This window comes from Arthrobacter sp. SD76 (assembly GCF_049726125.1).
In the GTDB taxonomy this organism is placed as follows: Bacteria; Actinomycetota; Actinomycetes; order Actinomycetales; family Micrococcaceae; genus Arthrobacter; species Arthrobacter nitrophenolicus.
Genome location: NZ_JBNBLR010000002.1, coordinates 1 through 112,543 on the forward strand (window position 1 = coordinate 1; position 112,543 = coordinate 112,543).

113 protein-coding genes and 16 pseudogenes (1 of these 129 cut by a window edge) are annotated in these 112,543 nt (G+C 60.4%); 65 read left to right on the forward strand and 64 right to left on the reverse strand.

All coding sequences use genetic code 11. The annotated features are described in order from the left end of the window. Positions 1-804: 804 nt before the first annotated feature. The 3 genes from ACPEE0_RS21630 to ACPEE0_RS21640 all read right to left on the reverse strand — a co-directional run bounded on the left by ACPEE0_RS21630 (position 805) and on the right by ACPEE0_RS21640 (position 2,813). The gene (locus ACPEE0_RS21630; RefSeq protein WP_424575348.1) at positions 805-1,497 is read right to left on the reverse strand and encodes a Gfo/Idh/MocA family protein; all 693 of its coding nucleotides are present in this window, start codon (positions 1,495-1,497) and stop codon (positions 805-807) included. Beyond that, a complete protein-coding gene (locus ACPEE0_RS21635; protein WP_424575349.1) occupies positions 1,403-1,945 on the reverse strand; it encodes a Gfo/Idh/MocA family protein in 543 nt (180 codons plus the stop codon). Before ACPEE0_RS21635 ends, ACPEE0_RS21630 begins: the two co-directional genes overlap by 95 nt. A gap of 64 nt (positions 1,946-2,009) precedes the next feature. Then, on the reverse strand, positions 2,010-2,813 hold the full coding sequence (locus tag ACPEE0_RS21640; protein ID WP_424575350.1) for an FAD-dependent oxidoreductase: 804 nt from the start codon (positions 2,811-2,813) through the stop codon (positions 2,010-2,012). Here ACPEE0_RS21640 and ACPEE0_RS21645 point away from each other — a divergent pair. Next, a pseudogene (locus ACPEE0_RS21645) lies at positions 2,812-2,958 on the forward strand (hypothetical protein); the annotation flags it as partial. The gene ACPEE0_RS21640 and the pseudogene ACPEE0_RS21645 overlap by 2 nt on opposite strands. 33 nt (positions 2,959-2,991) lie before the next feature. On the opposite strand, the gene ACPEE0_RS21650 reads toward ACPEE0_RS21645, so the two are convergent. Beyond that, positions 2,992-3,138 carry a hypothetical protein gene (locus ACPEE0_RS21650; protein ID WP_424575644.1) on the reverse strand — a complete coding sequence of 49 codons (147 nt, stop codon included), beginning with the start codon at positions 3,136-3,138 and terminating at the stop codon, positions 2,992-2,994. On the opposite strand from ACPEE0_RS21650, the gene ACPEE0_RS21655 reads away from it, so the two are divergent. The 8 genes and pseudogenes from ACPEE0_RS21655 to ACPEE0_RS21690 all read left to right on the forward strand — a co-directional run bounded on the left by ACPEE0_RS21655 (position 3,129) and on the right by ACPEE0_RS21690 (position 9,411). Next, positions 3,129-3,491 (forward strand): hypothetical protein, encoded by a 363-nt coding sequence (locus ACPEE0_RS21655; protein ID WP_424575645.1) that lies wholly within the window; start codon positions 3,129-3,131, stop codon positions 3,489-3,491. The two genes, ACPEE0_RS21650 and ACPEE0_RS21655, sit on opposite strands and share 10 nt — an antisense overlap. Then, a complete protein-coding gene (locus tag ACPEE0_RS21660; protein WP_424575621.1) occupies positions 3,416-3,580 on the forward strand; it encodes a GMC family oxidoreductase N-terminal domain-containing protein in 165 nt (54 codons plus the stop codon). Before ACPEE0_RS21655 ends, ACPEE0_RS21660 begins: the two co-directional genes overlap by 76 nt. Positions 3,581-3,603: 23 nt before the next feature. Continuing rightward, positions 3,604-4,263 carry a GMC oxidoreductase gene (locus ACPEE0_RS21665; protein ID WP_424575351.1) on the forward strand — a complete coding sequence of 220 codons (660 nt, stop codon included), beginning with the start codon at positions 3,604-3,606 and terminating at the stop codon, positions 4,261-4,263. A 190-nt stretch (positions 4,264-4,453) separates the two neighbouring features. Beyond that, complete coding sequence (locus ACPEE0_RS21670; protein WP_424575352.1) at positions 4,454-5,896, forward strand: MFS transporter; 1,443 nt, start codon at positions 4,454-4,456, stop codon at positions 5,894-5,896. A gap of 110 nt (positions 5,897-6,006) precedes the next feature. Then, complete coding sequence (locus ACPEE0_RS21675) at positions 6,007-6,489, forward strand: hypothetical protein (protein ID WP_424575353.1); 483 nt, start codon at positions 6,007-6,009, stop codon at positions 6,487-6,489. Next, the gene (locus ACPEE0_RS21680) at positions 6,450-6,914 is read left to right on the forward strand and encodes a sugar phosphate isomerase/epimerase family protein (RefSeq protein WP_424575354.1); all 465 of its coding nucleotides are present in this window, start codon (positions 6,450-6,452) and stop codon (positions 6,912-6,914) included. Before ACPEE0_RS21675 ends, ACPEE0_RS21680 begins: the two co-directional genes overlap by 40 nt. 572 nt (positions 6,915-7,486) lie before the next feature. Beyond that, positions 7,487-8,496 (forward strand): annotated as a pseudogene (locus ACPEE0_RS21685) (IS481 family transposase); the annotation flags it as partial. Between the two features lie 573 nt (positions 8,497-9,069). After that, positions 9,070-9,411 (forward strand): transposase, encoded by a 342-nt coding sequence (locus ACPEE0_RS21690; RefSeq protein ID WP_424575355.1) that lies wholly within the window; start codon positions 9,070-9,072, stop codon positions 9,409-9,411. 380 nt (positions 9,412-9,791) lie between these two features. Here ACPEE0_RS21690 and ACPEE0_RS21695 read toward each other — a convergent pair whose 3' ends face one another. Beyond that, on the reverse strand, positions 9,792-10,160 hold the full coding sequence (locus ACPEE0_RS21695) for an antibiotic biosynthesis monooxygenase family protein (protein ID WP_424575356.1): 369 nt from the start codon (positions 10,158-10,160) through the stop codon (positions 9,792-9,794). Between the two features lie 517 nt (positions 10,161-10,677). Between ACPEE0_RS21695 and ACPEE0_RS21700 the strand changes: the two genes are divergently transcribed. Continuing rightward, on the forward strand, positions 10,678-11,619 hold the full coding sequence (locus ACPEE0_RS21700) for a P-loop NTPase (RefSeq protein ID WP_424575357.1): 942 nt from the start codon (positions 10,678-10,680) through the stop codon (positions 11,617-11,619). Between the two features lie 101 nt (positions 11,620-11,720). Here ACPEE0_RS21700 and ACPEE0_RS21705 read toward each other — a convergent pair whose 3' ends face one another. The 24 genes and pseudogenes from ACPEE0_RS21705 to ACPEE0_RS21820 form a co-directional block, all read right to left on the reverse strand. Further along, positions 11,721-12,137 (reverse strand): VOC family protein, encoded by a 417-nt coding sequence (locus ACPEE0_RS21705; RefSeq protein ID WP_424575358.1) that lies wholly within the window; start codon positions 12,135-12,137, stop codon positions 11,721-11,723. Further along, entirely contained in the window at positions 12,134-12,625 is a 492-nt protein-coding gene (locus ACPEE0_RS21710; RefSeq protein WP_424575359.1) for a hypothetical protein, read from the reverse strand. Before ACPEE0_RS21710 ends, ACPEE0_RS21705 begins: the two co-directional genes overlap by 4 nt. A 436-nt stretch (positions 12,626-13,061) precedes the next feature. Continuing rightward, positions 13,062-13,550 (reverse strand): MarR family winged helix-turn-helix transcriptional regulator, encoded by a 489-nt coding sequence (locus tag ACPEE0_RS21715; RefSeq protein ID WP_424575360.1) that lies wholly within the window; start codon positions 13,548-13,550, stop codon positions 13,062-13,064. Between the two features lie 13 nt (positions 13,551-13,563). Continuing rightward, positions 13,564-15,453 (reverse strand): FAD-dependent monooxygenase, encoded by a 1,890-nt coding sequence (locus ACPEE0_RS21720; protein WP_424575361.1) that lies wholly within the window; start codon positions 15,451-15,453, stop codon positions 13,564-13,566. Between the two features lie 229 nt (positions 15,454-15,682). Next, a complete protein-coding gene (locus ACPEE0_RS21725; RefSeq protein ID WP_424575362.1) occupies positions 15,683-16,342 on the reverse strand; it encodes an MBL fold metallo-hydrolase in 660 nt (219 codons plus the stop codon). A 19-nt stretch (positions 16,343-16,361) separates the two neighbouring features. After that, on the reverse strand, positions 16,362-17,783 hold the full coding sequence (locus ACPEE0_RS21730) for an aldehyde dehydrogenase family protein (RefSeq protein WP_424575363.1): 1,422 nt from the start codon (positions 17,781-17,783) through the stop codon (positions 16,362-16,364). A gap of 136 nt (positions 17,784-17,919) precedes the next feature. Continuing rightward, positions 17,920-18,903: an NAD(P)-dependent alcohol dehydrogenase gene (locus tag ACPEE0_RS21735; protein WP_424575364.1), complete on the reverse strand. Its 984-nt coding sequence runs from the start codon at positions 18,901-18,903 to the stop codon at positions 17,920-17,922. Next, positions 18,900-19,898 carry a TAXI family TRAP transporter solute-binding subunit gene (locus ACPEE0_RS21740; protein WP_424575365.1) on the reverse strand — a complete coding sequence of 333 codons (999 nt, stop codon included), beginning with the start codon at positions 19,896-19,898 and terminating at the stop codon, positions 18,900-18,902. Before ACPEE0_RS21740 ends, ACPEE0_RS21735 begins: the two co-directional genes overlap by 4 nt. Positions 19,899-20,163: 265 nt before the next feature. Then, positions 20,164-20,898: a maleylpyruvate isomerase family mycothiol-dependent enzyme gene (locus tag ACPEE0_RS21745; protein ID WP_424575366.1), complete on the reverse strand. Its 735-nt coding sequence runs from the start codon at positions 20,896-20,898 to the stop codon at positions 20,164-20,166. Beyond that, a complete protein-coding gene (locus tag ACPEE0_RS21750) occupies positions 20,879-21,583 on the reverse strand; it encodes a class II aldolase/adducin family protein (RefSeq protein ID WP_424575367.1) in 705 nt (234 codons plus the stop codon). The genes ACPEE0_RS21745 and ACPEE0_RS21750 overlap by 20 nt, the downstream gene beginning before the upstream one ends. Further along, positions 21,583-21,918: an indolepyruvate ferredoxin oxidoreductase subunit alpha gene (locus tag ACPEE0_RS21755; RefSeq protein WP_424575368.1), complete on the reverse strand. Its 336-nt coding sequence runs from the start codon at positions 21,916-21,918 to the stop codon at positions 21,583-21,585. Before ACPEE0_RS21755 ends, ACPEE0_RS21750 begins: the two co-directional genes overlap by 1 nt. A gap of 13 nt (positions 21,919-21,931) precedes the next feature. Continuing rightward, the gene (locus tag ACPEE0_RS21760) at positions 21,932-22,993 is read right to left on the reverse strand and encodes an NAD(P)/FAD-dependent oxidoreductase (RefSeq protein WP_424575369.1); all 1,062 of its coding nucleotides are present in this window, start codon (positions 22,991-22,993) and stop codon (positions 21,932-21,934) included. Between the two features lie 84 nt (positions 22,994-23,077). Beyond that, positions 23,078-23,353, reverse strand: coding sequence for a nickel-binding protein (locus ACPEE0_RS21765; protein ID WP_424575370.1), 276 nt, complete (start codon positions 23,351-23,353; stop codon positions 23,078-23,080). A 603-nt stretch (positions 23,354-23,956) separates the two neighbouring features. Continuing rightward, positions 23,957-24,598 (reverse strand): hypothetical protein, encoded by a 642-nt coding sequence (locus ACPEE0_RS21770; protein WP_424575371.1) that lies wholly within the window; start codon positions 24,596-24,598, stop codon positions 23,957-23,959. Between the two features lie 209 nt (positions 24,599-24,807). Next, positions 24,808-25,218, reverse strand: a complete 411-nt coding sequence (locus ACPEE0_RS21775; protein WP_424575372.1) for a MarR family winged helix-turn-helix transcriptional regulator — start codon at positions 25,216-25,218, stop codon at positions 24,808-24,810. 97 nt (positions 25,219-25,315) lie between these two features. Beyond that, entirely contained in the window at positions 25,316-25,975 is a 660-nt protein-coding gene (locus tag ACPEE0_RS21780) for an IclR family transcriptional regulator (protein ID WP_424575373.1), read from the reverse strand. Positions 25,976-26,744: 769 nt separating this feature from the next. Beyond that, a complete protein-coding gene (locus ACPEE0_RS21785; protein ID WP_424575374.1) occupies positions 26,745-27,449 on the reverse strand; it encodes a substrate-binding domain-containing protein in 705 nt (234 codons plus the stop codon). Next, positions 27,446-28,420, reverse strand: coding sequence for an aldo/keto reductase (locus ACPEE0_RS21790; protein WP_424575375.1), 975 nt, complete (start codon positions 28,418-28,420; stop codon positions 27,446-27,448). The genes ACPEE0_RS21785 and ACPEE0_RS21790 overlap by 4 nt, the downstream gene beginning before the upstream one ends. After that, a complete protein-coding gene (locus ACPEE0_RS21795) occupies positions 28,417-29,373 on the reverse strand; it encodes a Gfo/Idh/MocA family oxidoreductase (RefSeq protein ID WP_424575376.1) in 957 nt (318 codons plus the stop codon). The genes ACPEE0_RS21790 and ACPEE0_RS21795 overlap by 4 nt, the downstream gene beginning before the upstream one ends. Before the next feature lie 19 nt (positions 29,374-29,392). After that, the gene (locus ACPEE0_RS21800) at positions 29,393-30,808 is read right to left on the reverse strand and encodes a protocatechuate 4,5-dioxygenase subunit alpha/beta (protein WP_424575377.1); all 1,416 of its coding nucleotides are present in this window, start codon (positions 30,806-30,808) and stop codon (positions 29,393-29,395) included. Between the two features lies 1 nt (position 30,809). Then, positions 30,810-31,745 carry an amidohydrolase family protein gene (locus ACPEE0_RS21805; RefSeq protein ID WP_424575622.1) on the reverse strand — a complete coding sequence of 312 codons (936 nt, stop codon included), beginning with the start codon at positions 31,743-31,745 and terminating at the stop codon, positions 30,810-30,812. A 23-nt stretch (positions 31,746-31,768) separates the two neighbouring features. Then, positions 31,769-32,461, reverse strand: coding sequence for a 4-carboxy-4-hydroxy-2-oxoadipate aldolase/oxaloacetate decarboxylase (gene ligK, locus ACPEE0_RS21810; protein ID WP_424575378.1), 693 nt, complete (start codon positions 32,459-32,461; stop codon positions 31,769-31,771). Between the two features lie 15 nt (positions 32,462-32,476). After that, positions 32,477-33,054 (reverse strand): annotated as a pseudogene (locus ACPEE0_RS21815) (amidohydrolase family protein). Continuing rightward, a complete protein-coding gene (locus ACPEE0_RS21820) occupies positions 32,967-33,503 on the reverse strand; it encodes an amidohydrolase family protein (RefSeq protein WP_424575379.1) in 537 nt (178 codons plus the stop codon). Before ACPEE0_RS21820 ends, ACPEE0_RS21815 begins: the two are co-directional and overlap by 88 nt. Before the next feature lie 106 nt (positions 33,504-33,609). On the opposite strand from ACPEE0_RS21820, the gene ACPEE0_RS21825 reads away from it, so the two are divergent. After that, positions 33,610-34,500 carry a LysR family transcriptional regulator gene (locus ACPEE0_RS21825; protein ID WP_424575380.1) on the forward strand — a complete coding sequence of 297 codons (891 nt, stop codon included), beginning with the start codon at positions 33,610-33,612 and terminating at the stop codon, positions 34,498-34,500. Positions 34,501-34,509: 9 nt separating this feature from the next. On the opposite strand, the gene ACPEE0_RS21830 is transcribed toward ACPEE0_RS21825, so the two are convergent. From ACPEE0_RS21830 to ACPEE0_RS21860, 7 genes and pseudogenes are all read right to left on the reverse strand, one after another. Beyond that, positions 34,510-35,163: a hypothetical protein gene (locus ACPEE0_RS21830; RefSeq protein ID WP_424575381.1), complete on the reverse strand. Its 654-nt coding sequence runs from the start codon at positions 35,161-35,163 to the stop codon at positions 34,510-34,512. A 1,357-nt stretch (positions 35,164-36,520) separates the two neighbouring features. Further along, positions 36,521-36,718, reverse strand: coding sequence for a hypothetical protein (locus ACPEE0_RS21835; RefSeq protein WP_424575382.1), 198 nt, complete (start codon positions 36,716-36,718; stop codon positions 36,521-36,523). Between the two features lie 167 nt (positions 36,719-36,885). Next, the gene (locus ACPEE0_RS21840; RefSeq protein ID WP_424575623.1) at positions 36,886-37,284 is read right to left on the reverse strand and encodes a putative PEP-binding protein; all 399 of its coding nucleotides are present in this window, start codon (positions 37,282-37,284) and stop codon (positions 36,886-36,888) included. A 142-nt stretch (positions 37,285-37,426) separates the two neighbouring features. Then, positions 37,427-37,777, reverse strand: a pseudogene (locus tag ACPEE0_RS21845) (hypothetical protein); the annotation flags it as partial. A 172-nt stretch (positions 37,778-37,949) separates the two neighbouring features. Then, positions 37,950-38,438 carry a flavin reductase family protein gene (locus ACPEE0_RS21850; protein ID WP_424575383.1) on the reverse strand — a complete coding sequence of 163 codons (489 nt, stop codon included), beginning with the start codon at positions 38,436-38,438 and terminating at the stop codon, positions 37,950-37,952. Positions 38,439-38,450: 12 nt separating this feature from the next. Then, positions 38,451-39,446, reverse strand: coding sequence for a hydroxymethylglutaryl-CoA lyase (locus tag ACPEE0_RS21855; RefSeq protein ID WP_424575384.1), 996 nt, complete (start codon positions 39,444-39,446; stop codon positions 38,451-38,453). A gap of 2 nt (positions 39,447-39,448) precedes the next feature. After that, positions 39,449-40,690: a CaiB/BaiF CoA transferase family protein gene (locus tag ACPEE0_RS21860; RefSeq protein ID WP_424575385.1), complete on the reverse strand. Its 1,242-nt coding sequence runs from the start codon at positions 40,688-40,690 to the stop codon at positions 39,449-39,451. Between the two features lie 267 nt (positions 40,691-40,957). On the opposite strand from ACPEE0_RS21860, the gene ACPEE0_RS21865 reads away from it, so the two are divergent. From ACPEE0_RS21865 to ACPEE0_RS21895, 7 genes and pseudogenes are all read left to right on the forward strand, one after another. Continuing rightward, a complete protein-coding gene (locus tag ACPEE0_RS21865; RefSeq protein WP_424575386.1) occupies positions 40,958-42,445 on the forward strand; it encodes an aldehyde dehydrogenase in 1,488 nt (495 codons plus the stop codon). A 326-nt stretch (positions 42,446-42,771) separates the two neighbouring features. After that, a complete protein-coding gene (locus tag ACPEE0_RS21870) occupies positions 42,772-43,404 on the forward strand; it encodes a helix-turn-helix domain-containing protein (protein WP_424575387.1) in 633 nt (210 codons plus the stop codon). A gap of 7 nt (positions 43,405-43,411) precedes the next feature. After that, a pseudogene (gene leuC, locus ACPEE0_RS21875) lies at positions 43,412-44,853 on the forward strand (3-isopropylmalate dehydratase large subunit). 1 nt (position 44,854) lies between these two features. After that, positions 44,855-45,442, forward strand: a complete 588-nt coding sequence (leuD, locus tag ACPEE0_RS21880) for a 3-isopropylmalate dehydratase small subunit (protein ID WP_424575388.1) — start codon at positions 44,855-44,857, stop codon at positions 45,440-45,442. A gap of 92 nt (positions 45,443-45,534) precedes the next feature. Next, on the forward strand, positions 45,535-45,930 hold the full coding sequence (locus ACPEE0_RS21885) for a winged helix-turn-helix domain-containing protein (protein WP_424575389.1): 396 nt from the start codon (positions 45,535-45,537) through the stop codon (positions 45,928-45,930). A 475-nt stretch (positions 45,931-46,405) separates the two neighbouring features. Next, positions 46,406-47,548, forward strand: a complete 1,143-nt coding sequence (locus ACPEE0_RS21890) for an LLM class flavin-dependent oxidoreductase (protein ID WP_424575390.1) — start codon at positions 46,406-46,408, stop codon at positions 47,546-47,548. Between the two features lie 188 nt (positions 47,549-47,736). Further along, a complete protein-coding gene (locus tag ACPEE0_RS21895; RefSeq protein WP_424575391.1) occupies positions 47,737-48,726 on the forward strand; it encodes an AraC family transcriptional regulator in 990 nt (329 codons plus the stop codon). Positions 48,727-49,928: 1,202 nt separating this feature from the next. On the opposite strand, the gene ACPEE0_RS21900 is transcribed toward ACPEE0_RS21895, so the two are convergent. After that, positions 49,929-50,555 (reverse strand): TetR/AcrR family transcriptional regulator, encoded by a 627-nt coding sequence (locus ACPEE0_RS21900; protein ID WP_424575392.1) that lies wholly within the window; start codon positions 50,553-50,555, stop codon positions 49,929-49,931. Between the two features lie 146 nt (positions 50,556-50,701). Here ACPEE0_RS21900 and ACPEE0_RS21905 point away from each other — a divergent pair, with 146 nt between their 5' ends. From ACPEE0_RS21905 to ACPEE0_RS21915, 3 genes and pseudogenes are all read left to right on the forward strand, one after another. Beyond that, positions 50,702-51,175, forward strand: a complete 474-nt coding sequence (locus tag ACPEE0_RS21905; protein WP_424575393.1) for an NAD(P)-binding oxidoreductase — start codon at positions 50,702-50,704, stop codon at positions 51,173-51,175. A 325-nt stretch (positions 51,176-51,500) separates the two neighbouring features. Further along, positions 51,501-51,824: an SDR family oxidoreductase gene (locus tag ACPEE0_RS21910; RefSeq protein WP_424575624.1), complete on the forward strand. Its 324-nt coding sequence runs from the start codon at positions 51,501-51,503 to the stop codon at positions 51,822-51,824. Positions 51,825-51,962: 138 nt separating this feature from the next. Next, positions 51,963-54,127 (forward strand): annotated as a pseudogene (locus tag ACPEE0_RS21915) (glycogen debranching N-terminal domain-containing protein). A gap of 575 nt (positions 54,128-54,702) precedes the next feature. On the opposite strand, the pseudogene ACPEE0_RS21920 reads toward ACPEE0_RS21915, so the two are convergent. The 4 genes and pseudogenes from ACPEE0_RS21920 to ACPEE0_RS21935 all read right to left on the reverse strand — a co-directional run bounded on the left by ACPEE0_RS21920 (position 54,703) and on the right by ACPEE0_RS21935 (position 57,457). After that, positions 54,703-55,745 (reverse strand): annotated as a pseudogene (locus ACPEE0_RS21920) (NAD(P)-dependent alcohol dehydrogenase). Between the two features lie 69 nt (positions 55,746-55,814). Continuing rightward, positions 55,815-56,567, reverse strand: a complete 753-nt coding sequence (locus ACPEE0_RS21925; RefSeq protein WP_424575394.1) for an HpcH/HpaI aldolase family protein — start codon at positions 56,565-56,567, stop codon at positions 55,815-55,817. Positions 56,568-56,805: 238 nt separating this feature from the next. Next, on the reverse strand, positions 56,806-56,973 hold the full coding sequence (locus tag ACPEE0_RS21930) for an FCD domain-containing protein (RefSeq protein ID WP_424575625.1): 168 nt from the start codon (positions 56,971-56,973) through the stop codon (positions 56,806-56,808). Next, the gene (locus tag ACPEE0_RS21935) at positions 56,900-57,457 is read right to left on the reverse strand and encodes a GntR family transcriptional regulator (RefSeq protein WP_424575395.1); all 558 of its coding nucleotides are present in this window, start codon (positions 57,455-57,457) and stop codon (positions 56,900-56,902) included. The genes ACPEE0_RS21930 and ACPEE0_RS21935 overlap by 74 nt, the downstream gene beginning before the upstream one ends. 232 nt (positions 57,458-57,689) lie before the next feature. On the opposite strand from ACPEE0_RS21935, the gene ACPEE0_RS21940 reads away from it, so the two are divergent. The 17 genes and pseudogenes from ACPEE0_RS21940 to ACPEE0_RS22020 all read left to right on the forward strand — a co-directional run bounded on the left by ACPEE0_RS21940 (position 57,690) and on the right by ACPEE0_RS22020 (position 70,419). Continuing rightward, the gene (locus tag ACPEE0_RS21940; protein ID WP_424575396.1) at positions 57,690-58,490 is read left to right on the forward strand and encodes a carbon-nitrogen hydrolase family protein; all 801 of its coding nucleotides are present in this window, start codon (positions 57,690-57,692) and stop codon (positions 58,488-58,490) included. 10 nt (positions 58,491-58,500) lie between these two features. Then, complete coding sequence (locus tag ACPEE0_RS21945; protein ID WP_424575397.1) at positions 58,501-59,169, forward strand: RraA family protein; 669 nt, start codon at positions 58,501-58,503, stop codon at positions 59,167-59,169. A gap of 43 nt (positions 59,170-59,212) precedes the next feature. Beyond that, on the forward strand, positions 59,213-60,292 hold the full coding sequence (locus tag ACPEE0_RS21950; RefSeq protein WP_424575398.1) for an ABC transporter substrate-binding protein: 1,080 nt from the start codon (positions 59,213-59,215) through the stop codon (positions 60,290-60,292). Between the two features lie 30 nt (positions 60,293-60,322). Beyond that, positions 60,323-60,589 carry a hypothetical protein gene (locus tag ACPEE0_RS21955; RefSeq protein WP_424575399.1) on the forward strand — a complete coding sequence of 89 codons (267 nt, stop codon included), beginning with the start codon at positions 60,323-60,325 and terminating at the stop codon, positions 60,587-60,589. 17 nt (positions 60,590-60,606) lie between these two features. Then, a complete protein-coding gene (locus ACPEE0_RS21960) occupies positions 60,607-61,113 on the forward strand; it encodes an ABC transporter permease (RefSeq protein WP_424575400.1) in 507 nt (168 codons plus the stop codon). After that, positions 61,110-61,883 carry an ABC transporter permease gene (locus ACPEE0_RS21965; protein WP_424575401.1) on the forward strand — a complete coding sequence of 258 codons (774 nt, stop codon included), beginning with the start codon at positions 61,110-61,112 and terminating at the stop codon, positions 61,881-61,883. Before ACPEE0_RS21960 ends, ACPEE0_RS21965 begins: the two co-directional genes overlap by 4 nt. A gap of 14 nt (positions 61,884-61,897) precedes the next feature. Beyond that, on the forward strand, positions 61,898-62,710 hold the full coding sequence (locus ACPEE0_RS21970; RefSeq protein WP_424575402.1) for an ABC transporter ATP-binding protein: 813 nt from the start codon (positions 61,898-61,900) through the stop codon (positions 62,708-62,710). 161 nt (positions 62,711-62,871) lie between these two features. Next, positions 62,872-63,387, forward strand: coding sequence for a thiamine pyrophosphate-binding protein (locus ACPEE0_RS21975; protein ID WP_424575403.1), 516 nt, complete (start codon positions 62,872-62,874; stop codon positions 63,385-63,387). Then, on the forward strand, positions 63,384-64,025 hold the full coding sequence (locus ACPEE0_RS21980) for a thiamine pyrophosphate-dependent enzyme (protein ID WP_424575404.1): 642 nt from the start codon (positions 63,384-63,386) through the stop codon (positions 64,023-64,025). The genes ACPEE0_RS21975 and ACPEE0_RS21980 overlap by 4 nt, the downstream gene beginning before the upstream one ends. Before the next feature lie 7 nt (positions 64,026-64,032). Continuing rightward, positions 64,033-65,520 (forward strand): NAD-dependent succinate-semialdehyde dehydrogenase, encoded by a 1,488-nt coding sequence (locus tag ACPEE0_RS21985; protein WP_424575405.1) that lies wholly within the window; start codon positions 64,033-64,035, stop codon positions 65,518-65,520. A gap of 57 nt (positions 65,521-65,577) precedes the next feature. After that, the gene (locus ACPEE0_RS21990) at positions 65,578-65,799 is read left to right on the forward strand and encodes a hypothetical protein (RefSeq protein WP_424575406.1); all 222 of its coding nucleotides are present in this window, start codon (positions 65,578-65,580) and stop codon (positions 65,797-65,799) included. Positions 65,800-65,976: 177 nt separating this feature from the next. Continuing rightward, the gene (locus ACPEE0_RS21995) at positions 65,977-66,381 is read left to right on the forward strand and encodes a nuclear transport factor 2 family protein (RefSeq protein WP_424575407.1); all 405 of its coding nucleotides are present in this window, start codon (positions 65,977-65,979) and stop codon (positions 66,379-66,381) included. 275 nt (positions 66,382-66,656) lie between these two features. After that, a pseudogene (locus tag ACPEE0_RS22000) lies at positions 66,657-68,035 on the forward strand (aldehyde dehydrogenase family protein). 105 nt (positions 68,036-68,140) lie between these two features. Beyond that, complete coding sequence (locus ACPEE0_RS22005; protein ID WP_424575408.1) at positions 68,141-68,554, forward strand: GFA family protein; 414 nt, start codon at positions 68,141-68,143, stop codon at positions 68,552-68,554. A gap of 161 nt (positions 68,555-68,715) precedes the next feature. Continuing rightward, entirely contained in the window at positions 68,716-69,609 is an 894-nt protein-coding gene (locus ACPEE0_RS22010) for a fumarate hydratase (RefSeq protein WP_424575409.1), read from the forward strand. Then, positions 69,606-69,944: pseudogene (locus ACPEE0_RS22015) on the forward strand (fumarate hydratase); the annotation flags it as partial. The gene ACPEE0_RS22010 and the pseudogene ACPEE0_RS22015, both read left to right, overlap by 4 nt. A 37-nt stretch (positions 69,945-69,981) precedes the next feature. Then, positions 69,982-70,419 carry a fumarate hydratase C-terminal domain-containing protein gene (locus tag ACPEE0_RS22020; protein WP_424575410.1) on the forward strand — a complete coding sequence of 146 codons (438 nt, stop codon included), beginning with the start codon at positions 69,982-69,984 and terminating at the stop codon, positions 70,417-70,419. Positions 70,420-70,887: 468 nt separating this feature from the next. On the opposite strand, the gene egtA is transcribed toward ACPEE0_RS22020, so the two are convergent. Further along, entirely contained in the window at positions 70,888-72,183 is a 1,296-nt protein-coding gene (gene egtA / locus ACPEE0_RS22025) for an ergothioneine biosynthesis glutamate--cysteine ligase EgtA (RefSeq protein WP_424575411.1), read from the reverse strand. 6 nt (positions 72,184-72,189) lie between these two features. Beyond that, a pseudogene (locus tag ACPEE0_RS22030) lies at positions 72,190-73,374 on the reverse strand (CaiB/BaiF CoA transferase family protein). A gap of 272 nt (positions 73,375-73,646) precedes the next feature. On the opposite strand from ACPEE0_RS22030, the pseudogene ACPEE0_RS22035 reads away from it, so the two are divergent. The 8 genes and pseudogenes from ACPEE0_RS22035 to ACPEE0_RS22070 form a co-directional block, all read left to right on the forward strand. Then, positions 73,647-73,805, forward strand: a pseudogene (locus ACPEE0_RS22035) (GntR family transcriptional regulator); the annotation flags it as partial. A gap of 134 nt (positions 73,806-73,939) precedes the next feature. Continuing rightward, entirely contained in the window at positions 73,940-74,284 is a 345-nt protein-coding gene (locus ACPEE0_RS22040) for an FCD domain-containing protein (protein WP_424575626.1), read from the forward strand. A 191-nt stretch (positions 74,285-74,475) separates the two neighbouring features. After that, positions 74,476-75,564 (forward strand): zinc-binding dehydrogenase, encoded by a 1,089-nt coding sequence (locus ACPEE0_RS22045; RefSeq protein ID WP_424575412.1) that lies wholly within the window; start codon positions 74,476-74,478, stop codon positions 75,562-75,564. Then, positions 75,557-76,480 carry an HpcH/HpaI aldolase/citrate lyase family protein gene (locus ACPEE0_RS22050; RefSeq protein WP_424575413.1) on the forward strand — a complete coding sequence of 308 codons (924 nt, stop codon included), beginning with the start codon at positions 75,557-75,559 and terminating at the stop codon, positions 76,478-76,480. The genes ACPEE0_RS22045 and ACPEE0_RS22050 overlap by 8 nt, the downstream gene beginning before the upstream one ends. Positions 76,481-76,574: 94 nt before the next feature. Further along, the gene (locus ACPEE0_RS22055; protein WP_424575414.1) at positions 76,575-78,065 is read left to right on the forward strand and encodes an NAD-dependent succinate-semialdehyde dehydrogenase; all 1,491 of its coding nucleotides are present in this window, start codon (positions 76,575-76,577) and stop codon (positions 78,063-78,065) included. A gap of 416 nt (positions 78,066-78,481) precedes the next feature. After that, complete coding sequence (locus ACPEE0_RS22060) at positions 78,482-78,886, forward strand: nuclear transport factor 2 family protein (protein WP_424575415.1); 405 nt, start codon at positions 78,482-78,484, stop codon at positions 78,884-78,886. 355 nt (positions 78,887-79,241) lie between these two features. Continuing rightward, the gene (locus tag ACPEE0_RS22065) at positions 79,242-79,868 is read left to right on the forward strand and encodes a TetR/AcrR family transcriptional regulator (protein ID WP_424575416.1); all 627 of its coding nucleotides are present in this window, start codon (positions 79,242-79,244) and stop codon (positions 79,866-79,868) included. A gap of 615 nt (positions 79,869-80,483) precedes the next feature. Then, positions 80,484-81,467, forward strand: a complete 984-nt coding sequence (locus ACPEE0_RS22070) for a serine hydrolase domain-containing protein (RefSeq protein ID WP_424575417.1) — start codon at positions 80,484-80,486, stop codon at positions 81,465-81,467. A gap of 178 nt (positions 81,468-81,645) precedes the next feature. Here the strand turns inward: ACPEE0_RS22070 and ACPEE0_RS22075 are convergent, their stop codons facing one another. The 13 genes and pseudogenes from ACPEE0_RS22075 to ACPEE0_RS22135 all read right to left on the reverse strand — a co-directional run bounded on the left by ACPEE0_RS22075 (position 81,646) and on the right by ACPEE0_RS22135 (position 91,027). Then, on the reverse strand, positions 81,646-82,767 hold the full coding sequence (locus ACPEE0_RS22075; RefSeq protein ID WP_424575418.1) for a penicillin acylase family protein: 1,122 nt from the start codon (positions 82,765-82,767) through the stop codon (positions 81,646-81,648). 58 nt (positions 82,768-82,825) lie between these two features. Beyond that, positions 82,826-83,689 (reverse strand): penicillin acylase family protein, encoded by an 864-nt coding sequence (locus tag ACPEE0_RS22080; protein ID WP_424575419.1) that lies wholly within the window; start codon positions 83,687-83,689, stop codon positions 82,826-82,828. Then, positions 83,679-84,128: a penicillin acylase family protein gene (locus tag ACPEE0_RS22085; RefSeq protein ID WP_424575420.1), complete on the reverse strand. Its 450-nt coding sequence runs from the start codon at positions 84,126-84,128 to the stop codon at positions 83,679-83,681. Before ACPEE0_RS22085 ends, ACPEE0_RS22080 begins: the two co-directional genes overlap by 11 nt. A gap of 86 nt (positions 84,129-84,214) precedes the next feature. Then, a complete protein-coding gene (locus tag ACPEE0_RS22090) occupies positions 84,215-84,778 on the reverse strand; it encodes an ATP-binding cassette domain-containing protein (protein WP_424575627.1) in 564 nt (187 codons plus the stop codon). Continuing rightward, positions 84,708-85,409 carry a hypothetical protein gene (locus ACPEE0_RS22095; RefSeq protein ID WP_424575421.1) on the reverse strand — a complete coding sequence of 234 codons (702 nt, stop codon included), beginning with the start codon at positions 85,407-85,409 and terminating at the stop codon, positions 84,708-84,710. Before ACPEE0_RS22095 ends, ACPEE0_RS22090 begins: the two co-directional genes overlap by 71 nt. Continuing rightward, on the reverse strand, positions 85,292-85,783 hold the full coding sequence (locus ACPEE0_RS22100; protein ID WP_424575422.1) for an ATP-binding cassette domain-containing protein: 492 nt from the start codon (positions 85,781-85,783) through the stop codon (positions 85,292-85,294). Before ACPEE0_RS22100 ends, ACPEE0_RS22095 begins: the two co-directional genes overlap by 118 nt. 55 nt (positions 85,784-85,838) lie before the next feature. Next, positions 85,839-86,777: an ABC transporter permease gene (locus tag ACPEE0_RS22105; protein WP_424575423.1), complete on the reverse strand. Its 939-nt coding sequence runs from the start codon at positions 86,775-86,777 to the stop codon at positions 85,839-85,841. An 85-nt stretch (positions 86,778-86,862) separates the two neighbouring features. Beyond that, on the reverse strand, positions 86,863-87,969 hold the full coding sequence (locus ACPEE0_RS22110) for a sugar ABC transporter substrate-binding protein (RefSeq protein ID WP_424575424.1): 1,107 nt from the start codon (positions 87,967-87,969) through the stop codon (positions 86,863-86,865). Positions 87,970-88,438: 469 nt separating this feature from the next. Next, a complete protein-coding gene (locus tag ACPEE0_RS22115) occupies positions 88,439-89,278 on the reverse strand; it encodes a polysaccharide deacetylase family protein (RefSeq protein ID WP_424575425.1) in 840 nt (279 codons plus the stop codon). Positions 89,279-89,314: 36 nt separating this feature from the next. Then, a pseudogene (locus ACPEE0_RS22120) lies at positions 89,315-90,069 on the reverse strand (SDR family NAD(P)-dependent oxidoreductase); the annotation flags it as partial. Positions 90,070-90,121: 52 nt separating this feature from the next. After that, entirely contained in the window at positions 90,122-90,619 is a 498-nt protein-coding gene (locus tag ACPEE0_RS22125; RefSeq protein WP_424575426.1) for an SDR family NAD(P)-dependent oxidoreductase, read from the reverse strand. Then, positions 90,526-90,900: an SDR family NAD(P)-dependent oxidoreductase gene (locus ACPEE0_RS22130; protein ID WP_424575427.1), complete on the reverse strand. Its 375-nt coding sequence runs from the start codon at positions 90,898-90,900 to the stop codon at positions 90,526-90,528. The genes ACPEE0_RS22125 and ACPEE0_RS22130 overlap by 94 nt, the downstream gene beginning before the upstream one ends. Next, complete coding sequence (locus tag ACPEE0_RS22135; protein WP_424575428.1) at positions 90,893-91,027, reverse strand: hypothetical protein; 135 nt, start codon at positions 91,025-91,027, stop codon at positions 90,893-90,895. The genes ACPEE0_RS22130 and ACPEE0_RS22135 overlap by 8 nt, the downstream gene beginning before the upstream one ends. 196 nt (positions 91,028-91,223) lie before the next feature. Between ACPEE0_RS22135 and ACPEE0_RS22140 the strand changes: the two are divergent. From ACPEE0_RS22140 to ACPEE0_RS22205, 14 genes and pseudogenes are all read left to right on the forward strand, one after another. Continuing rightward, positions 91,224-91,379, forward strand: a pseudogene (locus ACPEE0_RS22140) (helix-turn-helix domain-containing protein); the annotation flags it as partial. A gap of 69 nt (positions 91,380-91,448) precedes the next feature. Next, complete coding sequence (locus ACPEE0_RS22145) at positions 91,449-92,111, forward strand: LysR substrate-binding domain-containing protein (RefSeq protein WP_424575628.1); 663 nt, start codon at positions 91,449-91,451, stop codon at positions 92,109-92,111. 222 nt (positions 92,112-92,333) lie between these two features. Next, positions 92,334-93,343: pseudogene (locus ACPEE0_RS22150) on the forward strand (LacI family DNA-binding transcriptional regulator). Continuing rightward, entirely contained in the window at positions 93,340-93,942 is a 603-nt protein-coding gene (locus ACPEE0_RS22155) for a hypothetical protein (RefSeq protein ID WP_424575429.1), read from the forward strand. The pseudogene ACPEE0_RS22150 and the gene ACPEE0_RS22155 overlap by 4 nt, the downstream one beginning before the upstream one ends. After that, the gene (locus tag ACPEE0_RS22160) at positions 93,939-94,313 is read left to right on the forward strand and encodes an ABC transporter permease subunit (RefSeq protein WP_424575430.1); all 375 of its coding nucleotides are present in this window, start codon (positions 93,939-93,941) and stop codon (positions 94,311-94,313) included. Before ACPEE0_RS22155 ends, ACPEE0_RS22160 begins: the two co-directional genes overlap by 4 nt. 7 nt (positions 94,314-94,320) lie before the next feature. Next, positions 94,321-95,280 (forward strand): carbohydrate ABC transporter permease, encoded by a 960-nt coding sequence (locus tag ACPEE0_RS22165; RefSeq protein ID WP_424575431.1) that lies wholly within the window; start codon positions 94,321-94,323, stop codon positions 95,278-95,280. Between the two features lie 87 nt (positions 95,281-95,367). Continuing rightward, on the forward strand, positions 95,368-96,927 hold the full coding sequence (locus ACPEE0_RS22170; RefSeq protein ID WP_424575432.1) for an ABC transporter substrate-binding protein: 1,560 nt from the start codon (positions 95,368-95,370) through the stop codon (positions 96,925-96,927). A 164-nt stretch (positions 96,928-97,091) separates the two neighbouring features. After that, positions 97,092-98,053 (forward strand): annotated as a pseudogene (locus ACPEE0_RS22175) (glycoside hydrolase family 32 protein); the annotation flags it as partial. Further along, positions 98,054-98,599 carry a GH32 C-terminal domain-containing protein gene (locus tag ACPEE0_RS22180; RefSeq protein ID WP_424575629.1) on the forward strand — a complete coding sequence of 182 codons (546 nt, stop codon included), beginning with the start codon at positions 98,054-98,056 and terminating at the stop codon, positions 98,597-98,599. Between the two features lie 78 nt (positions 98,600-98,677). Beyond that, entirely contained in the window at positions 98,678-99,613 is a 936-nt protein-coding gene (locus ACPEE0_RS22185; RefSeq protein WP_424575433.1) for a carbohydrate kinase family protein, read from the forward strand. A gap of 186 nt (positions 99,614-99,799) precedes the next feature. Continuing rightward, positions 99,800-100,126 carry a LacI family DNA-binding transcriptional regulator gene (locus ACPEE0_RS22190; RefSeq protein ID WP_424575434.1) on the forward strand — a complete coding sequence of 109 codons (327 nt, stop codon included), beginning with the start codon at positions 99,800-99,802 and terminating at the stop codon, positions 100,124-100,126. Between the two features lie 1,288 nt (positions 100,127-101,414). Further along, the gene (locus tag ACPEE0_RS22195; protein WP_424575435.1) at positions 101,415-102,266 is read left to right on the forward strand and encodes a tyrosine-type recombinase/integrase; all 852 of its coding nucleotides are present in this window, start codon (positions 101,415-101,417) and stop codon (positions 102,264-102,266) included. 211 nt (positions 102,267-102,477) lie between these two features. Further along, on the forward strand, positions 102,478-103,101 hold the full coding sequence (locus ACPEE0_RS22200; RefSeq protein WP_424575436.1) for a helix-turn-helix transcriptional regulator: 624 nt from the start codon (positions 102,478-102,480) through the stop codon (positions 103,099-103,101). A 50-nt stretch (positions 103,102-103,151) separates the two neighbouring features. Further along, positions 103,152-103,718, forward strand: coding sequence for a DUF6036 family nucleotidyltransferase (locus ACPEE0_RS22205; RefSeq protein ID WP_424575437.1), 567 nt, complete (start codon positions 103,152-103,154; stop codon positions 103,716-103,718). 687 nt (positions 103,719-104,405) lie between these two features. Here the strand turns inward: ACPEE0_RS22205 and ACPEE0_RS22210 are convergent. The 6 genes from ACPEE0_RS22210 to ACPEE0_RS22235 all read right to left on the reverse strand — a co-directional run bounded on the left by ACPEE0_RS22210 (position 104,406) and on the right by ACPEE0_RS22235 (position 108,161). Further along, positions 104,406-104,729: a hypothetical protein gene (locus tag ACPEE0_RS22210; protein ID WP_424575438.1), complete on the reverse strand. Its 324-nt coding sequence runs from the start codon at positions 104,727-104,729 to the stop codon at positions 104,406-104,408. Beyond that, a complete protein-coding gene (locus tag ACPEE0_RS22215) occupies positions 104,704-105,117 on the reverse strand; it encodes an alpha/beta hydrolase family protein (RefSeq protein WP_424575630.1) in 414 nt (137 codons plus the stop codon). The genes ACPEE0_RS22210 and ACPEE0_RS22215 overlap by 26 nt, the downstream gene beginning before the upstream one ends. Then, the gene (locus tag ACPEE0_RS22220) at positions 105,035-105,610 is read right to left on the reverse strand and encodes a hypothetical protein (RefSeq protein WP_424575646.1); all 576 of its coding nucleotides are present in this window, start codon (positions 105,608-105,610) and stop codon (positions 105,035-105,037) included. Before ACPEE0_RS22220 ends, ACPEE0_RS22215 begins: the two co-directional genes overlap by 83 nt. A 163-nt stretch (positions 105,611-105,773) precedes the next feature. Next, positions 105,774-106,502, reverse strand: coding sequence for an SLC13 family permease (locus tag ACPEE0_RS22225; RefSeq protein ID WP_424575439.1), 729 nt, complete (start codon positions 106,500-106,502; stop codon positions 105,774-105,776). Continuing rightward, the gene (locus ACPEE0_RS22230) at positions 106,478-107,077 is read right to left on the reverse strand and encodes an SLC13 family permease (protein WP_424575440.1); all 600 of its coding nucleotides are present in this window, start codon (positions 107,075-107,077) and stop codon (positions 106,478-106,480) included. The genes ACPEE0_RS22225 and ACPEE0_RS22230 overlap by 25 nt, the downstream gene beginning before the upstream one ends. Positions 107,078-107,417: 340 nt before the next feature. Continuing rightward, the gene (locus ACPEE0_RS22235) at positions 107,418-108,161 is read right to left on the reverse strand and encodes a PucR family transcriptional regulator (protein WP_424575631.1); all 744 of its coding nucleotides are present in this window, start codon (positions 108,159-108,161) and stop codon (positions 107,418-107,420) included. An 88-nt stretch (positions 108,162-108,249) separates the two neighbouring features. On the opposite strand from ACPEE0_RS22235, the gene ACPEE0_RS22240 reads away from it, so the two are divergent. Continuing rightward, complete coding sequence (locus tag ACPEE0_RS22240; RefSeq protein ID WP_424575647.1) at positions 108,250-108,435, forward strand: hypothetical protein; 186 nt, start codon at positions 108,250-108,252, stop codon at positions 108,433-108,435. Between the two features lie 270 nt (positions 108,436-108,705). On the opposite strand, the pseudogene ACPEE0_RS22245 reads toward ACPEE0_RS22240, so the two are convergent. After that, positions 108,706-108,783 (reverse strand): annotated as a pseudogene (locus ACPEE0_RS22245) (hypothetical protein); the annotation flags it as partial. Continuing rightward, complete coding sequence (locus tag ACPEE0_RS22250) at positions 108,747-109,157, reverse strand: GAF domain-containing protein (RefSeq protein ID WP_424575441.1); 411 nt, start codon at positions 109,155-109,157, stop codon at positions 108,747-108,749. The gene ACPEE0_RS22250 and the pseudogene ACPEE0_RS22245, both read right to left, overlap by 37 nt. A gap of 564 nt (positions 109,158-109,721) precedes the next feature. Here ACPEE0_RS22250 and ACPEE0_RS22255 point away from each other — a divergent pair. The 4 genes in view from ACPEE0_RS22255 to ACPEE0_RS22270 are tightly spaced (at most 16 nt apart) and all read left to right on the forward strand, a layout consistent with a single transcriptional unit that may run on beyond the window. Next, the gene (locus ACPEE0_RS22255) at positions 109,722-110,444 is read left to right on the forward strand and encodes a cyclase family protein (RefSeq protein ID WP_424575442.1); all 723 of its coding nucleotides are present in this window, start codon (positions 109,722-109,724) and stop codon (positions 110,442-110,444) included. A 16-nt stretch (positions 110,445-110,460) separates the two neighbouring features. Continuing rightward, positions 110,461-111,348 (forward strand): HpcH/HpaI aldolase/citrate lyase family protein, encoded by an 888-nt coding sequence (locus ACPEE0_RS22260; RefSeq protein ID WP_424575443.1) that lies wholly within the window; start codon positions 110,461-110,463, stop codon positions 111,346-111,348. Continuing rightward, positions 111,335-112,309 carry an MBL fold metallo-hydrolase gene (locus tag ACPEE0_RS22265; protein ID WP_424575444.1) on the forward strand — a complete coding sequence of 325 codons (975 nt, stop codon included), beginning with the start codon at positions 111,335-111,337 and terminating at the stop codon, positions 112,307-112,309. Before ACPEE0_RS22260 ends, ACPEE0_RS22265 begins: the two co-directional genes overlap by 14 nt. After that, a protein-coding gene (locus ACPEE0_RS22270; RefSeq protein WP_424575445.1) for a CaiB/BaiF CoA transferase family protein crosses the window boundary here: on the forward strand, positions 112,309-112,543 show its 5' end (the start). 980 nt of this gene lie beyond the right edge of the window; only the first 235 of its 1,215 coding nucleotides appear in the window; it begins with the start codon at positions 112,309-112,311; its stop codon lies beyond the right edge, outside the window. Before ACPEE0_RS22265 ends, ACPEE0_RS22270 begins: the two co-directional genes overlap by 1 nt.

Consider the following 112,543-nt stretch of genomic DNA (forward strand, 5'->3'; position numbering starts at 1 on the left):
GGCAGCGCCAGATTGTAGTTCTCGTGATACGCCACCACACGCTCGCCCGGATTGTCGGGTAGCCTCCTCCCTCCGCGTGGGGCAGGGAGGAGGCTTGCATCCTGTCGGGCGTTGTCGAACGAGAATCTGTCGACGTGTCCCACATGGCACGAGCGGTGAGCGGGAACTCCGGGACACAGGTGACGGCGAACGTTTCCCCGGGCCGCGCCGCGCTTAGCATCCAACCCGCCGATCTATGCGATCTTGAAGTCCGTCAGCCGGTGCCGCGCGTAGCGCCATGCAGTTCGGCAAGTAAGTCAGCATGCCTGCCTCAGCCTCAATCGCCCTGTCCTCCCTCGCATTCTGGTGAGTAGGGCAAGCAATGATCTGTTGCACCTATGCCGCAATACAAGGCCACCTGGGCAGAACGGCCGTGCGGGCGACAACGCAGCCATGGGGATTCTTCTCCCTGTAGCAGAAGAGCGTTTTCGGCCAGCGCTGGGGCTGCCTGGCAGGAGCTTCGACGGCAACGGTCAGCTGAATCAAGGGCGACCCGCTGGGCGTCCCAGCCGCCTGACGGCTGTCGAATTCGAGATTTTGATAAGCCAGGCCTTGACTCTAACGGCATAACGAACGGTCACCAGTTTGTGCAGGCGACGCCCGGTGGAGGAAAAGTGACGCTGACAGATTCAAGGAAGCGACCAGTAACAATGGTCTGAGTCCATGCGACGGGGCCGGTGTCCGTGTTGCCTGCGTATGGCCAGGGATGGCGAGCGGTCCTGCCGTGGGACATCCGTATCGGAATCCTGGTGCGCGTGCGGCTGTCTATGGGTTTGACATGCTCGCAACCTGTTGCCAGTTCCCTGAGCGAGCGGATGCGACGACTGCATCAACAATTATGGCCGAGCGCAGCCCGTCGGCAAAGGTCGGGAGCCCGGGTCTTTCATCGCCGCGCACTGCGGCGTAGGTGTCCTCAACGAATGCCTCAAAGCACTGTGCGTAGCCTTGAGCGTGCCCGGCGGGAAGGCGAGATAGCCGGCGCTGCTCGGGGGACCCTTGTGAAGGGTCGCGCTGAAGGACGATCGCTGCATTTTCCTCACCGAGCCAGAGGGTTTCGGGGTTCTCCTGATCGAAGACGGCGGAGCGGTGCGCTCCATCAAATTCGAACCACAGCCGATTCTTCCGGCCCGCAGACACTTGGGAGACAACCAGATTGCCGAGGACTCCGCTCTCCGTACGGAAGAGAACAGTGGCCGCATCTTCAGTCGTAACCGTCTGCATCGGACCTGCGCCGCTCGCGCCGCCAAAGCTGGAGCTGGCTGTTGTGGGCCGTTTGGGGACGGTGATGGTGGTGGCGGCAAACACTTCTGCGATCCGCTCGCCGGTGACGTACTCCATTAGGTCGCACCAATGGGAGCCGATGTCAGCGAAAGTTCGGGAGGGCCCCCCCTTTCGCGGCATCCACTCTCCAGCTCGTCGCCGACGGGTCCAGTAGCCAATCTTGGAGGTAAGAGCCATGCAGCAGCTGCCAGCGCCCGAACTCGCCAGCTTCGACGCGTGCGCGTACTTCGCGCACGAGCGGGTGAAAGCGGTAGACGAAAGGGACGGTTGCAATTTTCCCAGTGGAGGCCGCCTGGGTGACGAGACGAGCAGCATCTGCGGTCCCGACACTGAGTGGCTTTTCGCAGATCACGTGCGCGCCGGCCGCGAGTGCCGCCTCGACGTGGGCGCCATGCAGGGCGTTGGGACTGCAGACGTGGACGACGTCGGGAGCGGCTGCTATGAGCGCTTCGACGTCGTGCAGCGCTGCTGTGTTCCAAGATGCAGCCACCTGGTCGGAACGGTCTGGACTAGACGCCATCACCCCACTGAGCTCGCCGCCAGCAAGGAGAATCGCGCGACGGTGCACTTCACCAATCATGCCTGCGCCGATGATGACGACTCTCAACCGTTCTGGTGCATTCACTGGTGTGTCTCCTGACCTGATGAAGCGGCATGATTGGTACGGGAAAATTGCATCGAGTTGAACCTCACGACGATAGTCCGATGTAGGCATCGGATCGGATGTTGGCCACCGGAATTCCCTCGTGCACCAGCATCTCACGGGCGGCTTTCGCGAACGATCCGCTTCCGGAGACCACGTAGTGCGCGTCGGGCTGGTGGCGGGCGTGTTTTCTGAGGGCGAGCGTGTATTCGTCTCTGTCAATTGGGTAGATTGCCGTCGTAACCAGAGGCTCCAGCTCCTCTCGGAAGTACGGCTTGCCGACGTGTAGAAGGATCTGCTCTCGCCCAACGGTTGCGCGGATCAACGAGCGAGCGGTAGTGATGCCGATTCCCTGTGCGATGTAGACCACGGCCCGGCCGTCAGCCGTTGGACCGCCCTTCCCCAGCGGCGCGAGCACCCGGACGACGTCGCCCTTTCTCAGAGCCTTTAAAGCGCGCTTGATCGCATTGCCGTCATGGACCCGCGTTGCGAGCTGCACGTGAGCATCCTGAGGGGAGGAGGCGAAGGTAAACGGGCGGATGCTCCCGTTGACGATCCACACCCCGAACTGGCCGGCGCGGAACTGGAGCTTGGCGTCCTTCTCGAATGAGAACACCGTCGCACCCCCGGCCTCTACAGCGACGGAATCGAGCTTAAGTCGTGCTAATCGCATGCTGAGGTCCTCCATGGTCGTCGGGCGGCGAGGTGCTGCCGCATCGGAGTGTCCCAGCTTCGTTTCGAGCGGCATTTTTCCGATTGTCATTTGATTATATAGCATGCTATCTTGAATCAGGACCTGCCCTCCGTGCCAGATGAGGGCTAGGCCCTCTGTCTCGATGGAGAGGTACATGAGTAACGAAGGAATCCATGTCAGCGATCAGGCCGATAGCTCGGTGCTCTACGCCGACGTCGTGATCGTCGGAAGCGGTGCCGGCGGCGCCGCAATCGCAGGCGCTCTTCGTCGAAGCGGTGCGAGCGTCATCGTCGTCGAAGCAGGACCCGCCTACACCACAAAAGCGGGACGTCACCTACGCAACACCCGACGGGACCCGGAGTTCGACGCGCTTGCTGCAGAACTGCTCAAGCCCCACGGCGGCGCCCACGAGCCAGTCGCGGGTCTCACCGGCTTCAACGAAATTCCTGCCGTGGGCGGCAACATGACCGCGTGGGCACATGCCGTACCCGTCCCCACCTCACTGAGGAATGGGACGGCACCTATCCCGCCGACGAGTTCAGCGCCGACCTCGCCCGGGCGGAGGATCTGCTGTACGCGAACGACTCCCTGTGGGGGCAGGGCAGCTTGCGGCAGCAGTGGCTGGCTCAGGCCATTACCGACCGGCTCGGCGAAGCGCCCAAGCGCGTGCCTCTCGCGGGAAGATTGTCCGGGAGCGGTCGCATCGAGTTCTCTGGGCGGACGTCCTGCTGCAGGCCGACGCTAATGCGCCACTTCATATTCTCACTGGGCACACCGTCCGCCGAATCCTGCACAGCAGCGGCCGGGCAATCGGTGTCCAATGCTTCGATGTAGATGACGTCCCAGTCACTGTCCTGGCCGACACGGTCGTCATCGCCGCCGGCGCTTTGGGAACCCCCAGCTGCTGCACATCTCCGGCCTGAACCGTCCTGCCCTCGGCCGATACGTGACCGATCACCTAAACGTGATCAGCCGGGTATACCTCGACGACGCAGCTCCCGACCCAAACGAAGACGGAACCGCACCAACTTCCCTATTTCTCCCGGTCACCGAGGGGCGCCCGTTCCATACGGCACTGCTCGACATTCCGAGCGTGCACCACGCTGGTGTCCTCGCGGGAGCGCCCAGAGGCCGAACCACCGACATTGGTACCTTCATAGGAACAGAACCTGACGCCGACAACCATCTCGTGTTCCACACCGAGCACATCGATCCAAATGGTTTGCCTCACGTATCCGCCCAGATCCGTTTCACCGAAACAGATCACTCGCGTATTGCTACCGCTCTGGGATTCCAATACCAACTCGCACGCTCCATTGGCAGTCCCTGGCTGGGCATGAACCCGCTGTTCCGTCCCGCCGGCTCGAGTCTGCACGTCATGGGCACCCACCGTATGGGGTCCGATGAGGAGACTTCCGTCACTAATACCCACGGTCGCGTACATGGCACAGAGAACATCTATCTCGCAGGCAACGGCAGCATCCCGACCCGGAACTCCTGCAACCCCACCCTCACGACCGTGGCGCTTGCGCTTCGAACAGCTGATTTCATCGCACAGCAGACCACACGGTCCCTCCCGACCGCGGCCGTCGTTGCCGAACCTTAGCAATGTGCCGTTCACCCGCACTATCCAACACTCAAGCGATTGCCGTAATACGGTAACCGCTCTGCGCCCCTCTGCCTGATAGCTGCCCACTCTTGCACGTTCTGGTGATCAGCAGATCGCGCTACTGAAACCCGCTCCACACTCCAAACCACGCGTACAAATAAATTCACTGCCGCAAAGGAGCTGCACCATGGCTACAGCCCCGAACACCACAGCCGCCCAACCAGGCGGCGAGCAGGAAGTCACCACCAAAAGCCGACCTCGCCTGAGCTTCGGCTCGCGGTTCGGATACGGCCTCGGGGACCTTGCCTGCGTCCTGTTATTCTCAGGACTCTCGGGCTTTCTCGCATTGTTCTACACCGACGCGGTCGGCATCTCCGCCGGCGTCGTCGGTGTGATCATCCTCCTCGCCCGCGTCGTCGACGGGATCTTCGACGCCGTCATCGGTGCCGTTGCCGAGCGCACCCGGAGCAGGTTCGGCCGCTTCCGCCCCTGGATCTTGTTCGGCGCCGTGCCCCTGGCTGTATTTGCCGTCCTCACGTTCACCGCGCCCTTCCCAGGGACCTCTCCCGAAGCAGTGATCTGGGCTATCATCACTTACGGCATCCTCGGACTGCTCGATTCCTGCGTGAACGTTCCTTACGCCGCCCTTTCAGGTGTCATGGCCGAGACACCGGCCGACCGGCTTTCGATGAACTCGATGCGGTTTGCTCTCTCCTCAATTGGTCTCGTGCTCACCGGAGCGATCACCCTCCCGCTAATCTCCGTCTTCGGCCCCCCCTCCGGCGAAAATGCCTCCCCAGTGGGCTACACCATAACCGCTGGTATCTTCGCCATCATCGGCGTCATCCTATGCATCGTCACTTTCCTCACCTCGCGAGAGACTGTGATGCCGGTCCGGACCGAACTCCCAAGAGTAAAGGAGACCCTACGCGCCGTCTTTCAGAACGGCCCGCTATTCGTTATCGGCCTCCTTACGATCCTCGCCGGCGTTGCGTTTTATAGCCGCCTCGGAGTGGTCGTTTACTACTACATCTACAATGCGAACGCGGCCGCACTGGCGGCCGTGCTAATCCCGCTGAGCCCGGTCGCTGCCCTCGTCGGATCCCTGCTGTTCTCGCGCTTCGCGACCCGCATCGGAAAACGGAACCTGTTTATTATCGGATCCGCCCTTCAGGCGATTGCGCTCGTAGCCCTGTATTTCACCGACGCCACCAACATTGCCTGGGTTGCCGTGTTTACTGTCATCCATGGCCTCGCCGGATTCAATATCCCCCTGACCTACTCCATGGTCGCGGATGCTGCGGACTACGGCGAGCACAAGAGCGGTACGCGAAGTGACGGCGTATCCTTCGCCGTTGTCAGCGTTGCCCAGAAGCTTGCCTTCGCCGTCGCGGGCGTTTCTGTGGCGCTACTCGGGGTTTTCGGCTATCAAGCCAACGTCGCCCAGACCCCCGAGACGCTCCAGGGCATTAACTTCGTCGTCAACCTATTCCCGGCCATCGTCGCAGTGGTCTCGATCATGGCCGCACTCCTGTATCGCCTTACTGACGCCAAGGCGGCCTCGATCCGGACCGAACTCAACGTCCAGACTGCCGCTACCCGTGTCGTCCCGGACAAATCCTCCAACTGACAACTCAGCCTGGCAGACGATACCGCCCGCTACCGTCTGAGGACCGCTCAGTCGTAACGCCTAGCTAACAGACCTACGGTCAGTGCCGTCCCATTGAAAGAAAAATCCTTATGAAGAACGACGTCCGCATCGCCACTTTCAGCATCCGCCATGAACTCGGTCCGGTTTATCTCGGATACCGTGCTCCCGAGGGAGAGTACGTGACCCGTCGCGTAGTCGACGCACCCGTGAAACTCGAGTTCGCGGCAATCCCCGAGCGAATCAAGAGCGGTTTTGGAGTGACATCGCTCGAACTGATGGATGCGAACCTCATCGGCACAACGGCGGAGGACTGCTCCGCGTTCCGCAACGCTCTGGCCGAACACGGAGTATCCCTCGGTCTTGTTGGCGCGAGCCGCGCTGCGGGGGACGCCGATCGCCAACACCGCGAGGAAGACCTCGCCGCCATCGAATTGCTAATAGACACCGCAGCAGAGCTTGGAACGGAGCAGGTCCGCGTCATCCTTCTCCCCCGCCCATCGTGCCTCTCCCCGCCCCGGCCTCCTTCGAGGACATGGTCGCTGCACTGCGCAGGCTCGCCGCTTACGCCGTAGCCAGAGGAGTGAGGTTGATGCTCGAGAACGACGACGTTATTACCGCTGACCCGGCGAAACTCATCCCGATCCTTGACGCTCTCGGCCCGGAAGTTGGACTAGTCCTGGACACGGGAAACATCGAGCCAGTGATGAGTGAGGTCTCTCGCAGCTTTATCGCAGGAGAAGAGCCGAACGACGTCGCCGATCCCGAGCCGACCTATTCCGTCATCGAGATGCTCCTGCCGCGGGCGGAGGTCGTTCACGTCAAGACCTACGGCTTTAAGGAGGACGGTTCTTCCACGGTCTACGACTTGAAGCGGGTTCTGCAGATCCTTGTTGACGGAAATTTCACCGGCCCCGTGACCATCGAGTACGCCGGCCATGACGCCGCCGCCGCAGATCGAGTCATTCAGCGAACCATCGACCTTATCCGAGCCGCATAGATTGTGGCGGCCGCAACAGAGAAGAACACTCACATGGGGACGCGGAAGGAGCATCGCCAAACAACGCGAGGGAATCCAACAATGATCGAATTCGTGCGATTAGGAGAACGAGCCCTACCCGGAGCAGCTGCACTGCGGTCCCAACGATTCCGCAACGCTAGCGAACGTCTTCCTCGGACTGGAGCATAAAGAGACCAGATTTCTGGACGTGCGGAAGTGGGCAACGAGGGACATGCAAGCTGTGGATCACCTCGTATGTACGCTCGCCTCTGCGGTGCAGTCCGTGGACGTTGTCTTATTGGGCGAAAAACCCTTGGGGCTCGCAGGAAGACCCGTCAGCGGTGGCATAGCGTTCGTCAGGGTGGACTTCGCCGAATGCGCTGCGGGTGTGGTCCTCAACGGCGACGTACTCGTACTCATGCCGTACCCCCGAACCTGTTCCGAGCGGCCGTGAGCGTGCTAGCTGTATTGTCCGGGTTGGTTGATGCCACGGGGATTGATTTGACGCTGTAAGAGGACCTCCGGGTGTTGTGTGGTGCTTGTCGAGAGCGAACACAAACCAGGAGATCCTCGTGTCCCACCGTAACGCGTTTCTAGCTCACGCGGGGCGTTTGCAACTGACCCGCTGCATCGTGGTTGATGGATGGCCAGTGCGCCGCGCCACGGAAAAGATTCCATGTCTCGGTACCCACGGCCGTGGCTGGCCAGCCGCTACCAGGAGCTGGGCGAAGACGGGCTGGAGGACCGAACGAGCCGGCCACACCGGCCGCTGACCCGCCCACACCGGACGGTGATCCGCACCGAGCGGCGTGTGCTGGGACTGCGCATTAGCAAGCGCTGGGGACCGGCAAGAATCGCCTATTACCTGCAACTGAATATTTCCACGGTCCACCGCATCCTGACCCGCTATCACTGCCCGCCGCTGCACTTCACCGACCCCGCAACAGGGGTCAGAGTCCGTGGCCGGGACCTCTCCCGCCGCTACGAATATGCCAGGCCGGGCGACATGATCACGTGGACATCAAGAAACTCGGCCGGATCCCCAACGGAGGCGGCCACCGGGTCCGCGGCCGGGCACACGGCGAAGCCAACTCCCGTGCACGAAACCTCGCCGAAGGCCAGCCCAAGGACCGGGGCCAAATCCGGGACTACACCTTCCTGCACTACGCAGTGGATGATCATTCCCGGTTCGTCTACTCCAAAATCCTGCCCAACGAAACCATGGAAACCGCCTCCGCGTTCATGCGCAACGCCATCGCCGCGTTTCGCCGCCCAAGGCGTCAAAATCCAAAGGGTACTCACTGACAACGGCTCCTGTTACCGCTCCCGCGCCTTCGCCGCTGTCCTGGCCGACGCAGGGATCAAGCACAAGCGCACCAGGCCTTACAGGCCCCAAACCAACGGCAAAGTCGAGCGCTTCAACCGCATCCTCCAAGAAGAATGGGCATATGCCAAAGCCTACGGCTCAGAAGCCGACCGTCAGGCCTGTTACCAGGACTTCACCGACTACTACAATCACTGTGAGCCCCACACCGCACTCAAAGGCGCCTCACCCGCCAGCCGCGTCACCAACAAAACCGGGTTAGTACAGCTAGCCTCCGTCATCAGGATCCGGCCAAGTTTCTTCACATGCCCAGGTCTACCACTCGATCTACCACTCGCTTGGGCGGGCTCGTTCGTAGCGGGCCGAGTCGCCTTCGAAGCGCGACTGAGTTGCAGTTCGTTCTGAGGTCTCTGACGAAGTGGCCCTGATTGGGCCGTTGTTCCTGGGAAGGCAACGGCGCCCGGTCGCGGGCCGCTGTCTCGTCGTGGGAGGAAACCGGACGGGAGTTCCGTACCGGGGCGCCATGGCGGGACCTTCCCGAGCAATTCGGGAACTTGGAATACAGTCTTCAAGAACTTCAACCGCTGAGCCAGAGACGAACGTGGACCAGGGTGCTCGAACACGTTCAGGCCCGGGCAGAGGTCCTCTGCGAAATCGACGGATCACGTCCATCGACTCCACGAATCGTGCGCGTTCACCACACTTCCCCGCCACACAGGGGCAGCCCCCGAATTACATGAACCTCGAACTTGAAGCGCCAGACCACGCGATCGGACGCTCCAGTGACGCGCTGACATCCAAGCTTCACATGGCCGCGGATGGCAAGGGCTCATGCTCTCAGCCGTGCTGACCGCTGGCAACATCATTGATACGACCATGATGACCGCCATGCTGGAACAGACCCGGATTTCACGCCTAGGGCGGAGAGGACCGCGCAGTTGCCCGGACCGGGTCCTGGCGGACAGGTGCTACACCTCCTCAGCCAACCGCACACGACTGGCCGACCGAGGCATCAAGGCCACCGTCCCGGAGAAATCTGACCAAGCGGCCAACGGAAAGAGGAAGGGCTTCTCCGGAGGACGGCCACCAGCATTCAACTTCAAGGCCCGCAGAGGGACGCAACGTCATCGAACGTTGATTCAACCGACCCAAACTGCCGCGTCCTCGCCATGAGGTCCGATAGGACCGCCCGCAACTTCCTGGCCGCCCTTCAGCTCGCAGCATCGCTCGATTGGCTAAGAGCCAGCTTAGCAAGACACCCTAGGCCTGGACCTTGGGAATCGTCGATAGGACCCGCAAGAGGAAGTAAGGAACTCTGCCTCCAAGACCACAGGATGATCGTGCACCCAATAGGCACGACGCTGCCTGCTCAGCCATCTCTTCTTCTTCGCGGCTGGCGCCCTGAGCAAGATCAGTGATGCGAATAGTCCAGCATTGTTACCGAACGACGGCTCTTGCTACTGCCCGTCGGTCGAAGTCGAGACTTGACGTGCGGTGGCACGGGGATGGCCGTCACCAAGACAAGCCTGAGGTGAGCGACTGGCCGGCGGACATCACGCGTCGCAGACACCTGGGACGGCCACGCGTTCGAGCAGTTGCGGTGTTGTCTGCACCGATGCGGGGTACCGTTCCATTCCTTCACGGAATGTGGGCGTCGAAACAGCTGCTGCAAGAGCTGCGGCAGACTCCCATTCAGCGTAATTCACAAACACCGTGCTGCCCTCAAGGCCTCGATGCAGCTGTGTACGTATGAAGCCTGGTTGATGCGACATAAACGCGGCATCTTTCTCCCAGGCGGCGAGGAAGCCTTCCACGTCATTCGGCTCAACAAAGAATTGATTCAGCAGGACTACGGGCTCTGGGCGCTCGGATGCAAGCTGCTGACGGTATGCAACGTTTGGATCGGCTTCCATGAACTTCATGATTCTCCCGGTTGGGTCGACAAATGCATCTAAGAACGACTGCTCCGCTGCAGCCGAATGAGTATTCCCATAGTATGCTATTTATTTAGGAAGTGCATGTTTACGGGAGCATAGGTGGGCGCCTTATGTGGAGCGCGCCGGGGAGGTGCGAGGCGAGATAGGCAATTTACCTTCGGGCATATCGGAGGGTTTGCGCAGCTCGCGCAGCCGCAAGGCTGGCCAGCGCGCAGAGGGCGGCGGTGAAGTAGTCATCAGTCGTTAGTGCTGCATGAGTAAACTTGAGCATGTACTCGCTTTCCCCAGCGCGACCACTCAAGTGGCGTCATTTGCGCCTGCGTCGCGAATATCACCACCCTCGGCATTGCAACCGGAAGTGTTTTGGTTAATCCGCGGAGCACATCGATGGTTGAGCTAGACTCTCTCGACCACCCTTGCTGTGGCCCTGGCCCAGTGCGCCGGAGCCCATCGCTTGCGAGTACCTCGGGGACGAATTCCACGAATGGAAAGGCATGATCCGATGAGCGACAACGAAACCGCGCGCGGCAGGTCACGCGCCGTCAACGTCGGTGCGCCACGCTACCGTCCGCGAGATTCGCGCCCCGCTCCAGCGAGAAGCTTCAATCCGCGCACGCGTGTAATTGCGATCACCAGCGGTAAAGGCGGAGTAGGCAAGTCCACTATCGCCGCCAATCTCGCCGTTATGCTGGCCGCCCGCGGCCACCGAGTTGGATTGCTCGACGCCGATGTGCACGGTTTCTCGATCCCCCGGCTCATGGGTCTAGTGGCACTAGGCGATGTCATCGAGGCGCCGACATTGCAGGGGGACGCGCTCGTGCCACCCGAGGCTCACGGCGTGAGAGTCGTATCAATCGGCATGTTCTCCCCCGCCGGGGAGCGGGAGGCGATCGCCTGGCGCGGACCTATGCTGCACCGGGCACTGAATCAGCTGCTCGTCGACGTCGACTTCGGCGAGCTGGACTTCCTCGTCGTAGACATGCCTCCGGGAACGGGTGACATGGCGATATCTGCGGGCAAACTCCTACCGCAGGCCGAGGTCGTCGTCGTCACCACCCCACATCCGGCCGCGGCACGTGTCGCGTGGCGAAGTGGGCTCATCGCCCAGCGCTTGGGACACGAGTTGATCGGGGTGGTCGCCAACATGACGCACTTAAGACTCCCCGGGGCGCAGGTTCTCCCCGTTTTCGGCACAGGAGGTGCCGAAACAGTTGCCGACCAGCTCACGCAGCAAGGAGGCACTCGCGTCGAGCTTCTGGCAACCGTCCCGCTGGACCCCACTCTTGCAGAGGCAGGCCTTCTACCGTCAGACGAGCGAGAGTTTCCGCGCACCGAGACCGCGATCGCGATCGCGTCCCTCGCGTCCGCCATCGAGGGGTCACCACGCGGCAGAGGTGCGGATGTCACAGCGAGTCCGCAGCCGACGGATCCGTCGGACCAATAGAACCGTGTCCGGTCAGTGTCGGCCTTCCATCGCCTTGCGGTCGAGTTCCTCCTGGTTTTCGACGTACGGGGTGCCGTGGGTGTGGAAAGTCGGCACAGTCTTCATTCCCCAGGCCTGACCCTTGGCCCGCTCGGCCTGTGACCACTCCACGACGGGCCAGTCCGGGTCGACAATAAGTCGCGCCTGTGCGTTGGCAAACTCGATGCGGTTCCTCCCGGTTCCCAGACATACAGAAAGAACGTCTGGTTGATTGCATGCTTATAAGGCCCATACTCGATGAAGACATCATTCTCGAGGCAGATGTCGGCCGCCCTCAAGATGTCCTCGCGTGAGTCGGGTGCGAAGGCGAAGTGATGGAACCGGCCGCGCTCACGCGTCCAGTCGTCGGAGTAGACGACGTCGTATGACTTCTGATGAAAGCGGAACCATCGAGCACCATACCGCCCGTCGTCAAGCCGGACTCGCTCCGACTCGCGCGCCATCATAACGTCACGCCAGAACTCGCCCGCCGCATTCACATCGCTGGCAAGGTAATTAATGTGGTCGAGTCGCCGCGCGTTGATGCCGTGCCCCGGGTAGGCAGAGGCCTGGTTTTCAGAGCCGGGCGGTCTTTGTCATCAGGCACGTAGTGCTCGGTATCGTAATACAGCGCCATGAGATGACCGTCCGGGTCTTCGAACTCGAACGATCGGCCGACACCCACTTCGGGCTCGCGCCAGCCGTGGCCTAGCCCCGCTTTATCAATCGCAGTGACTCGACGCTGCAGCGCATCCTCGCTGGTCGTGCGGTACAGCGTGCGTCCAACGCCGTTCGTGTCGCTCGCGGTTAGCTTCAACGAGTACAGCTGATACTCATCCCACGTACGGAGGTACGCCGAGTTGCCGATTCGCTCCACCTCACGCATCGCACAGATGTCACGAAAGAAGTGGAGGCTCTCTTCGAATTTGGGGGTGTATAGCTCGATCGCACCCAAATGGGCGAGGTCAAAATTCTCCGGTACCGCCATCAGCTGTCCTTTCTCTTATCGCTCAGCGAGCGAATGATCTCGAAGTGGTGAGCGCGCACGATGTCCGCGACCGCGTCCGACGCGAGGGAGGCAAGGACGCCGAGTGCGTCATCGCCTTCCGTGGATGCGGCGCCAGGCGCTCCGGTAAAGGTCACTTTCGATGGCGCATTCGGCAGGGAGCGTCCCGAGGATGCGTGAGCACTTAGGTAGTGGCCGCCCGTCGTGTGGAAGGCGGCGGTGCAGGACGTGCCGGCTTGCACCATTGCGCAGTTGATTGGCCTCAATCGTCTCGAGGATGTTGTCGTCCGAGATGTGCAGCGCGGCGGGGTCTGGTGGTGCGTCAGCCGTGCGGTTCGAGAACTCGATCTGCAAGTCGCGCCACACGCGCCGAGGGCAGGGGGCGCGGTCGTGTAGCGGCCGTGGATGTCTATGATCATCAGGCGTGCTTCTGGCGTGGTGGGGCTGTCGTGTGGTTGAGCATGTGCTGCAGGCTCCGCAGCAGGGCCGTCACGTCATCGGGGTCTAGGCTGGCGGTGAGTTCGTGCTGCACCTGCACGACGAGCGGCGCCAGCCGAAGGCGTTCGGCCTGGCCCCGGTCGGTGAGCGTCACGACGTTGCGACGAGCGTCCCCGTTGGAGCGCGCCCGGGAGATTAGCGCCGACTTCTCCATCCGGCTGACGAGCGCAGTCATCGTCGAGCGATCGAGGTCGACCTCGTCACACAACTCGCGCTGGCTGCAATCACCGAGACGGTCAAGCGCCGCGAGGATGCTGTACTGCGCGCTGGTGATCTCAGTTGAAACGATGCGTGCCCATGTCGCGAGGTGCAGCTGCTGCGCCCGACGGATGAGGCTTCCTACGTGCGGTTCCGCGATGTCGGCCTCGACTTGTGAGGCTGTTTTCGGCGTGAATTCGGCTTGCACCATGTGGTCGGACCAGTCAGGCCGGCAGCAGGAAGCCGCAGAAGAATTCGGTCACCTCGCCGCGGGCGGACAGCGGCAGCACGTGGGCTATGTACTGATCGGGTCTTACCACAACGAGCGCCCCCTCGTCTGCGATGCCGCGAGCTGTGAAGATATCATCCTCGCCCGAGGCCCAGACCTTCTCCCAGTCCTGCAGGCCGAGCGAGCCTGAGGTGGGAAGCAGGATCGAGGGCAGTGTCGTGGTGTCGATGCCGTGGTGCGAACCGTGGAAGATCGCGTGTACGTCGATCACGCTATCGATGTCGCCGCCGGCCGGTGTGAAGGTGCGGACGGGCGAGTCAGCGCCATCCGTCAGCCAGCTCGCGAACTCGATCAGGGCGGTGCCCTCTGCATCGCCGAAGGCGTAAATGCGCCAACGGCCGTCCGCGCGGTGGGCGTGGCCGAGCTCGTCTCGGCGGGCGTCCGCCACGCGCCGCACAGGCGCGGAGTGGAAGCGCGTGCCAATCTCGAACCCGGTTGCGAGGTGCTGGTGCTCGCCGGTGCCGGTGAGCGTCGATGGTGTGTACGTCGTCGCCAGCCCCGCAGTGTAGCGCCCCTGACGCGAGAACTCGTTGCGCATGTCATCGGCGGAGACGCCGCCTCGCTCCGGGTGGGCGGGGTCGAGCGCGGGCTTGGCGATGAAGGCCGACCAGAACTTGTCGAAGGCAATGAGGTCCTGCGCGACCGTCTGGCGCTCCTCCGAATATGAGCGCAGCAAAGCAGCGTCCGAGCGGCCTCGCAACACCGCGGCGAGCTTCCACCCAAGGTTGAACGCGTCTTGCATCGATACGTTCATGCCCTGGCCCGCCTTCGCGCTATGCGTGTGACAGGCGTCGCCGGCGAGGAAGATCCGTGGCGTCACGCCGGACGGCGCATGGTCAGGCAGGTCGTCGAAGCGATCGGTCAGGCGCTGACCCACCTCGTACACGCTTGACCAGGCAACTGAGCGCACGTCAATTGTGTAAGGATGCAGGATCGCGTTGGCGACCGCGGCGAGTTGCTCGGCCGAGGTCTGTCGGATGGCTCCGTCGCCTGCGGTCACTTCGCCCAGGTCGACGTAGCACCGCACCAAGTTGCCGCCCTCGCGCGGGATCATCAGTAGGCTGCCCTTGCCGGCCGATTGCACGATGTTCTTGGTGCGCCAGTCTGGGAAATCGGTGGTGGCCAGTACGTCCATAACCCCCCACGCGTGATTCGCCGCGTCGCCCTTTAGTTCGCGACCAATCGCGCGGCGCACGTTGCTGCGGGCGCCGTCGCAGCCGACGACGTACTTCGCACGCACGGTGAGCTCTTGGCCCTCGTACTCACCTGCGGTCCGCCGGAGGCTCACCACGACCGGGTGCTCACCCTCGTCGAGCTCATAGCCCACGAACTCAAGGCCGTACTGGGGCTCGAGGCGCGAGGCCGAGCGCGCGGCATGCTGCAGCAGGAACTGCTGCATTCGCGCCTGGTTTACTATCACGTGCGGGAACTCGCTGAGCCCCTCTGGGGTGTCTTCAACCCACCCAGTGCGCTGGATCTTCGTCCGGTCTTCAACCGAGGGCCCCCAAAAACGCACTTCGTTGACCCAGTACGCCTCGCGCAAGAGAGCGTCGGCCAGGCCGAATGCCTCGAACATTTCCACGGTGCGGCAGGCGACGCCGTCGGCATGGCCTGCTTGCAGCGGCTCAGCGCGTCGCTCGATAAGGAGCGTGCGTACGTCTGGGAAGGCTGCAAGCTGAGCGGCGAGGACGGTGCCCGCCGGCCCCGTGCCCACGATGAGCACGTCGACCTCTGCAGGAAGATCCTCGCCATACTCGAGCGCATGCGGTGCGGCAGGCTTTATATCGGGGTCTCCGGGGCGGTACCCGTCGCGGTAGAACTGCACCTAATCTCCCTTGATTCAAATTAGTTGGTACCCCAACTATATCCCGGTGGGCAGGTCTTGTATACCTGGGATTCCGACCAAGCGCTGCAGCGGGGCGGCGTCGTGTCGTGCAAGCCTGGGAACGCCGAAGGACGCCCGTGCGATGACGGACGTCCTTCGTTAAGGTTTTCAGCCGCGGCGGCGTGCGCGGCGGGTGGTGGTGTGTAGTCGATGTGATCCTGTGCGCACTTTAGAGCGAGATGCGCTCCCCCACGAGGGGACGCAGCACCCGCGTCTCCTCGGGCGCGAACTTCTCGATGAGGGTGCGGTGCATTTCGCGGTGTGCGATGGCCAGGCCTCCGTCGTGGACGGGCAGGACCACCTTCGGGGCGATCTCTCGCATGTAGTCGATGGTTTCCGACAGCTTCATCCATGGCGCCCCAGTCGGCAGCAGCAACACGTCGACCGCGAAGTCGGGCACGGCGAAAGCGTCGCCGGGGGCGAACACGCGCTCGGCGATGCGGTAGGCGAAATCGCGCGGCAGCGGCACACCGGGGTAGATGGTCTCGTGAGTAAACTCCGACACCTCCACCGGCACTCCTGCGATTTTGTGCGGACCGGTCTCGATGACCTCGGCACCTGTCAGCTTGGCCGATTCGAGAATCTGGGCGCTGGCGGCATCCCCGTACACCGGGAAGTCGCCGGCGGCGCGTAGCGCCTCGATCTGGGGCGGGTCTATGTGGTCGGGGTGTGCGTGCGTGATGAGCACGGCGTCGAGGTCGGCGATGGGCTCCAGGCGCGGGGTCAGCGAGCCCGGATCGAGGAGCAGGCGAGACGGTCCCGACGAGCCCGACAGCTCGAGCAGGACACAGGAGTGTCCTAGGGGGGTGAGAACGATTTCGGAGCTCATGGATATCCTTCGTGATTGATTAGTGCACGTACAGGCTGCGCTGCTCGGTGAAAAAGCGTACCGACTCCATACCGCCAAGGCGCCCCATGCCCGAGGCGCCAAGTCCGCCAAAGGGTACGTGCGGCTCGTCGCCAACGGAGGGGCCGTTGACGTGGATTGCGCCAGCGCGCACGCGCAGTGCGAGACGGTATGCCGCGTCGCGATCGGCCGAGATAACGGCGCCGATGAGACCGAAGTCGCCCTGATTGGCGCGGGCCGCGGCCTCATCGTCGTCGTCGAACGGCGTGACGCTGATGATAGGAGCGAAGCCCTCCTCGGCGTAGTAACGGCAGGCGTCGCTGACGTCGGCGAGCACCGTGGGCCGAGCGAAGCGGCCGTCGCGGGTGCCCCCCGCGACGACTCGTGACCCCTGGGCGGTAGCGTCGTCGACGAGCTCGGAGAAGTGTTCGGCGGCCTTCGTGTTGATCAGAGGGCCGAGGTCGGTCTCGGCAGAGCGCGGGTCGCCCACAACCATCGCGTCCGCGATCGCCGCGAGCCTCTCCAACGTCTCGTCATAACGGCTGCGGTGCACGAGCAGCGTGTCGGTGCACATCCACACCTGGCCGGTGTTCGCGAACGCCGAAAACGCGATTGCAGGTGCCCACGCCTCGAGATCGGCGTCTTCGCGTACGATCGTGATGTTCTTGCCGCCGAGCTCCAGCACCGCTGGGGTCAGCGCGGTGCCTGCACGCGCGGCGATGGCGCGGCCGACTGGAGTCGAACCGATGAAGGCGACGCGGCGGACCAGGGGCGAGCCGATCATGGCGTCGATTAAGCGGCGCCCCTCCCCTGGTGCGCTGGTGACGACGGGCACGACATCGGCGGGCACGCCGGCCTTCACGAGGGCACCGGAGAGGATACCGCCAGCCGACAGCGGAGCCTCTTCACTGGGCCGGATGATCACCGCGTTGCCCACTGCGAGTGAGATGGCGCTGGAACGTGCCGCCAGAATGACGGGGGCGTTCCACGGCACGATCGACAGCGACACGCCCGCGGGACGGCGCAAGGAATGGTTGACGGTGGCAGAGTCAAATGAGGGCAGCAGCTCACCCACCGGGGTGCTGGTGAGCCCGGCGGCTTCGCGCAGGGTCGACGCCGATTCGTGTACGTTCATCTGCGCCCACGCGCGGGTTGCGCCGACTTCAAGAGCCATCGTCTCGGCGTATTCGTCGAGCCCGGCCTCGAGCACCTCAGCAGCCTTGAGCAGGATGTTGCGGCGGTCGGTGTACGGGCGGGCCGCCCATTCCGTCTGGGCAGCGGCGGCCGCTTCGACCGCCTCAAGGCTCTCTTCGACCGAGAACGCGGGGATTTCGGCGACGACCTCGCCCGTGACAGGGGATCGATCTGGGAACGTGCGCACCGTGCCTGTCGCGGGGCCGCCGCCGATAGTGGAATGCGTCACTTCTCCTCCTTCATGACGAGGACCGGTTTAACAGTCGCTCCGGACGCGGCGTCCTTGGCCGCCTCGTTGATGTCGGCAAACGCGTACTGCCGCTGCAGCTTTTGGAGCGGGAAGCGGCCGGCGCGGTGCAGCGAGATTAGCAGCGGAATGAAGCGCTGGGGTCGCTATCCCCCAGCGTGACGCCGAGGATACGGCGACCGGGCAGGTGCGCGTTGACGTCGAACGAGGCGCGCGAGCCGGCGCGGGGCGCGCCGATGACGGCGCAGGTTCCGCCCACAGCGAGATTGGCAATCATTGTCTCAAGGACTCCAATGTTGCCCGTCGTCTCCACTGCGAAGCCCACCCCCGCACCTTCAGTAATACGCGCGAGCTCCGCGGCGGTGTCGACCTGCGAAGCATCGATCGTGTGCATCGCGCCAAGCTCGCTCGCCAGCTCCAGGCGCGATGCCACCCGGTCGACGACGACGATGCGCTGCACCGATGCCGCGGCTGCCGCCATGACGGCAGCGAGACCGACGGCCCCGGCACCGCTAACGACGACGGTGTCGTCGGGCGCCGGCTGCAAGACGTTAAGGATCGCTCCCGCCCCGGTCTGCATGCCGCAGCCGAGCGGCGCGTAGCGGGCGAGGTCTTCATCGGTGGTGTCGGGGTCAAGTCGCACAATCGATCGCTCATCAGCGACCGCATTGTGGGCAAACGACGACTGCCCGAAGAAGTGCGCGTGCAGCGGCTCGTCACCATCCCAGCCGAGTGGAACCGTGCCGTCGGGGCGGGTACCGCCGAGCAGGTTCCATGGCAGGTGGTTGACGCAGTATGCGGGGTGACCGCCGCGGCAGGCAGCGCAACGACCACACGAAGTGAACGACATGAGCACCGCGTCACCCGGCGCGCACCGCGTCACAGCCGAGCCTACCGCCCGCACGCGTCCTGCGCCCTCGTGACCTAGCACGCCCGGAAGCGGGTAGGGAATCACACCGCTTGCGGCGCTGATATCGGTGTGGCACATGCCCACCGCGACAACGTCGACCAAAACTTCGTCGGGTCGGAGCTCGTCAAGTTCGACCTGCACCAACGAAAATCCGTCCGCGCCGGGCGCTGCGACTGCTGCGGTGGTAATCATTCTGTCCTCACATCTTTATCGACGGCACGCGATGCTGCGCGGTACACACGCTCGGCGGCAGGATGCAGCGGGATCGTCAAGTGCTCTGCATCGCGGAAATCGATCGGATAACGCAATGGCGAGTAATCCACCGGCAGGTGGCGATACCCACGTTCGAACTCGGCCGTGTTCTCCACGAACGCGCGAGCGAGGAGCGTTGCAGTCTCGTTATCGAGCTCGGTGGTCGTAACACAGATCCAGTCGGAGTAGTCGAGCGCGACGACGGGGTACTCGGCGTTGGGGAAGTAACCCGCAGGCACCTCGATCACACCCAGCCCCCATGCCTCTTTGAGCGCGGCGACCTCGGACTCGCCAAGCGAAAGGAATTGCACCTGCTGCTCGCGGGCGAGAGCCTGCCAGTCGGGAGTCATGATCGCCTCGGAGACCATGACGTCAGCGCGCCCCTCGCGGAGATCGGCGACCGCGTCGAACGGCTGCTCGTGGCGCGTGACCGTGCCGCCGTTGCGCACAATCCGGTCGAGGTCAACACCTCCGGCCGCGAGCACGATGTCAGCGCCGAAGCCCATGAAGCCGTCGGGGTCATTGACTCCGAGCGAGACGCGCAAAGGAGCGTCGGAGGCAGCGACGTCGGCGAGCGAGGTGAAGCCGGTGTCGGCGCGCACGACGGGGATCATCGCGTCACGGTGCGGAAACACACCGAGCGCCACCAAGTCGGAAAGGGCGCGACCGACAAAGGGCCCGCGTCCCTCCCGGGCGAGCCGGGCGAACGACGCCGGCGTCGCCCAGGCGACGTCGACGGCACCCGTGCCAGCGGCACAAAGGTTATCACCCTGCCCACGTCCGGTTTCGATGACGCTCAGACGGTGGTCGGGTGTCTGATCCCAGACCCACTGCGTGAGCCAGCCGCTCGCGCGGAGCAGATTCGCTCCACCCCAATCACCGCGCAGCCGCAAGGGGGCCTGAACGGATGCGGGGAAAGAGGTCTCTGTAGGCATCAAGGGCTCCTTCTGTTGAGTTCAACTGCTCCATGAACCTGATAGTCTTCCGATCCCAGGATGTATTGGTAGGAGCCAGCGCGAACATGAACGCCCGCGCGGCCGCATCGGCGGTCTACGGATCGAGATGACCGGCTCCGATGTTCATCGCGCGGGCCGGAAAACGCAGCGCGACGCGCCCGGCGGGCCTTCCTGGATCGACCAAGAAAGTGTCGTCTTCCGCAATCGAGCCGTGAGTGATGTATACAGCGACGTCACGTCGGCGTCAAAAACTCTGGAACTCGCGATGGCACACCCATTCGGGCAGCGCCGGAAGCTCGCTGCCGTCCGCAGCGATCTTCGGCGCCTCCGCGCGTCCCGTGATCCACTTCAACAGCTCCTCTGCGTCGCCGCTGACGCTGGTCGTGACGCCCGAGGCGTCGACCACCGTCAACCGCGTGGCTACAGTGTCATCCGATTCGAACGATATGTGCGGCCAACCGGCCGCATCCGCCAGCTCGTCGACGACGTAGCGTAACAGCGCGCGCGCCTCGTCCTCCGGAAGCGGCTCGATCTCAATATTGAGGTCCCAGTCGTGCACCGCCATCTCGACGATGGCATCGAGCACAGCCTGCGCGATCGCGGGATCGGCAGCCCACTCCTCGCTTGTCACTGCGTCGGCCTCATCATTCATGCGGTCAAGCGCGATGATGATGTCCTCGATCACCACCGCCCCTGGGCGCTCACAACCCGGCCACTCGGGCCAGCGGCGCACGTCGTCGAAAGGCGGAACGACACCAGTCCGCGCGGCATGAATGCGATCGGCGGCGTCGTCGGTGAACCGGGCGATGTGCACGAGCACGTGACCGGTTGTCGCGCCTTCGAGACGGGACTCGTAGTGAAACGCAATTTCCCATAGCGTCTCGACCGAGGCGAAGAACCGCTTGGACTGGCGGCGGAGCCACCCGTCCGCGCCCCTAAGGAGCCCGTGATCACGGAGATCAGTCACGAGGGTTCTCACGTCCAGCCTTCCTCACCAGGTAGCGCCAGCCGGCGTTGAGGCCGGCGTCGTTCCGAATCTGATTCCGCTTAAAGGCGGTCTCCTCATCATCCGACCACACCTGAGGACCGCCAGCGGCAATAGCGGACAGTGCCGTCCGGCACGCCCGTTCCAGGAGGACGGCGTTCATAACGGCGGCACCGATGTCGGAACCGACCGTCACGGCACCATGCTTAGGCAGGAGAATGCCGCGAGCCTGACCCAAATCGCGGGCCAGCGCAGCACCGAGTTCGCGCGTGGCAATGAGCGACCCTGGACCACTGAAGCGCGGGATCTGTGGCGACGCGAAAGGAACGGCGTCATGCGAAATGGGCAGCAGCGGCGCATCGAGGGAGGCGAAGGCTGAGAGGGCGGGAGCGTGCGTATGCACGACTGCGCCGACATCCGGACGAGCCGCCGTGATCTCGGTGTGGATCGGGTACTCGATGTGCCGGGGACCTTCGCCCGAGAGCACCTCACCCTCTGGGGTGACGAGCACAACGCGGTTTGGGTCAATCTCTTCGAAGCCCCAACCAGCGGCCTTCATCCACACGCCGCGCCCGTCCGCGTCGCGCACCGAAGCGTGCCCCCAAACCATGTCGCTGAGACCCGCAGCGTACAGTGCGTTGCTCGCGTCGACGACATCCTCGATAGCTGATTCGCTCATCACTGCCCTGCCTTCACCGATAGGGCGAGGGGGGTGTCAGCGCCAATCGGCCCGGTGCCCATGGCTCCGCCCGGGTCGCCGAGGGGTTCGGACCGACCTGGAAGCGTTGTGTAGAAAAAGTCGGCGTTGTCCTTCACCCAAACCGGATCGGGAAGATCCTTGGGCCCGCGAATGGCGGAAACGGGGCACTCCTCCAAGCAGGCACCACACTCGATGCACTCCTCGGGGTTGATGTAGCGTTTCTCCTCCCCCTCATAAATGCAGTCCACAGGACAGACGTCGACGCAAGAACCATCGAGCTCGCCGACGCACTCCGCTCCGATTATATAGGCCATGATTCCGCCCCTTTCAGGCGACCGGGAGCGCGGTGGCGCGCTGTTCAGAGGAGTGTCCGGGAAACAGGTCTTCGTCGGGCCGCAGGGCGACCGCTATGTTATTGATCGCAGTCGCCGCCTCGCCGAATCCGACGACCATCAGGCTGACCTTTCCGGGGTATGTAGTGATGTCGCCCGACGCGTAGACGCGCGGTCGAGAGGTCGACATGTCGGTGCTCACCTCGATCTGGCGGTCACGCAGGCTGAGCCCCCAACTGGTTAGCGGACCGAGCGACGCAATGTGCCCGAGCGCGGGGATAATGGTCGAGGCGGTAATCGTTTCCTCGTCTCCCGAACGAGCCTGGCGGATCGTCACGGCTTCGACGGCCTCGGTACCCGCGATGTGCGATACTTCGGAATTCATGTGCAGTATCGCGGTGGACGCACGTAGCTGCTCGACTGAGCTCTCGTGAGCTGAGAACCGTGCACGGCGGTGGACGACGTGCACAGCCGCGGCGTAGGGGACGATGGCGTTCGCCCAATCTATTGCGCTGTCGCCGCCGCCGACGATGACAACCTGATGACCTGCGTAGAGTTCCGGATCGGCCACAACGACGTCGATGCCGCTGCCGGAGAAGTCGTCGACGACCGGAAGGGGACGCGGCGTGAAGCGACCGATGCCCGCGGTGATGAGTACCGCACCACATTCGAACACTGTGCCGTTCTTTGTCGTGACCCGCAGACCGTCGTCGATGTCCTCGAGATCGACGCACTCTTCGTTGAGGTAGATATTCGGATGCGCAGACATCGCCTGTTCCGAGAGGCCCGCGATCAGGTCGCGCCCCTTTACCGCAGGAAAACCCGCGACGTCGTAGATGTACTTTTGCGGGTAGAGTGCGCCGGTCTGGCCGCCAATCTGGGGCAAGCTGTCCACGAGGGCAACGCTGAGTCCACGCATACCCGCGTAGTAAGTCGCGAACAGTCCGGCGGGTCCGGCACCTACGATCAAGATGTCGGTACGAGCTTTGCTCACCACATCAAGCCTTTCATAACTGAGTTGTCGCCGTTCGGATTTAGTCGTTGCGCGCACCACCACGCGATGCGGCGGGTCTGCGGGCTCTGAAAGTCGGATACCGCAACCGATACGGTGGGTGCGGTATCTGACCAGGCGAAGGAAGGGTTAGGACTGAGACTGGACCAGTGCGTCGAGACCGGCCTTGTCGAGAACAAACTGAATTTCCTTTGTGCTGTCGACGGGCCAGCCTATGCGCTCGAACTCGCTGACGACGGCTTCCTCCGATTCTCCTTCGTAGACCGTGACGATGTAGCCCTCGTCCATGTTGACGTAGGTCGACACGAAGGTGGCATGCTCGCCCTTTGCCACATCCGGGGCATAGCCCGCGAACTCCTCTTGCGACAGGCCGGGCGCGTAATGGATTGAGAGGAACAGCGACATTGAGATTCTCCTTTGAATTGATGATTGTTCGAACGGAAGGCCGGGTCTTCGCTCACAAAGTCAGATCCGGCCGAAAGCGTCAGTTAGGCCGTCCAGCCGAGTGCTTCGAAATCGACGGGCGCTGGCACCGAACCGCATGCGCTGCAACTGGCGCCAGATGCCACGAACCGGCGCGTCGCTGCGGCGTACACCTCACCGGGGGTGAAAGAGCCGTCATGCACCCACTCGTAACGCTTAATTTCGTTGTCGCACGTTTTGCAGAAGAAGCCCGCGCCCGGCGTACAGGCTCATTGGAGCTGTACCGGATGGCCACAGTTTCCTCGGTTGGCTCGATGCGGTGCGGAGTGCCTGCTGGCACATAGACATTGTCGCCGGCGATCACTTTGAAGCTGTTGACCGTGCTGTTCTTCAGCGAGATCGTTCCAGCTCCCGACAGGATGGCGATAACGGTGTCTTCGTCGATAATGACGTAGTGCGGAGGAGTTACCGTGTTCCGGGACATCTCTACCTGGGGATCGACATCCTCCGGGACGAGCAGTTCGTCCTGAGCAGTTCCTAGGGTTGCGGCCGCCTTAAAGGCCTGCACAGCGCGACGACGGGCCATCAGGCACCTGCCTTTTCTGCAAGGACGCGCATTGCGTGGAAGCCGGAGTTCACCAGACGGGTCTGCTGAACCTGTCGGCCCCAGTTCCAGGGGTCGATGGGAAGAGGCGCGTTGACGTAACCGCACTCGGAGCACGTGCGTCCTTCGTCGGAGTTGCGCATGTCAGCGAATTCGGACGAGCCGACCTGCGTCGAGAACTGACGGAAGACGTCGTCGGCGCGGCCGAAGCGCTCGGGGTCGAAGTCAGGAGCGCCGTGGGGACCGGCGGCGTACTCGTGGCGAAGCATTTCCTTTTTACAACCCTGGCACTTTGCCACCATGGCTTCACGCTGACCAGCCTCCGTTGACTGACGCTGCGTGACGGTCACCATGACGTAGGCATCGGGGTTGGTCTCGTCTTTCAGAAACGAATTGACGCCATGGTACTTCTGCGTCGCCATAATCTGGCCGGTGGTCAGCATCGCTTCGTTCGAGCCCCAGCACACCACGACCTCGGAGACGGTATTCCAGTGGAAGTAGTGTCCGTGCTCGCGGCCGCCCCACATAATCGCAGCACACGGCACGACTGCGCCGGCGTCGTCATACGGAAAAATTGGGACGAGTTGAGCGACCTGTTTCGATATCCGCTCGTAAACGTTCACCTTGAGCGGCTCCCGGACGCCGTCGGGTCCAGGGATTTCGGAGGACTCGGTCAGTTCGGCAGGACGGCTGCGTGCGGTTCGTCGGTGATGACGCTCATCAAAATCTCCTTTGATTTGCCGCTGGTTACCACGGGCAGTGCGCTATGTCGCGCTCTGGGGAACAAATATAGCAACATGTTGCCATGTCGCACAAGAGTGACAAGGTGTTGTCAAACCAGCGGGCGTCGTGTCTTGTTCTGCAACAGTCCGCGCAGGCGACGCAGGCGACTGGTCGTCTCGGTCATCTCGTCGTCATCCAGAATCTCTTCCATGGCGACCGTCCACTGCTCGCGCCACACGTTGAGCGCCGCAAGGTGAGTCTCATAACCGCTTGGGGTGAGCGCGACGATCTTGGCCCGTCGGTGGCGCGGGTTCTCCTCCAAAGACACCAATTCGCTCGCAACGAGGTCGTTGACCGTCCGCTGCACACCCTGCCGAGTGAGACCCATTGTTCGGGCAATGTCAGCGACGGTGACGCGGTCATCGGAATTGGCGATGGCGCCGAGAACCTGCCAGCGCGCGCTCGTAAGGCCGAGCTCCTTCAGGGTCGTATCGCCCGCAGCAAGCAGCCGTGCGTTCAAACGGAAGACTTCGAAGACGAGTTCGTCAACTGGGCGGAGATTTCTGGGCCACACACCTTCATACTCCCACCTTGCGGCCCTCACCCCATACCTCGACTCAGGAGAGCGTCTCTCCGGCCGTGATCCGGGCGGCGTGCAGGGCGGTCTTGCGCATCCATGCGTCGGAGGCACGCGAGCGTGGGGCAGTGACGGAGACGGCCGCCCGAGCGAAACCGAACCGATCGAGCAAAGGAACCGCGACCGCGCTCACGTCGGGCTCAGTCTCGCCGTCGTTCGTTGCGTAACCACGGGCGCGCACGAGCTCGAGCTCGGCCAAAAAATCCACGCGCGGAACCGAGCTGTGCCCGCGGCCACCGCGGATCAGCTCCACTGGATAGATCGCTTTGACCTCTGCATCGGTCAAAGCGGCGAGCAGGACCTTCCCCGCCGCGGTGGCGTGTGAAGGGAGGGTCCGCCCGACCCTGCCTATCGCGCTACCCATCTGCGAGCCCTCGACGCTGTCGAGGAATATGACGTTTGTTGCGCGCAGCGCGACGAGGTGTACCGTCTCCTTCGTCGCGGCGGCAAGCCTCTGCAGCACGGCGCGATCAGTCTCGTGCACGTGGGCGTCACGCGAAAGCGCCGCTCCGATCTCAGTCAGGACGCGCCCGGGCCGGTATGAACGAGTCACCAAGTCGTGTTCGACGTATTCGGCGTGCACGAGCCTTTTGAGCAGTCGGTGCGCCGTCGACCGCGACAGAGAGCTCCGCGACTGCATGGGAGACCTTGAACTCCTTCGTGTCGCGGAACAGCGCAATCAATCGAAGCGTGTTGGCGGTCGAGCCGACGGCTGTATTGACAGAGCCGTCGGCGGCATTCTCAAGGCGTTGCAGATCCATAATGCTCAAGTATCCCCCACCACCCGCGGTGCGGCGCTGGGAACCGGGCACTGTACGCGTCCCTGGTCGCGACGTCGTAGTTCCTCCCTGTGACCGGAAAGCCAACTACCGTCGTCTGCCGGCTGACCAAACGGGGAGAGGAACCGCCCGATCCCTCTCAACTCCAAAAGGTCAAGACACCCCCATGCCTATCGCGTACAAAGTCGACGATCACACATGCGGAAACCATTGACGCACAAGGCGACGGGTGATGTGCTTCGCTAGCCCAGATCAACCTCTCGTTCCCCAGTTCTACCTAGATCGGCGAACTTCATGCCCTTTATGGGTTGATTCCCACCTCGAACGCTCTCGCGAGGGTGTTTGCTCTCGTCTCGGTCCGCGGCGAGAACGGCGGTGACGGCTTCCTTGCCTTCCTCAGTGTGCCCAAACGAATTCAAGAGCCTGTCCGTGAGCTGTGCGCGGCGGTCGGCGGATCCCACAGCTTCCTCCACTGCCGCAATAGCGCTCGGGACATCGGTGATGTTCTGCAGGCGCTACGCCGTGTTGCGGTGGCCGCTGAGGTCCAGCACCTGTCCCGTCGTGTAGCTCGCCTCGGGGACAGCATGCAAGCAACGTTTTAGCGGTAGCAGGGAGGATGGCGCCTTCCCTTTAGGATTCAGTCGGCGCGAAGCTGTGCGCCGCCACGATTGGTATCGCGGTCTGCGAGGAAAAGAACTCCAGTATCTCGAGCGCATTAGTACGGTCTTCCGAGGTTGTCGCGACGGCGCCTGCAAAGACCGTGTCGATGGCGCAGTCTGGCGGAAGTGCTCCGAGGATTTGGATGCCGGGCTGTCCCACTAGCTCGCTGAGCTGCTGGAACCCGAGTTCGACGTCGCCCTGAGCGAGGGCTCGGGCGACCGGAGTGCCCGGCCGTGCCTGGACCATGCGTTGCTTGAGCTCTTCGCCGAGGCCCCAGTCGTCGATCATGTTCATGAGTGCGACGCCGCTGGGTCCGGTCGAGTCGCCGATGCGAGTGGCATGTTGCAGAGCGGCGCGGAGGCCGGCGGCGTCGGGGAACGCGTGTGTTTTTGGGTGGGTAGCAGGCGCATTCGAATTCGTGGGAACGGCCACCGCGACCTGCGAGAGCATGAGTGGCGTCAGTGATTCCTCAATGACGTGCCCGTCTTCGGCGAGCCGCCGCAGTGCATCGTGGGCAAGGAACACTAGATCGAACTGCTCCTTCTCGCTCACACGCCTGGCGGCGTCCACGCCACCGACGGACTCGAGGTCAACGCTGGGCAAACCGGAAGCTACGGCCACCTCCGCTAGGTGGGTGAGAACGTGGCGGGTCGCCATCGATGAAATCGCTCTCATGCGGCGTCCTCGAAGGTTTCGGCGTCAACCTCGCGTGCTGCAGCTGCTGCATAGCGCTGGCCCGATACCGTGGACGTTCCAATCAGGTCACCTGCGCGGGTGAGCACCTCCGCGTCAATCGAGAGGCTTGCAGCCGCCTGATTTTCGCGGAGGTGATCCAAGCGCGTTGTTCCCGGAATCGGCACCACGTGCTCACCCCGCGAGAGTACCCACGCGAGGGCGAGTTGCCCCGGAGTGCAACCGGCCTCCGCTGCCATAGCGCGCCATTGGGGTAGCAGCGACGAGTTGGCGGGCCAATGCTCGGGTTGGAAGCGGGGCATTCCTCGTCGGATGTCCTTGGGCGCGAAGTCTTCTGGGGAGTCGAAGCCATTGCTGAGGAAACCCCTCGCGAGGGGTGAGAAGGCCACCAGTGCGACCCCGCTCACGCGGGTAGCCTCAAGCATCCCGATCTCGGGGTTGCGGCTCCACAGCGAATACTCGTTTTGCACCGCGGCGATGGGAGCGGCGGCCTGGGCCTCCCCCAGACGCTGGACGGACACTTCGGAGAGTCCGATGGCACCGATCTTGCCGGCGGCCACCATCTCAGCAAGCGCGCCAACGCTCTCCTGGATAGGCACCTCCCTGTCCCACCGGTGCAGGTAGTACAGGTCGATGTGGTCCACGCCAAGGCGCGCCAGCGAGGCGTCAACCTGGGCGCGCAGCGTCTCAGGTCGTCCATCGATCTTCTTGACACCGTCGACCATCGCCATGCCGCCCTTGCTGGCCAGCAGCACCTCGTCGCGGCGGCCTGCTATCGCCCGCCCGACCAGTTCCTCGTTGAGGCCGCCACCGTAGAGCGTGGCGGTATCGAGCATGCCTACGCCTTCGTCCAGTGCCGAGCGCAGGAACGCCAGACCGTCCTCGACCGAGGGCGGAAACCCGTAGGCGTGGCTCAGCGACATGCAGCCAAGGCCGATTTTCGGCAGAATCACGCTAGCTGCTCCTCGAGCGCACCGAGCACCCGGTAGCAGTCGATGACCTGGCGGATCGAGGAATTCGGCTCACGGCCCTCCCGGATCGCGTTGATGAACTCGCGGTCCTGCAGCTCGATGCCGTTCATGCTGACCGCCACCTTCGATACGTCGATCTGCTCGTCCTTGCCGTTGAACAAATCGTCGTAGCGTGCTACGTACGTGGCGGTGTCCCCGATATAGCGGAAGAAGGTGCCGAAGGGCCCGTCATTGTTGAACGACAGGGACAGGGTGCAGATTGCCCCGGTCTCACTCTTGAGCTGGATTGACATGTCCATAGCGATGCCGAGTTCGGGATGGATCGGGCCCTGGATGGCGTTCGCTTGAACGATTTTGCCGGCCTGGTAGGCGAACAGGTCCACTGTATGGGCGGCATGGTGCCACAGCAGGTGGTCGGTCCATGAGCGGGCCTCACCCTTGGCATTCGTGTTCGTGCGGCGGAAGAAGTACGTCTGCACGTCCATCTGCTGCACATTGAAATCGCCTGAGGCAATCCGGTTGTGAACGAGTTGGTGGGATGGATTGAAGCGCCGCGTGTGGCCGACCATGGCGATGCGGTCCGACGCCTCGGCGGCAGCCGAAGTCGCCTCCGCGTCTGTGAGCGAGTCGGCCAGGGGGATCTCGACCTGCACATGCTTGCCGGCCTTGAGCACCGCCTGGGTCTGCGCGGCGTGCATCTGCGTCGGCGTGGCGAGGATCACCGCGTCGACGTCATCGCGCTCAAGCACTGCATCGAAGCCGACTACGGCGTTTGGCACCCCGTACTTCGCGGCGACCGCCTCCGCTTTCTCCTGCGTTGTACCCGTGACGACGGTGACCACCGCCTCGGGAATCTCGGCAAGGCCATCGAGATGCTTCATACCGAAAGCGCCCGTGGCACCGACGACCGCTACGCGGACCTTCTCATTGCTCATTTCGTTGTCTCCTTGCTGATCAGCTACTCAGGACCGGCGCCGGCGTGGCGTGCTGGGCCACCGGAGCGAGAGATGGCGTGCCTGCTGCCGCCTCCGTAATTGTCTCGCCCCGCTGTCCCGCGTCCTGTCCGGTGGCCGCTGCGGGGTTCGAGATGACCAGGTGCCCGACGGCCGTGTTCGACGCCGGCACGTGGTAGAACCGGTGGTCGACCGAGGGGGCTTGGCCGCCGAACTGGTCGTCCATCGCGCCGCGCGCAATCAGCCAGTCCACAAGCTCGATGCCCTCAGAGCCCGCCTCGTCGACGTACTCCATGTGCTGCCACTCGGTCAGGCCCAGTGGATCGGCGATGAGGTGGTCGAGGAACGCATTGTCCCACTCTTCGTTGATAAGGCCGGCGCGCGGACCCTGCAGCTGGTGACTCATGCCACCGGTGCCCCAGATCTGCACATTGAGCTCCGGGCCGTCCCACTTATCCAGGGCGCGGCGCAACGCCTTGCCGAGCTCGTAGCAGCGACGACCGGAAGGCACCGGGTACTGCACCACGTTGACTGCCAGCGGGATTACCTTGCATGGCCACTCCTCAACGTCGCCGAAAACGAGCGAGAGCGGGACGGTGAGACCATGGTCAACGACCATCTCGTTGACGAGCGTGAGGTCGAAGTCGTCCTGAATGACCGACTGCGCGATATGCGCGGCGAGCTCCGGGTAACCCTTTACATCCGGAACCGGGCGGGGGCCGTAGCCCTCGTCGGCCACGGGGTACTCGAGGCCAGTACCGAGTACGAAAGTTGGGATGATGGAGGAGTCGAACGCCGTCGCGTGGTCGTTGTAGACGAGGATGACGACGTCGGGTGTGTTCTCCTTTGCCCACTTGCGGGTCCACTCGTACCCCTCGAAGACCTTCTTCCAGTACGGTTCCTCGGTTTTGCCAAGGTCCATTGCGGCACCGATCGCCGGGACGTGCGAGGTGAACAGCGCCGAGGTGTACTTCGCCGGTGCGTTCTCACGCACGGTCTCAGATTTCTCGGGAGGCACCGGCGCCGTCCAGCCGTCGAGGTCCTTGGCGCGGTTGCCCTCGGGGCGGCGCCCGCCAGCGAGCATCATGTCACGGTAGGCGGCCTCGGACATGCCCGTCATCGAGCCGGCCATCTGCTGGAAGCTCAGGCCGTGGGTAGCGCCGATCTTGCTCAGGAAGTAAATGTTGCCGCCCTCGGCAATCATTGCGTTAAGGTCCATGTCGAGCACGGCCTGACGCTGCTTCGGCGAGAGCGGCCACTCGTCAAGGTAGGCCTCACGGCCTGCCAGATAACGCTCCCGGTTCTCAGGTTTCATCAGAGACATCGAGAACTGGTTCAGATGGTATCCCTTGCGGGCCATGTCAGCGTCAAAGATGGTCGTGCCGGGAACCTGCTTGTAATGCTTGTCGAGCGCCATGTCATGCTCCTTCGGGCCAGTAGAGGCGACGGGGATTGTCCACGAGCAGGCGCTGCTGGAGGTCCGCCGTCGTGGCGATTTGGGGGATGTAATCGACCAGCAGCCCGTCATCGGGCATGTGGTTCTTGAGGTTGGGGTGCGGCCAGTCGGTCCCCCACAGCACGCGGTCCGGGAACTCCTCGACCACGCGACGGGCGAACGGAACCACGTCGGTGTAGGCGTACTGTTCGCCGTCCAGGGCGCGGGGCCCATTGACACTTAACCGTTCCGGGCAGGAGACCTTGGTCCAGACGTTCGGGTTTTCGCGCATGAAGTGCAGGAACAGTTCGAACTCGGGGCCGTTGGGGTCCTTCGTTACATCTGGCCGGCCCATGTGGTCGACCACGACGTCGGTTTCGATGCTGGAGAAGAAGTCGTAAAGGTCGGGCAGGTCCGCGGCCTCGAAGTAGATGACCACGTGCCAACCGAGTGGCGCGATCTTCGCGACGATCTCTTCAAGCGAGTCCGTGGGGACGCGGTCGACGAGGCGTTTGACGAAGTTGAAGCGCACACCGCGGACGCCGGCCTCGTGCAGCTCGGCGAGCTGCCTGTCCGTTACGTCACGGCGGACGGTCGCGACGCCGCGTGCCCGCCCGTCGCTGCGGTGCAGCGCGTCGACCAGCGCCCGGTTGTCGGCACCGTGGCAGGTCGCCTGAACGATCACGTTGTAGTCGAAGCCGAGCTGATCCCGCAGAGCGAAGAGCTGCTCTGCAGAGGCGTCGCAGGGCGTGTACTTCCGTTCCGGGGCGTAGGGGAATTCCTTGCCTGGACCAAATACATGGCAGTGCGCATCGACTGCCCCCGCTGGCAGGCGGAACGTGGGCTTGGAAGGCCCGTCATACCAGTCAAGCCAACCGGCGGACTTCTCGAAGCCGCCAGTTGTTTCTCCGTGCTCCATGGTCAGGTCTCCGTGCGCCAATTTCAGTCCTCCACATATTCGAGGCCAGCGGCGGCCAGCGGCTCGCGCATCCCGTAGAGATCGAGGCCGAGTACGCCCTCACGGAACTTTTGACGCTTTGACTCTTCGTTGTCCTCGCGCGTCTGGCTGGCCTCAGCGACTGCCCCGACCAGCTCGCGTGGCACCACAATTACGCCGTCGACGTCCGCGACGACGACGTCACCGGGGTTGACGAGCGCGTTCGCCACGACGACAGGGACATTCACCGACCCGAGCGTTGCCTTGACCGTGCCCTTGGCGTTTATAGCGCGGGAAAACACTGGGAAGTCCATCCGCTCCAGGTCTGCCACATCGCGGACACCGCCGTCGATCACCAGTCCCTTGCAGCCGCGGGCGGCTAATGAAGTGGCGAGCAGCTCACCGAAAAAGCCGTCCTCGCTCTCTGTGGTGCAGCCGGCAACGATCACGTCTCCCTCCTGCACCTGTTCGGCGGCGGCATGGAACATCCAGTTGTCGCCGGGCTGCAGTAGCACGGTGACCGCCGGTCCGCAGAGTTTGGCTCCGGTGTAGACAGGGCGGATGTAGGGGCGCAGGAGCCCGACACGGCCCATCGCCTCATGGATCGTCGCCACACCGAACTTGGACAGGCGTGCAACGTCTTCGGCAGCAGGGCGGTCGATTCTTGTGTGGATGAGTCCAAGATTGTTCAAACGCATAGGGGTTCCTCCTCTTTAGAGCACGCGGGCGGTCAGCGCGCGGTCAACACGCGGGTAAACGCGGCGGGCATTGGCTTCGAACACCTGTACCCGCTCTGCGTCGGTCAGGTTCTCGGTGGCATCGACGTACCGCTTCGTGTCGTCAAAGTAGTGGCCGGTGCGAGGATCGATGTCGCGCACCGCTCCGATCATTTCGCTGGCGAAGAGGATGTTGTCCGCGGGGATGACCTTCGTGAGTAGGTCGATCCCGGGCTGGTGGTAGACGCAGGTGTCGAAGAAGACGTTGTTCAGCAGGTGCTCTTCCAGTTCCGGCTTGCCGAGCGCCATGGCGAGGCCGCGGAATCTGCCCAGTGGTATGGGACGGCACCGCCGCCGTGTGGGATGACGAGTTTGAGCTCGGGGAAGTCACGGAACAGGTCGCCCTTGAGCAGCTGCATGAAGGCCGTCGTATCGGCGTTCAGGTAGTGGTCTCCGGTGGTGTGGAAGACCGGCTTGCAGGATGTGCTCACGTGCACCATGGCGGGGATCTCGAATTCGACGAGCTTTTCGTAGATCGGTACCAGGAACGATCGGTCAGCGCCGGCGCCGTCCATTTGCCACCGGATGGATCGGGATTGAGGTTGACGGTGACGGCGCCAAGTTCTTCGACGGCCCGAGTCAGCTCCGCGACGGTGGTCGCCGGGTCCTCGCCCGGCGACTGTGGCAGCATCGCCCCCATAAGGAAGCGGTGCGGGAAGAGCTCGTTCACCCGTGCGCACAGATCGTTGCAAATGCGCGCCCAGGCCAGGCTGACCTCGAGGTCACCGATGTGATGTGCCATGAACGAGGCGCGAGGGCTGAAGACGGTGACGTCACTGCCGCGCTCGTCCATCAGCTTGAGCTGATTCGCCTCGATGGTCTCGCGGATGTCATCGTCGGAGATCTTCAGTTTCGACGGATCAGGGGCCTCACCCCGCCCTTCGGAGAAAGCGATCTGCAGGTCGCGCCAGGCGCCGAGCTGGGCCGGGGCAGTCGTGTAGTGGCCATGGATGTCGATAATCAACGAGTGTCGTCCTTGTCACTTAGAAGGCTTACGCTTCAATGCTCGCAGGACAGAAAGATGCAGTCGAATAGATATTCGCCAGCGCCTCTATAGATAGAATCGATGGATGTCCGTCACCGACCTCAACCAGTTGCGCACTTTCGTGGTGCTCTATGAACTGCGTAGTGTCACCGCAGTCGCACAGCGGCTCCATGTGACGCAGCCCACCGTCAGCTACACGCTTCGCCGGCTTCGAGCGCGGTTCGGTGACGAGTTGTTCCGCCGAGAGGGGCATGACATGGTGCCGACTGCGAAGGCCACGCAATTGTTCGGTCCGCTGCACGAAGCGCTGGCGCAAATCGATGCAACGGTCAATGAAACAGACGCCTTCGAGCCCGCTGGCTTCAGCGGCCAACTGATGCTCGGACTCACCTCAATCGGCGAGCAGACCTTTCTTCCACCCATCATGTCGGCCCTTGCACGCGAAGCTGCCCGCCCGCACCTGCAGACGGAGAGGCTGGATTCGGACCAGGTCGAGGATGGGCTCACGCGGGGAACGATCGACCTTGCGTTGACCGTATCAATGATTAACAGCACTCAGTTGTGGCGCTCGAACGTTCGCGCCGTAGAGTACGTCGCCCTCGTCTCGGAAAAGCATCCCCTTCCGCAAACGGCACCCGACATGTTCGTGGGGCGCCATTTCCTGCGGGTCTCAGCCCGCGGAGGCCACATTTTTCCTCTGGAGGTGCTCACCGAGCACGGACTGATGCAACAGGTGGTGCTGACTGTCGAGGAGTATGCGACCGTACCAGCGGTCTTGAACGCAACAGACCTTGTGGCCCTGCTGCCGCGGCACGTCGCCGAGGTGTTCAACGGCTGGTTCCCCGGCCTACGGATCGCGGACCTTCCGTGGCCGGGCCAGAGTACCCCTGTGTCGCTGTACACCCGGCGCGAGGCCAGCCTAACACCGGTCCAACGGTGGTTCCGGTCGCTGGTTCTGACCGCCGTCCGCGAGTAGGGCCGTGCGTCAACTGCTCTTTCGGTTCCAGCTGGCCTTCGCGGGCGCAAAGGGGCTGCGAACATGGATCGACCACGAAGAGTGCGGATGGATCGTGAGGATGCAGCGCTCATACCAGGCGCACGCCTCTTTAGAGAGCTTCGGCAGCACGGCGTCCTTATCGAGGTCGTCTTCCGGCCGAGGCCGCAACGCCTTCCAAACAAGCTGCACCTCGGGCGCTCCCGTCGGAATGCCACCCAAGTCGATCACCGCGCGGTCCCAAGGCAGCTGCAGCCGCGGGTCCCGCTTGTACACCCAACCGCTGGGCGAACCGTCCTCGACGTTAATCTTCAGCACCCACACGTTCTTCCCCACGTCGCGGACGAGCACGGGATGCACTTCCTCGTCGTGCCGGCTCTCTGCGAACGGTACGAGTTGGTCTTCATCGTGCAGCGCCCACGCGTCGAATCCCGCAGGCAGGCTCGCCATGAGTTGAGGCAGGTCACTGAACACCACACTCACATCGCTGTTGGAGCGGTCTCGAATCGGCTGGCCCAGCCAGCGGTCGAGAGCGGCACCTCCTGAGAGCCACCAACGAACGGGCGACGCAGCGAGCAGGTCTCCGACAGCCTGTGCGGTGAGCGGCTCCCATGTCGTCTCAGCACTTGGCACGGTAGAAGGCATGCATCAAGGGTACCTAAGGGTTGCCCGGCATAGGTCGCGTGCAGGAGGGAGAGCCCTTCACCCTGCCAGCATGGCCTACACCCCAACCTGACGCCGTCCGCTGGCTTAACGGAATATCCGTTATCGGCTTCCAAGCAAGGGAGTAGAAGTAGCTGCGAGAACTCCGGCACTGACGTTTCCCTCAGCACTGGGCTTTTGCTTGACGCTATTCGCCGTACATTAAGCGGGTCAGAAATAGTCCGAGTTGGTTGTCTGGGATGAGGGCAGGTTCGCTGGCAGAATTAGGGGTTTCGCCAGTGTCCATGTAGAGACCTTCCCAGGGGTATGCCGTCAGGCTGCCTTGCCGGTTGGTGTTTCCCGATTTGGCTTCCTTGGCCTGGCCCCAGCCCCGATGTCGGGTTTCACGGGTAGCTGTGGCGTGACCTTGGCTGCCGGACGCGATCGGGAGACGAGGGTGGGTGATACTCATGTGCTTCCTCTCTGAAGCGAATTGCCGGTCGTGATGTCGTGCCCTTGATGTCGCGCTGGGGCGGCGATGGTGAAGGGGCCCGGCGAAGTAGGGCGTTGCTGACAGGGCGCTCCATCGCGGGCGGGGCTATTAGATGACGTGGGGAGCTGATTTGCCGAAATCTGGAAGTGGTTCGAATGTGTCTTCTTGGCGTTGTGTGCTGGCCTCATGCAGGAAGTCGTCCCAGTCCGAGATCGCATGCGCTCTTATACGTGGGGCGGAAGACAAGCACCAGGATAGGGAATGCGACTGGCTGCCATTGACGGGAGTGGCCAGGTTCGCTGGACCCGAATTTCGCCTTTTCATGACAGCACTTCCCAAGTCTGAATGCCGGAATTCTCCGAAAAAATCCGGCCCGTTTCGGCAGCAGCGATGCTTGTCTGGAACGCATGCATAAACATTTCTGAATCCTCCGACGGACCGCAGAACGTGGTCCCGCGGATGCCGATTAAGATGAACCGAACTGATCGGAAGTGTGACTCCAGTCACTTCGATGCTGATAATGCAACGGTATTCCAGCTGTCATTTCGCACACAGCCGCTCCGTGCAGCAGGGTATCCAGATAGGGCAAATCTTTGCACTGGCGCGGACAGTCGATCACCTTGGTTCGAGCAGAAGCTGAATGCTCCTCATAATCAGCCCCCGGTGTATGGCAAAGCGAGCGCGCCCGGGGTTTTCCTCCCCGGGGGTGATCCTTCTGGGGAGGTCGCGACCGGATTCTCAACATCCGACTTTCGGGCTGCTGTCGCAGCTGTTGCGGAAGCATGTCGAGAATTCGGACGCTTTGATATGACGAGGGCTGGTCGGGAGGGTTAGCTTGTAGGGTGACCTCCCGGTTGAAATGCTTTACTAGTGCCGCTTACCCTCAGGGCCGCGGACGGGCTCTGAGGAGCAGTTGACCACGCGCACGGCGTAGCCGTCAGAACGATGGATAAGGCGCCTGGACCAGGTCTCGTCCCTAATCCAGAGGGCCGAGCCGTCTTCCATTTTGGCGTCGACGTATCCACCGATGGCGGCCAGACCTGGTCCGGACAGTACGACAGGCATGCCTAGAAGCGCCTGACTCCAGTTGGTCACGAAATCTCCCAGGGCGAAGCCAGCGGGCAACTCGGTAGCCCAGGCATGCCTCGTCGAAGCCGGAGCGTCAAGGACGTCCCTAATTTCCACGTCTTCCCTTCCGCATATCGATTCTTGCCAGTGGACCAATGGGCTTGTCAGACTGCGAGGGTCTCTGGAACGCTGAGTCGTTGCCAGGTGTCAACGACGGTGTCCGGGCTCAGGGAGACTGACTGGATGCCTTGGCGAACGAGCCATTGAGCGAAGTCGTCGTGATCGCTGGGTCCTTGTCCGCTGACACCAACGTATTTGCCTCGAGCGTTGCATACCTGGATAACCATGGTGAGGAGCTTCTTGACCGACGCGTCTCTTTCATCAAAGCCTTCGGCAACAATGGCAGAGTCCCAGTCGAGGCCCAAGGTTAGCTGGGTCATGTCGTTGGAACCGACGGAAAAGCCATCAAAGAAGTCGAGGAATTCATCGGCAAGCAGAGCGGTGGCCGGCACTTCGCACATGTGTTCAGTCATCACGGCTCTGTTCCTTCGCAATGTTCTGATTGGGAGGCCGCCGCCGCACTCCGGGAAACGGTCGTTTCATTATGGGCCGAGAGGTGCGCAAGGGGGCGGCAGGGGCATGATGCCTTGCAGCGTCCAGGGGCGCGGTCATCAGCAGCCCCAAGAGCGGCGGCTGATCCCGTCCCTAACGCCAAGGCCGGATCAGGTGAAGACTGTGAGATCTTCGTACGGCGGCGGCAAGTTCGGTCAGAGCTGCGCCATGGAGCCGGAGGCGCTGGGCGCCCTTCTCCTCGATCGCGCCATCGGGGTTGAATGCGGTGGAATCCAGATAGATGTCCGGAGACAGGACCTGTGTTCCGAAAAATCCGCTGAGCACATTGCTGAGTTCCCTCGTGCCGAGAAAGTGAGCGGCGGATGCGCCGGTCATCGCGACCATGGTCACGGTGCCGTGCAGCGGACCTCCGGTCTCTGCGGTACTGCGTTCGATCCGCTCCAAAAGCAGCCGCATTGCTGCCGTGTGACTGGCCCGGTAGGTTGGACTGCCGAAACCACGCCGTCGGCGGCAGCTATTTCTGCTAGGACGGTTTCGTCGTCGTGCCGGATGAGTTCCGTTACTGCTCCGGCATCAGCGGCGCCGGCCAGTATTTCGGAAATCATGCGGTGGGTCTAGCCAGGACCGTGTGGACTCGCGTCCACACCCAGGACTTTCAAGCACCGATCCCGACGTAACTTCCCTTGAAGAACAGCAACGGCTCGGCCCCACCGCGGGCATCCATGGCCTTGACGCGGCCGATGACAATAGTGTGGTCGCCGCCGTCGTACTCCTCATGGAGCTCGCAGTCGATCCAGGCAAGGGCGTCATCAAGGATGGGACTGCCAAGCGGGGATGCAGCGTGGCTGACGCCGGAGAATTTGTCGGTTCCGGAGCGAGCGAACTTGCCGGAGAGTTCGCGATGCTCTTCCGGGAGAATGTTGACGCAGAACTTCCCGGTTGTCCGGATTGTCGGCCAGGTGGAGGAGGACCGTGAAGGGTTGAACGCGATGAGCGGCGGTTCCAGTGACAGTGAGGAGAAAGACTGGCAGGTGAACCCGACGGGTCCCTGCTCCGTGCTTGAGGTGATGATGGTGAGTCCTGTGCAGAAGTGCCCGAGAATTTCGCGCATGCGGTCCGGCGTGACTTCCAGGTGCTTGTCCATGATGCTTCTCTTTCAGTGTTGGGTAAGGACGACGTTGTCTGTTGCGTAGGTGAAGCCGATCCGTGGTTCGACCCTTGCCAGGGACGCGGACAGCTCGTGCCCGACGAAATCGGCCACCTCGGCGCTGATTTGCTGTAGCCCGGCAATGTTCAGGCCGGTGTGGATTCCCATGTCTTCCAGGAAGTTGGTGAGGTCTTCTGTGGCCAGGTTGCCGCTTGCGCCCGGAGCGAACGGGCATCCACCCAGGCCGCCGATGGAAGCGTCGAAGTCCGTGACACCTATCAGGAGCCCGGCGAGTACGTTCGCCAGGGCGGTGTCTCTCGTGTTGTGCAGGTGCAGCCCGACGGAGTGTCCCGGCGCCTGTTCTCTTATGGCCTGGACGAGGGCGATGACGCGGTCCGGTGTGGCGGTACCGATGGTATCGCCTAGGCAGATGCGGTCCGCTCCGGCCTCAACGAAGGCCCTCACGATGTCAGTTACGTGCACGACTGGTGTGGGACCCTCGAATGGGCAGTCGAAGGAGATTGCGACAATGACCTCGCAGATTCCTCCGGCGTCGTGGACCATCTTCAGGATGTGTTTGCCTGCATCCACTGATTCTGCGATGGTCTTGCCCGCATTGGCTCTGGCGTGACTTTCCGACGCGGAGATCACGTACTCGAGGTGGGTGATCCCGGCGGCCAAGGCGCGCTTGGCGCCGCCGACGCCGGCAACGAGGGCGCAGAATTCAACCTCTGGCCAGCGGTGCAGTTCCTGGACGAGTTCTGCGGCGTCGGCCAGGGCCGGCACCGCTGTTGGGGACACGAAGCTGGTCACTTCGATGCGCTTCACGCCTGCCGCTACGAGGCCATCGATCATTCGGATCTTTTGGTCAAGTGTCAGGGTGCGTTCGAGCTGCAGCCCGTCCCGGGGTCCCACTTCACGGATATCGACCGTGCGGGGCAGACTATGCCCGGCCGCCGAAGCAATCGACTCCAAGGTAAGGGAAGTGTTCGGTTGTTCGCCCATGTCTAAATGACCTCGCTGTCTGTGAGTTCTTTTATTTCCTGGTCATTCAAACCAAGAAGCCCGCGATAGACGTCGTCGTTGTCGAATCCTGCTTCCGGACGGCCAGCCCAACGGATGGAGCCCTTCGCGCTGGAGAATTTGGGGACGAGTCCCGGTCCCTTGATTGCGCGGCCGACGCGGAGGTCCTCGTGATCGACAAACATTTCCCGGTGGATCAGCTGAGGATCGCTCATGACTTCAGCCACGGTGTTCACCGGGCCGCAGACGACTCCTGCTTCATCGAGCAGGCGAACGATGTCGGAGGCATTCTGGCCGGAAGCCCATTGTGCGACGATGTCGTCGAGCTCGTCCTGATGGCGTCCCCTCGAGACGTGATCAGCGTATCTTGCGTCAAGGGCCAGTTCGGGACGGCCCATGACAGCGCAGAGCCGTGCGAAGACAGTGTCCTGGTTCGCGGCGATGATGACGGGGAGTCCGTCCAGGCTCATGTAGACGTTTGACGGAGCGATACCGTCCAGGCGGGTACCCGAGGGTTTGCGCACTACTCCGGCCCCATCGAAATCCGGGATGGTCGATTCCATGAGTGCAAGGCATGATTCTGTGAGAGCGACGTCAACGACATCCCCCTCCCCGGTGCTGCGGGCCCGGATAAGTGCTGCGAGTATCCCCTGTACTGCGAACAATCCAGCGAATGAGTCGCCCAGCGACAGGGCGATGCGCGGCGGGAGCTGGCCGGGGTATCCGTTGACGGACCTGAAGCCGCTGACGCCTTCAGCGACAGAAGCGTACCCGGGCTTGAGTGCGTCGGGCCCGTCCTGACCGTAGCCCGACACCCTTGCAAGGACCAGCCGCGGATTTTCCTGAAGAAGTACCTGCGGGCCGATGCCCCATTTCTCCAAGGTTCCGGGGCGGAAGTTTTCGATGACGGCGTCGCTCTGGGCCACAAGGTCCTTGAAGATGCTGATGCCGCGCGGCGTCCGCAGGTTGAGCGTTACGCATTTCTTATTCCGAGCATGGACTGTCCAGAACAGCCTGTGGCCGTCGATTTCTCCCTGGCCCCAAGTCCGAAGAGGATCGGGCCGGTCGGATGTTTCAATTTTGATGACTTCAGCACCCATGTCGGCCAGCAGCCTCCCCGCGAAGGGGCCGGCGACCAGGGAGCCAAGTTCCAGAATCCTGATTCCCTCGAGCGGACCGCCCTGCGGTCGCGGCGCGGCTTCGCGCCGGATCGGCAGTGTTCCCATCTACTTTTCCTCCTGTACCCCGAGGGGTGATGTCCATCACTGAGTGTCGTGATGGAGCACAACGCTATGAGGCGGAAGGTGCGCCGGAACAGCCGTTCAACGCGCTTGGACAGCCATTTTCTGCAGGGTTCAGAACCGCAGAACACTTAGCAAAAAGCGGCTGTCCGGCTGCACGGAACGGATAGTGTGACACAACTCTCAGTCCGTACCGTCGTCCAAGAGCTTCATCGCAGAACGGTGGTGTTCAGCTGAAAGGAAGGCAATGAGATGTCGACAACGACGTTGGTTAGGGAGAAGTTCTCCCTGTACATCGGTGGAAAGTTCGTTCCAGGTTCGTCGGGGAAGTCATTCACCACTTCAAGCCCCTACACGGGCGAGGTGTGGGCGGATGTTGCAGAGGGAACCGTGGCGGACATCGATGCCGCCGTGGCCAGCGCCCGGGCCGCACTTAGCGGGCCATGGGGGACGATGACGGGCACCGCCCGTAGCGCCCTGCTGCGCCGGCTCGGAGACGTGATTGCTGAAAACGCTGAGCGGCTTGCCACGCTGGAAGTCAATGATTCGGGGAAGCTCTTCCACGAAATGATCGGCCAGACCCGTGTCCTCCCTCAGTGGTACTACTACTACGCCGGCCTCGCAGACAAGATCGAAGGCCGGCAAATCCCAACGGACAAGCCGAACTATCTGGTGTACACCAAGCGGGAACCGGTAGGAGTCATCGGTGCCATCACACCGTGGAACTCTCCCCTGCTGCTATTGACGTTCAAGCTCGCACCAGCTCTTGCAGCCGGCTGCACTTTTGTGGTCAAACCCAGCGAGCACGCACCAGCCTCCACCGCATTCCTGGCGGAACTATTGGACCAAGCGGGCTTTCCTCCGGGCGTCTTCAACGTCGTCACCGGTGAAAGCCGCGAACTCGGCCAGGCACTGGCGTCGCACCCGGGAGTGGACAAAGTGGCATTCACTGGATCAACTGCCACCGGCGCCCTCGTGGCCCAATCCGCCGGAAAAAACATCAACAAGGTGACGCTGGAACTCGGTGGCAAGAGCCCCCAGGTCGTGTTCGAGGACGCCGACATGGAAGCGGCAGCGAACGGACTGCTCGCCGGAGTCTTTGCCGCCACCGGGCAGACCTGCATGGCCGGCTCCAGGCTTATCGTCCATGAATCCGTCCACGACAAACTCGTGGAACTCATCGTTGAAAAGGCCAACAACATCAAGCTGGGCGACCCGACATCGCCCGAGACCCAGATGGGCCCTGTCGCCAACGAACCGCAGTACCACAAGGTCATGGGGTACATTCAGAAGGCCCGAGAAGAGAAGGGTGTGATCGCCTGCGGAGGGTTCACTCCGGAAGATCTTGGCGGCCTCTTCATCCGTCCGACGATCATCACTGGGGTAAACAGGAACTCGACGGTGGTTAGGGAAGAAATCTTCGGGCCTGTGCTCTCTGTTTACACCTTTGCCAACGAGGATGAAGCCATTGAGTTGGCTAACGACACCGAGTATGGACTGGCCGGTGCGGTCTGGACCAAAGACGTTCACAGAGCCCACCGGGTAGCGGGTGCAATCCGGGCAGGCACTGTATGGGTCAACGCCTACCGGGTGGTTGGTCCGCAGGTTCCATTTGGTGGATTCGGCTCCTCAGGACTCGGCCGTGAAAACGGCATAGAGGCCATCAACGACTACACCGAAACGAAATCTGTCTGGGTTGAACTGACCGGTGCCAGCCGCGACCCCTTCAAATTGGGCTAGATCCACAGGGGACATTGTTTGACCACGCCTGTTGCCGCTCGGGCGAAAAGAACGAACACCTCTGCCCGGCCTTCATCCGGTGGTCAGCGAGGTAGCCGGGGTACCCACCCTCGCTACCTCACTGATCAGGCCGACGCTTCCTATGCCGCCGGTGGAGGAGTTGAACCGCAGCCTCACCCCTGTCGGCGGCACGGAATCCTTCCGTGCCGAGTGTAAGTGCGCTTGCACGGCCCGGCATGGTGAAGTCGTGTGTTGCCCATAGTGTGCGGACGTGAAGTGCGCTGCCGACGCGAGAGAGATAAAACCGCAGATTCCCGAGGGGAACGATGGAAAACTTTGCAGCTGACTTGGTGGGCCAGGCAGTCGAGGACCCCCTCGGCTTCGATTGCGCTTTTGACCGTTCAACGGGGCGGGGAGCGAGCCTCCACGCCTCGGCCCATTTCATGGCCATGGAACTGAATCGTCCCGGGGGAATCACGGAGGAGCCGCTTGCTCTTGAGCAGCTTGAGTCATTTGTCATGAGCAATCTTCTTCTCGCCGCGCCCAACAACTGCTACAGCGAGGATCTCCTGGGCCCATCAGTCACCATCGACCTTGGGTGTCTCCAACCCGTAGTGGATTTCATCAAAGCAAATGCTGGCGAACCGATTACGCCTGCTGAACTATCCAGAGTGGCGATGATGAGCATCTGGACCCTGCATGCGTCCTTCCACCAGTCCCTGGGCATGTCTCCTATGGAATATCTGCGCCGGGTCCGGATCGGGCATGTTCGGGCCGGACTCCTGGCCAACCGCAACCCCGAACTTAAAATCACCGACCTCGCCAACAAGTGGGGCTTTTACCACCCGAGCAGGTTCGCCGCGAAGTACCGGCAGATGTACGGAGAACTCCCAAGCGAGACCTTGCAAAGGCGTACCAAATTCCATGATCGCGGCCTAGGCCGCACCGAACCGAATTGAGTCATCCATGGGCTACACCCTTGCCGAAAAAGTGTGGAAATCACACATTGTTCGTCACGAGGAAGGCAAGCCGGACCTTCTATACATCGATCTGCACCTCGTCAATGAAGTAACCAGTCCCCAGGCCTTCGAGGGTCTTCGACTGTGCGGCCGCAAAGTTCGACGCCCAGATCTGACTCTCGCGGTCGAGGACCACAACGTCCCCACTATCGGGATCGATCAACCGATAGTCGATCTCACCTCACGACTCCAAGTCCAGACACTCCGGGAAAACTGCACAGCTTTCGATATCAACCTGTTCAACATGGGCAGCGAGGAACAAGGCATCGTCCACGTCATTGGACCCCAGCTTGGCCTTACCCAACAGGAATGACGATCGTCTGCGGCGACTCTCATACTTCCACGCACGGTGCCTTTGGTGCACTTGCCTTCGGCATCGGCACAAGCGAAGCCGAGCACGTTCTAGCCACCCAGACACTACCGCTGCAGCCCTTCAAAACAATGGCCGTCAATGTCGAAGGCAAGCTGGCACCCGGCGTGACCTCAAAGGACGTCATCCTTGCCCTTATCGCCCAGATTGGCACCGGCGGCGGACAAGGTTACGTTCTTGAGTATCGAGGTGAAGCCATCAGGGACATGTCCATGGAAGCACGGATGACAGTCTGCAATATGTCCGTGGAAGCGGGTGCCCGGGCGGGCTTGATCGCCCCGGATGCCAAGACCCTTGAATACCTCAGGGGCAAGCCTCATGCTCCATCAGGAGACGGATGGGACTTCGCGTCCGATTACTGGCTCTCGCTGGCGAGCGACCCTGACGCCGTCTACGACGCCGAGGTCACCCTCAATGCTGAACTCATCACTCCATTCGTCACCTGGGGAACCAACCCGGCACAGGCTGTGCCCATTTCCGGCAGCGTTCCGGACCCGAGTGACTTTACGGAAGAACGGGAACGGGCAGCTGCCAGGAAGTCCCTAACGTATATGGAGCTGACTGCCGGCACACCCATGCGAGACATTCCCGTAGATATGGTCTTCCTCGGCTCCTGCACTAACGGCCGTATCGAAGACCTGCGGGCCGCGGCAGCAGTTCTCGCCGGGCACCGCATCAAGGAGGGACTGCAAATGCTGGTGGTCCCTGGCTCAATGAAGGTCAAGGCGCAGGCGGAAGAAGAAGGTCTGGACCAGATCTTCCTTGACGCCGGTGCCGAGTGGCGCTTCGCCGGTTGCTCAATGTGCCTTGGAATGAACCCCGACCAGGTGCCGGCCGGGAAACGCTGCGTATCGACCTCGAACCGCAACTTCGAGGGCCGTCAGGGGCGTGGAAGTATGACGCACCTTGTCTCACCCCCAGTGGCGGCGGCGACCGCCCTACGTGGAACCATTTCAACACCCTCGGACTTGACCGCAGCCGCATCCTCGGAGCTGGCGCAGATCGGAACAGGACACTAATATGCAGAAATTTACCGTCCACACCGGTGTTGCGATGCCCTTGCAGCAGACCAACGTCGACACCGACCAGATCATCCCGTCCAAGTTCTTGAAACGCGTCGGACGGACAGGGTTTCAGGATGCACTCTTCGCGGATCTCCGTAGAGACAGTGCCTTCCCGCTCGACAATCCCCGCTACGCCCGCGCATCAATCCTGGTCACCGGAGCCGACTTCGGCACAGGATCATCCAGGGAACATGCCGTGTGGGCCCTCATGGACCACGGTTTCAAAGTCGTCATCTCACCGAAATTCGCAGACATTTTTCGTGGGAACTGCGGAAAAGCAGGACTGGTTGCCGCGAAGCTGGACCCCGCTGACATAGAGGAAATCTGGAAAGCGATCGACAGTAGCCCTGGTCTCCAATTAACGGTAGATCTTGCCCAACAGAGCATCACCTGCGCCGAACGCACCTACACCTTCGAAATCGATAACTACGTCAAATGGCGCCTCCTGGAAGGACTCGACGATATCGACCTCACGCAACTCGCCGAAGCCGCGATCCAGTCATTCGAAGAGCGCAGGCCCAACTTCCTCCCGGCCGTCCGCTAAAACAGGACCAACTCCCGCGCTGAAGGAAGCCCGTATGTTCCGGCCGGATATTAATGAAAGGACCGTAACAGTGAGTTTCGCTGCGAAGAAGCTTGGAAACGCAGGACCCGTACTGGTCCACTGAACTGACAGTTGCTGCCGCTGTCTACGGCACGGCGGGCCATATTCAAATCATCCGCTTTCTTCGGGCCAACGGACCATCCACAAGGCAAGACATCGCCCAAAGTACCGGCCTGAGCCACGGCGTCGCTGCGCAATGCCTCAACAGACTCAAAAGCGCGGGCGTTGTGATCTTTCCGGCTGAGGATCAGGCCGCCAGAACCTACATCCTTCAGACCCAACGCGCCGCGGACCTCTTTCAAGCGCTGGAAACTTACCTCAACAGCCGACTGCGCGGCCAGCCTGACCAAGCCGAATCCGCCGTCGTGCTGCCACTTCGCGGCCCATCGCGGCGGAGAAAAGAGCATCCCCAGTCGTCCCAGAAGTAGTGACAAATGAGCACGGCATCGGTCGGCTGCCACCCAGGCACCCGGCCGATGGCCGCTGCCGGGACGAAATTCCTGCACAAAGCGGCTACGGGGCTGCACTCAGGGGATATTGTGACCCACCTCTCAGTCAATATCGTCTAGTTAAGAACAACGCAGAACTGCCGGGGTTCTAAGGCCGGACTCTTCAAGACCAAGCGACCCTCGATCTGCTCCTACAGGAACCAGCTGAGGCAAAGCGACGAGATGGGTACCACGCATCCTCACCGCCGCCGATGGCTTCCTCAAAGTAGAGGCAAAGCCGTGAAGTGAGCCGGGACCGGCCCAACCATCTACCGGGAGAAGTTGTTTCACGTACGCGGGGCGGTACGTGAAACAGGACAGAAGAGACCAGTAGCTAGGCGGACCGGTTTGTTCTGTGGCGAACGCACGGGCGCAGCTCGCAATCCAATCAAGTTCCGATAGAAAGAAAAACAAGATGACAATGCCTGCCCACGAGTTGGATACCTTCGGCGTCGGAAACGTCGACATCGAGTCAACTCCCATCATGAACGACCAGAAAATGAAGTTGGGACTCTTCGCGTTCAACTGCAGCGGGGGCATGGTGATGAGCAACGCACCTACAACGTTCAGGGTCACCTGGGACCAACAGGTCAAGATCGCCCAGCTCGCCGACCGCATCGGCTTTGAAGCGATCGTTCCGGTAGCCCGCTGGCGGGGCTTTGGCGGTGACACCAATTTCAACGGCGTTTGCTTCGAGACCTTCACCTGGGCTGCCGGACTCGCCCAGGCTACCGAGCGCATCCAGGTCTTCACCACCACCCACCTGCCCACGGTGCACCCCATTGTTGCCGCCAAGGCCGCAACAACAATTGACCACATTTCGGGCGGGCGGTACGGAATCAACGCCGTCATGGGTTGGTTTCCCCCGGAGATGGAGATGTTCGGGAAAAAGCAGCTCGAGCATGACGACCGCTACAAGTACGGAGCCGAGTGGCTGGACTTCGTACAGGAACTCTGGACCAAGCCGGGCGAGTTCGACTTCAAAGGCGACTTCTTCAACGCCACCAACGTGGAGGCATACCCCAAGCCGTTGGCAACGCCGCGTCCGGCACTCATCAATGCCGGAACATCCCCCGCAGGCCTGGAATTCTCCGCGAAGTACGTTGACGTCAACCTCACGGCCCTGGACAGCCTGGAGAGCATGCAGGAACACGCCACCAAGATCAAGACGCGCGCCCGCGAGGGCTACGGCAGGAAGATCCAGGTGATGACCTACGCACTCGTTGTGTGCAGGGACACCGAGGAAGAAGCCAAGGCAGCCCACCGGCAGATCATCGAGGAAGGCGACTGGGCCGGTGCACGGAACGTGATGAGCGTCTTGGGCATGGAAAGCGCATCGTTCCAGGCTCAAATCGAAAAGTACCAGGAAAGGTTCATCGCCGGCTGGGGCGGAATCAACATCGTCGGCACGCCGGAGCAGGTAGTCGAGCAATTCCGTGAACTCTCCGAAGCCGGCATGGATGGCGCCTTCCTTGGGTTCCTGGACTACGAAAAGGAACTGGAGCACTTTAACGAAAGGGTGATGCCCCTGCTCAAAGAAGCAGGACTGCGCTACTAGCAAAACCCGGTTCACAGCAGGGTCGGGAACTCTCCCATCCACGTGTCGGGGTGGGAGTTCCCTGCCCGGCCTAGGTCTATGCGCTAATGGATCGTGGGCCGCCTAGAATTTAGAGGAAGGGGGACCTCGAAAATTCCAACCAGACGTTCGACACCCCCGGCTTGGTACAAGGTCAATGGAGCCCCTTGATGAAGCAGATACTCCAACTACTCGATAAGCATCCTGTCATGCACACTACAGACCTGGATGCTGCCCGCGAAGCTGTCACGGGCGTCTACCTCCCGAACGTGATGAAGACCCGGGACGACAAGCAACTGGACGTTACGCTAAATGCCTGGGGCGGGCACGACCTGACCGTTGGTTACCTGACCTACCAGTCCGAGACCCGACTGACAATGCCTGCTCCAGAGGAGTTCTATCATCTGAACCTCACCCTGGCCGGCGGCACTGAAGGGTTCAGGGCCGACGGGAAACGCGCCGAGACCTCCCCCGGCAGGACGGGCCTGTTTCTCCTGCCGCACCTGGGCACAGACCTCATCTGGTCGCAGGAAGCCGAACAAATCATCCTGCGCTTCTCGCGGCCAGCGATGGAAAATTTTGCAGCCGACATGATCGGTCAACCGGTAGAAAAACCAATCGACTTTGACTTCGGCTTCGATCTCTCGACCGGCCGCGGAGCTAGCCTGCTGGCCTCCGCCCAATTCCTAGCTGCCGAGCTGAATCGTCCGGGCGGTATCGCAGAGAATCCGCTAGTCCTAGAGCAGCTCGAATCGTTCCTAATGAGCAATGTCCTGATGGCCGTGCCGAACAACTACAGCGAAGGACTCCTAAAGCCGGCGCCGACTGTGAACCTTGGCAGGCTCAAACCAGTAATCGAGTTCATTGAAGCCAACGCGGATGAACCGCTCACCCCATCAGAATTGGCCCGGGTAGGGCTCATGAGCATTCGAACCCTTCACGCATCCTTCCAGCAAACGCTCGGCACCGGGCCCATGGAATACCTTCGGCGGGTGCGGATGGAAAGGGTACGGGCAGAACTTCTGTCCAACAGGGACCCCGACCTGAGGATCACCGACGTCGCGACCCGCTGGGGTTTCTATCATGCGAGCAGGTTCGCTGCTAGATACCGGCAAATGTACGGCGAGCTCCCCAGCGAGACACTGCAGCGCCACGCATGAACGTCCACCGGTTGTTGGTCTGTAGTAGTTTCCAGTGCGGGTGCAGGGCACACCGATTGTGGCACTGGTTGAGCTAGGTTGACCGTCCGGGTGCTCGCGGGTCAGCCCCAATGGCACTTGGTCGTTCAGGCGACGGGAAAGGTGTTTGGTCCATGACAGGTCACGACAATTCGCGCTAGCGCTCTTGCATCCCTCCGCGATGCAAGAGCAGTCACTGCTTCTTCGATGCGCGCTACATGGCCTGGCTACCAACTGCGGAGATCGCTGCCTTTGCCAATACTTCTCTTTGGGTGGCATCGAATGCTTGGGGCTAAGCTGAGGGCTTTTGTATCGGCACATGCGTGCGGTGGGTGGGGCTGATCCCAAACCAGCCGACAACACGATCATCAAGTCATGGCGGGAATCAGCAGAATCTTGCCTGTATCGCCGGTCAGCACCTCAACGGCTTCGTCTGCGCTTTCTAGGGGCATCCTGTGAGAGACCAGGGCGCTGAGGTCAAGGCGCCCTGACCCGACGGGCAGCATCAACTGCTCCTAACTGTCTCAAAGGCTGCGTCCGGAGATGCCCCTGAGGGTGATCCCCTTTTTGCTGATGACGGCTGCGACAGACGTGGTTCGTGACGGAATCCTCCAATTGCCGCCAAAATGTGATCGCTCCTAGCAACAGCATTGAAGCTCCGAGGTGACGTCCGGCGACAACGTTGAGGTGGCGAAGCGCGACAGCGCTTATCGACTCCTCGCGGGAGCACACCGCGGGTCCACTCCCAGGGCCCGATCTGATGCTGGTGCCCGGCCCTGATGATGGTGACGACGACGCCGAACGGCGCTCCGCATAACTGGGTGGCCAACCTGACAAGATTCTGGAGTGCGTTCACGCTGGACAGCAATGGGTAGTCAAGGGACGGGACGACTCCGTACTCCAGCAGTTCAAGATCACGACCGACGTCACTGCTGAAAGCCAGTCCTGTGAACCTGTCACCCCCGGGCTGTTCTGATTCTCCCGCGATATCCGCACCAAGTAAGGCAGGCGCCCAAATAAGACAGCAGTTACAACACAACCAACTCAGTTTAGGGATTCACTGTTATCGACGGTTGATTCGTGAAGCAGAAGCGGATGCGAGTACTGCCGTCTCTCGAGAATTCGCCGTTTCGAAGTCGCTCCTCGCCCATCCTTCTTCGGTCTGCGGGGACGTCGGTGAATCGTCAGCCCGCTCCTGCTGGGAGCATTCGCTCCCCTGCTTGACCCATTTTCCGTAACCGTTCAAGGCTTACTCCATCTCGGGATCGAAGAGCCATGCCGTCAAGAATGGCATTCAGGGCATCGGCCAGGGCAAGAAGGTTTGTTTCACCGGGGAGTTGACCATCATTCACGGCATCCTTGAGTCGACCGTGAATGTGGCCCACTCCGTCAGCGCGAACTTTTTCGAGTGCTTTGGCTACATCTGCTGAGGCCGGAGACATTCCCACAGCTGACAGTGTGACAAGGCACCCCTGCCTTCCGTCCTGGGCGGACATGATCGTCGCGCCAGTATCGAAAAGCTGGGAGAACGCGTGACGGACATCAGGCTCTTGCTTCAACCCGCGCCAGACGGGGTCCCAGTAGGTTCGCTCGTAGCGGTCAACTGCCTCGAGGAAGAGTTGGGCTTTATTTCCGAAGGCCGCATAGAGGCTTGGGGGCCGAATCGACATAGCGTCGCAAAGATCGCTGATGGAAGTGGATTCATATCCGCGTTCCCAGAACAAATCGAGCGCGGAGTCTAGGGCCGCGGCCCTGTCGAATCCGCGAGGACGACCTGGCGACTTCACAGTACGGGTCGACGAATGCTCCACATCAGAACCTTCCTTCTTCCAATTTGACCGGTTCTATAGTAGTCGCTACAGTCATTTCTGTAGTGCTTACTACAGAACAATTTTCCGTTTGCCCTCTCACGGCGTTGGCTAGCGTCCGCATGCAGGGGTCAGAGAAGGAGTAGCGCATGAAAGTCTTCCAGATCGGTGCTGCCGGAGGCGTCGGCCAGCGCCTGATGAAGCGGCTCGCGGCCGCGGGGGATGCACCAACTGGGATGCACCGCGCTCCAGAACAGGCACAGAAAATCGTCGGCTTTGGCGGTACCCCCGTCAGCGGTGATCTCATCGCCGATTCTGTCGATGAACTCTCGGCCAAGATGGAGGGCCACGGTGCAATCGTGTTCTCCGCCGGCGCGCACGGAACCGGCCAGGACAAAACCACCCTCATTGACGGCAAGGGACTTGAAAAAGCTGCTGATGCGGCCTCTCGGGCTGGAGTTCGACGGTTTGTACTCGTATCCGCCTTTCCGGAATCGGAACGGTCCGGGGGGCTGGGTGAGGGCTTTGAACACTACATGCGTGTAAAGAAGTCCGCAGATGTTTATCTTGCGAACACAGCACTGGATTGGGTCATCGTGCCGGCCTGGGCTACTCACCGATGAGCCCGGCGACGACCTCGTCACTGCCGGGCCAGCCATCGAATACGGCCCCGTCCGCCGGGACAATGTAGCCGCCTTCATTGATGCCGTACTTCACCAGCCGTACCTAAACAGGACCATCATCGAGCTCACTGACGGTACTACCCCCGCATCCGAAGCTGCCGCGAATTTAGCTTCCTTTGGCAAGAGCCGCAGCTAATTGAGAACAGCAAGCACAACCATCTCTAGTCAAACGGACTTCCCCGGTGCTGAAGGGCACTACCTCCTTCAAATCGGACAGTAAGGAACTCTCACCACTAACTATTTACGAGGAAAACCGCAATCATCACTGGCGCGTCCTCCGGCATCGGCGCGGCAAAGCGCAAAGGCACTTGCCGCCGAGTGCGTCCAAATCATCGCAGCGGGCCGCAACCAAGAACGCCTGAACGAACTGGCAGGAGATCCACAGGGGCGGGGCGAGGCAACAGGCCGCGTCACGGACATTACGGCACTTGAAGACGCACGGGCTCTGGGTCCTTTCGCGCTGGACACCTTTGGCACGATCGATATCCCTATCAACAACGCTGGCCTCATGCTCTTCTCACACTGGTCTGACTTGGCTATTGATTACTGGGAGAAGATGATCGATACCAATATCAAGGGCTACCTCTAAATGAGCCCTCGGCGTCCGCTTTCGCGCCCTGATCTGGCGTCGAGAAGCAGTCAAGCGTAGCGTCGATTTATCCGATGACGATACCGGAAGGCCAGCTGGACCGGTTGCCGTACCCTGCAGACGTTGGAGGGACCTGACTTGGCGGGATGGAATGCCGATACAGCCGCGGGGCCGCTTGGTCCTGGGCAATTACATTAGTGGAGGGGTCATCCTTCTGCATCTCTGTGCCTAATGGGGACATATATCCAGGGCACTCGCATGGCGTTTTTGTTCAGGACACCCGCGTCCTTTCGGGCTGGAGCCTAACTGTCAATGGTCAACCACTGGAATCATTGGGTTGCGAGACGAAGGAGCCCTACAGGGCGCTTTTTGTCGGCCGAGTTTCCCTCTCCGAGAGCTATGCAGACAGCCCTCTGATTGTGGAGCGGCTACGCGAAGTCGGAGCTGGCCTCGTAGAGCGGATTACCATTCACAATTATTCCCTAACGATGGTCACATGCGAGATTCGACTCCACGTTGAAGCCGATTTCGCCGACTTGTTCGAGGTGAAGGAAGCGCGTATTCAACGGCACTGGGATGAGATTCGTCAGCAAGATGGCGAGTCGCTGGTCATTCGGGCAGTTTGGCAGGACGTTAGCAAGGCTGTCGTCATCAGGGCCTCTGGTGCTGACATCACAGCAGAGGCTCTGACTTATCGGGCAGTCGTGGCGCCACAGGCTGACTGGACGACAGAGCTGATGGTAGTGCCAGGGGCCGGCATAGTTGCTCCCGTAAAATCCTTCCTGCATTCGGACGCCGGCGGCCTGTCTCCGAGTGATCGACGTCGGGAACAGTGGGTGGCGAAGATCCCGGTGGTAGAGATGGGGAACCACTCCATTGAGCGGATCCTGCAACGCAGCTATGACGACCTGGGCGCCCTCAGAATTGAGGATCCGGAACATCCCGACCGTGTCGTAGTAGCCGCCGGGGCGCCATGGTTCATGACCCTGTTTGGACGCGACTCGCTGCTCGCCTCGGCAATGGCCCTGCCGGTGGACCCGTCCTTGGCTTTGGGAACACTGCAGACTTTGGCTGATCGTCAGGGCAAAGTGGTGGACCCAGTAAATGAGGAGGAGCCAGGCAAGATCCTCCACGAAGTTCGGCTGGACGTATCCAGCGGGCTCGCCTTGGGCGGCAAGTCCGCCTACTACGGCAGTGTCGACGCGACACCGCTTTTTCTCGTCGTCCTGGGCGCGGTTAGCCGCTGGGGTTTCGCGACGGACACCATCACCGCCTTATTACCTCACGCGGACCGTGCGCTGGAGTGGATCCGGGACTACGGAGACAAAGACGGCGACGGGTTTGTTGAGTATGAGCGACTCAACAACCGCGGGCTGGTAAACCAGGGCTGGAAGGACTCATGGGACGGGATCAACTTTGCGGACGGCCGTCTGGCCGAGCCGCCCATCGCACTCTGTGAGGTGCAGGCGTACGTCTACACGGCCTATTTGTCCAGGGCATGGATTGCGTACGATGCCGGTGATTTGTCACTGGCCCAACAGCTTGCTGATCGCGCCGCCGTGTTGAAGGAACGCTTCAACGAGCAGTTCTGGATGCCCGACCGTGGGTACTATGCCGTCGCGTTGGATGGGAAGAAACAGCCAGTCGACGCTTGCGCATCCAACATGGGGCACTGCCTTTGGTTTGGCCTGGTGGATACAGACAAGGCGCCACTCGTAGCTGAACGCCTGATGTCTCCGGAAATGTTTAGCGGCTGGGGGGTACGGACTTTGTCCAGCGACATGGGCGCCTATAATCCGGCGAGCTACCACAACGGGTCAGTCTGGCCGCACGACAATGCGATCATAGCCGCCGGCCTCATGCGCTACGGCTTTGTAGAGCAGGCGCAACGCATCGCAACGGCCTTGCTGGAAGCGGCGGAGTACTCTAACGGCAGGCTGCCGGAGTTATTCTGTGGCTTCGCTCGGGACAAATTTGCGCAGCCTATTCCTTACCCCACAGCTTGTTCACCACAGGCTTGGGCAGCAACCACACCGATTCAACTTGTGATGAGCTTGATGCAGTACGATGCCCACATTTCCCGCGGTGGCGTGTGGCTCAATCCATTTCTCCCGGAATCTTTCGGTCCTCTCCACATTTCCAACGCGCCCGTCGGCCGCGGTCGCGTTACGATCGATATCGCCGGATCAACAGCCTCCGTCCGAGGACTACCTGAGGGGATAACGTTTCATCGAGGGCACCGGCCATGGTGGAACGAGCTGATCGAGCAAGCCCAGCTACCCCGAAAGCAAACTCCAACTTAGCCGAGTGAGAACCCTGATCCCGTGAATATCGAAGACTTGAACGGATGGATACCCCGCTAAAGATTGTTCCGAGAATAACGGGTCTCGCATCAACGACTGGGTTGCTGCCCGCGGGTCGGGTCGCCGCCCGAAACGCCGCACTGATCGTTCGCGGACCATGGTGTTTTTCGCCCGTGCAAGGGCGATTTGGCACAGTTGTAACACGCCAATCATGATCAGGGCGCTTCATTATCTAGAGCGGAAACCTGCTCGGTCCCAGTTGGGGAAGAGGCCAGACCGTACTTCGCTGGCAGCCTTATAGGCATATCACCGGAGAATGTCAGCCCTATCTTCCTTTGACTGCGTGTACTCGGGCGCCCACGAGCAGTGGCAAAGTCGTTTGTTCCGATGTGGAAGCCGTCCACAATGGAAGTGCCGCGATTGCTGGCGCTGCCAATATGCGGCGACCGCGGTGGCAGTATCTTGACGAAGGCTTGTAGCGACCATAAAAAGTGGCGGAAGTACGTCAAAAAAGGGGTTGTGTCAGCGTGATTAGCCCGGCATTTTGCCCGAGCCTGAATTGCGGGTAGCGCTTCCTAGCTCAGCGTCGAAATGTCGATGACGAATCGGTACCGGACGTTGGAGGCTAAAACGCGCTCGAAGGCTTCATTAACCTGTCCGGCGGAGATAACTTCGATGTCCGAACCGATGCCGTGCTCTGCGCAGAATTCCAGCATTTCCTGGGTCTCTGGAATGCCCCCGATGACGGATCCCGAGTAGGATTTTCTGCCCCTGAGCAGTGAGAAAACGTCCAGGGAAAGGGGCTCGGCCGGTGCGCCCAAGTTAACGAGCGTCCCATTGGCCGCGAGCAATGACAGGTACGCGTCGACATTGATGGGCGCGCTGACAGTATTGAGGATTAGATCGAACGCGCCCCGAAGGTTCTCGAAGGTTTCTGGGTCCTTGGTCGCGTAAAAGTCGTTGGCGCCTAGACGCAGTCCGTCTTCTCTTTTTGCCGCCGTTTGGGAGAGGACAGTGACTGTGGCGCCCATTGCGTGCGCGAGTTTTACTGCCATGTGGCCCAGGCCGCCCAGACCGACAATGGCCACTTTGCTCCCTGGGGCCACGCCCCAGTGGCGCAACGGTGAGAAAGTGGTTACTCCAGCGCATAGCAGTGGGGCAGCGGCGTCCAGTGGTAGCGCATCGGGTATTCGCAGCACAAAGTCCTCGGAGGCAACGATGTGTGTGGAGTAGCCGCCCTGCGTCATCATCCCGTACTTGTCGTTTGCCCCGTACGTGGGTGTGTTGCCCGTTAGGCAGAACTGTTCCTGGCCCTTTAGGCAATTCGTGCATTCCCGGCAGGAGTCGACGAGGCAGCCGATGCCAACGCGGTCGCCGATGCTGTGTTTCGTTACTGCATTTCCGACGTCGGCGACGACGCCCGTTATCTCGTGGCCGGGACGAGCGGGTATTGTTTGGCGCCCCAATCGCCACGGACGGTATGGATGTCTGTATGGCAGATCCCCGTGAATGCAATTTCTATGAGGACGTCGTGGGGTTCGAGCTCACGGCGTTTGATGGTCACGGGTTCGAGGGGGTGCGATGCTGATGTTGCGGCTAATGCTTTGCTGGTGATCATAAAACGTTCTTCCGAGATTCGAGCGGTGTGGACATCAGGGCGGCTTTTTGTTGGGGCGGCGACCCCCGGTTAGCGGGCTGCGGCCCTGTCACTAATGGCGAGCAGGTCATAGGCGCTTTTGGCCTGCGCAAGGGCTGTTTTGATCCAGTGGTAGTGCACGCCAATCATGATGCGAGGCGCCTCGTTCTCCAGCGCGAAAACTTGCTCGGCCTCCGTCCAGGCGGGAAAGAGCCAGGACTTGCCGGCAGCCTTAAACGCGTTTACACATCGGAGAATATCGGCCCAATCTTCCTCTGACTGCGTGTACTCCCGCCCGCTCATTATGGCTAGGTCGCTTGTTCCGATCTGGAATCCGTCCACGGTGGGAAGTGCCGCGATCTTTTCAATATCCCGTACGGCTGACGGATGCTCGATGAGCGGGAAGCACATGGTGCGCTCATTGATTTCTGCCGTTTGTGCTTGTGTCCATCCGCCATATGAGAAGACACGTCCTCCGGCAAGGCTCCGGTCGCCGACAAGCGGATACTTCGAATGTGCGGTGATTCGCGCGGCGTGGCCAACGTCCTCGATGTGCGGAATGATGACGCCATCGGAGCCGAAATCGAGGGCTTGTTGCACCGGGGCCTGAGCGGGAGCAAGTACCTTCGTGAAAACCTCGAGGCCGAGTCCCTTAAGAACCGGAATAAACGCTTCCAAGGTGGTCAAGTCGAACATGCCGTGTTCGGCGTCGAGAACCACGAAGTCAAAATCGAGCGAGGCCAGAATTTCGGCCATGGGGACGCTGGAGTCGGTAAGCCAAAAGCCGGTTTTAGTCGTTGTCATGAAATTTCCTTCGCTTAGCATGCAGGTACGCGCGGTGTATACGTAGAGAATACACAGCGGCCACTCTCAGGAGAAGACCCCGACCGACGGAACCAGGCACTCCGACAACGTTAGCCCCCAGAACAGGGGCCGAATGCGCTATCGGGCAGGGGGGCAAAGAGATCGCTGTCCCTGCTCCCTCACTAAGGGCCCTGGGCTGATAGGAGCAGCTCTGGCCAGACGGGGGGAAGGTTCGCAGTCAGCGCGGGAAGGTTGAAAATTCAGGCGAGGAAACTCTCAAGTGGTCCCTAAGTACCGTTGCTGCGGCCTCGGCATTGTGGCTAGCAAGGGCCTCAACGATAGCGTGGTGCTGAGCGCGGTTTGCTGAAACGAAGGCCTCCGATCTCAGCCATTGCGACCGGGTGATTGCACCCCACTGGTTTTGTCGGAACAGAGTGTGAAAAAAAATCTATGACCGGGCGGTTGCCGAGCGTCTGCACCAATGCCGCATGAAAAGCTTGATCGGCCTCTAGGTATCGGAGAGCCGCGGCTTCGTCCTCAAAGTCGGCGTTTTCATCCATGATCTCGAGGTTTCGGTACATTGCCTCCGGAACCTTATGCCCCGCTGCACAAAACTCAGTGGCAGCGAAGGACTCGACCATAAATCTTGCGTCATAGGCATCATGAAGATCACTGGAGTTCAACTCGCGGACCTGCGCACCCCGCCGCGGAACGCGGGTGATGAACCGTTCGCCTTCCAGGCGATTGAAGGCTTCCCGTGCCGGCGTACGCGAAACGCCCGCAGCTTCGCAGACGGTGGCTTCATCAATGAACGTTCCACCCGGCAGGGTGCCGTCCAGAATACGCTGGCGTAGCCATACGTAGGCCTTGTCTACGGCGGTTGCTTTCATGGTCCCACTCCTCATCACTGGATCCGGTCAATGCGAATACTCCGGGTCTCATCACTGATTCTGGCAGATGGAACCAGCATTCGGACGACTTCAAGGCAAAAAAAAATACTTCATGTGTACGCGGAACACTCTAGTAACATACCTGAAACTTCCAGCACACATACGCCGTGCACTCTTGACGTATACATAGACTTATTGTTAGCTGGATTACATCAAAGGAGATAGGAGGGGCATGCGGATCAGTATCGGCCAATTGGCTGTTCTCGACGACAAGTCGGCGAACCTCGAGGCGATCGCCCGGGCGACCGCAGCCGCGGCATCAGATGGTGCACAGCTTGTAGTTTTCCCGGAGCTTGCCATGTACTTCAAGCACGGGCTGGATGGATCGTTCCTGCAAAACGCGGAGCACATCCCGGGAGAGTTTTCCGCTTCGATAGACAACATCGCCAAGGAGAACAACATTGCCGTTGCCGTCGGCATGCTGGAGGCTGTAGCGGGTGAAGATCGTGCTTTCAACACCATCTATGTCACCTCATCAAAAGGCACTGCCTTGGCGCGCTACCGGAAGGTGCATCTATATGATGCATTCGGTCTTCGTGAATCCGATGTCATTGCCCCGTCCCTGGATGGGCACGTGGCTACGTTCGATCTAGAGGGTCTTCGCTTCGGGTTGATGACCTGCTACGACTTGCGGTTCCCGGAGAGCGCTCGGTCGCTCGTCGATGCCGGCGCTCAAGTGCTCCTCATTCCGTCCGCCTGGACGCCTGGCGTGCGAAAGGAAGACCACTGGGAAACACTGGTTCGTGCAAGGGCAATCGAAAACACCAGTTACGTGGTGGCACCCAATCAGGCTCCGCCCTTATCCACTGGTTCCAGTCTCATCGTGGACCCCATGGGAATCGTTCTTGCCCAGCTGGCGGAAACACCAGAGACCCGTACCGCGGAGATCACCCTGCGACGCGTGGAACAGGTAAGGACCCGCAATCCCTCCATCGCCAATCGACGGTTTCGCGTCGAACGAATCCCCTCGTGAAAGGCTCGTAATGTATCAGATCGCCCCCACTCCGGCGGTACTCCCCCGGGAGCTCACGGACAGGGCCCTCCTCGTGGAACCGGCAACGCTCGGACACGCTGTAGATCGGGGCTTCACGACTGGAATTCACGCCGTGACGCGGGCAAACCGGTTTGCCGGAACGGCACTTACCGTTCGCCTCGCCCCAATGGACGGAACAGCCCTGCATCACGCCGCCGACGAAGTTCAGCCCGGACACGTCGTAGTCATCGATATGGGCGAAGACCGCGACCGCGCAAGCGTTGGGGCTATGGTGGCCTTCGTCATCGCCCTACGCGGGGCCGCCGGCGTTGTGGTCGATGGCATGGCAACCGACATAGCAGAGCTGGAAGCGACAGGCATGCCCGTGTTCTCACGGGGACTGAGCTCCAAGACGACCCGTCTACTGGGCCTAGGCGGCGATGTCAACCTCCCTGTCGCCGTATCCGGAGAAACAGTGCGCCCAGGTGATCTCGTCATCGCCGACGCTAACGGCATTGTCTTTATCAGCCCCCACCGCTTTGAAAATCTCTATCAAGACTGCATTGATTTCCAGACCGTAGAGGAACCAGCCCGCAAAGAGCTGTCGCAGGGCGTTCGCCTCTCCGACAAGTTCGGGGCGGCGGAGCACATCAAGCGCTCCGCTACCTTCCTCTCGTAGCCCAGGACATCCCCGTTCCGCTCAATAGAAAGCGACAACCATCATGAAGAAATCAGTCAGGATCGTTACCGGCCTGGGTCTGAGCGTTGCTGCTGCCGCCGCCCTTGCAGGCTGCTCCTCCAGCTCCTCAGGCACCGAAGAAACCCAAACGGAAGTTCAAGCGGTCATGTCGGGTGTCAATTACAGTTGTGATGCGCCGAAGGCCGACACGATGACCGACATCACTATCGCCGCAGTTCCCATCGTGAGCAACGGCGCCCTCTACGCCGGGGTTGACAGGGGCTTTTTCGCTAAGCACGGCCTCAACGCAAAGTTGTCCAGCGTCAACGGCTTGCCGGCTTCGATCGCCGCCGTGCAGGGAGGCAGTGTCAACTTCGCTTTCACAGGGACGATCGCCACTTTCCAGGCGATCGATCAAGGCATTCCTCTGACTATTGTTGCGCCATTCGCCGGCATCGCCCCTAAGTATTGGGAGAAGATGCAGGCAGGCGAGGAAGGCTACACACGGGAAGTAACCGCAATTCTCGTCAGTCCCACCAGCGGCATCGAAGATCCGGGCGACTTGAATGGCAAGACTGTCGCTATCGCTGACCCGAAGGGGCAAGGTGAACTCACCGTCCGCCACGTTATCAACGCGAACGGAGGCGACGCCGACACCGTCAAATTCACCACGATGAGCTACGCCGACGCAGCAAACGCGCTGATGGCGGGCCAGGTGGACGCCGCCTATTCGACTGAGCCGGCGATGACCCCGGCAGAGAAAGCAGGGTACAAGATCATCTCGTGGCCTGCAGTGGAGACATTCCACGAAGGGCCGACATCGGCGATGGTCGCCTCGAGCGACTACGTTCTCAAGAACCCTGAGGTCGTTGCACGGTTCAACTGCGCGATCCAGGAGACGACGGCATTCGGGCGGGAAAACCCCGACGTCGTGAGGGCCACTGCGGCACGTGAACAGAAGGTGGATCCCGCAACGCTGGCAAAGGCTGTCGTCCCCTATTACTACTCGAAGGTCGACATGGCCGGTCTTGAGCGGTTCTACAAAATCGAAAAAGAGGAAGGGTTCATTTCCTCGGACATTGATCTCAACGCTGTAGTGGTGCCGCAGGCGCTCAATGAGTAACCGTCGAATCCACATCTCAGAGGGCACCCGATGAAGAGAAAACAGACCAAGGCCGCCCTTAGCGCAGTTCTGGGCGGAATAGTTGGCATCGTCCTTTGGCTGGCCGCGTGGGAATGGGCAACTACGCTGGGGCCCGTGGCCGCAGTATCCGGTATCCCCACCATGAGCGGATCTATCAACCAGGCCATGGCCCTCGCGACTGATCCTACCTTCTGGTCAGCCATCGGTGAGACGGTCGCCATGGCATTGACCGGGTTGCTGATTGCACTCGCCGTGGGACTTCTGGTCGGAGTCTAACAGGGCTGTCCCGGCCGGTGAACGAGGCGCTTGATCCAATGATCCAGTTCCTGCGACCGCTGCCGGCGGTTGTGATTCTTCCGCTCGTGCTGCTCATCTTCGGCCCAACCAGGGAGCTCGGCGTGTTCCTGGCCGCATTCGGAGCGGTGTGGCCCATCCTCGTACAGGTCCAGGTGGGAGTCAGGGATGTGGACCCCGTTGCAATCGACACGGCACGTGCCATGAACCTTAGCTGGGGAAAGACGCAGACCGCAGTGGTGTTGCCCAGCGCCACCCCCTACATCATGACAGGCGTTCGCATCGCTGCCAGCGCAGCGCTTCTGCTGTCGATCGGTGCCGGTCTGCTTGGTGGCGCTCCGGGTCTGGGACGGCGTATTCTCCTCGCTCAGGAGTCTGCACAGTCTGACCTGGCATTCGGGCTTATCCTCTGGAGCGGCCTCCTTGGCGGCGCTCTAGCCCTGATTCTCAATTATGCAGAGCGAACTCTCGTTCGCGGCGGCCGCCCTTTGGAGGAGTACGCATGAGCGTGTTTCGCAAGATCATTATTGGGACTGCAGTCCCGGTCCTGATTGTCATCGCGTATGCGATCTGGACCTCGACAACCCGCAATCCGTACTTCCCGACTCCGCTCAGAATCATTCAGCGTTTCCAAAAACTGTGGCTCTTCGAAAACTTTCTTTCCGACGTAGTGCCCAGCATCGTAAACCTGTTTGCGGGATTCGTGATCGCATCAGTGCTCGGCGTCGCCGTGGGGATTGCATTGGGGCGTGTGAAGGTTCTTCGCCTGCTCTTCACACCTTTGCTGGACTTCGGCCGTTCCATTCCCGCCATCATGCTCATTCCACCACTTGTGCTCGTGCTCGGCGTCGGAGACAACTCCAAAGTAGCGATCATTGCGCTGGGGGCATTTTTCCCGATCGTTCTCGCCACGATCGACGGTCTACGACGCACAGATCCGGCGCTGATCGATGTAACGCGATCAATGAAGCTCTCGCGCTGGAAGGAGCTCTGGGTCGCCTGGATTCCGTCAGCGAGTCCCTCCATAGCCGGAGGCCTACAAACGGGTCTGCAATTCGCCTTCATCCTCATGGTCGCCAGCGAGATGCTTGCTGCTGTCCGCGGCTTGGGCCACATCACCATGCAGGCCCAGCTCACGTTCGATTCCGTGAGCGTATGGGCAGGTATCGTTCTGCTCGCCATTCTCGGCTTTGCACTCAATACCCTCTTCGTCCTTGGTCGCGACCGCGTCCTCAGTTGGTACGTTGCGTCCCGCGCCGCGTCCCGTGCTCGCTAATTTGGAGAACCACCATGAACACAAGCAGCCCCGTTCGTCTGACAATCTCCGACCTGTCGAAAACGTACGGCACAGGGTCGGCAGCCAACGAAGTCCTTCGCGGCATCACCTTCGACGTGCACGTAGGAGAGTTTGTTTGCCTCGTCGGGCCCTCTGGCGCTGGAAAAACCACGCTTCTTCGATGCCTTACACGCCTGATGCCGTCCACTACGGGACAGGTACTCCTGGACGGCGAGAAGCTAACAGGCCCCAGTTCCAAAATCTCCATTGTCTTTCAGGAGTACACGCGTTCTCTCATGCCGTGGATGACTGCAGAAAAGAACGTCGCACTTGCACTGACCAACCGGAAACTGCCCCGAACAGAAGTACGACGTCTGAGCCGAGAAGCTCTCGCGAGCGTTGGCCTTGCCGGGTCTGAAACCAAGTACCCCTGGCAGATGTCGGGCGGCATGCAGCAGCGCGTCGCTATTGCCCGCGCCCTCATTACCGAACCTGAAGTTTTGGTCATGGACGAGCCCTTCGCCTCCATCGATGCACAAACGCGTCTCGAACTCGAAGATCTCACCCTCGAACTTCAGCGTTCCCGCAACATGACCGTGATGTTGGTGACCCACGACATCGATGAAGCCGTCTACCTCTCGGACCGCATCGTCGTCCTGTCAAAGAATCCGGCGACAGTTCAAGAGATTGTCAACGTAGATCTCGGTGCGGAGCGGGACCAATTCACTACCCGGGAGAGCCATCGTTTCGGTGAGCTGCGTTCACATGTACTCGGCCTTATACGGCATTCGCAAGAAGTCGCCAAGGCGAAGGTGCAGCAGCTGTAAGAACGGCTGGCCAAAAGCCTGCTTGCCCTGGGGTTTCACCATCTGACCTCAAGGGACCACATCGATGTGCCATTTCTGAAAGTCACGCTCGAACAACTCAACCAACAATCATTAGGAGTCTTCTCATGTCAGCCACTATTACGCAGGATCGGCATGCCGGGGTGGTGGATGCGATCGTCGGGCTTGATCCCGATGGTGTGGCATACGTGCCTTCGGCGAGTATTGCCCCAATCATCAACGGTGTCCTTGACGCGCAGTCGCGTGGGGACCTGCCGTTGGTCTATCCGGTATCGCGGGAAGAGGAAGCGATCGGCGTCGTTGGTGCGTACCCGTTCGCCGGAAAATTCGGTGTCATCATCATGCAGGACAACGGCTTCGGCAACGCGCTGACCGCATTGACGACTTTCGCCGTGTCCTACCACCTGCCCTTGCTGATCGTCGCGAACACCCGCGGCGGGCTGGGCGAGTACAACTCCATGATCCATTCGATTTCCGAGCCGGTCCCGGCATTGCTGGCTTCGACCAACATCCCGGTCTTCCGTGTGGACCGGCGCAACACGGCCGAGGACTGGGGAGCGACGGTAGCCGAAGCCGGCAACCACGCCCGAATGACCTTCCGACCCGTCGTCGTCCTCATGGAATTTTTCGACCCCAAAGACGGAAAGGCAAAAGCATGAAACGCATCGAAGCACTCCGCGTAGTCGTTGACGCGACCCCAGACATCCCGGTCGTGGCTACCTGCGCCGCAACATCCCGTGAATTGGCCTCCGTCGAGGACCGGGACAGCCACCTGTACCTGCTGGACGCGATGGGCCTGGCCATTTCTGTAGCCACCGGTCTGGCCCAGGCCATCAAGGATTCCCCGATAAGCCGGGCCGTGGTCGTTGAAGGCGACGGTTCGCTGCTGATGAACCCGGGCGCCGCGATTACTGCCGGCTTCCTCGCCCCCGAAAACCTCGTCATCGTGCTCCTTGACAATGGCGTCTATGCCTCCACAGCCTCCATTCCAACTCAAGCCGTAAGCATCGACCTTGGCCGGTTCGCCGAATCCGTGGACCTGAAGGTCTTGCGCGCTGAAACCCCTGATGAGCTGATGCTGGCCTTGAAGCGGACCATGAACTCCGACGGCCCGTGGTTCATCCACGCGCGTACAGAGCCGGGCAACGAACCCGGCACCAAACTGCTGCTTATCGACCCTGTAGTCCACGGCAGCCGCTTCCAGAACTGGCTGACGCCACGACTGACCGAGGCGCCCAAACCAGCCATTAACTCCGGCCCGCCGGCGCCAGAAGAGAACCAAGTCGAAAGCACGTGATCCCCCCATGGAAGACACCATCACAACCGCTGTCCCCTCCCCCATCCCGGTCCTGGGCTTTCCGAAGAATCTGATGCCCATTGGCGGTGCCTGGGTTCCAGCAGCCAGTGGCGGCAGGATCACCGTCCTAAACCCCGCAACCGAGGAGCCCATTGCCCAGGTCCCCGACGGCACCATCGGGGATGGTCTTGCCGCCCTGGACGCCGCGGCCGCTGCCCAGAGCTCCTGGGCCGGGACGCCCGCGCGGGAACGGGCCGATATCCTCGCCGCCACCTACCGGGGCATTATTGAACGCCGGGACGAGTTCGCAGCTCTCATCGTCGCCGAGATGGGCAAGCCCTGGCCCGAGGCCCAGGCTGAAGTCGACTATGGCGCCGGGTTTTTCCGCTGGTTTGCAGAGTCAACGAACCGCCTTCACCTAGAAGGCCAGTACGGGCTCGAACCTGGCGGCCAGTACCGTATCGCTGTTTCCAAGCGCCCCGTCGGCCCGTCGCTGCTAATCACACCTTGGAACTTTCCGCTGGCCATGGGCGCCCGCAAGATCGCGCCCGCCCTCGCCGCCGGGTGCACCACCATATTGAAACCCGCCGAACTTACGCCCTTGACCAGCCTCTTACTCGCCCGCGTCATGGAAGAAGCCGGTGTGCCCGCCGGCGTCGTAAACGTCATCACCACCAACAACTCTCCCGAAGTCGTCGCAGCGATCATGGCCGATCCCCGCTCTCGGAAGGTCTCCTTCACGGGCTCCACCCAGGTTGGACGCGTCCTTCTCACCCAGGCCGCGCAGAACATCATGAACACCTCCATGGAACTTGGCGGCAATGCACCCCTGATCGTGTTCGACGATGCCGACCTTGAAACGGCAGTCGAGGGTGCAATGGTCGCCAAGCTCCGCAACGGCGGCCAGTCATGTATCGGGGCCAATCGCGTCTACGTCCAAAACGGAATAGCTGCCGAATTCACGCGCCGCTTCACCGAGAAGATGGCGGCTGTCAAGATAGGCAACGGCACGGAACCAGACACCGAGCTCGGCCCCCTCGTGGACACCAAACAGGTCCTCAAAGTGGCATCTCTGGTTGAGGACGCCGTCGCCAACGGAGCGCGATGCCTCACGGGCGGTCACCGCCCGGGCGGCACAGGCTACTTCTACCCGCCAACCGTCCTGACGAACATTCCTGCCAACGCGCAAATCCGGACCGAGGAAATCTTCGGTCCGGTCGCCGCGATCTACGCCTTCGAGACCGAAAACGAAGCAATAACAGAGGCGAACAACACCCCCTACGGCCTTGCCTCCTACATCTTCACCAAGGACCTCGCGCGCGCCCTCCGCGTCGCGGACGCGATCGACGCCGGCATGACAGGGATCAACCGCGGAGTCGTCTCCAACCCGGCAGCACCCTTCGGTGGCACCAAAGCCTCCGGGCTCGGCCGTGAAGGTGGCACGGAAGGGCTCGAGGCCTACCAGGAGACCAAATACACAGGCATCCAACTCTGAGCAGAGCCCGACGAGCTCCTGAAGAGTTATGACGCTTCGTCAGGAGGAGAACAACGGATGAAAGCACCACAAATCGTCACGGAAGTGCGACTGAAGCAGAACTGGTCGCACCTAACAACCGGGCAACGCATAACCGTCGCCGAACCGGGCTTGCAGCCCTACAGCGCCACGCTTGAAGAGGTCATGACCGATCACAGCGTCCTCTGGGTCATTGCCGAGAGCGGACATCAACGCAAAGCCTTCGACCATCGCGAGGGGGTGGTGATCACCCCCCTCTGAGCAGGGCATCCGTTAGCGTCCGTGTCCCCTCTCCCCGCAGCCCATCCCTGTTTCGAACCTTGGCAAAAGTGCGCCAACTAATCGAAGCCAGGGACTAGAAATTGAAACATATTTAGGTTTCAATAGTGATGTAGCCCACGCGGCATCACTGACTCCCGAAGAAACAAAGGAAGCATCATGTCTGAAACCACCGCAGTAAGCAAGAACATCAAGGTCATCCCCACCGCCGATTACGTAGCCGTCAAGGAAGCCATGGCCGGCTACCTTGAAGGCCTGACTGTCGGCAACTTCGACCGCATCACCGACTCCTTCTGGGAAGACGCCACCATGCACGGCTTCACCGCAGCAGGCCTGACCGAAGGCACGTACAAGAACCTCAAGCCCTATGTGGACCAGTTCGGTGCCGCCCCCGATTCCAAGTGCCACCTGGACGTCCTGGCGATCACTCCGAGCACCGCCGTCATCCGCATCGATATGGAAGACAACGCAGACGGCACCGACTACACCGACTTCCACACCCTCATCAAGCAGGACGGCACTTGGAAAGTCATCGCCAAGGTCTTCCACCAGTACGGCATCTAACGGCCAGTACGGCATCTAACAGCCCGGCGGTAGTCCTGGCGCCAGCAGGCAAGCGCTAACCCGACAGGGATTCCCATACCAGAACTGCCGGGAAGAGCTATGCGTTATATTCCAAACCAAACATGATCCTTGCAATACAGATACTTCGCTTAGCTTTCAGGCACGAGCGGACAGCAGTCAAAGGAGACCCTGCGTGAGCATTGCAGACCTGACACGGCCCGTTAAGGCGGTCGATTTTTTTCGGCTCCTACGCCTTGTCCATAAATGGAGAACTCGTGACCCCGGAAAAAACATTCGAGGTCTTTAACCCGGCAACTGGCGACGTCCTGGCATTGGCCCCGGACGGAACCGAGCTGCTTGATGATGCTGTGGCAGCGGCGAAAGCCGCATTTCCCAGCTGGTCGAGCCTCCCTTGGGAGGAGCGCGCGGACTACCTGACCCGATTCGCTGCAGCACTTGAGTCCCAGAAGGACGATCTTGCACGGCTGCTGACGCTCGAACAGGGCAAGCCGCTCGCCACGCAGTCAACGTTTGAGGTGGGGCTTGCCATCAACTGGGTTGCGGAAGTCGCAAAGCGACAGCTGCAGGCCGAGATTGTCGAAGAAAACGATGACCACACTGTGGAGGTACGTAGGACTCCTCTTGGAGTGGTCGGAGCGATTGCGCCCTGGAATTACCCCGTACTGCTCGGACTGTGGAAGATCGCCCCCTGCCTCATCACGGGGAACACGATGGTCCTAAAGCCGTCCCGTACACGCCGTTGACGACGCTCAAGTTTGGTGAGATCGCTCAGCAGATCTTCCCGGCCGGCGTGCTCAACGTTGTCTCAGGCGGCAACGATCTCGGCCAGCACATGACCGAGCACCCGGACATCTCGAAAATCAGTTTCACCGGTTCCACCGCCACCGGAAAAAAGGTGATGGCCAGCGCAGCGTCGAACCTTAAGCGGATCACCCTGGAACTCGGCGGAAATGATGCTGCCATCGTGCTGCCGGGAGCAGACCACAAGGCCCTCGTTCCAACCCTGTTCTGGGCGGCTTTTGGCAACTCGGGACAGTGGTGTGTTGCCGCGAAGCGGGTGTACATCCACTCCAGCGTCTACCAAGAATTCCTTGAGGACTTCGTCGCCTACGCCAAGGAGCGGGTGGTGGGCAACGGTCTGGATCCGGAAACCGAGCTCGGGCCGGTACAAAACACCATGCAGTACAACAAACTGCTTGACCTGTTTGCCGACATCCGCAATAACGGCTACAAGGTTCCCGTTGGCGGCACCATCGACGAAAACAGGCCTGGGAACTTCGTTCCTGTGACCGTCGTCGATAACCCACCGGACGACAGCAGGATTGTGCGTGAGGAGCCGTTCGGTCCCGTCCTGCCGATCCTGCGCTATGACGATGTCGAAGAAGTGATCCGCCGGGCAAACGACACCCAGTCCGGGCTCGGAGGATCCGTGTGGGGTCCCCCCGAAGAGGCCGAAGCGGTTGCTCGCCGACTCGAAACCGGAACCGTCTGGGTCAACGAGATCCATATCCATGGTGTGGACCTCCCCTTCGGCGGCCACAAGCAGTCGGGAATGGGCGTTGAAAACGGTGTCGAGGGAATGGGCGAGTTCACCAACCCCCAGACGCTCATGATCAAAAAAGCTAAGGCTTAGCACAGCACAGGCCGCCGCTTCCCGGGGACCAAGGGGCGTGATCACCGCAACACCGATGATCGGGCCACCTGGTCAGTCGCATAAACGAATCGAAGGAAACCGAAAATGAAACTGGATGGACATTGCCTGTGCGGCAATATCACCTACACCTGTGAGACGGAACCGCAATTTACAGCCATCTGCCATTGCACGAACTGCCAGCGCCAGACCGGTGCGGCCGTTTCATTGGTCGTAGGCGTTGATGACATCGACCTCAAAATTGAGGGAGACTCCCTCAAGACTTTCATAACGGTCGGCGAGGATCACGGCAGCAATACCAACCGCTCGTTCTGTTCGGACTGCGGGTCACCCATCGTGAGCCGCATTGACGCCATGCCTGGACTCGCATTCATCAAGGCCGGAACCTTGAACGACACCTCATGGCTGAATCCGACTCTCGAACTCTGGCATCGGTCAGCACAGTCTTGGGTCCCCCCCGTACCCGGCGCCGAAGTACACCCACGAGGAATTCCCGCCTAAAGTATCCGCCGCATGCACTGCGGTCTTTCCTACCGGAAGACCGCTTTGCGCTGACGAGAACCGTTGGGAGGAACAGGGAGAACGACTCCCGGTTCCTCCCAACGGATTTTCCCCCTCAAATTCCCTGGCTTTCCGGTGCTTAGGTGCCAGGAAGTCCCTACTTGGGTTCGACATCAGGAGTAGCTATCAAGCAGCAAGAAGTGGATGGATCGTTCAACGACGAGCTCTACACAGAACTTTTGCCCTTGCGCCCATCTTCATCCAAAATGCGGATGCTAACGAGTGAAGGCGTCAGGGTCGAGGGCGAGGGTGACAGTCGGTTCTTAGTAGTCGAACCCGCTGCACTTCAACTGCTTGCCAGCGAAGCGATTAGGGATGTTTCACATTTCCTTCGACCAGCCCATCTGCAGCAGCTCCGGAATATTCTCGATGATCCTGAAGCATCCCCCAATGACCGGTACGTTGCTTTGGACCTGCTCAAGAACGCGAACGTGTCTTCAGGCGGTGTGCTGCCGATGTGCCAGGACACGGGTACAGCCATCGTTTCGGCCAAAAGGGGCCACCGGGTCCTCACTGATGGCGACGATGCAAAACACTTGTCCCGCGGCATCTTCGATGCATATCAGCAACTCAACCTGCGTTATTCACAAATGTCCCCGCTCGACATGTGGACCGAAGCTAACACCCGAACCAACCTGCCCGCTCAAATCGAGATTTCACTGGGCAAAGGCCTTGACTACGAATTTCTATTCATGGCCAAGGGGGGCGGCAGTGCAAACAAATCGTTTCTCTATCAGGAGACCAAGTCCATCCTGGACGAAGACCGCATGCTTGCCTTCCTCCGGGAAAAGATCGAGAGTATCGGTACCGCCGCATGCCCGCCATATCACCTCGCCGTGGTCATTGGGGGAACCTCGGCCGAGTTCGCGCTCAAGACAGCCAAGCTGGCCTCCGCTCACTACCTGGACACCTTGCCTGACTCCGGGGCACACTTGGGTACGGGTACCGCGACAAGGCCTTCGAGGAGCTGGTCTTCAACCTCACTCGCACGATAGGCTTCGGCGCCCAATTCGGTGGAAAGTACTTTTGTCACGATGTGAGGGTCGTCCGGCTCCCGCGGCACGGAGGCTCGCTGCCCATTGCCCTGGCCGTGTCATGCTCCGCGGACCGGCAAATTCTGGGAAGAATCACCCCGGAGGGGGTCTTTCTGGAGGAACTGGAGCGGGACCCTGCCAGGTTCATCCCCAGCACCGGACTCGAAGAAATCACTGATTCGTCGGCTGCGATTCCGATTGACCTCGATGCGCCCATGGAGCAGATTCGCCAGCAGTTAAGCATGTGCGCCATCAGTAGCCGTCTTTCGCTGTCCGGAACGATGGTCGTCGCTCGGGATATCGCCCATGCAGAGCTGAGGGCCAGGGTTAAGCGTGGCGAAGGCCTGCCCAGTACATGCTGGATCACCCCGTCTACTACGCCGGCCCGGCAAAGACACCGAGAACATGCCCTCGGGATCATTCGGGCCGACAACGGCCGGCCGTATGGATGGTTATGTCGAGGAACTCCAGGCTTTGGGGGGCTCGTTGGTGATGCTTGCCAAGGGAAACCGATCCGCAGCTGTCACAGAGTCATGCCGTCAACACGGCGGATTTTACCTCGGATCAGTGGGAGGGCCCGCTGCCAGGCTCGCCCAGGATTGCATCAAGTCGGTTGAGGTTATTGACTATCCCGAACTTGGGATGGAGGCTGTTTTCCGGATAAGGGTAGAGGACTTTCCGGCATTTTTGGTCGTTGACGACAAGGGCAATGACTTCTTTCGGCAGGACATGAGGACACCACTGACGCTTGGAACAACACGACGTCTATAGCGTCACACGATCCCAGCCACACTCGGTAGATTCTGCCGGCCGCAGCCCCTTCGAGGGCGAGGTGACGCGCATGGTGCGGACATTGAACTCGTCACATTGTCGGAATCGGAAGCCCACCTCCCCCAGCTAGAAGGGCATTCACCTAAGACGAAAGAGAGGCCCAGCAGTGCATTACCAACAGGAGTGGCGGCCCTTGGTGGGCCAGCACGTCGAATTACGCCTTAACTTCCAGACAATACGGGGCGGCCTCGTAGATGCAGTGACAAACGACGACCAGATCCTCTGGCTTGCTGCTGAAGGTGCAACGCCCCGGGCCATGTTCTGTCGTAGGGATGGGTACCAGGTCTGGATGAATTACTCGTGGGAATCACCGTCTGCTGCCGTTCGATGAGCATGGTGCACCGGCCCCCAGCCGTGAAACCCGCGTCCTTCTACAATTGCCCTTTTAAGAAGAAGGAAGCAGAAGAATCACTGCTTGATTCGCATATCATCCGCCGGGGATCTCCGCCGCGTCGTCCAACGTTCCATGTAGGCCTCTACCCGGTCGGCCGCCGCTACCGTCTTATGGTGCCGACGAAGGCTACTGGCGGCAACTGCCAAAATTCCTTCCGCCGACCGCGCGATTTCCTGGTCGTCCATACCAAAACGGGCCGCATCAGCCCATCGGTTCATCGAGGGAGCGCAAAGACCCATTGCCCGGTCCGCTGCGGAGGTGTCCTCGATGAGGGCCGCGATCACCGCGACGGGGACAATCCACGACAAGCCAGGCAGGGCATCGATGTAGCGGACCTCGAAATAGCCTTTTGGCCTGATGTGCGGGAACAAGGTCGATGCATGATAGGCCAGATCGTCAATTGTCGGGCGAGTTCGACCCGGTACGACGACGTCGCCACCGTGGATCCAGTCACGGAAGCTGACACCAGAAGGTGCGGACCAGTCTTGACCTGATCGTCGTACAACCATCAGGGAAGCATCCAGAGCCCATCGCGCAAAGCCGTCCGCGACCGTCTCGCCGCGCCGCCGAGGAGGCGTTCCAGTACGTGCTGGATCCAAGCGCTGCCATACCGACTGCCGGGTACTCTTCCAGCCCGTCAAACGTCCCCGGAAATACGGGGAATTGGCGAAGGCTGCTACAAGAGCCGGGCCAATCGCATGCAGGAGCTCCCACCGCGGCTCTATCCCAAGGGCATCAGTCCCGCATTCGACGTTGACCTGAATGGATGCCGAGGAGCACATCATTGCCCGCCCGGCGCTCTGCCAGGGCCGGAAGTAGCTCTCCATTGCATCGTAACGAGGCGACCTAAGAATCCTCCTCGGGTTCCTTGCAGGATCCAGGCCCACGCCGAGGAGCCGCGCACCCTGGCGGGCCGCCCGTTCATCGATCAGGGCTAGATCGCGCTGCACGGAACCAATTAGATTCACAAGCGACGACGCTGGACTGGAACTGAGTTCAACCTGGCCCCCAGGCTCGAGAGTTAACCGCCCCTCAAGTCCATTGAGACCCAGTGATTCAACAAGCGCTTGATACCCCTCACGCGGATAGTGGCGGGCGAATGGTTCTGTCCCGGCTACACCGACGAGCATTTCGAGTTCCGCGCCCACACGGCCGCGTTGTCCTGGCATGAACCGGCTGTGCAGCCAGGCGTGTGCCTCCTCCTCAGACAGGGCAATGATGCGATCGGCATCTTTGCCGTCGATAGGCTGGGAGGCAACCGAGGCCAGGTCACCAGGGGTGGTTGTGCCCTCTGCCGCTGACGTGTCCATACGCGCTCAGTAAACCCCTTCCCGTTCCAGGCGAGCACGCGCCGGCTGGTCATAGCCAATGGACTCCAAGATTGCTTCTGTGTGCTGGCCTACGTCTGGAACAGGATCCATCCGCGGCGTATGCCCGTCCAGAGTTATGGCGGGCAGTATGGCCCTGATGGGCCCGGCGGAGGTATCAACCATGCGCCAGCGGTCGCGGGCCGCCAGCTGAGGATGCTCTATAACATCTGCCACGGGGCGAAGCCTTGCGTGAGCAATCTTGGCCTCGCTCAGGCGGTGTTCCAGTTCATCGCTTGAATTCGACCCAAAGACTTGGCTAATGACTGCATCAAGTTCGACCCTGTGCTCTACCCGTTTGCTGCCGGAATCAAAGCGGCCGTCCACGGCAAAGGTTGGGAGCTGGAGAACCGTCGTGCAGAACGACAGCCATTCACGCTGGTTTTGAATCGACAGGACGATTTCCTTGCCGTCACCGGCAATGAATGTACCGTAGGGCGCGATTGCGGCGTGGCTGGTACCGGCGCGAGCCGGCTGTTTGCCCCCGTACTCGGTGTAGTAGAGGGGTGCCCATCCATTCGATCAGAGAGTCGAAAAGGCTGATCTCAACGTGGGTGCCCTCGCCCGTTCGCTCCCTGTTGTATAACGCTGCGAGCAGTCCAGCGAAAGCATACATACCAGCACCGATGTCAGCGGTTGGAATGCCCGTCTTGGCAGGCGCCTCTTCCGATCCAGTAATCGACACCAGACCTGTCTCGGATTGAATCAGAAGATCATAGGCCTTAGCGTCACGATAGGTCCACTTGTGCCATAACCGCTGATCGAGCAGGTTATGAGTTTGGGGTACCGGGCTCTGAGATCAGCTGAACCAAGGCCCAGACGCTCGGCCGCGGACGGTGCAAAGTTTTGGATGAACACATCAGCCTCACTGAGCAGCCGGTGCATGATCGCCACTGATTCCGCGTTTTTCAGGTCGAGGGCGATGCTCTCCTTTGAACGGTTCAGCCACACAAAGTGGCTGGACAAGCCGTTCACTGCCTCGTCATAGTCCCGCGCAAAGTCCCCGCCCCCGGGCCTCTCGACTTTGATGACCCTCGCCCCGAGATCGGCCAACTGCCGAGAAGCGAAGGGTGCCGCTACAGCCTGCTCGCAGGAAACGACGGTGACGCCCTCCAACGGAAGTCTAGATGCCATCAGATTTCTCCTTTGTTAGTACAGCAAGTATGCACCAAAAAAAATAACGATGCACAGTCTTAAATATCATGCATAGTTACCCCAGCTCTGTCCTTCTGTAACTCCGAGGGCACTGGCGGACTGACCGACGAGCAGAAGATGATTCGATGGAAAGGGGACCCAAATATTCTTTTGTGAGATAATGTACGATGTGCAGCGAAGCGTAAGCTATGGAAAGGCGGAGTGACCACCAAGTGGCCTCAAATCCCGTAACGAAGCGCGACCAGATCATCATGGATATGCGCACCCTGATTTTGTCGGGTGAACTCGCCAGAGGAACCCGGCTTCCGCAGGACCATTTGGCGAAGCGCTTTGACAGCAGCATCACACCGGTCCGCGAGGCTCTCCGTGTACTTGAGTCTGAGAATCTGGTGGTTTCTGAACCACACCGTGGGGTCCGCGTTGCGGGCATTTCGCTTGAACGCATCAAAGCGACCTACATTGTCAGGCGGCTCCTGGAGGGGTACGCGATTCGCAGGGCCGCGACAAGGCTCTCCCCCACGACCTCAGGCAGGCCGAACAGATCCTGGAGCGGCTCAACGAAGCCACCCAGCAGCAGGACACCGAAAACATTCGACTGCTCAACCACCAGTTCCACTTCTTCTTCTATGAGCGGTGCGGTATTCCTGCCCTCTCCGACGAAATTGAGGATTTGTGGCGCGCCTTCCCCTGGGACATGATGCTGTCCGCCCCAGAACCGTCGTACGCGTCGGAAGTAGAACATTCAGCAATCTTGGACGCCGTCAAAGCCGGAGACCCTGATCGAGCAGCTGAGGCGCTGGAGGTTCACATTCGGCGAAGCTTCACCGACCTGGCAGAACGGATCACCGGCAAGGCTGCCCCGGACCCCTTCGATATCGACAACGACTGACCGGGCCGCTCCTTCGGCGGGTCCAGGGCTCCCTCGCCGCCGTAAGCACTGTTGACATCCAAACCAGAGACAGCCAGTATTGAAGCCACGAATCATGCATTATTCTTAGTTTCGTGTATGAAAATCCTAGTCGGGCACCCTAGCGTGCATTCCAGTCCTGCTCACACTTGGGCATGTGAAGGAGATAGTTGATGCGAGGCGTTACTACCGTTTTGACTGCCCCCAATGAAGTGGAGCAGCGCGAGTACGAGCTACCGGACCCACCCTCGGGCGGGCTCTTGCTGGAAATGCTTCGCGCTAATGTTTGCGGAACTGAAGTCCACATTCTCCACGGGGAGCACCCACTGATTGGGCCCGGTTGCGTCCTAGGCCACGAAGGCGTGGCGAGGGTGTCCCGTCTGGGAGAAGGAGTCCGGCGAGACTTCGCGGGTGAACCTTTGGAAGAGGGAGACCGTGTGGTCGCCACCTATTTTCAGGTTTGCCGGCGCTGCCCTGAATGCAACTCCGGACACGGTAACCTATGCAGAAACGCATATAAGGGTTGGTCGTCACGCGCCGATATGTCGCCTCATTTTCACGGCACCTTTGGCACGCACTACAGCGTAGGCCCAGGCCAGTACGTCTACAAAGTACCGGCCAGCATTTCCAGCAAGGCGGTTTCATCCGCGAACTGCGCGCTGTCCCAAGCCTATGCCGGATGTGAAGTAGGGGATATCCGCATCGCGGACAAGGTGATCATTCTCGGGGCCGGAGGACTAGGAATATGCGCCTCTGCCGTCGCCAGCAAGATGGGGGCCGAGGTCTTTGTCGCCGAAATGACTCCGCAGCGGCTGCAAAAGGCTTCCGAGTTCGGGGCACACCATCTGATAGATCTGTCCCAGGCGGAGGACAGCGCACAGCGTGTCGAAATGATGCGCGAGGCTACCGGGGTAGGAGCTGATGTGGTGATCGACATGACCGGAGTGCCAGGAGCTTTCTCCGAAGCCGTCGCGACCGTCCGCCCGGGTGGCACCCTGGTTTCCATCGGCAGCATCAGCCCCAACCGGTTCACCCAGTTCGACCCGGGATCATTCACCCGTTCCGGAGCCCAGATACGGGCATCCATCCGCTACCCCGCGACAGTTCTAGGTAAGGCTGTGGCCTTCATTGAATCCACTCCACAGTTTCCATGGGAGGACCTGGTCGATGCTGACTTCGAGTTCTCTCGGGTCAACGATGCACTGAAAGCGGCCGACGCCCGGGAAGTAACCCGTGCCAGCCTGGTCATCAGCCATGATTGAGTCCGCAAACCCAACCCACGGCAGCACGCACGGATTTCAAGGCCATGATTCATTCGTGAGGACCCGGTCTGACTGCTCCGCCCAGCAGGCTGTTGCCGACGCCGTGTCGGCGCTGTTCGTTCCGGGCAGCCGCCCGGATCGCTTTTCGAAGGCTGCGTCATCAGCAACAGACATCGTCATATTCGACCTAGAGGACGCAGTTGCCCCAGCACAAAAGGCGGACGCTCGGGCCAACGTCGCGGCCGCCCTATCGCCGGACACCGGCCTCCGAGCTTTGGTGCGCACAAACCCTGCCGGAACCCCCCACTATGCCGCCGACATCGAAGCCTTGTGCGAGGTCGCAAGGTACAAGGCCCATGGCCTGCTGGGATTTATGGTGGCCAAGGCTGAAACCCGTGACGCTATCCGTGACCTCGCATCGTGGACGCTACCACTGGACTTGGCTGTGGTTCCGCTCATCGAATCGGCACTGGGGCTGGTCAACTCACATGATTTAGCCAAGGTTCCAGGCGTGACCAGGCTGGCATTCGGGGCCATTGATTTCGCCCTCGACATAGATGCTGGATCCGACGACCGTTTTCTGGACCATGCCCGCTCGGTACTTGTCCTGGCGTCCCGAGCGGCGGGCCTCAGCGCGCCGCTGGATTCACCGTCGACGGAAGTCAAAACCATGAGACGGGTCAGCGACTCTGCCCGTTTGGCTCGCAGCTTCGGTTTCGGCGGAAAAATGTGCATCCACCCCACTCAGGTGGCAGAAGTTAATGCCGCGTTCAGGCCCACCGCTCAGGAGATCGCATGGGCGGAGCGGATCGTCGGCTGCGACGAAGCAGTTCTCCAAATGGACGGGCAGATGGTTGACCGCCCGGTAATAGAGCGCGCGAAGAGAATTCTGCAGCGCGTTTCAATCGCTAAATAAAACCGAGAACCTGGGACCCCGATGGGGAACTGACATGCGGCCTCCATTGGCAGCACAGATAAACGACAGGGGCGAAAGCCCGAAAGGAACGAAAATGGCACACCCCACGATCACACCGGGCCTCGAACATGATCTACTCGCCTCCGTACCGACCGGCCTCCTCGTCGATGGCCAGTGGCGCGAAGCCAGCGACGGACAGACCTTCGAAGTTGAGGATCCCTCGACTGGAAAAACTCTGGCCGTTCTAGCCGATGCCACAAGCGAGGATGCTCTTGCCGCTATGGACGCCGCAGATAAAGCGCAAGCCAGCTGGGCGCGAACTGCACCCCGGGAAAGGGCCGAAATCCTCAGACGCGCCTTTGAACTCGTTACGGCCAAGGCCGATGACTTTGCGCTGCTTATGACACTGGAAATGGGTAAACCCCTTGCCGAGGCATACTCAGAGGTGGCCTACGGCGCAGAGTTCTTGCGCTGGTACTCCGAAGAAGCAGTGCGCGACTATGGTCGCTACGTCACCAGCCCCGACGGGAAAAACAAGATACTCGTCCAGCGCAAACCAGTTGGCCCGTGCCTTCTTATCACTCCGTGGAACTTCCCCCTTGCGATGGCGACACGGAAAGTCGCCCCCGCAGTTGCAGCAGGTTGCACAATGATCCTCAAGCCGGCGGCCCTCACCCCGCTAACTTCCCAGCTATTCGCACAGGTCATGATCGACGCAGGACTCCCAGCTGGCGTCCTTAACGTCGTTTCCACCTCGAAGGCTGCTGACATTTCCGGCCCCCTGCTGAAGGACTCGCGACTGCGCAAGATCTCGTTTACCGGATCGACCAGCGTCGGCAAACACTTGATGGCCGCCGCAGCCGAAAATGTCTTGAGGACATCCATGGAGCTGGGTGGAAACGCCCCGTTCATCGTGTTCGAAGATGCAGATCTGGACAAGGCGGTCGAAGGTGCCATGGCCGCCAAAATGCGCAACATGGGTGAAGCATGCACCGCGGCGAACCGCTTCCTTGTGCACGAATCTGTCGCCTCGGAATTTACGCAGAGGCTTGCTAGGAGGATGGCAGAGCTCCGCCCAGTGCGCGGGACCGACCCAGGCTCCACCCTCGGCCCACTGATCCACAGTGGAGCGCGTGAAGAAATCCATGGCCTGGTCACCGCAGCCGTGGCTGAAGGAGCAACCATTGCCACGGGAGGAAACAAGGTAATGGGTGAAGGCTACTTCTACGAGCCCACGGTGCTTGGCAATGTCCCAAGCACAGCCGCGATCCTTTCCCAAGAGATTTTTGGGCCCATCGCCCCCGTAACGACCTTCACCAATGAAAAACAAGCGATAGAAATGGCCAACTCCAGCGAGTACGGACTCGCGGCGTATCTCTTCACCCGCGACTACAACAAGCTCATCCGTGTCTCTGAACAGATCGAGTTCGGCATGGTCGGATTCAATGCGGGGATGCTGTCGAACGCAGCTGCTCCCTTTGGAGGAGTGAAACACTCCGGCCTTGGAAGGGAAGGTGGCGCGGAGGGCTTGTCCGAGTACACAAGCGCACAATACGTATGTATTGCCGATCCCTATGTGAACTAGCGCCGACCCTACCCAAGTGAACATCTGGCAGGCCGAGGACCCCGAGAAGGGACAGTTCTCGGCCTGTCCTGATTTCCGCACTCATCCTTCGTTGGACTCGTGACGCGAAAACGTGAAGGTCGAAGCTCCTGGTCAGGACTTCGGACTGCTGCCTCCGGTGGACCGACAGCGTTCCCCGCAACAGAAGCCAGGGGCCAACATGCTCTTAGCTCTCGCGCGTCAGGCATAGGGCATCTCCCTTTTCTAAGGGCACGGCGTCCTTCTGATGGCCGTTTCCGCCAACTCCGCCGCGTGGCTTAGCCCATTCCCCGTAACCACTTGGAAACAGAGTGTCGCCAGAATGAAACATGAATAAGTTTCAATTGTTGTGTAGCCCACGCGGCATCACTGACTCCCGAAGAAACAAAGGAAGCAACATGTCTGAAACCACCGCAGTAAGCAAGAACATCAAGGTCATCCCCACCGCCGATTACGTAGCCGTCAAGGAAGCCATGGCCGGCTACCTTGAAGGCCTGACTGTCGGCAACTTCGACCGCATCACCGACTCCTTCTGGGAAGACGCCACCATGCACGGCTTCACCGCAGCAGGCCTGACCGAGGGTACGTACAAGAACCTCAAGCCCTATGTGGAGCAGTTCGGTGCTGCCCCCGATTCCAAGTGCCACCTGGACGTCCTGGCGATCACCCCAAGCACGGCCGTCATCCGCATCGATATGGAAGACAACGCAGACGGCACCGACTACACCGACTTCCACACGCTGATCAAGCAGGACGGCACCTGGAAAGTCATCGCCAAGGTCTTCCACCAGTACGGCATCTAGAACACCCAAACATCGTGTGCCCGACCGTGAATATGGGCGGGGGTCTTGCCAGAACCAACCAGTCGTGGCGGGATGTTTGTTCGTCCGATGGCTTTCGTACGGCAGACCGAGCGGGCTCCGTGAGGCGGCAGCGGCTAAGCATGCGGCTGCCGCTCTTATGCATCCCAGCCGCCGCTGTCAGCGGTCAGGCCGCCCCGCCCAGGATTACCCAAGCACGTCCCGTCTCGTGCTCGTGGTGAGTCGACGGCCTCCGTATCCCTACGCGTGCAGCTGCCTTTCGGTCCACGCACGGCGCCCCAGAGCGGGAACCGGGTGGTACAGGTCGTAGTATTGGGAGGTGACGCTGCGAGATATCATGGACGACATTCCCATTCAAGTGGGAGTGCACAAGGAAGCGTTACAAAGCAGGAGCCGCAAGAAGCTGGCGCTAACCCTCGAAGTTACCCGTGGCCTTTTGGAAGAAGGAGGTCCGCAGGCGGTAAGTACAACAGCCGTGGCGGCCCGTGCCGGCATCTCCGTGGGCTGGTTGTATAACTACTTCGAGAACCGCGACGCCCTCCTGGAAGAGATCCTGGTTGGCTGCCTCAGGGGGCTGGACGGAGCCATGGCCGACGCGGGCATGGACCTCAGCGGACCTAACTGGCGCCCCAAGGCCGAAGCGGGTGCGCAAGCCTGTTTGGAGTATTTCAGCAAGGACGCTTCCTTCCGGGCCATCTGGTTTTCCGGGGAGTTCTCTGGCCGAATGATCCAGGTGAACCGGCACCATGATGATGCTCTCGCAGCATGGCTGGCAGGAACTGTCACGCAAATGCGACCAGACGCTCCGAAGGTTTCGATCAACACTGTCATGGAGATTTTCGTGGGCATGCTCGACAAAGGAGTGGACTTGGCCTTCCGGGACAGTCCGCAGCATGGCGATCAGGAAGTTCTTGACGAAGTTCGACGCGCGAGCGTGGAATACCTCGCGACGTATCTTCCCTAGAAAAAGCGCGCCAGGGTGGGAGGGCAGGAGACCGCCAGCCCTCCCGCTCCCAACGCGACCTTCCCTCCTCCATAACGAAGGAAATCAGGCTCCCGGTCGCAGCGCCCGTTCACCCATGCCTGCCAACGGCAAGGAAAAGGGCAGTGGTTTAGTGCCTTGCGGCACGGCGAGACGTTAGGCACTTGTGATCAACGAAGACGAAAACCTGAAATAGGATCAAGTTTCAAGACGGTCCCATTTAGTTCGTGGGCCGCTTCCACAATTTCCCAAGCTGATTCCCTTGACCTTGGTGTCTCTCCCGATTCCGGAGGAAACTCGTGCCGAAAAGAATTTCCATCAAGATTGCCCTGACTGCCCTCTTGGCAATACCAGGCCTGTTGCCTGCACCTCTACTCCCGCGCCAATAAGCTCCCCTGAAGTTTCTGTTGGCCCGACAAAAGGCGCCGGTCAGGACATCGGATCCTTCGTCCTCAGTACCGAAGCAAAGTACGGAGAGACCGAACCAGGGTCCCGGGCGTTTGTCTTCCGCCACATGGACGAAGTGGACCACAATCCCACCGTACAAGTGCGCCACGGTTCGCATCTACGTCGGTTTACCCAGGCGAACCCGTTGAAGTGTCCTTCGAGTTGGATGGTAAAACGCAGAGCATCGAAACCTTCATGAAAGATTTTGGAATTACGAGCCTAATGGTGGTGAAGGACGGCCAAGTACGGGCCGAGCGTTACCAATACGGAAATCAGGCGTCGTCGAAAATGGTTGTGCAGTCCGTCACCAAGTCTGTAACCTCTACGGCCTTGGGTATAGCAATAGAAGCCGGCCAGATTGCATCACTAGAGGATCCGGTCATCAACTACATTCCAGAGCTGAAAGGCAGCCCTTACGGCGCATCCTCCATCAGAAATCTGGCGGACATGACTCCTGGAGTTGCCGTGCCGACGACAGAGGCGCCGAAGGACCCAACAAAAACACCACGCCGTGTCGCGTATTACGATTCAGATCCGGCGGCGGTGATTAATTGGCTTAAGACCTTTGAAAAGGTCGCTGAACCAGGAAGCGCATTCGCATACTCGGACTACAACTACTACTTGCTTAGCCTGCTCATCGAAAGGGCAGTGGGAGAGCCAATCGAGGAATACATCTCGAAGAACATCTGGGAACCGGCGGGGATGCAGTATGACGCTTACATGCGCACCACACACGCCGGTCAAGTAGATGGGCACGGCGGAATGTCAATGACGCTCGGCGATATGGCCCGATTCGGTGCCTTTGCCATGGATTCGGTGAAGGGTACAGGCGGACCACACGTTTCGCCCGCTTGGTTCAGGGATATCTCGCTGGCGAGTACCAGCACCGGGGTTCGGGCGCCCGGAGCCATAGACCTGTTCCCAATTTCGGCTACGAAAGCGGGTGGTGGACTCTTCCGCGTGACGGAAAAGCCTACGCTCTTGGGAACGATGGAGCTTTTGCGGCATTGGGCACCTACAATCAGGCCGTTTACGTCGTTCCGGGCGCGAGCACGGTTATTGCCATGCAGTCTGCCGCCAACTTTCATGCTCCGGAACTTTTCCTACATGGGCAGAAACTGGCCACAGCGATAGTAGAAAAGCTAAAAACCGACGACGCATAGAAAGAGTACGTGGGGTGTAGGGCCCGGCTTCGGCTTGGCTCTACACCCCTGGCGTTTCACCCGAATTTCACTGCAGCTTGGCCTTGCTGTCACGTCTGAATTTTTAGATGCGTGGTCACGCTGGGGCCGATTCAGTGCCGAGGAGGAACCTAGTCGGTTTTCGGTTGGATCAGTAGCCGTTCAGTGGCGTTCGCCTCGACTGCCTCTTTCGAGTAAAGCAGCGGGAAGTATCCGTCCTTGAGCCAGAGTTCGTATAGATCGGCATAGTGGGAGCTTCTCGGATCGCCGTCTTGGCCAGGCGTGTTGATGGCAAATGACTGATCCCAATTTCCAACGTCCAGAACGATTCGGAAGGACGCACCCGTGGCCTCAATTCCCGTCAAGGGCGAGGGGGCAGCAAGTCCGACGGTCTCCGAGTTCCCTGATTTCGGTTGTGGCCCAATGGTTAGCCACTCTTCGTTTGCCAGGATCTTGGATAAAGGATGACTTAGGAGGGACGTGTTCACCTCTCCCCAGGCCCAGTTGAGCTGGTCCTCTCCCAGTTCCGTGCGCAGCTCAGTGACAGCGGAGGCGAGGGTGGATTCGAGTACTTCTCGCAGGCGCGCTTCGTGGGCAGCCAACTTGTGAAACAGCATCATGTCGATGGAGAGGTCTCCGATAACCGTTTCCGGTGGAGTGATTCGGGCCAACGCGTCGTCAATGACGTCGGCGTCCACCAGTGTCCGCAGTGCGTCCACGAAGAGGTAGTTCCTCAGCGGCCCCCGGAACCACCGTTCAAACAGGGTCGCGGCAGTCGAATCCACCGTCATGTGAGCGTCCCACGCTTTCAGAAGTTGCCTGCCGAGCTCTGCTGCGGGTTGTGTGAAGGGCTCATCCGGCATGAAGGCGCAAACGTCACGAGCAGGAATGCTCAAATAGTCGTTTTGCAGACGCATGGATTGTCCAAAGTCGTGGGCGTGGTTATCCTCCAAGACTTCCGCAATCCGATGCATGCGATATGGGGCATACCACTCGTAGGATACTTCGACTGGTTCCCACTCCTCTGGCCCGGGCAGATTCATCTCGTTAGCCGAGGCCACCCAGCCTCGTTGAGGATCGACCATGTTGGGCAGTGCGCTGGCGTCCTGGTAACCGTTCCATTCGTATCGGCCATCGCCGGGCACTGGGAGGAGACCGTTCCAATTGGGCCTGACAGGAACCAGGGCGCGCGGAGACCAGCCGATGGAACCGTCGATGTCGGCATACACATGGTTTACGCCTGGGCACCCCATCGGTTAAGTGCGCTCCGCACATCATCGGCATTCTTGTAACTGAGGTTCTGGAGGCTGGTCAGGTATGGTGCCATGCCTGTTCCAGCCACGCGGCTCGCACTCCGAAGGCTGCGCCACGGTCGCGATCAACGTAGATAACAGGCCCGTGCCTGGTGAATTCGAGTTCTACTTCGACTGGGTCGCTGTCCCTGACTTGTATTACCTCGACGATGCGTTCGGTGCGGACCCAAGCGTCGTTGTAGCGGTAGAGCGTCGGATCTTCTGGGTGAAGCTCATAAACGTACAGATCCTCCTGATCGGCGTTCCAAATGGTCAAACCAAAGGCAACAGAGCCGTTGTGGCCGATGGAGACTCCCGGCAGCTGTGGTTCGCCGGCTCCGATGACATCGAAGTCAGGGCACTTCAGATGTACCAGTTGCCGCAGCGAAGGTGTAGTCATTGCCCGATGGGGGTCGTTCGCCAGCAGCGGCCGTCCGGTGGATGTACGCTTCCCGGAAATGACCCAGTTGTTGCTGCCCTCAGGAGCAGGCGGTTGAAAGGAACCTGGTCCAACCGGGCCAGTAGCCAGCCTGTAGACCGCGAGGATGTCCTCATGGATCAAATCAAGGTTTAGACCATCAGGAACCGTGATGTCTGCAGCGGGTGACAGATCACGCCGGAGTCCTTCCACTTCAGGTCCGAAGTCTCTAATCGTCATGGCCCGGGCCACCTCTTGTTCAAGGTTGGCATAGAGACCGTGACTTCGGATGCGCGTTACGTCGCTAGCCTCCCAGGGCTCGGGAAGGTAACCGAGGAGGTGGAATTCAGGTGAAAGACGTGTTGGGTCCGCCACCGTCATTTCTATCCAAGCATTGATGCCGGCAGTGAAGGCTTCGACGATGCCTCGGGTCTCGTTGCCATAAGCAAGCCACTCAGCCCGCATATCGCCTCGATATAAAAAAGAGCCGCGCCGCTCGGTCCCGTTCGACGTACTCAGCTCCGAGCACTTCGGCCACAAGGCCCAAACCCCTTCTACGCCACCAGTCGAGTTGAAACATCCGATTGCGTGCAGTGACGAATCCTTGCCCGAAGAAGACGTCTTTTGCACTTTGCGCCTCAATGTGCGGTACTCCCCACTCATCGATTGCGACCGTGATGGGTCCCTGAACTCCCCTTATGGTCAAGGTTTCTTCGTTCACTGGCTGGTCTCTCTTCCTAAATGTATTCCTGTATTCGCCGGGGTCTGACTCGGAGCCCGGATCGGATGGACGCGCCTTTTGCCCTAAATGTCGACGAGCACTACCGGGTGAGGAGCTTGCCTGCGAAGACGTGGTCAAGGTCCCCCGGGCGAATCCGTCAGTGGTGTTGTTGGTCAGCAGCACTTCACCCGTGGAGAGTGCAGCCGCAGACTAAGTAGGAGATTGATCTGGCCGAGTAGGGCTGCTTCCTTTGGCGCGGTAGCGGACCTTTAGCTGTCACTCCGTGCCGGTGTAAGGGGTCGCCGGCTGGCTGCTTCACACGGTGACTGGTCCGTCACACGCTTCGAGTAGCGCGGCTTCGGTGAGAGTTTTCCCGCCAGCTCCGCTACGATGCGCCCTTGGTGAAGCACCAGTACCCGATGGCAGGTGGCCACGAGTTGCTCGTGGTCGCCGGAGAACATGGCGACTGCGGCTCCGGCCTTGGCCGCTTCAACCATCTCCTCCAGAAGAAGTTTCGCGGCACCCGGATCGACGCCCTGGGTTGGCTCATCCAAGAGAAGAACCTGAGGGTTCAATTGAAGCCACTTCATGAAAACCAGCTTCTGCTGGTTCCCGCCACTGAAATCAGTGACAGGGAACTCAGGTTCGGCGGGGTGGACTCGTGCCCGCTGCATCAGTCGCGTCGCGAGTGTGCGGATCTTTCGAGCGTCCAGCCCCTTCCAGTTCTGGAAGTCCTCCAGGACAGGGACCGTCAGATTTTCCTCAGCCGTGCCAGCTGCCCATACGCCATCCCGTAGGCGGTTTCCAGGGACAAGAAGAACGCCGCGTTGGATGGCCGAAGCGGGGGGAAGTGAAGGTGACCTGAGAGCCGTCGACGGCTACTGTCCCTGCGGAGACCGGAAGATCGCCGGCGATGAGGTATGGGAGTTCTTCCTGCCCCATGCCGGTAAGACCTGTGAAACCAACGATCTCGGAGCCACGGATTGCGAAGCTGACATTTTCAATTTTGTCGCCAGTTAGGCCAGTGACCTCAAGTCGGACTGTCGTGTCATCGAAGATGGGCGGATCAGGAAAGAAGTCGTCCATGCGTTGCCCAAGCATCTCGGCGACGATGTCGGAGCGTGTCGTGTTTTTGATGTCGGTTGTTCTGACGTCACGGCCCTTCCGCATGATCGTGGCGCGGTCGCAAACTTCCATCACTTCGCCCAGGCGGTGACTCACGAAGATGACACCTGCACCCAGGTCAGCCATTCTGCGCATGAGTTGCAGAAGTTCGGACGCCTCATGCTTGGGAAGTGCGGCCGTGGGCTCATCCAGAATGAACAAATGCTGTTCTGATGAGCTATTCAGCAGGCGCATGGCACGTGCAACGGCGAGCAGCGCGCGTTGAGTGGGACTGAGTGTGGCGACGAGTGCATCGAGATCGAGTGCGAAGCCCAGCCGGCCAAGGATTTCTTCATACACCCGCCGCTCCGCACGGATGTCCACGGGGAGCAGGGATTTCGTTCCGTAGCGGGCGTTACGCCCAGGTTTTCCAGGACCGTCATGGAATCAACGACACCAATGTCCTGGTGTACTACGGCTATGTGGCTATCGTGTGAGTCAATGTGTGTCGTGTTCAGGGGCGAGCCGAAGATTTCGACCTCTCCTGCGTCAGCTGTAACCACTCCGGTGAGAATCTTTATCAGAGTGCTTTTCCCGCACCCGTTTTGCCCGAGCAATGCGTGGACTTCGCCTGCCCTGACAGTCAGGGAAACATCTTCCAGCGCCAGGGCTCCGCCATAGGCTTTTGCAACGTGCCGCACAGAGAGCGCGACAACTGGAGAATCTGATGTCATCTCGTGGCCCCTCCCCGGCGTCTGCCTGCGAGCTTTGCGGCGGTCACGGCTCCAATCAGTGCCAGCCCGTAGAAAATGTTGGATACCCACGTCTGGGCCCCCAAAAGCTGGAGTGCGGTGATTCCGACCGTGAGGAAGTAGAGGGCGACCAGGGTGCCGAAGGCATTAACCTGCCCACTGCAATGGCCGTGGCACCGAGGAAGGCGGCAGCAAATGGCTGGAGCATGTATTGACTTCCTACGCTGGGGTCGACGGCGCCGAAATAGCCGATAAAGCAGATGCCGACGAGCGCTGCGAGGATGCCCGATACCATGTAGGCGCCCATTCTAATTCGATCAACCGGGACCCCGCTTAGCCGGCTGGCATTCCGGTTTCCTCCGACGAAGATCATGTACCGGCCAAGCGGAGTGCGCTGGTATACGTACCAAACCAAGACGATGAGGACCCATGCATACCATGTGATCATCGGGATCCCCAGCAATTGCGAGCGGGCGAAATTGACAAACTCATCCGGCACTCCGCCTACGACTTTTCCACCGGTTACAAGGTAGGCGACTCCTGCGAGTGCTGTGAAGGATCCCAAGGTGATGACAAAGGAGTCAACTCCGATCTTGACGACAAGGTAGGCGTTGATTAGCCCGACCACTGCCCCCAGCAAAAGCCCAATGACTACAGCAAGCAGTGGTGGAATGCCGGTGAGCGAAAGTTGCAGCACAACAGCACCGGAGGCGACCATGATCTGCGAAATCGAAAGATCAAAGTCGCCGACGCGAAGAACGATGGTTGCTGTCAGGGCCAGTAATAGCACGAGGGACTGGTTGTTGAGCATCGTCGTCAGCAGCGCGGGAGTTCGGAACTGGGGGAAGATAGCAACGCAAGCTATCGTCAGGACCGCAAGACCGATCAACAGAGCCCACCGCTCGAATGAGAAGCTCTTGAGTATCTGTGATACGGGACGGCTTGCATTCCTTGTGGGTTGCAACGCTTGATCCATGACGGTCTCCTTCTAGAGACGTAGATGTGAAAATACGGGGGATGGAAGCGGTGGTGGCCCCAGACCCACCACCGCTTCCGAATGGTCAGCCCTTCCAGGCGTTGACGAACTTATCCTCGAAGCCGACGTAGTTCTCGAAGGTCTTGCCCTGCGAACCGTCCCCGATGTTCTCGGTGTCCAGAATTCGCGTGGGCACGACGATGCCGTTCGGCTTAGCTCCGGCCAGGTGCCGGGCCATATCATCGAGGGAAACCCAGCCGATCCAGGCTGGAGGAGGCCACGCGGCAGTGCTGTCCAGATGCCCGCCATCAACAATTTCCTGTACTGCGGTTTGTAGTCCGTCATGGCTGAGGAAGACGCCTTGGAAATTTGAAGCAGAAAGGACGGGGTTGATGAACGTCACGGCGCTATCCCATGAGCTCCACACGTAGTTGGTGTCGGGGTCACGCTGCAGGGCGCTCGTTAACTGGCTGCCCACATCTGTGGATACGTTAGCGAGATCGATGTCCAGAACGGTCAGCTTGCACTCAGTCGGGCAGTATTCTTCGAAAACTGATTTCGCTCCCTCGACAAGTTTGGCCCAGACGCCGACCTGTGATGAATGAACCAGCACGACGTTAGCTTTGCAGCCGGAGTTGGCGAGGACCCATTTCGCCTGCGCAATTCCGTCTTCAGTCGGAGTGGCGGCGACGTTTCCGTAGATGCCTTCAGGCAGTTGGTCGTTGGGATCTCCGGAGTAGAAATTCTGCACGGGGATGCCTGCAGCCTTTGCGTCAACCAGAGACTGGGAGACGACTGCAGGATCAATGCTGACCAGGATGATTCCGTCAGCCTTCTCAGCGATCGCCTGCTGGATTCCTGCGTTGTAGCGATTTACTTGACCCTGGCCGTCGTAAAGCGTGGTCTTGATCCCGGCCTCATCAGCCGCCGCCTTCATGCCATCGAAGAGTTCGGATCCCCACTGATTGACGAGCGCAGTGACAATCCATACGTTCTTGCCAGCAACAGCTGCGGTATCCAAGCGCTCTTCCGGCACCAGCAGTGGGGTGACTGCCCTGGCAGCTTCAACGTCGGGCGATACGCTGTCGACGCATTTTTGCTGGTCGGCGGTGAGCTCACCCGCTGTCTTCGCGCTGCTCTGGCCGGCCTCCGTTGCCGGTGTACAGCCCGTAAGTAGAGCGGCGAGTGTCACTGCAGTCACCACGATGAGACGTGGGACTGATGCCAAGGATCGCCCCCTTTTCCCATACCGGGAATCTCGGTTCTTGAACAACATTGGTCTTTCCTCCTAGATGTATCCCGCTTCCGGGGTTTTGACCTTCGCGTTAGGCGTCGGTGAGGTGCAGGGCCGGAATGATCGACCGATTGGTAGATTCATGGATTTGATCCCCGCACCCTTGCTGGTTGCCCTCCGGGAGAGCAGCGATACGAAGGTCTAGTCCAAGCGGCCGAGCACCGGTCAGCCAGCGATTTCCGGCTCGCCAAATAGAGCCACTGAAGTGTCTTTCCTGTTGTGGTCAGCGCGGTCGTTTCACTGAGTACATACGCCCTCCACTAGGGCGTGAATCATGAGTATGGACGATTGCTCGGCGTTTACCTTCGATGTTTTGAGAGGGCTCAAGGATGCTAGCGATCCCGTCGTGCCGGTTAGGCTGAGCTTTTCAATTGACCCAGGTGTCAGCTATCTCACCCAGGGTCGCTATCCAAACCCCCTCGCGTTCACGTACGTGTGCCAGGAACTTCTCGAACGCGACAATGTGGTGGGCCCTGCCGATGGTGCCGGGATGCACTGTGAGGGTAAAGACGCCACCTTCCTCGTGCTCGTATGCATAGTCGAACTGCGTGGTCCATCCCTTGACCAGGTCGTCGATGCTGGAGGGTCCGTGGACCACCCCGGAGATAAACTCCAGGTGTGGGAAGTCATCGAGGTACCAGGAAACAGGAATTTCGAGGATTCCCCAGGGCTCGCCAAACGTATTTCCATTCTCCAGATCGAGACTGATCTTGCGAGGGAAGTAGGGCTGGAAATCACGTCCCATCAGCGAAGAGTCGTAAGTGAAGCCCCACTTCAGGAGCAGTTCAAACGTGGTGCTGCTGAAATCCCATGCCGGTGAGCCGAAGCCGCGGGGCCGCTTGCCCACGTACTTTTCATGCTGCGCGATGGTTAATTCCATGAGACGCGCTTCTGTGTCCGGATCCATTGAGGGAATGTGTTCGTGATAGCAGCCATGTGCACCAATTTCATGGCCAGCTGCGAGGACCTTTTCGAACTGGGCGGGAAATGTCGCCATTGTATGAGTGGGAGTGAAGAACGTTCCCTTGATGTCGTACTTCTCGAGCAGGGCGAGGACCCGGGGGACACCTACTTCCGCATCAAACTCACCCCGAGCGAGATAAGCGGGGCTTTCCAGCTTGAACGTCCCCTGCCAGGCGGACTGGGCGTCGAAATGGGGCTGGATGTTAAACGCAAGTCGTTTTCCCGGAGGAAGTTGTAGCGGCATGATCTCTCCTTGATCTGATGTGGGATTTATCGGCAGTCAGATGGTCTGTCCGCCATCAATGACGAAGTCGCTGCCAGTGATGAATCCGGCCTCGTCGGAAGCCAAATAGGCCACGAGGGCCGCAACCTCCGTAGGCTGCCCGATGTGACCAACTGGCAGAGATTCGATGTAGGCGCGGTTTGTCTCCGGCGAGTTCAATTTCGCCATATCGGTGTCGATGAGTCCCGGGAGAACGCAGTTGGCCCTGATGCCGTGTTTACCAAGTTCTTTGGCAACGGACTTGGTCAATCCTCGAACACCCCACTTTGAGGCGCAGTAGGCTGCGAGGGCGGGGAACCCGCTGCTGCCGGCAATCGAGGAAAGGTTCACGATTGATCCCCGCCCGCTTCAATCATGGAGTTCAAAACTGCCTTAGTCCCGAGGAACGGGCCAATCATGTTTACCTGGATGTGGGCCATATAATCGTCGAGAGCTGCCTCAGCAAACGGGACAGGGCGGAAAATGCCGGCGTTGTTGATAAGAACAGTCGGAGGCCCAAAAACTTCTCGAGTTTGGGCTACACAGGCGGTCCATCCACTTTCATCTGATACGTCTAGCCCGATAAAGTGTGCCGCGTCGCCGAGCATCTTGGATGCTTGGGTACCTGCTTCAATGTCCAGATCCGCCACGACAACGGATGCACCGCGACCTATCAAAGTCGACGCGCACTCATATCCGATACCCCGCGCAGCGCCGGTCACAATGGCGACACGGCCGTTAAGGCTGGAGCTGGTAGTTGAGTTGTTAGTCATAATCTGAAGCCTTCCCTTCGGTAAAGTTTGATGATCTTGACGATGCGGGTGATCAGCTGATTGGCGATGCAAACAAACCCTGGCCACCGCCCATGAAGAGGTCTGCGCCGACCACAAACGAGGACTCGTCAGATGCAAGAAACAGGACTCCGTAGGCAATTTCACGAGGGTCACCGATTCGGAGCAGAACAGGATTTGATTCAATGAATTCCTGTTCCCGTCCCGCGGGATCGGGCGAGGCAGCGATGACTGAACGCATCATGGCGGAGTCGATGGTTCCCGGCGAAATGGCGTTGACACGGATCATCGGTCCGTAGTCGACCGCCATCTGCTTCGTAAGCATTAGCACCCCGCCCTTTGCGGCGGTGTACGCGGGTAACGTGCGAGCGACAAAACTTCCGAAGGTGGAGCAGGTATTGATGATCGCGCCCTTGCGCGCCTTGAGCATGTACGGGATTACAGCACGCGAACCGAGGAAGACACTCCGAAGATTGGTAGCAATGACACGGTCCCAGACATCCACGGGGTACTGATGCGCTGGCTCATACACACCTGCAAAACCGCATTATTGTGAAGGATGTCGATCCCTCCAAAGGCATCGACGGTTGCCGCCGCCATGCGTTCCGTCCCCTCAACTGAAGAAACGTCTACCGCGATGGATTCTGAACGTCCACCCGCCGCCACGATCTCGGCTGCAACAGCTTGCGCGCCTGATTCGTCAATGTCCGCCACCATGACAGCCGCTCCCTCCTCGGCAAGCAGGAGGGCCGTCGCACGACCGATGCCGCTCGCTGCGCCCGTCACGATGGCAACACGCCCATTGCTACTCATCGGGCAGCCATACCGTGACGCCGGGGGCAGGGTTTGAGGAGGGGAGCAAGACGTTCTGCCGCTTCCAGCGAGGGTGTGACGCCAAGGCGCCGATCAGCGGTTTCCTGTGGTCTGAAGTGGTGCTCAATTGAATCCTCCTAGTGTGTTCCGGCGGATTGTTTTCCGCTACCGCTGGCTTAGCCCGTTCCGCATGGGACTACCTCCAAAGCCCGATGTGACGGCTATCTCTCTTTAGGTCTATGGTCACCCGCCGCGTGATACGTGTCCAATGCCAAAACCGTCTCGGGTGATAACCTGAGAACATCATGGACTATCGGGATGTAATGCACTTTCTGGCCGTGGCTGAGTCAGGATCCGTAAGGGAAGCTGCGGTACAACTCCACATTTCCCAGCCTGCCGTTTCGCGGCGCATCATAGGTTTGGAGCGACAGCTAGGGGTACGGCTCTTCCACCGGGCCCCATCGGGAATGATTCCTACGGCCGCCGGCGAGAGTCTTATGGAGATGGCTACCGATATGCGGGATCGTTTCCGCAGGGCAGAAGGTGTCATGGAGACCCTCCGTTTCGGAGCTCCGAGTTTCACTTTGGCCTGCCCGGAAATGACCGCACACTACTTCATCGCCCCCTATATCGCGGCTGGTGCGCCAGTTGAATCCATCCGGACGGCGCAACCAGCAGAGGTATACGAAGAACTGCGCCGGGGCGCCGATGTTGCCATCAACACGTCGGAACCGCCGCCGCATCTGGCGTCACGGACCCTTAGCTCCACGAGGATCCTCGTGCAGTACTCCGGGCGGCCGGGATTTGACGTCGAGGAGGGCACAGTCGAGCTGGCAAAGGTTGTCCAATTCCCAATGCTGCTGGCCAGAGGCCGAGCCGTCGAAGCCCTGGTCCGGCGTACCGCGATGGAAGCGGGTCTCAGCCTTGACATGGCCACAAATACAACCGATCCCGTCATCGCCCAAGCCCTGGCGGCCGCGGGAAGAGGCAATGCCGTGGTACTTGAACCTGTAGCCGATTATGACCTGCAGCAGGCATTCGTCCTTCATGGAGGCAAGCCACTAGTTGTGCACTTCTACGCGGTGTGGGACCCCGCACATTACGCGGCCCGTGAAATCGTTTCCTTTGTTCAGGACCTGTCAGCTTGGTTCGAGCGAAAAACGCCTTTCCCTACCCGGAAAAGGGCAATGTTCCTCCCAGAGAAGAAGTAGCTCATTACGAAGTGACCGGCTCACCCCAGAGCCGGAGCTAAAGGGACTGAGTCCCGGCATCGCGCCGGGCTCAGTCCCTTCCATCTCTTTCCGGAAAGTTCTTTTATTGACTCTCCACTGTGAGGCACGCTACAGTTTTCCGTAGTTATACGAATAACCCCCCTTCACAAGTGGCCCGAGGAGGTGCCCGTGGCTGGAACACGGCCAAAGTCAGGACCGACCATGCACGATGTCGCTGCTGCCGCCGGTGTCTCGCAGGCCACCGTTTCCCTGGTGCTGAATTCGGCGTCAGGTTCGCGGTTCTCGGAGGAAACCCGGAAGAAGGTCCGGGACGCCGTGAACCGCCTCGGATACCGTACCAACGCCCACGCCAAGACCCTTCGTGAAGGCGTGGCCGGCATGGTCGGGTTTATCGGCGATACCGTTGCCACTACTCCGTTTGCCGGCGCCATCATCGAAGGCGCTCAGCAGCGGGCCTGGGAGGATGGACTCCTCCTGCTCACCGTCAACACCGGCGGAGACAAGGACCTTGAAGCCGCATCCCTGGACACAATGCTCTCCTACAAGGTTGCGGGAGTGGTTTACGCCGGCATGTACCACCGGCGCCTGGACGTTCCGGAGGCTCTGGCCGGGGTCAAGTCTGTGGTGCTGAACTCTCAGGACCGGGCCGGACGGGTTGCCAGCGTCGCTCCCGACGAGGCCAAGGGCGGATATTCGGCCACCCGGAGGCTGCTTCAAGCCGGTCATTCCCGCATTGGGCTGATCAACATTGAAAGTCTTGAGAGCGGGTTGCCGGCTGCTGTCGGCCGCCACGAGGGCTACCAAAAAGCGCTCGAGGAAGCGGGCCTGGGACTGGATCCGTACCTGGTCCGCTTCGGCAAAGGGGGCGAGGAGGACGGCTACAAGTACGCGATGGAGCTGTTGACCTCGATTAACCCGCCCACCGCGATCTTCTGCGCCAACGACCGTGGCGCCTGGGCGCCTACCAGGCAGTGTCTGACCTGCGCCTTTCTGTCCCTGAGGACGTGTCCATTGTGGGCTTCGATAATCAGGCGACGTTGGCACCGTTCCTCCGCCCTGGGCTGACCACCTTTGAATTGCCGTTCGTCGCCATGGGCCGGCGCGCGGTTGAACTGATCCTCCAGGATGCCGAACCCGATGGCCGGGTCGAGCTCATGGACTGCCCTCTGATCGAACGGAACTCAGTGACCCATCCCAAGGAGATGCCATGAGCCGCACAATCCCGGCCCGACGCGGCGGTCCAGCTGCGGCACCGCTGCCGCAACGGAAAAATTCTCTTTCGCTCCGCCTCAAGAGAATTTTCCGTGCCTGGCAGTTATACGTATTACTAGCCCCGGCCGTCATTTACATCCTGGTCTTCAAGTACTGGCCGATGTACGGCGTGCAGATAGCGTTCAAGAACTACAACCCGGTAGACGGCTTCGCCGACAGCCCCTGGGTGGGCCTGACCCATTTCATCAGGTTTGTGAACTCCTACCAGTTCGGCCAGGTCGTCGGGAACACGCTGTGGATCGCCATCCTCGGCCTGCTGGTGGCCTTCCCCATTCCAATCATCCTCGCGCTGCTGGTCAACCAGCTCCAAAGCGAAAAGTTCAAGAAGTTCACCCAGACGGTGCTGTATTCACCGGCGTTCATCTCCACCGTGGTGGTGGTGGGCATCATGTTCGTCCTCCTCTCTCCCCGGTCGGGGCTGGTAAACAACGCCATCCAGCTGGCGGGCGGGGAACCGGTCTTCTTCATGGGTTCCGCAGAATGGTTCGTCCCGTCTACGTCATCTCGGACGTGTGGCAAAACGCCGGTTTTTCGATGATTGTCTACCTGGCGGCCCTTGCAGCCATCGACCCTGCACTGCATGACGCGGCCAAGGTGGACGGGGCCTCAAAGCTTCAACGCATCCGGCACATAGACCTTCCCGGCATCATGCCGGTCGTGACCATCCTGTTCATCCTTGCCATCGGCAACCTGCTCAACGTCGGTTTTGAGAAGGCGCTGCTGATGCAGACGCCGCTGAACATCTCAACGTCGGAGATCATCCAGACCTACGTCTACCACGCGGGCCTGCAGCAGGCGCAGTTCAGCTACTCGGCCGCCATTGGCCTGTTCAACTCCCTCCTCAACCTGGCGCTGCTGCTCGTCTTCAACACAATTGCGCGCCGGGCCAACCAAGCAACCCTGTGGTGATGCCGATATGTCCCTGACAACCAACCCCCGCACTGCCGACACCGCAAACCGCACCGTCAGCCAGGCCCGACCAAAGCAATCGCTGCGGTCAAGGTACGGCGACCGCGCCTTCACCGTCGGTGCGACAGCCGTCCTCCTCTTGTCCATCCTGGCCGTGGTGTATCCGCTGTACTTCATCGTGATCGCCTCCATCAGCGACCCGAACGCCGTCTACGAAGGGAAGGTCTGGCTCCTGCCCTCGGGCATCACCACCGAAGGGTATGAACGGATCTTCACTGACGCCCGGATCTGGAACGGCCTGGGCAACACCCTCGTCTACACGGTTCTCGGCACCGCCGTCAGTGTCAGCACCATCCTCTGCGGCGCCTATGCGCTGTCCCGCAAAGACATGCCGGGCCGGAAAATCCTGATGCTGCTGTTCGTGATCACCATGTTCTTCGACGGCGGACTCATCACCAAGTACCTCGTGGTCCGGGACCTGGGCATGCTCGACACCGTCTGGGCAGTTGTCCTGCCCGGCGCCGTTGGGGTCTGGAACCTCATCATTGCCAGGTCGTTCTTCGAACACACCATTCCAAACGAGCTGCGCGAAGCCGCCCAAATGGACGGGGCAACCGATTTCAAGTTCTTCTTCAAAATGGTGCTTCCGCTGTCCAAGCCGCTGATCATGCTCATGATCATGATCCACGTCGTGGCGCACTGGAACTCGTTCTTCGACGCACTGATCTTCCTCAATGACGACACCAAATACCCGCTGCAGCTCGTCCTGCGCAACATCCTGATCCAGTCAGACGTCTCATCCACCGGCACCACCGGCGGAGACATCGAATCCTATGCCGCAGCGCAGCGGATCGCAGAGCTCACCAAGTACGCCATGATCGTCGTCTCGAGCCTGCCCCTCATGATTGCCCTGCCATTCATGCAGAAGCACTTCACCAAAGGCGCCATGATCGGCGCCGTCAAATAGTTTCTCCCGGCACCACCACCGCCCCGGCAACCGCCAAGGGGCAACACCAGCAACCCCGGAACAACTCCACCCAGAAAAGGAATGACCATGGCATTCAGCCGCAAATACGCCGCCCTCGGCGCAATCCTGGCCGGAACACTGACGTTCACCGCCTGCTCCGGCGGCGGCTCCGGCACCACGGAGATCAAAGACGCCTCCGCCGACTTCGGTTTCCAGGAAACAGGCTTCCCGATCGTCAGCCAGAAGCTTGACCTGACGTTCTCGGGCAGCAAGGCAGCCCTCGCCCCGGACTACAACACGATGACCGTGGTGCAGGAATGGGAAAAGGCCACCAATATCCACATCAACTGGGAAAACCTTCCCGACCCTGTCTTCCAGGAAAAGAAGAACCTGATCCTCGCCAGCGGTGACCTGCCGGACGCCTTCTTCAACACAGGCCTGACCGACGGTGAAATCGCCACCTACTCCGCCAGCGGCACCCTCATCCCCCTCGAAGGACTGATTGAGAAGAACGCCCCAAACCTCTCCAAGCTGCTCTCCGAGCGGCCTGACATCAAGGCAGCCATCACCTCCTCGGATGGACACATCTACTCCCTGCCCTCCGTCGAGGAACTCGGGCTGGTCCAGTTCCCCCACGAACTCGCCATCAACACCTCCTGGCTGAAAAAGCTCAACATCCCGATGCCGAAAACCATTGACGAGTTCCACGACGCACTGGTGGCCTTCAAGAACCAGGACGCCTCCGGAACCGGCAAGACCATCCCTTTGAGCTTCATGCCCGGATCGTGGTGCGGGGATATCGTCGACCTGATCGCGGCCCTCGGCGGCGTGCCCGACAATGCAGATCACCGCATCGTCCAGGATGACAAGGTCATCTTCACAGCCACCCAGGACGGCTACAAGAAGGCCATCCAGACCCTCCACGAGTGGTACAAGGAAGGCCTGATCGACCCGGAGTCCTTCTCCCAGGACGACAAAGCGTACCTGGCAAAGGGCAAGGCCGCGCAGGAAAACCTCGGCTCCTTTGTCTGGTGGGAGATCCCAGAAATGGTCGGCGCTGACCGCGCCGGCGATTACGCCCTGGTCCCGGTGCTGGAAGGCGTTAACGGCAAGCGGATCGCCAGCCAGTCCAACAACCAGGAGATCGCCCGCGGCGCTTTCGCGATCACCCGGGCCAACAAGTACCCGGCTGCCACCATGCGCTGGGCTGATAACCTTTACGACCCCGTCCAGTCCGCCCAGGCCAACTGGGGACCGATCGGCGAGACCCTGCAAAAGGATGCCAGCGGCCTGCTGACCCAGATCCCCGCCACCGACGGAACCAGCGAAGGCGAACGCCGCCAAAAGGTCGCTCCCGGCGGCCCGAAGGCCAACACCGCGGAGAACTTCAAGACCGTCGTTGCACCGGAACCGCGGGCAGCGGAACGCCAGAAGACCGTCAAGGAACTCTACAAACCGTTTGCGGGCAACGACGGCTACCCCCCGGTCGCGCTGTCCAACGAGGAACTGCAGCAAATCAGCAGCATCCAGACCGATGTGACATCCCTGTTGAGCAGAACATCGCCAAGTGGATCGTCTCCGGAGGCATCGAGCAGGAATGGGACGGCTACATCTCCCAGCTCAAGAACGTCGGCGTCGACAAAATGATCGAGGTCTACCAGCAGGCCTACGACCGGTACCAAAAGAACTCCTAGCACCCCGAAACGGGTGGGGCCGGCTCCACAAGCCGGCCCCACCCGCCTCACCCATCCACCTGCCGGCAGTCCCACGGAGCCGCGACCAGGCCTGCCTAGAAATGAGACACCACCTTCATGACTGCCGCGACCGCCACGACAGCCGAAACCTTCCGCCCGGCCCTGCACTACTCCGCCCGAAACACCTGGCTTAACGACCCGAACGGCCTGATCTTTCATGAAGGCGTCTACCACCTCTACTACCAGAACAACCCGTCGGGAAACGTCTGGGGAAACATGTCCTGGGGACATGCCACCTCCACCGACCTGCTGACGTGGACCGAACACCCCGTCGCCATCGCCTGTGACGAGAACGAAGACATCTTCTCCGGCAGCATCGTCTACGACCGCGCTAACACCAGCGGCTTCGGGGCCGAGTCCGTTGCCCCTCTCGTGGCCATCTACACCAGTGCCTTCAAACCCGGCTCCGCCCACGATGGCCTCCAGGCCCAGTCCCTGGCCTACAGCCTGGACGGCGGCTACACCTGGACCAAACACACAAACAACCCAGTCCTCACCCGCGGATCCGCCGATTCCGCGACCCCAAAGTGATCCGGTACGACGGCGACGCCGGCAGCTACTGGGTGATGGTCGCCGTCGAAGCCACAGACTTCCAGGTGGTGCTCTACAAGTCCGACGACCTGAAGAACTGGGAACTGCTGAGCACGTTCGGCCCCGCGAACGCCACCGGCGGGGTCTGGGAATGCCCCGACCTGTTTCCCCTGCCTGTGGACGGCGACCCGGCGAACCTCAAGTGGGTCCTCACCGTCAACCTCAACCCCGGCGGGCCCAACCACGGCTCCGCCGGCCAATACTTCATCGGCGACTTCGACGGAACCACCTTCACCTCCGCAACGACAGTTACCGAAGGCTTGCAGGACCCCGACCGGCTGGACGAATACCAGTGGCTGGACTGGGGCCGGGACTACTACGCCGCCGTCTCCTTCAGTGACGTACCCGATGGCCGGCGGCTGATGATCGCGTGGATGAACAACTGGCAGTACGCCAACGAGATCCCTACCTCGCCGTGGCGCAGCCCCATGTCACTCGTGCGCGAAGTGTCCCTTCTGAGCATTGATGGCAGTTGGCGGCTGGTTCAGCAAGCCGCAGGAGACTTCACCCCACACGATCAACAAAGGCCGGCTTTCAGCCTCTCGGGAGTTGAAATAACCGACGGGCAGCACGTCCTGGAGGGTGCATCCGGCACTGTTCAACGTTTTGAGCTGACCATCGAACCAGGAACAGCCGAGGAATTCGGGATCGTCGTCCGCGGCGACGGATCGCAGGGGACCCGCATTGGTGTCCGCCCCGCCGAGGGGACCATCTTCGTCGATCGGCGGGAATCAGGACAAACAAACTTCCACGAATCCTTCGCCTCCATCGAAACTGCACCGATCCTGACAGCGGACGGTTCCTACGAAATCGAAGTCTATGTTGACCACTGCTCAGTCGAGGTTTTCGCACAGGGCGGCCAAGTCACCCTTACCGACCTGATCTTCCCGGCCGCCACCAGCACCGCTGTTTCCGTATACGCCATCGGGGGAACAGCACGTCTGAACGACCTGACGGTCACCCAGTACGCATAACCTCCCCGTTTGGGAGAAGCGGTGGAGGCGCATCGCCCCCTGCGAGTCTGGATCAGGAAACGATTGAAGAGAGAAATCATGTACGACCTTGACTCCCCCATTCCGTCCCGCCAGATTTTGGACGTCGTGGTCATCGGCGAAGCGCTCATGGACGTCGTCAACTCGCCCAGGGGCACAAGCGAACACCCGGGCGGGTCACCCGCGAATGTCGCTTACGGCCTTGGCAAACTTGGCGTCACCACCGGACTGCTCACCGCAATTGGCGATGACGAGCGCGGCGCGGCGATCGTGCAGCACCTGCACAGTGCAGGCGTAACGCTGCTACCCGGCTCCCGCTCCCTGAACAAGACCCCGTCGGCAACATCAACACTGGCCCCGGACGGGTCAGCCAGATACGAGTTTGACCTGTCCTGGACCTTGGAACCGACCGCTCACGCATATACGCCGAAGGTCCTGCACACCGGTTCTATTGCCACGTTTCTGGCACCCGGCGCGAACACAGTCAAAGCACTCCTGCAGCAGTACCGGCAGGATTGCACTCTTACCTATGACCCCAATATCAGACCGTCCCTGCTCGGCAGCCACAGCGAGGCCAAATCCACATTCGAGGACCTGGTTCACCTTACCGACGTCATCAAACTCAGCGACGAGGACGCCTTGTGGCTCTACCCCCGGGAAGAAGTTGAGGACATCGCCACGCACCTCCTGGGACTAGGCGCCGGGCTGGTAGTCATCACCCGCGGTTCAAGGGATACACTGCTCGCCACAGCTGAGACACGCATGCACGTTCCGGCAGTGAAATCCGAGGTCGCTGACACCATAGGCGCCGGTGACTCCTACATGGCAGCGCTGATTCTGGGGCTCCTGACCCGCGGAACCGATGGTCTCGCCCCCGCTGTCCTCGAACAGCTCGGGCGAACAGCCTCTATGGCCGCCGCCATCACGGTCCGCCGCCACGGTGCAAAGCCACCAACATTGGACGAACTCCGAACTCATCTACAACCCGTGGTCTAGCGCAGGCAGCAAACAGTCCCCCACGTCTGATGCTTCCGACTTTCGAAAGATGTCTCTTACCGCATTCGAACAATGACCTTTGTGAGTGTGGAGCATCGCAGTCCTGGCTCCTCTGGCATGTACATCAGTCATTAGGCGTAAGGATCCTGCCGGCGCCTCCACAAACAATTCTCCCGGGAGGCACCTATGGATGGTCCAGCTCGCATCACAGATGTGGCCCAAGCAGCGGGCGTCTCTGCGACCACTGTGTCCAACGTCCTTAACCGACCTCATAAAGTCGCTGCTGGAACGAGGGAGATAGTTCAGAAAGTAATCCAAAACCTTGAATATGTCCCCAATCCAAACGCTGCAGCACTCCCCAAAAGAAGGCAGAAACAGGACCTCCCGGAGGTTACATCCGAAACCGAAGCAAATCCCTCACGACTTCAAACCCTGCTGGAAGCCCCCTCCAGCTCCCCAATACAGAAGCGACCAGTTCCACAGAAGAGCCCGGCCTCGACTGGGAAGGCCTGAAGGGGGGGCGAGCTGGTCGAAATCCTGTTCAGAAATAGAATCACCGGGACAGGGCTCGTGGACATAGTTATGCCCGATCACTCGCTCATCTGGTTGTGGATGGATAACGGCCAAGGCAGAACCATGGTCACGAGGGAAGATGTTCATCGCCTAAGGCGCAACGGCAGGTGGACGAAGCCGTCTTTTGCTATGGGGGTTTGAGTCAGTGCATCGACGTCGAGCAGTACCCGAGCAACTCATTCGGTACTGCTCAATCCCTTCAGCCCCTAGTTTGCGAAGTCCGGAACAGGACCCGAGCGGACTTGAATGGTGAAATCTCGCTTCGCCCCTGTCGGTCTGAAGCACACCCCAACCTGACGTCAGGGCACCTGACAAGGGAGAACAGGCGCTGTCGGGACGTTTCCGGCCTGTCGTAATCTGCACGACGAGTCAAAACGTGCGACATTGCCACCCTCTGCCGAGTGTGACGTCATTAAGTCCAGATTGTTTGGACTATTTTGGCGATTCTCGAGCTGTCAGACCCGTTTCCCTCCCCCAAGATTCGTCAGGTTGGAATCTGAGATACTCACGAGCAGTCGTCAGCGAAACGGAATTCTACATTATTCTGACGCAAATGTGCTCCGTAGAAACGCGAATGGCTAGGCATTCGTTGGCGCCTAGGCTGGATCTCGAGTGCGGCTACGGATTACCGGCACCTGAGGTTTCTGGATTTCCACCGTCGGCCGGCCCGTTACTACTCGTTCCTCGTTCGTCAGGCGTCGCTGAGGCGGGCCAGAAGTTCAGCGTCGTGATTCAGGACGTAGTTGAGCCCCTCGTCGATAGTTTGACGCCGCAATGCTTTCTGACGTCCAGGGCAAGGATCGTTGTTCTTGCGGTGCTCTTTGTCGGGGTGTTCCCGTGAATGATCCGGGCCTTGGGGGATGGATCGGGACTCTTCGTGGCCATGCCCCATGGTAGGTCAGCTTTTCTGCTGACTACGGGTTCTCGTGGGCGTAGCCTGTCCTCGTGGCCAGCATCATCACCCGCGCCCGGTGGGATGGGACTACCGCTGTCTCGGTGCGGTGGCGGGACTACAGGTCAGGTCATCAACACCGGCTGACCCTTAAGTCGGAGCAGGAAGCACTTAGTCTTGTGCGATACCTCAATGACAACGGGCAGATGCCAAAGTTGCCCTGGTCCTGCCGCCCAACTGGGGAAACAAGGCGTTCCCACCGTTGCGGACGTTGTCCAAGAACATATCGAATTGCTGGTTCGCCCCTCCCTTGGGACTATGGGGACGTATCAGCGGATGCTTGACCTGCGGATTCGAAACACGATAGGTCACATACCAGTTGACGAGTTCGGGTACCGGGACGTCATGCGCTGGGTCAAAGCCCTTTCCGTCGACGGTGTCGCACCTAAAAGCATCAAGAACATCCACGGGCTGCTGTCAGCTGCAATGAAGACTGCCGAGTTGCTCGGATACATTTCCCGCAATCCCTGCCGCGGCGTCGCCCTCCCCACGGTTGAAAGGGCAGAGGACGACGCTCTGTTCCTCACACATGCCGAGTTCAGCTTGCTCATAGTAGGCATGCCCCCGCAGTACAAGACTTTGGTGCAGTTCATGGTCATGACAGGGGCCAGGTTCGGCGAGGCAACCGCGCTCAGGGTTGCCGACATCGATCTGCTCTCTAAACCGCCGACCGCTCGAATCAATAAAGCGTGGAAACGCGATGGGCAATCCCGGTACTACATGGGTCCGACCAAAACCAGGGCAGGAAGGCGCACCATCGGGCTCAATCCCACCTTGGTAGACCTGCTCGTTCCCCTCGTGGCAAGTCGGCCGGGCAGCGAACTGCTGTTCACAACGCCCAGCGGCCAGCGAATCGCTCACAAACCCTTCTGGCAACACCACTGGGTGCCAGCTGTCCGTGCCGCCCAAGCCCAGGGCCTAACCAAAGCCCCGCGCATCCACGACCTGCGGCACACACATGCCTCCTGGCTCCTCCAAAACGGTGGGATTTCCCTGTTCGCGTTATCACGACGTTTAGGCCACGCATCCGTTCGAACAACCGAGCAGGTGTACGGACACCTCATGCCCCAGGCGTTGCAGGATGGCGCCGACGCAACCGAACGGTCCGTCAGGGGCCTCAAGTCATAGATTCGCTTATCCCGTTTCGTTCTTCTCCGCTGGAGCCCGGGCGGCGGACCCTGCTCAAGCTTCAGGACCAGTTGTGGGAGTCCCTGTGAGGAGGCATTTTCAGCCGTTGGTCCCCGATTTTCTCGTGAAGCCGAGACGCTGTAGGCGTGCGTGGCTACCTGAAGCCCAATCATCAATCGCACACTATGATGGATATATCCGACATGGAAGAGTGATTGCCGTGAATAAAATCCAGGACGCGCGGGAACTTGGCGAGCAGGTGAGACGTCACCGGCTCAATGCTGGCCTGTCACAGGAGGCACTGGCCCGTACAACTGGTATCAGCCGTTCAACCCTCGTTGATCTTGAGCAGGGTAGGAATGTCTCCATCAGCACCGCCCTGAAGGTTCTTTCCCAGCTGGGCACCGCACTGATCATCGAAGGTGCCCCTCGGGAATCGGAACTCTACTGGACAGCGGAAACGGCAGCCCGTGAGATAAAGCGGGAGCTGCGCAACGGCGATCCTGACTTTGCCATGCGCGTGTTGTCCATGGCCGCCAGTTATTTTGACGATCTCAATCCATCTGACCGTCGGCGGTTCCTCCGCGCTCGGCCCGCGTCGACTGGACGGAAGCGCTGGGATGCACTGCTGGCCAGGACTTTCGCCTACAAATGCCATCAGCACGGGCTGAAAGAGCCGGACTGGACAAGCACTCCCCGACTGGAGTCGAAATGGTATGCCACCCCCCGCAAGCATGTCTCGCATGCCTGGAAGCAAAGAATGGCAGAACGAACGCCCGTCGAATTCGCCGAAGCGAACATCGTTTTCGACGCCGCCAACCTGGCCGCTGCATGAGAACAGGACGCCGCGCCTCTTACCGATCCGATGACATACGAGGACTTCTCATGGAGCTGTCCCGCCGGCTCCATGCCAGAGGTGCGGGCGCAGACATCTATCTTGTCGGCGGAGCGGCGATCGCCATCGAGTTCGACTCCCGACGCTCCACAACAGACATCGATGCCGTGTATCACCCGGAGCAGACGGTGCAGGACGTAGCCACGGACATGGCACAAGAATTGGGCTTGGACCCGCGGTGGCTGAACAACGCCGCCCGGGCCTACATCCCGGACGGGCAGGACACGGAAGCGGTGGAAGTGACAATTGCCGACAACCTCGTGTTGCGTGTCGCCTCGCCAAGGTTCCTCTTAGCCATGAAGCTCGCGGCCGGCCGTGACCGGGACATCCCCGACATCGCGGTACTCTGTCGCGCCCTGGACATCAGCACCGCCGAAGCAGCCGTAGACATCGCGGTCGAGCTTTACGGTGAGCACTCAATGCAACTCAGTAACCGCGACGACCTGCTCCTGATCGCCCAAGAGGCCCTGGGCAGCATCAGCAACGAAACCCCGCCGGATCGACTGTCCAGAGCCTCAGCCCGTCTAAGCAGTGGCAGAAGGACAGCGATGCCCTAGAAGACAACTCTTTGCCGGCGACAAGCCGAGGCGGCGGCAGGGCGCGCGGGGAAATATCCGTTTTTGGGACGGTCCCACGCTCCAACGGTTCATTCCGGACTACTGCCCGGGAAACGATCTCTACCGTGGCCCAGTCTGGCAGTCATAAGCAGGAGTGAAGCCTCAGCCGTGGATCAGCACATACCCCCGACGCTTGCTCTCTTGAAGTGAGTATCGAAGCTCTCGCTGTACTTGCTCTTCGAGGTCCGGAGGAACCTTGCAGCCTGTTCCATTGCCCGGTCCGTATCCCTGGGGTTGCGATGGTGGGCAGCGAAGTTCCGGCGGTACGCCACGACGAACGTCGACGCAGAGTTCGTGTTCGTGACCCGTGCGACAGCGGAAAATCGCCCGCACGCTTTGTTCCTGCTTCATGAGTATGTCCCCTTCATCCCTTGACTGGCAGCGCGATGCTTCCGTTGGAACGCTATATACGGGATCTGACAATCGTGCAGGGCAGGATGGGGCTTGGAGGCAGTCACCGCCCGTCGCTAGCTTGACGGAATATCCGTTATCGGCCCTTAAAGGGCGGAGTGGGGAAGTCGCTGCGAGAAACTCCCGCAAGAATGAAGAGAAGCGCACGGAATACTCCGTGCGCTTCTCTTCATTCTGTAGCCCGAATTTCGTGAGGGCCGTGGTTGGACAGGTAAACTACGGCTGTGCCGAGGCTGTCAGATCCAACTTGAGTGGGTTAGCCCCGTGTTCATCGCTGGTAAACGTATCGCTGATCCAGTCGGCGGTGAAGGTGATAACTCCGGAAAAATGATCCAATCCGCAGTGCTCGGCACCTCCTTCTTCCTCGCCGAATAGTCGTAGCTGGCGGTAAGGGCTGTTTACAGCCTGGTCATACGTGGTTTGGGCGTGCCGAACAGGTATCTGGCGGTCATTGACACCGTGCGTGATCAGAAACGGGACGCTGATCTTGTCCAGGACTCCCTCTAGCGTGAGCTTATCGGCGATCGGCAAAAAATTCATTGACGTCTTTAACTCCCATACCCAGGAGACGTGGTCCCAGTAGTGTGGAACAGGGTTCTCTGCTTCGCGTTTTAGTCGGAAGCGCTGAATCTCCCCCCCAGTCGTGCAGGGCTCCCCAGGCGACGACCAATTTGAGACGCTTCTCGAAAGCTGCAGCTCTTGGAGCATAGTATCCGCCAAGAGACCAGCCAACCAGTCCGATACGGGTCTGATCCACTTCGGGATCGTTCTCAAGATAGTCAACGCATGCAGATGCCCATACCTCGGTGTCATAGCGTGCTTTCAGGCCTCTCATCCGCAGGGCTTCACCACTTCCAGGGGTGTCCATGACGAGGGTAGATATGCCTCGCTTGGCCAATTCGGCCGCAAAGCCCGTATAATACAACATCTCCTTGGTTGAGTCCAAGCCGTTCCACTGAATGATTACAGGTGCAGGACCAACTGAGCCCTGCCGCGGCTACGAAGTAGCCGGGCAGGGATGAATCACCGTAGGGAACCTCCACCCGCCGCATTTCAACACCTGTCCGTTCCGCGCTCTTTAGCAGGAGGTCCATAGTCTCCTGGTAGGCTGAGTCGCGGCCCGCCCAGGTCGGAGATTGGAGCCGTTCTGCATATGTGAGATACAGGCCCGCGCGGTAGTATTTTTGCCCCGCCGTAAGCCTATGACCCGAGGCATCGTCGAACTCGGCAGACTGGATCAGCTCAGTGGCAACAGCGTTCCAGGACTCGTACAGCTTCTCCGTCCCGCCATCATCGCCGCTGCGGGACGCTTCAAGAAGCGGCCGGCAGGCACGGTCCACCTCGTCGATCAGTCCTCCACTATTGAGTATGGCGGCGACTGACATGCTCCATACGTAGTTGTCTGGGAAGTACATAAACATGGCTAAGGCTCCTAAGGGTTAAGTAAGGTTACGGTTCGCTGCTCGCTGATCCCGGCAACTGCAACGTCGCCTCTGACGTCACATCCACATCGGCAAGATGACGAAGAGGAACCACGGGATGATGCTTCCCACAATGACCATGGCGACGCCCCAAATCAACAAGCTACGGAATACCCCGCGCTGGCGGTCCAAGGGACTGTTGGCGATTAGCAGTGCCCCAAGGACCGAGAAGGGGCTGCTGTCCACGACGCTTGAGGAGATCGCCAAAGTGGACACCGCCCCTGTGACTGGGATAGTCAGGATTGGGGCCGACCAACGATGCGATTAGGGGGACCAGCGCCCCGGAAACCGCGCCCGTCGCGGAGAACAGAGAAGTGAACGCAGCGAGGAAAGCCACCATGAGGATTCCAACGGTGGGGGATCCCATGTTGCTCAGTGCATTGGAGACGAGTTCCATTCCTCCTACCTTCTGCACGACCCCGATGTACGTCATGATTCCGCCGATCATGAGGATCGTTGACCAAGCCATAGCCGCGACCACTTTGACGTCATCTTTCGGGGACATCAGCGATAGCGCCAACCCTATCGTGAACGCTGTGAGGCCAATATCGAGCTTGAATCCCACACCTAGGACAATCAGCAGGCAGATACCGAGCAGCGTCAGTACCTGGCGAGCTTCAATTTGGAATCGAGGTGGAGTTAGAGCCTTCTCGAGCGTAGCGGTAGGGGCGCTGCGGCCAGTCGTTCCCTCGGGCATCGGCGCTCCAACCGGCGCTGCCAAACTGCTGTCCTGATCGCCGGAGCGACCTTTACCGCGTGCGAACCATGCAACCGCGTCTGCTCCTAGGGAGTCATTGCCGCGTCGGATCAGCGAAATGCCGCCAAACAGCAAATAAATCCCGGCCGCGAGGATGATGTTAAACGCAGGGAATTGACAAAGATTGGACCGGATGAGTCGGGCAGGCCCGCGGCGTGGACAGCGCCGTTGATGATCGCGCCAATCGGACTGATGCTAGACATCGACCCCGCATGGCAGCCATGGACAACCATAAGGCCCATAAGGACGGGGTTTATGCGCGCGGTAATGGCCAAACCGAGCGCCACAGGTGCCAAAATAGCGGTCGATGCCGCAGGGCCTGCTCCAATGCCGGACGTGAAAGCTGCGATAAAGAAGAAGATCACGGGGATGATCGCGACCCGTCCACGAACCAACCCCAGGGCGGCATTAGTGATGAGCGCCATGGTTCCGTTCTTCTGGACCACGGCGAACATGTAGGTAATGCCACCCAGTAGCACAAAGAGGTTCACAGGAAACAAACCCATAAGTTCCTCACCGGAAAGGCCAGCGAGTATGGCGCCGACAAGGAATGTGGCTGCGAAAGCTGCGGCGCCTAGGCTCACGGGCCAAACGGTGCCGACGACAAATATGACGACAAGCGCCAGCAATGAAATCACTGCAATAGACAATGAAAGTCCCTCCATTGGGTTTTCAAGTAGAACTACAGTTTCGTTCGGGCCGCCGACCCCTGTAAATGTCTCTAGTGACACACTTCACACTAAACTATGTGAACGCCGACACCCTGAGCGGAGCGGTACCCATCCCTCTAGTAGACGTGTCCGGGGGCGGCCGTTCGAATTCACCAACTTGCTCGATCCGGGGCAAATCCCCCCAGACTTCCGACCAACGACCTCCAGCCGCTCATGCGTCGACTCGGGCCAGACGCCGGATAGCCGCTGAAGCATCTACGACCGGTGGCAGATCGTCCCATTTGGAAGTTAGGCAGCTTTCGGGATCGGGTCGAATTGATCAGGAGCTCAACGCCTCGGCGACATCGGCGAGGGTAATCGCGACACGAGCATCCATTGCAGCTTGCGGACTGCCCAGGTCGAGTCCACTCAACGAATGAATGCGGCGGAGCCGTTGGCTGACAGTATTTGCGTGAACGACTAGTGCCCGTGCGGTCGCCTGTCGATCGAAACCAGAGTCGAGATAGGTCCTTAGGGTCTTTAACAGCTCTCCGCCACGCTGTGCGTCGTGGGCGGCGAGGGGGCCGAGCGTTCGGGTTGCGAAATGCCGAAGCGGTGTGGGATCCGGTAGCTGAAGCAGCAGCCCGGCGACTCCTAGCTCCTCCAGCGTGACGACGCCGATACGGCCAGAGGCGCGAGCTAGGGCAACGGCCCCACGCGTTGTCTGGTAGGCACCACCGAACGGCGCAGACGTCACGGCCGAGACCGCGACCGTGACATCGTGGACGCCGCTGGTCGAAGTGACGAGCTGGTACAGCGCCTCGCCAGGTGCCTTAGGCGATGGCTCCTCGGGCCAAAGCGCGACGAGCTGACGGCGATAAACGGCGACCAGAGGTCGCGGTGAGAGAACCGACGTCCGCGCGAACACATTGCTCGCCGCGCGCTGGAGCGCGATGTCACTCATGGGCTGATCCTGCGCGCGAAGATCTACGACGATGGCGCGGTGGGGCGAACCCAGGTCATGGCCAAGCAGCCCGGCACGTTCGCGCAGAATGGTTGTGAGGGAGCCGGGTGCGGTGAGCAGTTCCGTTCAGGAGCTCCCCGCGAAGCCGCTGTTCGACTTCTGCGGCGGTGCGCTGCCGGAGGAGCTCCACCGCTAAGACGATCGAGGCATGCTCAAGCACTCGACGGTCAAGCGCACCAAGGTTGTCGACGGTGCCGGGAAGCCACAAGGTGGCATTGACGACGCCGTCGAGGATCACGTCGACAATCACGAAGTCGCCGATTTGGCGAAAAACCGTTGTCCGACCCGTGGGGACGGCGTGCGCTGGGCGAGCGGCTTCAACATGGTTCGGTAGGGGCTGTTTCGCCTCACCGCCGACACTGGCGAGTACCATCCCGTTGCGGTCCCTGAGCGTTACGGGGCGATCTAGCAGCTCGTGCACTGTGGCGACTAACCCGTTGATGCCTCCGGCTCGAACCGCCACGGCAATCAGACGCTCATGGATTTGCTCAGAGCGCGCTAAAAGGTCTCGTTGCTGGCGCAAGTCGTCCATTAGGCGCGCTGAGGCGATGGCTATCGCTGCCTGCTCAGCCAACAGCCGAAGACTGCTCGATTCGGCCGATCCGTATTGGTGGGCGGTTCGGCGATAACCAGTAAGGGTGCCAATCACTTCGCCGGCGGAGACCAACGGCACAGACACCATTGACCGGAACTTCTGGTCTTTTGCAAGTGCGCCCAGTTCCCCTCAAATCCGGGCGCGTCCGCGATATCGGTCATTGCGTGCACCTTGCCCGACAAGAAGGCGCGGCTTGAGGGTACGTCCTGAGCAGGTGCGCCGGTCAATGGGAGTGGACGCTCGGAGTTTATCCGGTCGACGTAGTTCTTGGTGAGTCCGCTGTAGCCCATGATTACGAGGTGTTCTCCCTGCTCGTCTGGAAGGAGAACCGCGCAGTAGTCGTAGCCGAGGAGGTTTCGGGCGGTGGCTGCAACCTGGTGCAACACATCCGGCAACTGTTGATTTGCATTGACGGCTGCGGTCAATCGGGCAATTGAATTAAGCCACTGCTCGAGGGTCACGGGAGAGGGTTGCACAGCGTTCAGTGTTGCCGAGTACATCGTTATGCGTCAAGTATGTATCGGAGGACATTTACAGAGACTCGCGACCTAAGTGAAGCTGTAGTCACTTCTAATACACCTTCAATGTAAGGATTTTCATGGACAGGGCTGTCCAGCGCCTCGGTCGGTGCCGCGAAATCACGTCGGCTAGGTGCCTTGTGTCGGCGAGCACCACGGGCCGATTGACCCGCTCAATTTTGCCAGCATCCTGTTCGCGTTGATTCTCACTCCTACTCCGACTGGGAGAAAACCCATGACATCTGAGCAGACAGAAACACTACCCGTATCCGCCGATGATACCGAGGCCTCCATTGCAATGGTCGACCAGCTTTGCCTGCGTTACCGCAATTGGGGGCGGTGGGGGACGACGACGAGCGCGGTACTCTCAATTTCGTCACACCCGAGGTCTTGGTCGACGCGTCGAGCATGATCCGGAGCGGCCGGGTTGTGTCATGCGCGCTTCCATACAACGCCGATGGTCCTCAATCAGGAGGTTTCGGAGGACGAACGAACCCGGTTCACTGGATGCTGCAGGACGGGGGTGACATTGCCCTCGGTGCGCAGGACGATCTCGCGATACTGCGTTACACGGATGACGCCGTGTCGTTGCCGCTGCAGAGCGGCACGCAATGGGACGCACTGGCCCACATCTTCTATCGGGGGCAGATGTACAACGGTCATGGCCTCGAGAAGGTCACCAGCACCGGCGCAAGCGTGAACAGCATCGACAAAATCGCCACCGGAGTAGTCGGGCGAGGTGTTCTGCTGGACATGCCGAAACACTTCGGCGTGCCGTGGCTCGAAGCCGGGCATGCAATCTCAACCGCAGACCTAGACGCATGTGCCGAGCGACAGTCGGTTGAGATTCGCAGCGGTGACATCGTGCTGATTCGAACCGGTCAGATCGCCCAGGTTCGTGCTGAGCGCAACTGGGGCCAGCACGACTCCGGGCCGGCCCCCGGACTCGGCGTGGATGCTGCGCATTGGTTCACGAGAAACGAGATTGCTGCGCTGGCTACTGACACCTGGGGCGCAGAGGTACTGCCAAACGACACCCCTGGTGTCTTTCAGCCGCTGCACCTGATCCTCCTTGTGAATGCTGGGATGACGATCGGGGAGATTTTCGACCTTGAAGCACTATCGGCTGCCTGCGCGGAGGAGGAGCGATATGACTTCTTCTTCACGGCTCCGCCCTTGCCCATCTCCAAGGCGGTCGGTTCACCAGTCAATCCTCTGGCGATCTTTTAGCCAGGGGTTATCACTGATGGCGAATACACTTGGCGTCTCTTCAATACTGTTCTGTCCTGCAGACGATGTCTTGAAGCTGCAGAAACTACCTGGCAGGCGCATCGCCTCGGTGGCGTTGGACCTTGAGGACGCCGTCGCGCTGGAACGGCGAGAACTGGCGAGGCAACTGATCATTGACCACGCACCTCAGATAAAGCAGTCCTCGACCTTGTACGTGAGAATCAATGCGATTGGCAGCAAGGATCACATGCCCGATCTGAAGGCCGCCGTCATGGCCGGGGCACATGGTGTGATTGTCCCGAAAGTGGAGAGCTGTTCCGAGGTTGTCCAGTTCTTCCACTCCCTGGATTCGGTGGGCGCAGCGCCCTTGCGGGTGATCGTGATGATCGAGACTGCATTGGGTCTGCTCAATATGCGCGAAATCGCATTCGCGGAATCGGATCGTGTTGAAACCCTGATGCTGGGCACTGCGGATCTCTGTATGGAACTTGGAATCTCCCTAAGCTCGGACGAGCGTGAGCTGGACACCGCGCGGTCCTCGATCGTCGCTGTGGCCCGCGCCGCAGGGCTTGCTGCTCCGCTGGACGGCCCTGACTTGGACCTCGGGATGTCTGCATTCCAAGCCTCCTGCGAAAGATCCCGGCGTCGGGGGTTCAGCGGCCGGGTTTGCCTGACTCCTGCGCAGGCACACGCCGCCGAAAGCGCTTACGAACAGGCGACAGCCGAAGAAGTCAGTTTCTCAAAATCTGTAGTCGAGGCCTTCCGCTCGGCTCAATCCAACGGAGCATCCGTTACGAAGGTGAACGACATGTTTATTGACCCGCCGGTTTACAGGCGCGCACTTCAGATATTGGAGCGTCAGAACTCAGACGCGAATTCGGAGGAAACAAATGTTCGAAGCTGACAGCGTGAAGATCACCGTTCTCGTGGAGAACTGGGTCGACATGCTCTTGGAGGATCAGCACTCAGACCACGGCGAACACTGTGTTCGCAACGGACTGATTGAGCACTTCGATCAAGGGCGTATACCGCCCCAAGCCGAGAACGGCCTGAGCATATTGGTGACGGCAAAACGCGGGATTCACACGAAGACGATCCTTTTCGATGCCGGGCTCACGGGGACTGTCCTTCTGCACAACCTCCGTGCGCTGCGGATCGGCGTGGAGGACATCGACGGCGTCGTGATCAGCCATGGGCATCCCGATCACTTCGGAGGCATCCTGCCTCTTCTCGACATCTTCGACCGGACGATGCCGGTCATGACGCATCCGGACGCCTTCCTGCCGCGGTTCGCCGTGATGGCGGACGGTCGGGTATCTCAGTACTACAACCAGGGCTTCACGGCAGAGAGTTTGGAGAGACATGGCGGACGACCAATTCTCAACAATGGCGCGCTGGATCTTGGGTGTGGGATCTATACGACCGGATTCATCCCGCGAACGGTCAGTTTCGAGGGTCCGCAACCCCCAGCCCACGACCATGCGCCGGGACTCTACCAGGTTGCGGCGAACGGCCACTACGGGCTTGACGAGGTTCTTGACGAGCAAGGACTAGTCATCAACGTCAAGGGCAAGGGTCTGATTGTGATCACTGGTTGTGCTCATGCTGGGGTACTCAACACCATCGACCGGGCACGGGAAATGTTCGGGGAGCGCCCGATTCTGGCAGCGATTGGGGGTTTCCACCTCGGCTTCCCGACCACTCCGGAGGCAAATGTAGACAGGACTTTACAGGGCATGCTGGAGCGCGATGTGAAGCGAGTCGTGCCTATGCACTGCAGCGGCCTCCGAACTCACGTGCGATTCTCCCTTGATGCTCCTGAGCAATACATCCAGCCTTCCGTCGGAACAGTGATGAGCTTCTGATGGGGAAAGCACTTCCCCTCGAAGGTGTTCGCGTCATAGCTCTTGAACAAGCTGTCGCCGGGCCACTCTCCTCTAGGCATTTGGCTGATCTCGGGGCAGAAGTGATCAAGGTGGAACGCATAGACGGAGGAGATTTCGCCCGCGACTACGATGCGTTCGTGCACGGGCAGTCATCTCACTTCGTGTGGCTCAACAGAGGCAAAAAAGAGCGTCGCACTGGACCTGAAATCGGCC

Excerpts from the sequence above, each read along its gene's own strand:
- ACPEE0_RS21630 (WP_424575348.1), bottom strand. The coding sequence starts at position 1,497 with ATGGCTCTTACCTCCAAGATTGGCTACTGGACCCGTCGGCGACGAGCT.
- ACPEE0_RS21640 (WP_424575350.1), bottom strand. The coding sequence starts at position 2,813 with ATGTACCTCTCCATCGAGACAGAGGGCCTAGCCCTCATCTGGCACGGA.
- ACPEE0_RS21650 (WP_424575644.1), bottom strand. The coding sequence starts at position 3,138 with ATGTGCCCACGCGGTCATGTTGCCGCCCACGGCAGGAATTTCGTTGAA.
- ACPEE0_RS21670 (WP_424575352.1), top strand. The coding sequence starts at position 4,454 with ATGGCTACAGCCCCGAACACCACAGCCGCCCAACCAGGCGGCGAGCAG.
- ACPEE0_RS21675 (WP_424575353.1), top strand. The coding sequence starts at position 6,007 with ATGAAGAACGACGTCCGCATCGCCACTTTCAGCATCCGCCATGAACTC.
- ACPEE0_RS21680 (WP_424575354.1), top strand. The coding sequence starts at position 6,450 with ATGGTCGCTGCACTGCGCAGGCTCGCCGCTTACGCCGTAGCCAGAGGA.
- ACPEE0_RS21690 (WP_424575355.1), top strand. The coding sequence starts at position 9,070 with ATGCTCTCAGCCGTGCTGACCGCTGGCAACATCATTGATACGACCATG.
- ACPEE0_RS21695 (WP_424575356.1), bottom strand. The coding sequence starts at position 10,160 with ATGAAGTTCATGGAAGCCGATCCAAACGTTGCATACCGTCAGCAGCTT.
- ACPEE0_RS21700 (WP_424575357.1), top strand. The coding sequence starts at position 10,678 with ATGAGCGACAACGAAACCGCGCGCGGCAGGTCACGCGCCGTCAACGTC.
- ACPEE0_RS21710 (WP_424575359.1), bottom strand. The coding sequence starts at position 12,625 with ATGGCGGTACCGGAGAATTTTGACCTCGCCCATTTGGGTGCGATCGAG.
- ACPEE0_RS21715 (WP_424575360.1), bottom strand. The coding sequence starts at position 13,550 with ATGGTGCAAGCCGAATTCACGCCGAAAACAGCCTCACAAGTCGAGGCC.
- ACPEE0_RS21725 (WP_424575362.1), bottom strand. The coding sequence starts at position 16,342 with ATGAGCTCCGAAATCGTTCTCACCCCCCTAGGACACTCCTGTGTCCTG.
- ACPEE0_RS21735 (WP_424575364.1), bottom strand. The coding sequence starts at position 18,903 with ATGATTACCACCGCAGCAGTCGCAGCGCCCGGCGCGGACGGATTTTCG.
- ACPEE0_RS21740 (WP_424575365.1), bottom strand. The coding sequence starts at position 19,898 with ATGCCTACAGAGACCTCTTTCCCCGCATCCGTTCAGGCCCCCTTGCGG.
- ACPEE0_RS21750 (WP_424575367.1), bottom strand. The coding sequence starts at position 21,583 with ATGAGCGAATCAGCTATCGAGGATGTCGTCGACGCGAGCAACGCACTG.
- ACPEE0_RS21755 (WP_424575368.1), bottom strand. The coding sequence starts at position 21,918 with ATGGCCTATATAATCGGAGCGGAGTGCGTCGGCGAGCTCGATGGTTCT.
- ACPEE0_RS21765 (WP_424575370.1), bottom strand. The coding sequence starts at position 23,353 with ATGTCGCTGTTCCTCTCAATCCATTACGCGCCCGGCCTGTCGCAAGAG.
- ACPEE0_RS21780 (WP_424575373.1), bottom strand. The coding sequence starts at position 25,975 with ATGCAGTCGCGGAGCTCTCTGTCGCGGTCGACGGCGCACCGACTGCTC.
- ACPEE0_RS21785 (WP_424575374.1), bottom strand. The coding sequence starts at position 27,449 with ATGAGAGCGATTTCATCGATGGCGACCCGCCACGTTCTCACCCACCTA.
- ACPEE0_RS21795 (WP_424575376.1), bottom strand. The coding sequence starts at position 29,373 with ATGAGCAATGAGAAGGTCCGCGTAGCGGTCGTCGGTGCCACGGGCGCT.
- ACPEE0_RS21800 (WP_424575377.1), bottom strand. The coding sequence starts at position 30,808 with ATGGCGCTCGACAAGCATTACAAGCAGGTTCCCGGCACGACCATCTTT.
- ACPEE0_RS21805 (WP_424575622.1), bottom strand. The coding sequence starts at position 31,745 with ATGGAGCACGGAGAAACAACTGGCGGCTTCGAGAAGTCCGCCGGTTGG.
- ligK (WP_424575378.1), bottom strand. The coding sequence starts at position 32,461 with ATGCGTTTGAACAATCTTGGACTCATCCACACAAGAATCGACCGCCCT.
- ACPEE0_RS21825 (WP_424575380.1), top strand. The coding sequence starts at position 33,610 with ATGTCCGTCACCGACCTCAACCAGTTGCGCACTTTCGTGGTGCTCTAT.
- ACPEE0_RS21830 (WP_424575381.1), bottom strand. The coding sequence starts at position 35,163 with ATGCCTTCTACCGTGCCAAGTGCTGAGACGACATGGGAGCCGCTCACC.
- ACPEE0_RS21835 (WP_424575382.1), bottom strand. The coding sequence starts at position 36,718 with ATGCCTGTCGTACTGTCCGGACCAGGTCTGGCCGCCATCGGTGGATAC.
- ACPEE0_RS21850 (WP_424575383.1), bottom strand. The coding sequence starts at position 38,438 with ATGGACAAGCACCTGGAAGTCACGCCGGACCGCATGCGCGAAATTCTC.
- ACPEE0_RS21855 (WP_424575384.1), bottom strand. The coding sequence starts at position 39,446 with ATGGGCGAACAACCGAACACTTCCCTTACCTTGGAGTCGATTGCTTCG.
- ACPEE0_RS21860 (WP_424575385.1), bottom strand. The coding sequence starts at position 40,690 with ATGGGAACACTGCCGATCCGGCGCGAAGCCGCGCCGCGACCGCAGGGC.
- ACPEE0_RS21865 (WP_424575386.1), top strand. The coding sequence starts at position 40,958 with ATGTCGACAACGACGTTGGTTAGGGAGAAGTTCTCCCTGTACATCGGT.
- ACPEE0_RS21870 (WP_424575387.1), top strand. The coding sequence starts at position 42,772 with ATGGAAAACTTTGCAGCTGACTTGGTGGGCCAGGCAGTCGAGGACCCC.
- leuD (WP_424575388.1), top strand. The coding sequence starts at position 44,855 with ATGCAGAAATTTACCGTCCACACCGGTGTTGCGATGCCCTTGCAGCAG.
- ACPEE0_RS21890 (WP_424575390.1), top strand. The coding sequence starts at position 46,406 with ATGACAATGCCTGCCCACGAGTTGGATACCTTCGGCGTCGGAAACGTC.
- ACPEE0_RS21895 (WP_424575391.1), top strand. The coding sequence starts at position 47,737 with ATGAAGCAGATACTCCAACTACTCGATAAGCATCCTGTCATGCACACT.
- ACPEE0_RS21905 (WP_424575393.1), top strand. The coding sequence starts at position 50,702 with ATGAAAGTCTTCCAGATCGGTGCTGCCGGAGGCGTCGGCCAGCGCCTG.
- ACPEE0_RS21925 (WP_424575394.1), bottom strand. The coding sequence starts at position 56,567 with ATGACAACGACTAAAACCGGCTTTTGGCTTACCGACTCCAGCGTCCCC.
- ACPEE0_RS21935 (WP_424575395.1), bottom strand. The coding sequence starts at position 57,457 with ATGAAAGCAACCGCCGTAGACAAGGCCTACGTATGGCTACGCCAGCGT.
- ACPEE0_RS21940 (WP_424575396.1), top strand. The coding sequence starts at position 57,690 with ATGCGGATCAGTATCGGCCAATTGGCTGTTCTCGACGACAAGTCGGCG.
- ACPEE0_RS21945 (WP_424575397.1), top strand. The coding sequence starts at position 58,501 with ATGTATCAGATCGCCCCCACTCCGGCGGTACTCCCCCGGGAGCTCACG.
- ACPEE0_RS21950 (WP_424575398.1), top strand. The coding sequence starts at position 59,213 with ATGAAGAAATCAGTCAGGATCGTTACCGGCCTGGGTCTGAGCGTTGCT.
- ACPEE0_RS21955 (WP_424575399.1), top strand. The coding sequence starts at position 60,323 with ATGAAGAGAAAACAGACCAAGGCCGCCCTTAGCGCAGTTCTGGGCGGA.
- ACPEE0_RS21965 (WP_424575401.1), top strand. The coding sequence starts at position 61,110 with ATGAGCGTGTTTCGCAAGATCATTATTGGGACTGCAGTCCCGGTCCTG.
- ACPEE0_RS21970 (WP_424575402.1), top strand. The coding sequence starts at position 61,898 with ATGAACACAAGCAGCCCCGTTCGTCTGACAATCTCCGACCTGTCGAAA.
- ACPEE0_RS21980 (WP_424575404.1), top strand. The coding sequence starts at position 63,384 with ATGAAACGCATCGAAGCACTCCGCGTAGTCGTTGACGCGACCCCAGAC.
- ACPEE0_RS21985 (WP_424575405.1), top strand. The coding sequence starts at position 64,033 with ATGGAAGACACCATCACAACCGCTGTCCCCTCCCCCATCCCGGTCCTG.
- ACPEE0_RS21990 (WP_424575406.1), top strand. The coding sequence starts at position 65,578 with ATGAAAGCACCACAAATCGTCACGGAAGTGCGACTGAAGCAGAACTGG.
- ACPEE0_RS21995 (WP_424575407.1), top strand. The coding sequence starts at position 65,977 with ATGTCTGAAACCACCGCAGTAAGCAAGAACATCAAGGTCATCCCCACC.
- ACPEE0_RS22005 (WP_424575408.1), top strand. The coding sequence starts at position 68,141 with ATGAAACTGGATGGACATTGCCTGTGCGGCAATATCACCTACACCTGT.
- egtA (WP_424575411.1), bottom strand. The coding sequence starts at position 72,183 with ATGGACACGTCAGCGGCAGAGGGCACAACCACCCCTGGTGACCTGGCC.
- ACPEE0_RS22045 (WP_424575412.1), top strand. The coding sequence starts at position 74,476 with ATGCGAGGCGTTACTACCGTTTTGACTGCCCCCAATGAAGTGGAGCAG.
- ACPEE0_RS22050 (WP_424575413.1), top strand. The coding sequence starts at position 75,557 with ATGATTGAGTCCGCAAACCCAACCCACGGCAGCACGCACGGATTTCAA.
- ACPEE0_RS22055 (WP_424575414.1), top strand. The coding sequence starts at position 76,575 with ATGGCACACCCCACGATCACACCGGGCCTCGAACATGATCTACTCGCC.
- ACPEE0_RS22060 (WP_424575415.1), top strand. The coding sequence starts at position 78,482 with ATGTCTGAAACCACCGCAGTAAGCAAGAACATCAAGGTCATCCCCACC.
- ACPEE0_RS22065 (WP_424575416.1), top strand. The coding sequence starts at position 79,242 with ATGGACGACATTCCCATTCAAGTGGGAGTGCACAAGGAAGCGTTACAA.
- ACPEE0_RS22075 (WP_424575418.1), bottom strand. The coding sequence starts at position 82,767 with ATGGGGTGCCCAGGCGTAAACCATGTGTATGCCGACATCGACGGTTCC.
- ACPEE0_RS22080 (WP_424575419.1), bottom strand. The coding sequence starts at position 83,689 with ATGCGGGCTGAGTGGCTTGCTTATGGCAACGAGACCCGAGGCATCGTC.
- ACPEE0_RS22100 (WP_424575422.1), bottom strand. The coding sequence starts at position 85,783 with ATGACATCAGATTCTCCAGTTGTCGCGCTCTCTGTGCGGCACGTTGCA.
- ACPEE0_RS22105 (WP_424575423.1), bottom strand. The coding sequence starts at position 86,777 with ATGGATCAAGCGTTGCAACCCACAAGGAATGCAAGCCGTCCCGTATCA.
- ACPEE0_RS22115 (WP_424575425.1), bottom strand. The coding sequence starts at position 89,278 with ATGCCGCTACAACTTCCTCCGGGAAAACGACTTGCGTTTAACATCCAG.
- ACPEE0_RS22130 (WP_424575427.1), bottom strand. The coding sequence starts at position 90,900 with ATGAGTAGCAATGGGCGTGTTGCCATCGTGACGGGCGCAGCGAGCGGC.
- ACPEE0_RS22145 (WP_424575628.1), top strand. The coding sequence starts at position 91,449 with ATGGAGACCCTCCGTTTCGGAGCTCCGAGTTTCACTTTGGCCTGCCCG.
- ACPEE0_RS22155 (WP_424575429.1), top strand. The coding sequence starts at position 93,340 with ATGAGCCGCACAATCCCGGCCCGACGCGGCGGTCCAGCTGCGGCACCG.
- ACPEE0_RS22160 (WP_424575430.1), top strand. The coding sequence starts at position 93,939 with ATGATTGTCTACCTGGCGGCCCTTGCAGCCATCGACCCTGCACTGCAT.
- ACPEE0_RS22165 (WP_424575431.1), top strand. The coding sequence starts at position 94,321 with ATGTCCCTGACAACCAACCCCCGCACTGCCGACACCGCAAACCGCACC.
- ACPEE0_RS22170 (WP_424575432.1), top strand. The coding sequence starts at position 95,368 with ATGGCATTCAGCCGCAAATACGCCGCCCTCGGCGCAATCCTGGCCGGA.
- ACPEE0_RS22180 (WP_424575629.1), top strand. The coding sequence starts at position 98,054 with ATGTCACTCGTGCGCGAAGTGTCCCTTCTGAGCATTGATGGCAGTTGG.
- ACPEE0_RS22185 (WP_424575433.1), top strand. The coding sequence starts at position 98,678 with ATGTACGACCTTGACTCCCCCATTCCGTCCCGCCAGATTTTGGACGTC.
- ACPEE0_RS22190 (WP_424575434.1), top strand. The coding sequence starts at position 99,800 with ATGGATGGTCCAGCTCGCATCACAGATGTGGCCCAAGCAGCGGGCGTC.
- ACPEE0_RS22195 (WP_424575435.1), top strand. The coding sequence starts at position 101,415 with ATGCTTGACCTGCGGATTCGAAACACGATAGGTCACATACCAGTTGAC.
- ACPEE0_RS22205 (WP_424575437.1), top strand. The coding sequence starts at position 103,152 with ATGGAGCTGTCCCGCCGGCTCCATGCCAGAGGTGCGGGCGCAGACATC.
- ACPEE0_RS22210 (WP_424575438.1), bottom strand. The coding sequence starts at position 104,729 with ATGAATTTTTTGCCGATCGCCGATAAGCTCACGCTAGAGGGAGTCCTG.
- ACPEE0_RS22215 (WP_424575630.1), bottom strand. The coding sequence starts at position 105,117 with ATGTTGTATTATACGGGCTTTGCGGCCGAATTGGCCAAGCGAGGCATA.
- ACPEE0_RS22220 (WP_424575646.1), bottom strand. The coding sequence starts at position 105,610 with ATGTTTATGTACTTCCCAGACAACTACGTATGGAGCATGTCAGTCGCC.
- ACPEE0_RS22240 (WP_424575647.1), top strand. The coding sequence starts at position 108,250 with ATGCTCAAGCACTCGACGGTCAAGCGCACCAAGGTTGTCGACGGTGCC.
- ACPEE0_RS22255 (WP_424575442.1), top strand. The coding sequence starts at position 109,722 with ATGCTGCAGGACGGGGGTGACATTGCCCTCGGTGCGCAGGACGATCTC.
- ACPEE0_RS22260 (WP_424575443.1), top strand. The coding sequence starts at position 110,461 with ATGGCGAATACACTTGGCGTCTCTTCAATACTGTTCTGTCCTGCAGAC.
- ACPEE0_RS22265 (WP_424575444.1), top strand. The coding sequence starts at position 111,335 with ATGTTCGAAGCTGACAGCGTGAAGATCACCGTTCTCGTGGAGAACTGG.